Consider the following 114,014-nt stretch of genomic DNA (forward strand, 5'->3'; position numbering starts at 1 on the left):
TTCCGGCACGTGATCTCCGTGTCCGCCGAAGAGGGGACATACTAGTGGACGAATCGCGCGTAATCTGGTATCAGCTCCCGATGAGAAGGCTCGAGCTGTCCCCAGCAGCAAACCTCGTCCCCAGCGAGTGATCGTGAGCCACCCGAGAGCTGGCCCTCTCGAACTTCCCCGAAGGGGAAGGCCGAGGGGGCCCTCCGGTAACCGGGAGCTATTGATGCGGGGCGACGGGTCTCCCCAGGACCCGACGCCCCGCATCCACACTGTCTAGGGCTTGTCGCCGAAGACCTCGGTCTCCATCGCGTCGTAGCCTTCTGTCTGCGGATCGCCGTGCTGTCCGCCCGAAAGCGCGTACTCCTCCTCGGGCGAAAGCACGAGGCGGTTGCGTCCGACGAGGGCGAAGATGACCAGACCGATGACGTAGACGACCCCGATCGCGATGATCGCCGCGGTGTAGCCGGGGTTGATCAGCTGCCCGATGAACGTCGCCAGTGCGATGACGCCGGCGACGACCGCGCCGCCGATGCCGACCGGACTCACATACGGCCGTGCGGCATCCGGCAGCTTCACCTTGAGGATGACGTACGACACCATCTGCAGGAGGTATGAGATCACGGCGCCCCACACCGCGATGTTCAGCACGATCGCGTTGGAGACCGCGCCGATGTCGGGGTTGTTCTTCGTGATGAGGTCCACCGCAAGCAGGACCACGAACCCGATCGCCGCTCCCACGAGCAGGGCGACCCAGGGGGTCTGGCGTTTGCCGGTCAGCGACAGGAACTTCGGGTAATAGCCCGCGCGCGAGAGGGAGTACATGTTGCGTCCGTAGGCGAACATGATCCCCTGCAGCGACGCGAGCAGGCCGATGAGGGCGAACAGCGACAGGACGGCAGCGAGCTCGGCCGGCAGGAACGCCCGGAATCCGTCGAGCAGCGGTTCGCCGGCGGCACCGAGTGCCTCCGACCCGGTCACTGCCGGGTTGAGGAAGAGAACGATCGCACCGGTGCCGATCAGCGTGATGAGACCCCAGATTCCCGCGCGAGGGATGTCCTTCGTCGGGTCGTGCGCCTCCTCCGCGGCCAGCGGCAGCTCCTCGATGCCGAGGAAGAACCACATCGCGAAGGGCAGCGCGAACAGGATGCCCCACCAGCCGAACGGCAGGAATTCGGAGCTGCCCGCGACGCTCTCGTCAGGAGCGATGTCCCACAGCTTGGCGAAGTCGACGGCGCCGTTGGCGAATGCGAGGATGCCGAACAGGACGATGACGCCGATCGACAGGATGGACACCACGACGGCGAACTTGAACGAGATCGCGGCACCCGCGGCGTTCAGCGCGATGAAGACCGCGTAGAGGATGACCCACCACACCCACAGATAGCCGACGCCGGCCAGGTCGAATCCCGTGAGGGTCGCGATGATGTCGTTGAGATAACCCGCCGAGAAGAGCACGATGACGCCGGTCGTGAAGACGTACTCGATGGTCTCTGCGAGCCCGGTGACGAACCCGCCCCAGGGTCCCATGGCCGACCGGGCGAATGAGTAGGCCCCACCGGTATGGGGGAGCGCAGCCGACATCTCGCCGATCGAGAAGAGCATGCCGAAGTACATGACCACGATGATCAGCGAGGCGACCAGCAGACCGCCCCAGCCCGCGGATCCGATGCCGAAGTTCCAGCCCGAGAAGTCGCCGGAGATGACCGCGGCGACGCCGAGACCCCAGAGGCCCCAGAACCGCGCTGAACGTTTGAGCTGACGCTTTTCGAAGTAGCCTTCGCCTGCTTTGGTATACGTGACACCGGAGACGGAGTTCTTGGTTCCAGACATGCGTCCTCCAGGACGACTCGGGTGCGCGGGCATTCGGGGGTCGCCCGGCGTTGGCACGATTGTGGTGCCTATTGGTACCGGATGTCTACCTTTGATTCGGGATCGGTGGCTACAGTTAGCCTCGGATGCGTGCGACGTGCGGCGTCAAAGGTCGGATCGTCCCATCGAAAGGAACCCGAATGAGCGGCAATCTCTCCGTCACTGACCTCGACGCCGGGATCGCGGCCGGAGAGATCGACACCGTGGTCGTCGCCTTCGCCGATGCCCAGGGCAGATTGGTCGGCAAGCGCGTCTCGGCGCGGTTCTTCCAGGAGGAGGTCCTGCCCCACGGTGCCGAAGCATGCAACTATCTGCTGTCGGTCGACGTCGACATGAACACCGTCGACGGGTACGCGATGTCGAGCTGGGAGACCGGCTACGGCGACATGATGCTGCTGTCCGACCCTGCCACGCTGCGCCGCATCCCGTGGCTCCCAGGTACGGCACTGGCGATGGCCGACCTCGCATGGGAGGGCGGCGATGCGGTCGCACAGTCACCGCGCGAGATCCTGAAGGGTCAGCGTGCGCGCCTCGCCGACCGGGGACTCGTCGCGTACTCGGGCACGGAACTCGAGTTCATCGTCTTCGACGACACCTACCGGGATGCCTGGTCGCGCGGTTATCGCGGCCTCACCCCCTCCACCGACTACAACGTCGACTACGACCTGCTCGCCTCGGGACGGCTCGAGCCGCTGCTGCGCGACATCCGGCTCTCGATGGATGGTGCCGGAATGTATTGCGAGGGCGTGAAGGGCGAGTGCAACTTCGGCCAGCAGGAGATCGCCTTCCGCTACGCGGAGGTGCTGGAGACCGCTGATCAGCACGTGATCTACAAGAACGGCGCCAAGGCCATCGCTGAACAGCACGGCAAGGCGCTGACCTTCATGGCCAAGTTCAACGAGCGCGAGGGCAACAGCTGCCACATCCACCTCTCGGTGCGGGGCGACTCCGGCGCGGCAGTCATGGCCGGAGAGGGCGAGCATGGATTCAGCCCGCTGATGGAGCATTGGATCGCCGGTATTCTGGCGACCCTGCGCGAGTTCACCCTGCTGTACGCGCCGACCATCAATTCCTACAAGCGGTACGCGAAGGGTTCGTTCGCGCCGACCGGCATCGCGTGGGGCGTCGACAATCGCACCTGCGCGCTGCGGGTCGTTGGCCACGGCTCGTCGCTGCGAGTCGAGAACCGCGTGCCGGGCGGCGATGTGAACCCGTACCTCGGCATCTCGGCGATCATCGCCGGCGGTCTGCACGGCATCGAGAACGAGCTGGCACTGCCCGATCCGCTCGCGGGCAACGCGTACACCTCGGGCGCCGAGCAGCTGCCGACGACGCTGCGCGAAGCCGCCCAGCTGTTCGCCGACTCGTCGATCGCCCGCGCGGCCTTCGGCGACCAGATGGTCGACCACTATCTCAACCAGGCGCGCATCGAGTTCGAGGCGTTTGATTCCGCCGTGACGGACTGGGAGCGGGTGCGTGGCTTCGAACGACTCTGACCGCACGCCGGTGTCCACCGATCCGGTCGTTGAGCGACGCGCCGAACCGGGGCCGCGTCCGGTGATCGGCCTCACCACCTACCTCGAACAGGCGAAGCAGGGGGTGTGGGATGTGCGCGCCGCATTCCTCCCGCAGCGGTACCTCGACGCGGTCACCTCCTCGGGCGGCGTCGCGGTGCTCCTGCCGCCCCAGCCTGAACCGGATGCCGCAGCCGCCGCTGTGATGGACGGTCTGGACGGTCTCATCCTCACCGGCGGCCTCGACGTGCAGCCCGAGCTCTACGGTGCGCAGCGACATCCGCTCACCGACCCGGCGAGGCCCGATCGCGACGCGTGGGAGCTCGCGCTGTTCCGAGGCGCGGAGGAGCGCCGGGTACCGGTGCTCGCGATCTGTCGAGGACTTCAGCTCGTGAACGTCGCGCGCGGCGGCACGCTGCATCAGCATCTGCCCGAGGCACTGGGCACGGAGCGATACCGCATCGGAGGTGGGGTCTTCGCCACGAATGAAGTGATCGCCGACGACGGCTCGGTCCTCGCGCAGCTCGTCGGCACCGACCCCATCGATGTGCACAGCTATCACCACCAGGGCATCGACCAGCTCGGCGAGGGACTCATCGCCACCGCTCGCACCGACGACGGTCTGGTGCAGGCCATCGAATCGGGCGGCGAGGGCTACGTCGTCGGGGTGCAGTGGCATCCCGAAGAGAATGCCCAGGATCGCCGGCTGTTCGAGGGACTCGTGGCCGCGGCATCCGCGTACTCGCAGGCCCGTCAGGACGTCGACGCATGACCGGCACCTTCACGGTCATCAACCCTGCGACGGCGACGCCGCTCGCCGAGGTGCCGCGCGCGACCGAGTCCGAGGTCGATGCGGTCATCGTACGGGCGGTCGCGGCGCAGCGGGGGTGGGCGGCGCTCCCGCCTGTGGCGCGCGCCGACGCCCTGCGGGAGTTCGCACGTGTGGTCGAAGCCCACGGCGAGGGGCTCGCGCAGCTCGAGGTGCGCAACTCCGGGCATCCGATCGGTTCGGCCCGGTGGGAGGCCGCGCATGTCGCTCAGGTGCTCAACTTCTACGCCGGTGCTCCCGAGAGGCTGAGCGGCCAGCAGATCCCGGTCGCCGGGGGGCTCGACGTCACGTTCCACGAGCCGTATGGCGTCGTGGGCATCATCGTGCCGTGGAACTTCCCGATGACGACGGCGTCGTGGGGCTTCGCTCCGGCGCTCGCCGCGGGCAACGCCGTGGTGCTGAAGCCCGCCGAGCTGACCCCGCTCACAGCGATGCGCCTCGGCGAACTCGCGCTCGAGGCAGGGCTGCCCGAGGGGCTCTTCCAGGTCGTGACCGGCTCGGGGTCAGTCGTCGGGCAGCGGTTCGTGTCGCACCCGGACGTCAGAAAAGTCGTCTTCACGGGTTCGACCGAGGTCGGGACGGATGTCGCCGCAGGGTGCGCTCGCGCGCTCAAGCCCGTGACGCTCGAGCTCGGCGGCAAGAGCGCCAACATCGTGTTCGCAGACGCAGATCTCGAGAAGGCAGCTGCGTCCGCCCCCGGCGCGGTCTTCGACAACGCCGGACAGGACTGCTGCGCGCGCAGCCGCATCCTCGTGCAGCGAAGCGTGTACGACCGGTTCCTCGAACTGCTCGAACCGGCGGTGACGGCGTGGCGGGTCGGTGATCCGCTGCTCGAGAGCACCGAGATGGGACCCCTCATCTCCGCGGCCCACCGCGAGACGGTCGCTTCGTTCCTCGACGACGCGCGCGTCGCGTTCCGTGGCTCCGCTCCGACGGGTGACGGATTCTGGTTCGCACCGACCGTGGTGCTCGCCGAGCCGGCCGACCGGATCGCGCAGGAGGAGGTCTTCGGTCCCGTGGTCGCGGTGCTGCCGTTCGACGACGAAGCCGACGCCATCCGTCTCGCCAACGACACCGCATACGGACTGGCGGGCTCGATCTGGACGGAGAGTCTGGGTCGCGGCATCCGGGTCTCGAGGGGTGTCAAGAGCGGCGTGCTCTCGGTCAACTCCCACTCATCGGTGCGGTATTGGACGCCGTTCGGCGGCATGAAGGCGTCCGGCCTGGGTCGCGAACTCGGTCCGGATGCCGCGGAGCACTTCACCGAGATCAAGAACGTCTTCTTCGCGACGGATGTGCCATGACCTCCACGCGGCGCGTGCTTCAGGCGGGCATGTCCCAGAACCCCCCGCTTTCACAGCCACCAGGTGAGGGATTTCGGGACATCGAGCGGGGAGTTCGGGACATGAGGCAGAGAGGGAGCAGATGGATCTGACGCAGCGACTGAAGGACCGGGTCGCGATCATCACCGGGGGCGCGAGTGGCATCGGGCTCGCCACGGCCCGACGGTTCGCGGCTGAAGGGGCGGCCGTGATGATCGCCGACATGGATCCGGTGTCCGGCGAGGCTGCGGCATCCGAAGTCGGTGGCATCTTCTGGCCTGTCGACGTGGCGGACGAGGCGAAGGTGGATGCCCTGTTCGACGGCGTGTTCGAGCGGTTCGGGCGCCTCGATATCGCGTTCAACAACGCCGGGATCTCGCCCGCCGACGACGACTCGATCGAGACGACTGGACTGCCGGCGTGGGACCGTGTGCAGGATGTGAACCTGAAGAGCGTCTACCTCTGCTCGCGCGCGGCACTGCGCCACATGGTGCCCCAAGGGCGGGGGTCGATCATCAACACCGCATCTTTCGTGGCGCTGCTCGGCTCAGCGACCTCGCAGATCAGCTACACCGCGTCGAAGGGCGGGGTGCTCGCGCTGACTCGCGAGCTCGGCGTGCAGTTCGCGCGGCAGGGCATCCGCGTCAACGCGCTGTGCCCGGGACCCGTGAACACCCCTCTCCTGCAGGAGCTGTTCGCCAAGGATCCCGAGCGCGCCCAGCGGCGGCTCGTGCATGTGCCGATGGGTCGTTTCGCAGAGCCGGGGGAACTCGCCGCGGCTGTCGCGTTCCTCGCATCGGATGACGCATCCTTCATCACCGCGACCGCCTTCGTGGTGGACGGGGGCATCACGAACGCGTACGTCACGCCGCTCTAGGGGATGGGTTCATGGCCGTTGCATCGATCGTGGGTCTTGGTTTCACAACTCGCTCGGAATTCCGCGGCGGCGGGTTCAGCCGCACAATTCCGCACCGAGCGGACGGCGGGCGACTCCGCCCAGGCGGAGTCATGACACCGGATGGCGGGGAACCCCGTGACTGACGCGCCGCTGCGCGAGGTGCGTCGAGCCGTCTACCGGCCGGTGCGCGAGGGCAACGCCCTCGAAGACACCGTCGCACGGCTGGTGCAGACGATCCGGCTCGGCGTCGTCGCGCCCGGCGAGTCGCTCCCCCCGGAGCGTGAGCTCGCGACCCGGTACGGCGTGAGTCGTGACACCGTGCGCGAAGCGATCCGCGAGCTCGCCGACACCGGATATCTCGTGCGCCGCCGCGGCCGATACGGCGGCACGTTCGTCGCCCTCCCGCTGCCGCGTCCTGCCGAACCGGTCTCGGTGCCGCTCGACGAGCTGGAGGACGTGCTCGGCCTTCGTCGGGTGATCGAGGCAGGGGCAGCGCGGGCCGCCGCGGGCCGCGCGCTCGAGCCCGAGGCGCGCGCCGACCTGTGGTCGCGACACGAGGCGGCGACCGCCGCGGCCGAAGGCGACTATCGCCGTGCCGACACGCTGCTGCATCTCACGATCGCCGAGCTCGCCGGCATCCCGTCGCTGGTCGCGCTCGCTGCCGAGAATCGTGCCCGCGTCAACGCGTGGCTCGACACGTTTCCACTGCTGCCCCGCAACATCGAGCACTCGAACGAGCAGCACGAGAGCATCGTCGCCGCGATCCTCGCGGGGCGACCGGATGCTGCTGAAACGGCGATCTTGGAGCATCTGGCCGGGTCGGAGGCACTGCTGCGCGGGTTCCTCGCCTGAGCATCCGACCCCGTCTACGCTTGACGGATGGCACGGAAGAGGGAGCCCGAGCGGTCGGAGCAGGGGCTGCGCAACACTGCGCTGAGTGATGCCCTGCAGACCCAGGATGTCGCCGCCGTGGCCTTCGCGTTGCGTCATGGCCCAGTCGTCGTGCCGTTGACGGGCACCGACCCGCACGACGGTCCGCTCGTCGCCGAGGACGTCTGGACGTTTCGGGATCCGAGCAGTGGTGAGATCGCCCTCGTGCTCTTCAGCGACGAATCGCACAAGCCCGCGGCCCTGCCGACGTCGGTGTCATTGCAATCGCCAGACTGGTTGCGCGCGTTCCTCGGCGTGAACCAGGATCAGATCGCGACAGTCCTCTTCGACCTGGCGGGCCCGCACCCGATGAGGTCGACACCCGCCGACCTCATCGCCGCGCTCGATGCGTGAGTACGGCACAACTGCCTAATCGGAGAGAGCTGAGCGGATGTCGGTGTGCCCGAAGTCGTCGCCGACGAAGCATCGGGGAAGACCCGTGCCAGGGTCGTACAGGAAGTCCGGATCGGGGAGATCCTCCATGCCTGGAATGGCCTGCCACTCCGCGACCGCCTGCCGGATTCGCTTCTCACGGTCGATGCGCTGATGCTCGACATGCAACTCGGCGAGCTTTGCGCGCACCGCGACCTCGACCGCAGAGGTCTGAGAGACGCCCAGCACTCGAGCCAATTCGCGCACTGCGTCGTGCACTTACGATCAGAACTCGGGCACACCGTCGCCCGGGCGGCCACGCACGCGGGTCTTCACGTCGTCCAGCGCGCCTCGAAGGGTCGCCGAGCGATTGTCGATCACATCGGTGTAGCCGAGTCGTGCCGCCTCGCTGCGTCGCTGCGCGGACTGGGTGACCGGGCGCACCTCGCCGGCGAGACTCAACTCTCCGACCGCCGCAAGGGTCTTGGGCGTCGAACGGTTCTGCACGGCGCCGGCCACGGCGATGGCGATCGCCAGATCGGCCGCGGGCTCGGTGAAGCGGACGCCGCCCACTGTCGACACGTACACGTCCTGGTCGCTCGTCACGACGCCCGCCTTCTTCTCGAGCACCGCGAGCACCATAGCCACCCTCGCGGAGTCGACGCCGTTCACGATGCGCCGGGGATTCGGCGCCCCGCTCTTGATGGTGAGCGCCTGCACCTCGACGGGCAGCGCGCGGCGTCCCTCGAGTGCGATCGCGACGCACGTGCCGGGCTCGGGCGACCCGTGCCCCAGGAACAGAGCGCTGGGATCCGGGACCTCGGCGATGCCCGAACCGGTCATGTCGAAGCATCCGACCTCGTCCGTCGGCCCGAACCGGTTCTTGAGCGCACGGACGAACCGCAGTGAGGTCTGCCGGTCGCCCTCGAATTGGCACACGACGTCGACGAGGTGCTCGAGGATTCGCGGACCCGCGATCGATCCATCCTTGGTGACATGCCCCACGATGATGACGGGCAGGGCACGGTCTTTCGCGATTCGGATGAGGGTGGATGCGACCTCGCGGACCTGGCTCGGGTGCCCTGCCATGCCCTCGGACATGGAAGACGACACCGTCTGCACCGAGTCGACGATCAAGAGGTCCGGCTTCACCTCGTCGACGTGACCGAGGATGGTCGCCAGGTCGGTCTCGGCGGCGATGTAGAGCTCATCGTGGAGCGCGCCGGTGCGCTCGGCTCGCAGCCGCACCTGCGCAGTGGACTCCTCGGCGCTCGCGTACAGCACGCGTCGCCCCGCTCGCGCGCTCTGCGCAGCGACCTCGAGCAGCAGGGTCGACTTGCCGACCCCGGGTTCGCCGCTCAGCAGGATGGCGGCACCGGGCACGATGCCACCGCCGAGCACGCGGTCGAACTCTCCGACCCCGGTAGTGCGCCGTGGCGCGTCTGTCGTGTCGATCGACGTGATGGGGCGTGCGGCACGTCCGGCGCCCGGAGCGACGGCGGCGACGGAGCGGTTGATCCCGGTGGGCTCGGATGACTCGACGACCGTGCCCCACTGCTGGCACTCTCCGCAGCGCCCGACCCATTTGAGGGCCGTCCACCCGCACTCGGTGCACCGGTACGGCGCGGCGGTCGAGCGTCGAGTGGCCATGGCTTCAGCGTAGGCGAGGGCCGCGACATCCCCGCCGTGACTCGTCGGGGCGCGGGTACGGTGGCACTGTGCGTGTCGATTCGGCCTCTCGATTCATCTCCGCGTCACCCGACGAGGTGTTCCGCGCATTCACCGATCCGGAGCTCCTGCTCGCGTGGCTGCCGCCGCGGGGCATGACCGGCCGGTTCGAGCGTTTCGACGCGGTCACCGGGTACCGGATGGTGCTCACGTATGACGAGGCGCCCGCGGGTGGCGGAAAGGCGTCGGCTGACGCGGATGTCGCCGAGGTGCGCCGTGTCGAGCTCGCACCGCCGCACTGGATCGTCGAGGCAGTGGATTTCCCCTCTGACGACCCGGTCTACGCGGGAACCATGACACTGACCTGGAGCTTCGAGCCGCGCGTGACCGGCACCCTGATCACCATCGAAGCGACGGATGTGCCACCGGGGATCAGCCCCGACGACCATGCCGAAGGGCTGGCATCCTCACTCGAGAACCTCGCGCGCCTCTTCGCGAAGTGACCCGTCGGCGGTCCCTGAGCGAAGCTGCGGTCCCTGAGCGAAGCAGCGGTCGCGGAGCGACGCAGCGGTCCCTGAGCGAAGCAGCGGTCCCGGAGCGACGCAGCGGTCCCTGAGCGACGCAGCGGTCCCTGAGCGAAGCAGCGGTCCCGGAGCGACGCAGCGGTCCCTGAGCGACGCAGCGGTCCCTGAGCGAAGCAGCGGTCCCTGAGCGACGCAGCGGTCCCTGAGCGACGCAGCGGTCCCTGAGCTTGTCGAAGGGTCCGATGCTGGTAGCCGGACGCTTCGACAAGCTCAGCGACCGGATCGGGCTTGAGCTCGGCGAAGGTCCTCAGCGCAGCGAGTCCGCTACTTCGCGCAGAGCCTCGGCGGAGCGAAGGAACAGCCCGTGCTCGTTCGGGGCGAACGCCGTCTCGCGGATCGGCACCGCGCCGGCCGCGCTCACGATCGACGGCACGGACAGCGCGACGCCGTCGACTCCGTGGAAGTCGTGGAGCACCGACGACACCGGCATTACGGCGTGTTCGTCGTTCAGAATCGCCTCGACGATGCGGGCGCTCGACAAGCCGATCGCGTAGTTCGTCGCGCCCTTGCCCTGAATGACCTTGTAGGCGGCATCCCGCACGTCGATCGCGATCTGCTCGAGCTCGTCCTGCGTCATCCGCGGATGGCCGTCGGTCTCCCAGTCGAGCAGCGGAACCGCGCCGATCGTCGCCTTCGACCACAGCGGAAACTCCGTGTCGCCGTGCTCGCCGACGATGTAGGCGTGAACACTGGATGTCGACACCCCGGCACGCTCGCCCAGCTTCCATCTGAGCCGTGAGGTGTCGAGCACGGTGCCCGAGGCGAAGATGCGCTCGGGCGGCAGCCCGGTCTGCTCCTGCGCAAGCACCGTCAGCACATCGCACGGGTTCGTCACGATGACGTAGATAGCATTCGGCGCCACTTCCAGCAGCTGCGGCATCATCGACTTCAGGATCCGCGCGTTGACGCCGGCGAGCTCGATGCGGGTCTGTCCGGGTTTCTGTTTGGCGCCCGCCGTGATGACGACCACGTGCGAGCCCTCGATCACCGAGATATCGCTGCCGCCGGTGATGTCGCTCGTGCCGGTGAACTGGGTGCCGTGGGCGAGGTCCAGCACCTCGGCTTCGACCTTCGCGGTCGCGATGTCGTACAAGGCGACGTGCCGCGCGGATCCTCGGATCAATGCCGCGTATGCGGTGCTCGATCCGACGCTTCCCGCGCCGACGACGGTGAGCTTGGAGTTCTCGATGACAGCCATGCACACAGTCTGGCAGGGCGGATGCCGGGTGGAACGTCGGTCGTCGGAAGGGGCGCGCACCCTTCCGTCGACTCGACTTACCGACGGCGGTACTTCGGGAGACTCAGCGTCGTCGTGCCTTGTGATGCGGCGGCCTTGTCGATGGCCTGGCCTGTTCCGGTCACGGCTCCCACTGTGGATGTCGTCGAGGTCGCCGGCGACGATCCTGCCGAGGCGGCAGCGACGCCGGTGGCTCCGCTGAGAATGGCGACTGCGAGAATCGCCGGCAGCAGGATGGCTGCAGATCGCGCGTTCATGATGTTCCTTTTGTCAGCGGTCCTGGGTGGGCCGGTGCTTAGACCCTAGGAAGGCGCACGCACGCGCCGCATGACGAGGACTGCCCCACTTTCGCGGACCGCTCGGTCGTCGAGGATGGTCAATCCTGACCATTCGGCCGCGGCCGCGCGGGGCTATGGTGAACCACATGCGGGATTGGGCCGCACCACCTCTACCACTGCGTTGGCGCAGCGCAGATCAGCCGCCGTTCGTCGGACGAGAGCATGAGACCGGGCTGTTGTACGACGCTTGGGCGGATGCCGTCGACGGTCTTGGCAAAGCTGTCTTCGTCGGCGGCGTCCCGGGCATCGGAAAGTCTCGGCTCGTAAGCGAGGTGTGCGTGCGCCTTCACGATGCTGGCGCTGTGATCTTCGTCGGCTCCTGCATCCCCGAATTCGGTGCGCCATACGAGCCATTCGTGGAACCGATACGCGCGATGCTTTCGCTAGCACGCGGTGTCATGGAGAGTGCCGGTCAGACCGCGTCCGTCCAGATTCTTGACTCTCTCACTGGGCGCGGGGAGGGTGCGCCATCCTCGACGGCGAGTCAATCACGCCTTTACGACGCGGTCGTGGACGTTTTGCGTGCGGCCGCCGGGGTAACCCCGCTCGCGCTCGTGCTCGACGACCTGCAATGGGCAGACCCCGACGCCATCCGACTGCTGGCTCGGGTCGTCGAAGCTGCTGTCTCATTGCGAGTGCTGATCATCGGCACCGCGCGGTCGACCCAACCCGACGTATCCGAAGCTTTGGCGAGCGCCATCGCCGGACTCTCGCGACTCGACGGCGTTCTGCGCATTGACCTCGTCGCGCTCGAAGAGAAGGAGATCGTCGCGTACCTCGGGCGCCGGACAAGCATGGAGGCGGCTGCCGCAGCCGTGCCGGCGCGGGTGCTCTTGGAGCTGACGGGAGGAAATCCTTTCCTCCTGCGCGAGACATGGGCGCATGTGCTAGCCGCTGTCGCGAACGGCACGTCCCGTGTGGACATGCCGGAGACGGTGCACGATCTGCTCCGGTCCCGGATCATCGCGCTGGACTCGCGCGGCCGCACTGTGTTGCAGTACGCGGCCGTCCTGGGGCAGGAGGTGGATCTCGGTGAACTCATCGCAGTCTGTGACACCAGCCATGACGAGACGTTGAAGGGTGTGGACGACGCGGTGGCGCTCGGCCTTCTAGAACCCCCGCGGCTTGTCAGCGAGTGCTATCGCTTTCCACATGCGATAGGCCGGCAAGCGGTCATCGATCAGATGTTCGCGACCCACGTGACGCGACTGCACGCCAAGGTGGCAGGTGTCTTGGAGGCGCAGTTCCCGACCGCTCCCCGCATCGTCCAGCGCCTGGCCTACCATTACGAGTCCGCGCGATCGTTGGGGTACCGCCAAAAGGCAGCGGACAAGCTGGGCCGCGCGGCAACGACCGCACTGGAACGCCTTGCTTTCGAGGAGGCCGCCAGTCTTTATGAGCGTGCCGCCGACTGTGCGGCTGGCACGGGCGACCGGGATGACTTCCGGCTGCGGGCCGCTCGTCGCTGGATCGACACCACCGACTTTCCCCGTGCTCAGAGCCTGTGCGAACTGGTCGCGGCCGAGGGGAGCACGACCCAACGCGCGGAAGCGGCAATCATGTTTGGCGATGCCACTTTCAGGTCAGGACTCGGGGCCGCGCGCGCCGCAGAGCTCTTGCGCGCGGCGTGGGAGTCTCTGCCGATTGACTGCGAGCCGGGGCTGCGAGTCCGATGCCTAGCATCGCTCGGCCGCGCCACCACGCACTCGGGCGGGCTCGTGGAGGGAGAGTCCGTCAGTGAGACTGCGGTCTCGGAGGCGCGTCAACTCGGGGATGCGGCGGCGCTCGGGCATGCGCTCTATTGCAGCTTGACCTCGACCGTGACCCCCTCCACGCTCGAGCGGTCTCGCGCGAGGGCCATCGAGGCGATGATTCTCGTCGGTCAGGATGACGACAGTTTCGGCCCGTGCGTGCACTTCCTCGGTACCGCGTCGTACATGGCCGGTGATCCAGAAGGCATCGAGTCTGCACAGCGCATGCTGCTACAACTGGTGCGTCGCGCTGGCGCATTCTGGCACTATCAGATCTCTTGCATGCATGTTGCCCGCCTCTTGGGCGCGGGACGACTAGATGATGTCGGTGACGCCATGCAGGCAGTCCGACGTGATGAGCGAGAGTTCAAGTCTGAGATGCTGCCCGGCATGATGGCTCTCCAGAGCTACATGGTGCGACGGGAATCAAGCTTGCTTGACCGGATCGCGCCTTTGGTGTCAGGTGAAGAGTCGCTCGAGAATCGCTGGGTGCCTGGACTCCTCGCGCTATACACGGAGCTCGGGATGGTCGACCCCGCACGTCGCGCGCTCGGGTGGTTGCTCGATCGCGCCGCTCGGGGTGTTTGGGACTCGGCCGGTTGGCACGCCCAGCTTGCCTTCCTGGCGGAGGCTGCGATCTGGCTGGAGGACCGGCACGCGGCATCTCTCATCAGACCGTGGCTCGCGGAGTACGCTGGCATGAATCTCATCGCCGGTCACTTCATTGCGACCTTCGGTAGCGCAGATAGATATATCGGCCAGCTCGACTCTCTTTGCGGCGTCGGCGAACCTGAGACATCGCTTGCGGCCGCGCTCGAGATGGATCGGCGCATGGGTGCGCACATGCACGTGGCCCTTACGTGGCTGGCGCTCGCGGCCCACCGTCGCAGGAGCGGCGCGTCTGATGCGGACGTGCAGGAGGCGACGGAAAGTGCTCGCGCGATCGCAGAGCCAGCTGGCCTGCGGCGAGTCATGCGCCTGCTGCATGCACAGACCGACGTCGCACGGATCTCGGGACCGGATGGCCTGACGGCGCGTGAGGTGGAGGTCATTCGTCTTCTCGCAGACGGACTGAGCAACCGCGATGTCGCGACGCGGCTCGTGATCAGCGAGCACACCGCAGCCAACCATGTGCGAAGCATCTTGTTCAAGATCAATGCCGTCAACCGCACGCAGGCGGCCATGTACGCGCGCGATTGCGGGCTTGTCTAGGGCGCCGCGCTGGCCATAAGGCCGGTCGGCATGATCCGCCCGGTGACCTCGACGACGACGTCAGCGGGAAGGCCCGCCCGCGCGGCAGCAGCGAGGATCGCTTCCATCGAAGGCGCCTCGTAGAGACAGTAGGTTCTGTGAGCGTCCACCGAAAGAAACGAGAACAGCCAGCGGACGTCCTCCTCGTCATTGATGAGGTTGAGGCCGTTTGCGGCCTCGACCGAGGGGGTGATCGCTTCGGCGAAGTTGCGCTCGATGATGAAGTAAGGCACGGCGACGTCCTTTCGTCGGGATGGAGACCTGCGATGGCAAGACACTACGCCGGCGCAGCTTTGGTCGACATGACGCGTCTTGACTATTCTTTCTATCCACCGTGGCGGCCGATAACGGCGTGAAGTCGGCGTCCCACGATGACCACACAAGGCAGAGGAGCCGACGAATGTGCCGCTGGCTGGCTTACACCGGAGAGCCGCTGCAGCCCTCCACCCTCATCCTCGACGCCAAGCACTCGGTCGTGGCGATGTCGCTCAACTCACCTCTCGGCGCCGAGCCGGTGAACGGGGACGGCTTCGGATTCGGGTGGTATCCGTCGGATGCAGGCGCGGGTGCGACGCCGTCGACGTTCCGCTCGATCGAACCGGCCTGGAACGACGAGAACCTCCGCGAGATCAGCCGCGCCGTGCGCAGCCCGCTGTTCTTCACGCACGTGCGGGCTGCCGGCGGACCGCCGATCCAGCAGACGAACTGCCATCCGTTCCGGTACGAGAACTGGCTGTTCATGCACAACGGCGTGATCTCGCATTTCGGTCTGACCAAACGCGAACTCACGTTCGCAGTCGATCCGTCGCTCTACACGCACATCCGCGGCACGACGGACTCCGAAGTCCTGTTCCACCTCGCGCTGACACTCGGACTGGCAGACGACCCGATCAAGGCCGTGGGCGACGCGATCCGCATGGTCGAAGCAGCGGGTCACAAAGCGGGGGTTGCATTCCCCATGCAGGGCACCGTCGCGGTGTCGGACGGCGCCACCCTGTGGGCCTTCCGCTACTCGTCGCAGGGCCAGTCGCGCACGCTCTTCCACTCCGCCGACATCCCGACGCTGCGCGAGATGTACCCCGACGTCGAGCGACTGTCGACCTTCGGCGACCACGCTCAGGTCGTCGTGTCGGAGCCCCTCAACGACCTCCCGGGCGCCTTCCTCGAGGTGCCGGAATCCACAGTCGCGGTGCTCGATCCATCGGGCTACCACCACGAGGCGTTCCTCGCCGCGTGACTCTGTCCGGTGAACGGTGAGCGGATGCCGTCATCCGGCCCTCGTCGTCCGGATCGCCCCTAGCCTGGCAAGTGCGGTCGGGTGCGGCATCCGGCCCCGCTGACAGGACGGAGCCGCTCGGCATGGAATTCGGATTACACATCGCTGACTTCACGTGGAACAGCGGCCAGCGCGACCTGGGGCCGGCACTGGCACGGCACGTTCGCAACGCCGAGGCCGCCGGCATCCAGCGCATCACCGTCATGGATCACTTCTGGCAGCTGCCCGGGATCGGACCGGTCGAGCACGAGATGCTCGAGGCGTACGCGACGCTCGGGTTCATCGTGGCGCACACCGAGAAGGCCCTGCTGCACACGCTCGTCACCGGCGTGATCTACCGTGAGCCCGCGCTGCTCGCCAAGCAGGTCACGACGCTCGACGTGCTGTCGGGCGGACGCGTGGGTCTCGGCATCGGCGCGGCGTGGAACGAGCAGGAGTCCGCCGGGCTGGGCTTCACCTTCCCGCCCGTGTCCGAGAGGTTCCGGCAGCTGGAGGAGACGATCCAGATCTGCCTGCAGATGTGGGCGGAAGAGGAAGAGCCGTACGAGGGCGCGATCTGGCAGCTCGAGCGAGCTCTGAACTCACCGCAGAGCATCACGCGGCCGCATCCGTATCTCATGATCGGCGGAGGCGGCGAGAAGAAGACGCTGCGAATGGTGGCGCAGTACGCGGATGCCTGCAACCTCTCAGCGATGGGCGAGCTTCCGTCGCGCAAGCTCGACGTGCTGCGCGCGCATTGCGACGACGTGGGCCGCAACTACGACGACATCGAGAAGACGGCGATGATCGGTGTCAATCCCGAGTCGACATCGGAGTCGGTGGCGTCGACCGTTCGCGGGCTTGCCGAACTCGGCTTCACCGCGACCTACGTGTTCGCGGTCGGTATCGAAGAGCCGGCGCGGGTCGTGGAGCTGATCGCGGGCGCGGCCGATTCGCTCGGCTGACCGATGCCGCACCGATGGGCGTGGACCACGGTCGATGAGCGACACTTCGACTCCCTGCGCTCGCTGAGTGCGGGTCTGCGCGCGACGAGGCGTATTGAACGGCCCACCAGGCCCCGATTCGCGGGTGCGCGGATCGTGACGTAAACTCTTCGGCGGTGACGTGTCCGAGCGGCCGAAGGTGCAACTCTCGAAAAGTTGTGTAGGGTAACCCCCTACCGTGGGTTCAAATCCCACCGTCACCGCCACTTTGGAAGCCCCCGAAACCCGCGTAATTCCGCGGGAGTCGGGGGCTTCTCTCATGCCCGAAATGGGCCAGTGAGTAAAGAATGAGTAAAACCCCTCGAGAGGCTGCTCGAAAGGCGGCTCACTCAAGCTCGTGTCGTCGCTCCGGGACGACGATCACACGCCCCTCACGTGCTCGACTAAGTGCACCGGCTACGAAGTCGAGATCGTCATCGAAGAGGTCGGCGTAGGTGTCGAGAGTCATCGACGCTGAGGCGTGACCGAGCATTCGCTGCACGGCCTTCACGTTTGCGCCGGCACTGATCGCGAGGCTTGCCGCAGTGTGACGGAGGTCGTGAGGACTCACGTGGTTGAACGTGGGATCGATCTTCCGCGCACGACGAACAGCTCCCGCAAACCAGCCCTTCTGCGAGTTGGGCAGCCGAAGATGCTCCTGCCCGTCTCCGAACAGCAATTCATTGGAGTCCTTGCCGAGCATGGCCGAGCGCACAGCGGGATCGAGGAAGTCGGGATAGGGAACTGAACGAGTCACGTGCGACTTCGGCGTCCCCGTGTGGATCGCACCGTTGACCATTACTGCGTTTTCATGAACCTGCACCCTGCGGCGATCCGTTTCCACGTCTCGCACGCGCAGGCCGGTCACTTCCCCCCACCGGAGTCCCGTGTACGCCAGGAAGTAGACCAGTTCGGGGTACATCGATTGCCCTGCGAGGAGGTCCACTTGAGTGTGGCTCAGATACACGCGACGCTTCGGTGTCTTCCGTGGGAGCTTTATGCCTCGAGCAGGGTTGTCCGCGATCCTGCGGTCGCGCAGCGCGACGTCGAGAATCGCTGAGAGGATGCCATAGCTACGGATTACCGTCGAGGCACCGTGCGTCGCAGTCATTGCCGTCACCCACGCGCGAACGTCGCTGTGGCGGACCATCCCGATCTCAACCCTTTCCCATTTGGGAGCGACGTGTACCCGCCATGCGGACTCGAGGGGATGCATCGACGAGGGCTTGAGGACGGCCGCTTGGTTCTGCAGCCAGGTCGTTCCGAGTTCACCGATTGTGATCCGAGCGTCCATCGGGTCGACGTACTGGCTCTTGCCGATCGACACGGATACGGATGCCAGGTACTCCTCGGCCTCTCGCTTCGTGCGAAATCCGCGCTTCGCCGCGTGCGTGCCATCGGGCTTCTTGTATCGGACGAGGTACCGGCGACCGTCGAGCGTCTTGTAGGGAAAGACGCTACCCATCCGCCTGGCGGCCGACGATGTAGCTCATGCCCTCCAGGCGACCTTCGGCTCGCGCCTTCTTGATCCAATCCGAGGCTGTCCGGTGTGGCACCTCGAGTTCGTTCTGGACTGCTTTCACCGGCGGGAGCCCAGACAGCGCTGCCGTTCCGTAGAGCAACTCCACGACATCCATGCGCTCGCTCTTGCTGCCGCGCTTGACGACTTGCTCGGCGAGCCAGTGAGGGATGATGCGTCCCTCAGTGGAGCTCAGCTCAGCGGCTGTCATCCACTTCGCAGTGGTGTCGCTCTCATCGTCGAGCGTCAGGGCAATGCACTTCGGTGCCGCCGCCTGCAGAATGCTCTGGATAGGGATCTGCCGGAGCGCGATGTTGTTGACCTCCGCGCCGGTACGGGTCGCTTCGTTGACGACTCGGATCACGATGTAACGACCCTCGGATGACTGGTATTCGGCGGTGATGATCGTCCGCAGCCCTGAACCCGCATCGTCAGTTTGCGCGACGAACGCAGGAGCAATGCGCAACGCGGACCCGACGGCTGTGGTGGCGTCCCGCCAAGTAATCGGCTTGCCGTCGAGGGTGCTCACGTCGACCTTCACCTCCTCAGTTTGTCAGACCGCGTTGCAGATAAGCAGATTGCCTCTTGCCAACAGTATGAATAAGTGATGTACTCATGTCAAATCCAGACATAGATACGTAAAGGAGGATCAACTCATGTCCATCGCGACGCCGCACACACCCTCGGTGCTGGAGGACGAGCTCCTTCCTCCAGATCGGGTCGCACAGATACTCCAAGTGACTACGAACACGCTGGCGATCTGGCGCTACTACCGACGTGGCCCGAGCTTTCTCAAGATCGGCAGCAGGGTGCGCTACCCGCGTGCGAGCCTCGATGAGTTCATGGCGTCGGCAGTCGTCGAGTGCGATCCAGTTGTCACCCGTCGGGTGGGCCGGCGATGATCTCCGTCACCGTGTACTCGACAGGGCCGTCCTGTCCGCAGTGCAAGTTCACGTGCAAGCGTCTCGACGATCTCGGTGTCGTCTTCTCAGTCGTCGATATCACGGAAGACGGGCGTGAGGGACTGCGCCATTTCCTCACCGAGGATCTGGGGTACTCCCAGGCGCCGGTGGTCATGGTCGACGGGGAACCTGAGAACCACTGGTCGGGGTTCCGCGCCGCACTTATCGATCTCATCGCTGCCCGCGCTGCCGAAGAACGAGCGCAAGCCGATGCCGTCGAAGCGCCGCTTGATCGTCAGCCGGGCGGCGAGCACGCAACCACCTACGCGCTCGATCCTTCCGCCAGCGGCTCGAGGATCGGCGTTCTCCTAGGCCGTTGAGATGTCGGATGACGAGACAGGCTCGGATCGAGGTGCCGGGCGTCCCAGTTCGCCTCCCACAACTCCGACCGATAGGTGGCGCGAGTGGGAGCTCCAAAATCCCGACAGGGCTGCGGCGGCGAAGCGGACGTATCGCGAGACTCACCGCGATGACGAGCGAGAGCGCGAACGGGAACGGCGCGCCCGCGCGCGCGCCGAGCAAGCGCGCGCCGAGGCACGACGTGCCTACGCCCGGGAGTACTACGCAAAGAACCGAGAGTCGTACCTCGAACGCCAGCGCGTCAACCGTGCCGTCAAGAAGGCACAGGATCCTGGCGCATACCGCGCGGCGAAGAACGCTCGACAACGGCGCTGGTACGCGCGCCACCAAGAGGTGGAGAACGAGAAGGTCCGCGATGCGTACCGTGACGACCCCACGCCCCGGATGCGGTGGAACGCCTCATACAGAGCGAACCACGCTGATGAACTCGCGGCACGCCGCCGTGAGTTCTACCTCGACAACCGAGAGCGAATGGTTGAGAGAGATCGCAGGCGTCGAGAACGCGAGAAGCTCCGGAGATCGGTCGGCCTTCCGCCGCGTCGTCTTCACCGAGTCTCGACGGCAGAGCGTCGACAGAACCGCTCCGAGGCAGACGAGTTCTTCCGCCGCAAGTACACGGCTGCTGAGATTCGAGCTGCGAAAAGGCCGTGGCCCACGCCGCCTGAGCTGATCGCGGCGTGGCAGCGAGAGAGCGAAAGGGCTCGTGCGGCCTTCTCCGCGGCCACCGGATCGGACATCGTTCGTCCGATCTCGAAGACCGCGCAGCGCGCCGCTGAACGCGCGTCAGTGCGTGCCGCCGCACTGGAGCAGCTTCTCGCAGAAGAGGCCCGCCTCGATGCCATCGCTCGAGCGATCAATGATCAACTGCGCCACCGGTTGCGCAGACCTCAACAACCAGAAGACGCAGGCACTACCGGCCGTTCGTGGCCGGCCGCAGAGACAGGAGTGACACGATGATCCGTAACGGACAGAACAGGATGCGGTGATGATTGATCGCGCGGATGCCGAGGCGGTGATCTATCGCGTCGCGGTCTCCGCGTTCGCCTATTACCCCGACAAAGCCACGAAGGAACCCGGCTACACAGTCGATGAGGACGTGGAGTGGAGCCTGGAGCCAGTCTCCGCGCTTGACTCGGCACAGACGGCGGAGCTCGAGGACCGCATCCGCGAAGCGATCACAAGCCTCGCGTGCGACCGACAGGGCTTTATCCAGTACGTCCTGGGGCTCGCGGACGCCTAACCCAGCACCGCCTGCCGATTGGGGCGGGTGGCGCTCACAGCAGAGCGCGGCGGACGGCGCTCGCGCTCACCCCCAGCTCATGCCCGATGTCCGCGAAGGATCGCCCTCGCTCGCGCAACTCGTGCGCGAGCGCGACGCGCTCAGGCGTCATCACCGATGGGCGGCCGGGACGCTTGCCAGAGGCTGCGGCATCCGCCATTCCCTTCCTCGTGCGCAGACCGAGCAACTCTCGCCTGAGCGAATCCAGCGCCGGCAATACGTCGGTCGATGCAACCTGCCCACTCGCGGTGCTCAACGCAGGTTCCGAAAGTGACCGGTACAGGATGCCTCGTCGACTCAGTTCAGCCACTGTGCTGACGAACTGCGTCAGAGTGGGAGATAGTCGCGCGCTGCTCGACACGACGAGTTCGTCTCCTGGGACGAGCGATCCGATACAGACTGCCAGCATCTCCTGCGCTGCAACCCCTGGCGCTTCGAGGTAGATGTCGATCGGCCCGATGCTGCGCAGATGCTCGGCATCGGCGTTGGTGTCGTCGGACGCTCCGATCGGCCTCGTGTACCCCACAACACGAGTCACAACGACGGTCCTCCACGAGTCGGCGCCGGCGGAGTGATGATCGGGGCGGCCGGGTCGAACCTGGGCTCTTCACGGGGGAGCGCGCGCCGCAAGGAGGCCAGGTCGGCAGAGAGGCGGGCTCGTTGCTGCGTGCTGAAGGTCGAGTTGCGACCGGTTCCCACCAACGGCAGAACCTCACCGAGGGCGAGCTCGTGCAGCTCGATCAGGACCTCAGTGACGGGCGGTGCGAGCTCCCGAGTGGCCGTCGCGAAGTCCATCACGCGTCGAAGCTCTCCGAACCACTCCGCAGCCGCGATGCTGCGGATCGGTGCCCGCTGTGCTGCTTCCAGTGCGGCGGTCGCGCCGGCAAATCCGTCGTCACTTTTCGCGTCAAAGAGGACGGATCCGTCCCGGCTTACGATCGACAGACGATCCACAGGTGTAGCCGCTTCAGCCTCGCGAACAAGCACTTGGGTTCCAGCCCAGCCCTGGTTGTGTGTGGCCCGATCGGTGAACCTCGCAGGCATGCCGACGCGTCGAGCATTGAAGTAGCGAGATGCGGTGGACAGCAGGCTCTCGGATCGTCGGGCAGCCACGACCACGATCCGCGTCGCGAAGCCGGCGACGGCGAAGCCTTCCGCCGTTGCGAACGCCGCGGAGGGGGTACGGACGCTCAGCTCGAGCACCAAGGATCGCTTCGAGGTCCGCGCAAAGGCGAGGCTTTCAGTGATCCAGTCAGCGACCAGCGGAGCCATTGCACTTGGCGCGTCAAGGGGACTCCGCCGCGCGAGCCGAAGGAAGTCAGGGTGAAATGCTGCGAGGTCATCGGCGCTGATGACCGCACCGCTTGGGTCGTCGGGGTCGAGGAGAGACCGCACGGAAAGACTCTTGCCAGCGCCGGGCTGGCCGACGACCAACGTGAGCGATGGCTGCGTGGAGGCTCGCGACCCGCCAAACACGAGCGGAAGGATGCCGTGGGGCTCCGCGCCGGGGTCAGCCACGAGCCGTCTCACGAGCGCGTTGCAGCAGGTCCGCCGTCATTTGCTTCACTGCCGCGCGATCGTGCCCGTCGACGGCGAATACGGTCTCGCGGATTTCGGCGATCTGAGCCTGGGTCGAGGCGCCTGCATCGCCTTCTCTGCCTGAGGAGGCGATCAGTGCGATGAGAAAGTTCGCGGCGTCGCACAGGGCGTCAAACGCCGCGACGTCTCCCATTCGCCACGATGAGCTGTCTGGACCCATGCTCCTCCGATCGCGGTCAGTCTACGGTTCCAAAAGGATTGGCGCGGTGTTTCGGCGCGAGGTCTGATCCGATCGAGCTCATACACATGACCCCTCAGCAGAGGCCCCACGCCCTGTATGCCCACCCCAACCAGATCGACCGAGTCCTCGAACGCCAGCCCTGCAGACAACTACCTGACCGCTGAACTTCGCCACACCTTCCCAAAACCAAAGCGACGCACGCAGGCACTTTCTGTGAATCCATGTTGTAATTAAGCAAAAAAGGGTACGATCACGGTTATGCGAGGCGGTCTGGAGCGTTGGAAGAGAGGGATTGAGTCGCACGGGGTGCGTGCCGCCATTGCCTACGCGCTGGACGGAAACTGTGATGCGGCAATTCGGGTGTCGCGAGGGGTAGACGCGCTCGCCGAGTACAGCGCGGTGGCGTCGGGTGGCGTCAGGCGCTTCGTCGTCGACCACGGCCGCGTTGAATCCGACCTGCTCAACCGGAATCAACTGTGCAGCTGGGTCGACGGGCGGGATCCGTTCACCGGGGTGAGACGCGGTCGAGAGCTCGGATCTCAGGACGCCGACCTTCTGCTCGACGGCACGATCAACGCGCCCAAGTCATTCAGTGTTGCCGCGCTCTTACATCCGGAGCTTGCCGACGAGTTCGAGGCCCTGCAAGATCGCCTTCGCAACCGGATCATGGAGACATGGCAGCGGGAGCTGAACGCTCGCAGAGGAGCCGGTGGCAGAGTCCGTGAAGCGTTGCAGCGCGTCGAGGTGGTCGAGTTGCAGCACCGTCGATCACGCGCTCTCGACCCTCACGTGCATCGACACCTTTGGCTGAACGTGAAGGTGCTCGGCGAGGACGGGCAGTGGTCGAACGTCGACTCACGGGTGGCAATGAAGATGCACACACTTATCAATGCGGAGGGGGAACTAGCTTCGCGGACCGACCCGAGGTGGATAGCCGCGCTCGAGAGATACGGATACACCCTCGATAGCGCAGGGGAGATCGCTGAGATCGCACAGGCAGTGCGACCACTTTCTCGCCGTTCAAACCAGATCGAGGCGAACCGGGCTGTGATGCTCGCCGAGTGGCGAGACGCGCACCCAGGACAGGAACCCGACCGCGACATCCAGCGACAGATCGATCGGCTGGCGTGGGCGAAGGATCGGCCTCGCAAGCCGAGGGACCTAGATGAGGCGGACTGGGAGGAGCTGATCCGTGACGAGATCTCGGGGATTGATCCGCTCCTGATTGAGCCGCGGAGCCCCGTCCACAGCTTGTCGGTTCCGCTGAGCCAGCTCGACCTGGATCTCCTCGCCGCAAAGGCGATTGTTGAAGCAGACGGTCGCTCGGCTTCATGCGGCGGGCGCTTCGGCGCATTCGACCTACGGGCAGGGGCCCTACGTGCCGTCGCTGGATCGGGTGTTGTTGCAGAGCGCGAAAGGCTGCAGGAAACCATCGACGAGATCGTGCGGCGTGCTCTTACGCACACCGTCGATCTCCTGGACGAGGATGGGCCGCGCCCGGATCACATCAAGGGCTACATGGCCGCTGCAACAGCATCGCTGAAGGTGGACCTCGCGGCGCGCTTCGATCGCCTCAATGTCGCCGGCGCTGTGCTCTCGGAGGACGCGATGCAGTTGGTTGCCCAGTCCGTGCTCAATACGGAGGTCGACCTCCACTCCGGTCAGGCTCAGGCTGCTGGAGCGATCGCGGGCACCGATCGATTGGTGACGATTACCGGCCCTGCGGGCACGGGCAAGACGACGATGCTCCGAGTCGCCAAGCATGCGTTGCTTTTGCAGGGCCGGCGCACCATAGTCGTGGCTCCAACCAAGAAGGCGGCATCGGTGGCGAGCCGCGAGATCGGCACGGCAGCATCCAGCCTGCATGCACTGCTCGCGGATCACGGATGGCGATGGAGCCGCGACGCCGCCGGCGCCGAGACGTGGTCACGCCTCGAGCCGGGCGCCGTCGATCCGCAGACTGGGACCACGTACGACGGACCTCGGCGATACCCGATCGCCCCCGATGATCGCATCGTCGTTGACGAGGCCGGCATGGTCGATCTGCACACCGCGAACGCGCTCGCGACTCTTGCGGAGGAGACCGGTGCCGGCATCGCGATGGTTGGCGACCATCTGCAGGCGATGCCGGTTGGTCACTCGGGGGCGATGGCGTGCATGACGCGGCGGAGCGGCAGAATTGTCGAGTTGACTGCCGTCCATCGATTCACCGATCCGGGCTACGCCGAGCTGACGCTTCGTCTGCGAGAGCCGGGTTCGCAGAGCGCGGCCCTCGAGGTTGCCGGTGCGCTCGCGGCGCGGGGTCTCATCCGGCGCGTGAATGATGCAGGCGACGCACGCGATTTCATGGTCGGGTCCTACTTCCACTTCGCCGGGATGCATAAGCGCGTTGCGCTGGTCACCAGCACCAATGACGAGGCCGACTTGATCAACGAAGCGATACAGCAGGGCCGGCTTGAGCTGGGGCAACTCGGCCTCCATCGAATCGCTGTCGGCAAGAGAGAGCAAAGGATCCTCGAGGGGGACATCGTCCAGACCCGTCGAAACGATCGAAAGGCGGATGTCGAGAATCGGGCGGTCTGGGTCGTCCGCCGAATTCGCCCAGACGCTGTCGAACTTTCGGCGATCTCGGACAGCGCCGACACTCGCCTCGTCTCGGCCGAGTACGTGGCGGAGCATGTCCATCTCGCTTATGCGTCGACTGTGCACGGGATCCAAGGCGAGACCATGGACGCATCGGTCGTTGGGCCCGGCGTTGACGCGTCGGGGCTGTATGTCGGGATGACTCGTGGCCGCTCGCACAACGAGGCCCTGGCCATTGCACGATCGGACGATGAGGCCGTCTCTGCCGTTGCTGATTGCATGATGCGCGGGCTTCCCGAGGTCACGATTGACGACTCTCGACGAGCTGCGCGGGTCGAACTCGGTCGAGCAGCACGAGAAGCGCAGCCTGCCGAGCACACCATTGCCCGCTGGAATGACCTTCGAGCGCGGCCTCTGGGCGCGACAATCAACATCGAGTCCCTGCGAGACGCGAGTCACGCTCGCTTGGCCGTCGCACGCGATCGCGCAATCGAACTTAACTCGTGGATCGCGAGCGCGAGCCGCGTACTTGGAAAGTTCGCTGTGCTGACGACCTCGATGGATTCGATCGATCACGCTCGCAGGAAAGTGGTGAGCGCGCCAGCAGCTGACGAAGTCAACGCATACGCGCTGCAATCGCGAGTCGATGGTCGGGCAGCAGAACTTCGCGAAGTCCTGTTGATGGCGAGTGAGGAACAGGCGTTTCTCGAACGCGTGGACGCCGAGATCGCTCTGCGCGCCACACTAGGAAGCGCCCAGCTCGAGCGCGAGAGGGCAGAGCGTGAGGCCGCTGAGTTGCAGTCCGTGGCGACTGCGGGCACGCCCGGCGGGCCCACTTGGGCGCGCTGAATACCCAACACGAAGTCAGCGCACTTGGCCTCGGCTCATCGTCCGTCGAGCAGTGTCGGCTATCCGTACCCGCCCACTGGCTGTGCCGCGGGATGTCATCGACTTGCGCGTGCTATCCGCTAAGTGTGATGTCCAGGCAGGTTGTTGAGTCTGCTGATGGGTGGCGCGCCGATGGCGGTGTGGAGCCTGTGCTGATTGTAGAAGTGCAGCCAGCCAGGGAGTGCGGCTCGGCGTTCGGTCTCTGAGGCGTAAACCGCGCATAGGCCCAGCCGTCGGCGAGGGTGCGGTGGAACCGCTCGATCTTCCCGTTCGTCTGAGGCCGATAGGGACGGGGGTGTTTGGGCGTGATGCCGAGGTCGATGCACGTGTCGCGCCAGGCGTGAGACTTGTAGGCGGAACCGTTGTCGGAGAGGACTCGTTCGACGCTGACGCCTCGGTCGGCGAACCATGCGACGGCTCGGCGGAGCACTCCGATCGCGGTTGCCGCGGTCTCGTTTGCGCAGATCTCGACGTAGGCCACGCGGGAGGGATCATCGATGACGGTATGCAGGAACGCGGTGCCCACCAGCGGGTGGCGCGCCCCAGAGCGTGGCGTGCCGGTGCGTGCCACGGTCGCGGAGCGGTTCCGGTCTCCTTGTTGGCTGCCGACGTAGCGCCATCCGCCAGCGTCGGGAATGTTGCCGAACTTCGTCACGTCGACGCGGATCAACGACCCGGGATGGTCGTGTTCGTAGCGTCGGATCGGCTCGCCGGTTACCCGGTCGATGCGGCTCAGCCGGTTGATCCGGCACCGCACGAGCACCGCGTGCACGGTCGACGCCGGCAGGCCGAGCTCGCCCGCGATCTGCGCCGGACCGAGCCTGCGGCGCCACCGCAGTCGCACGATCTGCCGCACCACCCGCGGAGCGGTCTTCGCCGGCATCAACCGTGGCCGGCTGGATCAGTCGATCATCCCCGGCGGGCCTTCGGTCCGTAACCGCGCCGCCCACTTCCGGGCGGTCACTGGCGAGACCATGAACATCTTCGCTGCAGCAGACGGCGGCCACCCATCGTCGACGATGAGCATCGCCAACCTCAAACGAGCGCGCGGCGTCAGCGCGGATTACCGTGGGACACGAAGGCCTCCTGAGTCGTGAAGCGGTTCCTTGAACAGCTCCACTTCACACCGGGAGGCCTTCGCCCGTCAGCAGGTCAACGGCGATCTACGAAACAACGTCCCTGGACATCACAGCTAAGCGACCGGCTACCGACGCCCGGCGCGTCTCCACAAGACGATGGCCACCACCATGCTGGCGACGACGATTGCCACAGCAACGACGATGAAGAGGATGTAGCGAGCCTCGGTCGCCGCGCTCTCGTACGGGAGGGAATCTGACCAGTCGAGCGAAAGCCTTACGAAGACGAGCGCAATCCCGACGCCTGCGAGGGCGAGGATGACAGCCACGACTCGCAGCACCACCCGCCGGTGTCGCGGACTCGACTCTCTGACCACGACGGCAACCTATCTCCCCAGCGTTCGCCGTACCATGCCGTTCCGACCCGCGCCGCGGCATCCAAAGTGACTCGATGAACGACCGGCCTCCCCGGCACCGGCGACCCAGGCTCACATGTCGTCTGTCATGCTCGACTCTTGGGCGGCATCCGGACTTGGCGGGCCCGCTTCATCGCGTTGCCTGAGAAGTTGCTCTAGCTGTTCGGCGTCGTCGAATAGAGGCGTCGATCCGAGCATCGGTTTCTTGACAGGCTTTGGCTTCGGCGCAGCGGCTTGGCCACCCGCGTGGCGATGGAGATGTGGATGTCTTCGCGGGACAGGCTCACACTCCCGCGGAGGACACGCCAGGAATTCCCGTCCTTCGAGGAGACGAGGCCGGCTACTTTGAGCAATTCCATCGCCCGGACCACATCGGCTGTCTTGCCATGGCCGTACTGACGCCGAAGGGCAGCAACAAGGTCGACGGTGGTTGTCTCAAGCACCTTGCCCCACTCCCGCTGAAGCGTCGGAAACACGCTGACGACTAGCCGGGTGGCGAGGTAGAGAGCCGGGATCGGGTCGTTGCAGAAGGCAAACTGAACCTTATTGTCCGCAAAGAACTCTGGCCGGATCGTGAGCTGGTTGAACTCCATCGCGGTGAGAGTGGAGGAGCCGTGTGGGCGGAGATTCCCATTGAGTTTGGGGTCGGGCCAGGGTTGAAAGACGTATTCGCTGCTCTGTTGGGCGAACTGGATTAACACCGGGCGCTCGGTCGGCTTGTACCAGTGTTCGGCGTTGTCGAGTCGCTCGCTAAACACTCGCCGTGCGGCGTCTGCGCCGGTCTTTATTGGTGAGAGGAACATCACGTCGACGGCGCTGACTGGCACCGGCTTCCCCTCTGGCCCGGGGAGCGCTTGGAGCTGCGAGTAGTGGTGAAGCTGCTTGCAAAGTCCCTCGACCGATTTCTCGGCCAGCGCGATGTTCGCAATCTCGGCGACTAGCCCAGTCCCATCCTTGAACAGCACCGTGAAGTCAGGCGTTACGGCTCGTACCTCGCCGTCCACGGTCACTTCGACGGTCGGGTATCTCTCGAAGTGAGCGACCACCGACGGCATCTCCTTCGTGCCGGTGAAGAACCAGTGGAACGCAGAGACGACGTCGACGCATCGGTCGTAGAGTTCGTATTCGCGCAGCTTCTCGGGGTCGGCCCGATGTGACGGCGGATCCTCTCCCATCGCTATCAGCCGATCAACGATGCGACTGAGATGCGCTCTCGCTGCGGAGAGTCTTCGATCGCGAGTGCCCCAAATCGCTCACCAAGATCCTGCGCCACCCGGGCGAGGGAGTCCTGCGATGCGCGATACCCCGGGTAGATCTGTATCGAGTTCGACTCCGTCACCACAACGTCGAAGTTTGACCCATCGCGCTCATCGCGTAGTGCGAAATGCAAATATGGATTGCGGTGGAAGACTGCGAGTGACGTGCTTGGCATGCGGGCGATGACGTCAAGCAGAGCTCCAGTATCCTTGCGGTCGTTGAAGATCTGCGCCCCGAGTTCCACTCGCAAGGGCCTAACGTCCTCGCGAACTGAGAGGCGCGCTCGATGCGTGACCAGTACGCGGCGATTCGCGGCGGCGGCGGCCAATGGCTCCAGTACAGCGCTCTGGAAGAGACGTGGCCCGCCCGAATAGAAGGTCGCGCCGGCCACCCTGCGCAGTTGCATCGTGATTGCCGGCGACTGCATGGTGATTGTGCGAAGCACTCCCCCCTGTTCCTCGGTCTCAGCAATGGCCTGCTGCGGAGAGGGGCGCATCTCTGGGAAGCCGCGGCTGATCGAGGAATGATCGCCCGACTTGCGGGCCGTGGTCCGGGAGACGGAGACCGATTGCGATTGCTCAAGCTCGGAAGCAATCGAGAGGAAGTCGCGGTGATTGAGATAGCAACGGGAAACCTGACCATGTCGGACCAGCGCGCGTTCAAGCTTGCGCCAACGCTTGTCCGTCTTCGGCTGCCCTGAGGCGATGTGGAAAACACCGTCGTAGGCGGTCGTGAAGGCGACCGCCGCCCATGCTCCGTCCGTGTCAGCGATGCGGAGCACCCTCTGGTCGTTGCCAAGGATCTGGCTGACCTGCGCGCCCGGAATGCTCAGATCGTCGAAGGGATGCGTCCCAGCGGTGAACAGAGTCTCGACGGCAACGTGGGCACTACCGAATGCATCTTGCGCTCGACGAGCGACTCCTACGAAGTTGATGGACGTCTCACCGTCGGCTAGCGAAAGAAGGACGCGGTCGAACCCGCTCGAGTCCTCCATGCGGCCCCCGGTTCCAATAAGGCACCGGTGCTGTAGTCACCCGGTGCTGATCGACATGATACTTAGGCCCGGCCGCCGCAACATACCATCGTGCTCTGGGCCACAGACATCGTGGCTGAGTGTTGGCTACGTCGAGCCCGCCGACTCCCTCAGATGCGGATAGACCCCGACGCACCCGGCCCGTCGCTCATCGTCCATATGCGCCGATAGGAATCCTTCGTGAACGCTGGACACGAGCACATCGCGGAGCTTTCAATATGGCCAGCCCGCGCGAGAGTGCCAATTCATGGTAGCGTCCGGCGCCCACAACGCGCCGCCGCCCCTGTGTCGCGTCTGCATGTCGGATTCGAGACACCGAGGCGCAGCGGCTAGTGCTCGCGATCTCGTGGTGGGTTGGGATCGTTGCCCGGCGCGACGGTGTCTTTACTGCGGATCTTGCCATCGCGGCCGTGGGTGACGACCTCACCGCCGCCTGCGTTGCGGACGATGTCCTTCGCCCGACGCTCAGCGTCGGCCTGGGTCCGTTCGTTGCCGGAGATACGCTTCGCGCCGGGAGCGGTGATATCCCAGCCGCCATTCCGGCCCGGTACGACGTCCCGACGGCTATTGCTTGCCATGTGACCTCCTCGCCGGTGCGAGTCTACGACTCGGCGGTGCATGAGGATCATCTCGTAACGCCGGCGCTGCGCTACTTTGTCGAGATGGAAGACGTCGACCACCTTTGCAATCCGGCCGGCCGGCTATGGGTACTGTTGCGAGACCTGAGCGGATACTCGCAGAGTGAGGCGATGACGCAGTCCATCGCTCGCTACTTCGGTTTCGACGCCAACGACCTCAAGCGCTACATGGAGGCTGTGGTCGCTATCTGGACACTCCCCGACGGTATTCATACTGCGGTCGCTGAACTGCGCAATCCGGTGCCTCCCGCAGGCCGCCTACTTAGGCCACTAGAAGATGTCGTCCCGGCGATCCGAGGCTTCGCCTATAGCAACAACGCGCTCGAGGCAGCCATGCGCCCCATTCATCAGGGCACGCTCTCTGACCTGGAGATCTGCAGCTATCTCCTCCACGAGCACAGGGGAGCGCATCCTGTTCCGCAGTCGACGCTCGACGAACTGCAGCAGCTGATTGACGCGCTGATCAGCGCGCTGAGCGACGACACCGAACTAAGTACAGACTTCAAGGAGGCAATTCGACGGCACGCGCAACGAATCGCCGACGCGATCTCGTTACACAAGGTCCACGGCGCCGAGGGCATAGTGACCGAGTGGGACGGCCTGGTGGGAGCAATGGCCCGTCACTCCTCCGAGCTGCACAAGCCTGGCCCCGTTCTGGCGTTGCTCAAGAAGGTGGGCGCCGTGGTACTGACAATCGTCGCAGCGATAGCCGCACCCAACGAGTTCGTCACCGGGCTGGAGTTCATTATCGACACCACCACAACGCCAACCATGATTGAGGCGCCTGCGGCCCCCTCCGACGGCGCCGAGACCTCGTAGCGTGACCCAGATGAACAACGTCAGCTGCGGTGCGCGATGAGCCTGCCCACGGATGGGTTTGGGATCCTCGCGTATTTGGCTCTCATCGTTCCCGGAATCATCTTCATCATGGTCCGATCTCAACTTCGCGGCTTTCGAGACGTCGATCGGAGCGTAGGCGCGCGTATTCTTTTGGCGTTCGTGGTCAGTGCGATCTTCGTTGCCCTCTATACGGCGATCCTCGGCCCGCGCGCAGTGGCCCGACTGCAGTCCGGTGCCGAGGTGACACCGGACGAGGTCGCTGGCGCCGCATGGCTGTTCATCCTCACAGCGATCCTCATCCCGGCAGTTGTCTCGTGGGCGATCTACGGCGAAACAGCCTTGCTTCGCCCTATTCATCGCGCCGCCAACACGATCAAGGCTCGGATCACCAACTCCCGGTATGAGCCCACGCCGACGGCGTGGGATCTCGCTACTACGACGACGGAGGCAACTTGGGTGCGAGTCCGGCTCAACGACGGCGTATGGGTTGGCGGAAGGTTTGGCGATCGCTCGTACTTCAGCACCTACCCCGAACCGCGGGACCTCTTCATCGAGGAGCAATACATCATGAGCGGGGAGGGCGCGTTTGTGGACCCCGTGCCCTCCAGCGCCGGTGTGTGGGTGGCTGTGAAGGACGACTACCTAGTTGAATGGCTCCACGACGCCGAAGACTAGGGGTGCGATGATGGCTGGAAGCGACAAATCGGGTTCGAGTTCCGAATCGAGGGGTGGCCGCGCCGGCCGCTCTTCCGAGGGCGCGAGACCACGCGCCATCACCGGCAGTGGCTCGGGACCGGCCACCGGTAGCGGCTCGGGCTCGGGCTCGACGAAACCCGGCAGCGGCAAACCACCCGCCGGCAATTCCGGAGTCTCTTCAACGAAGAAGTAGCGCTCGGCGCATTGAGCCGATCGCCGAGATAGTCGCGACCGCTGAGCCATATACCGAAGCAGTAAGCCGGTTCGATTCTCGCCGGACTGCCATTAGCAGCTGCGCAATCGGTCACGACTCCCCAACCTGCGATCCGGCAACTTAACAGCCCTCGAGGAGCGGATTCATCGAGACCACTCGCTACCTCCGCGATCTCTATGCCAGCCACCTTCGAGTGGCGCTCGCAGGCGCCCCTCGATCGTGCATGGCACGGATAGGGATGGATCTAGAGCGGGGTGTGGTGCTCCGTGCCGTGAACGCGCGTTCCTGGCATGATCTGCGCATGACCGTCACCGTCGACGCCGCCCACTCGCCTGCGCCCGCCGAAGAGCCCGCCGAGCCACCCACCCGTGACCCTCAGCGACGTCTGTTGCGCTGGGTCGTGCTCGGCGTTGTGGGCGCGTTGAGTATCGCGGGTGGTGCGTGGTGGATCACTGCCCAGTCGGCTTTGTCGCAGGTGTCCGTCGCGTACGACCTGCAGCCCGTTGTCTGCGACGGCGCTGAGGTGGGGCAACGAGCAGACGGCCCGGAATCCGAGTTCTACAACCCCGTCGTGGTGTGGACCCCGGGGATGGAATGCCGACTGCGTATCCACGTGCTCAACAACAGTTGGTCCGAGATCACGATCGACTCGGTGACCCTGGCGATGATGGGCGAAGACAACCTGCAAGGGCTCGAACCCCGCGCGGTCAACCCGAACGGGTTCACCTCAACCTCCGAGCAATACGGCGACATCACCTTCACCATGACGGGACCGCTTCACATCGGTCCCGGTGACGACCAGCTCCTCGAAGCCGTGATCGACTATCGCGGCGGCGCGCAATACCGACACTGCGATGCCCTCGGACTGCACACGCCTGACGTGTCGGTGTCGGCAATCGGGGTAACCGAAACGAAGACACCTCCTGCATGGAGCACCATCTGGTTCCAGCAAGGCTCGCTGAAGGACTGCGCGTCCAGCTAGCCGCCCACCGAGGCTCGGTCCGCCCGCGGGGATCGGGTTCGACCGCCCGCATTGGTCCCTGTTTCGCGCGCGGCCCGCAAGGGGATCGGCGATTGACTCTCAGCTCCAAGCGTGATGCACGTGCCAACCGGTCTCGGCCTTGAAAACATCGAACACATAGGACTCGCCGCCCTCGTCGGTCGCCTGGAATCGCCAGCCGTAGAGGCCGACCGCACGGCCGGGAGCAGCCGACCAGATCGAGTCGCGAAGGCGAGTGGGAATGTCCGTGATTCGCCAGCGTCTACCCGCGTAGAACATCCGCTGGGGGATGTCGTCGACCATCCAGATCGTCAGATCGCGTTCGATCTCTGTGGCGCTCATGACACCACAGAATAGAACATTTGTACTAGAGACGGTAGTCTGAGGTCGGCCGAGGAGGAGGCAACCGGCGGCCGATGGGCACGAGTAAGCGCTACGCACACGACCACGCGGAGTTGCATCTGATGCGTGTTCTTTGTGGGTGCATGGTCGCAGAGTGGTCACCGGGATGTCGTGCTGGCGCCAACTGGTGATTGCCGACTGTCTAGGTCGTTCCCGTTCAATGCAGGAAGCGCGCGTTGGACGGGAGGCTTGAGGTGGTGCAGGCGGTGCCGTTCGGGTCGGTCGAGCTGCATCTGGTGTCGGGTGTCACGTTGCTTCGTGAGGACGCGGCGGTGTTTGAGGCGATGCTCGAGGGGTGGGCGGCGCAGCAGCGCGGGGGCCGGAATCTCCAGGCGTACACGGTGGGCCAGCGGGTGCACGCGGTGCGCAGGTTTCAAAGGTTCGCGAACGCGTATCCGTGGGAGTGGAGCGCGGCCGGGTTCGACGAGTGGATGACGGATCAGGTCACGGTGCACCAGCTGGTGCCCTCGACGATCCGGAACAACCAGATCGCGATCCGACAGTTCTGCGACTTCCTGTGCTCACCGCACTACGGCTGGGCGGATGAATGCGAGCGACGATTCGGGTCGCATCCGGTGCAGGTGTGTCATGAGTGGAACACCCGCGTGCACGTGCAGGAGAACGAGGCCGACCCACGCCGCCGCCCGTTGACCCGGCAGGAGCTTCAGCGCCTGTTCGACCGCGCCGACGAGGAGGTCGAGACGCGATTGCGGGCGGGGCGGAAGGGCGCGGCGTCGGCGTATCGGGACGCGACGCTGTTGAAGGTGATCTACGCGTGGGGTCTGCGGGCGCGGGAGGCGATCATGCTCGACACCGCCGACTACTATCGCAACCCGAAACTGCCTGACTTCGGCGGGTTCGGGTTCCTGCGGGTCCGCTACGGCAAAGCCTCGCGAGGGTCGCCGCCGAAGCCACGCACCGTCGCGACCGTGATGCCGTGGGCGGTCGACGCACTGGCCGATTACGTCGAGCGTGTGATGCCGCTGATGCAAGGCGGGCAGGCGTCCGCGTTGTGGTGGTCGGAGCGGGGCACCCGGCTCAGCCAACGGTCGCTCAATGACCGGTTCGCGCAACTGCGGGACGAGCTCGGCCTGGACGAGCGACTCACACCGCATTGCCTCCGACACAGTTACGCCACCCATCTCATCGAGGACGGCCACGACCCAGTCTTCGTGCAACGACAGCTGGGGCATGCGTATCAGTCCACGACGGGCATCTACACGCACGTGTCGGAAGAGTTCGCCAACCGGATACTGAAGGACGCGCTCGGCCGGATCCCCAACTTGCTCCCGGAAGGAATGGAGAAGCAATGACCACAGTGATCGGCTACGAATGGCGGCTGCGGGAGCAAATGGCCGCGGCGGGGATGTTCAGCACCACGAAGCTGATCCCGCTGCTGCAGGAGCGGGGCATCCAATTGTCATCCAGCCAGATCTACCGGCTGGTCGTGGACAAACCGGAGCGGCTGAACCTGGGCGTCCTCGCGGCGCTGATGGACATCCTCGGCTGCACTGCTGACGACCTGATCGTCACGGTCGACCTGGGCCGATCCCGCACCACCTCGATCGCAGTCGGCGCCGAGCCGGCGTCCACGACGATCCGAGAACAGGGCTGGCGGCCCAAGCCGGCCCGCATCACCGACTGATGGCAGCCCCGGCAACGTGCCGGCATGGCGGGACCACGTCCATGGTTACCCCGACCGGCCGATACTGCCATTGGTGCTGGCGTAACGCGCCCGAATGCCGCCGGCCCTGCACTCGTTGCTCCTCGCTGGACAACCTCGCCGACGGTGGCCGCTGCAAAACGTGCCGCGCCACGGACGCAGTCGACACGGTACTTGACGAGAAGACCCTGGGGACACAGCCATTGCTGGCCGTGCTGCGGGATCACCTCCACGCTGCCGACGCGGCCTACGTTCTCATCGCGAAGAAGCGATCCAACGTCTGGCGTCTCATCGTCACGATCGCTGCGCTCCCCCATCCGGTGACCCATACCGACTTGGACGAGATGGGCACACCTCGCTCGGTGTCCCAAGTCCGCTCGCTGCTGGTCAGCCTCGGTGTTCTGCCGGAGCGGAATGAGTATGCCGTGATGGTGCGGCGGTTGGCCGCGGATGCCATCGCCGGACTGCCGCGCCGGGAGGATCAACTCGCGCTGCAACGATTCGTACGGTGGCGCCAGCAGCACCGACCGAACACCGCCCCGTTGACGATGGCGAAAGCCGCCAACGATCGCACCGAACTGCGGGTCATCGTCGATCTGATCGGAGCGTTCAACACCGCCGGCGCCACGGTCGGCACGGGCCAGCAGGCGACCTTGGACCAGTGGGCGCGGAGGACGCGGATGGCGTTCCGGTCCCGCCGGTTCCTGGGCTGGTGCGCCCGGACCGGCATCAACCGACAGCTGATCCCACCACCGGCTCGGCCTAGCGGGTTCCAGCTCGGCGGGGACCTCGGCCCGGGCAACGACGCGGCGCTGCGGCGTGTCCTCGATCCCGACGAGGACGTCTCGCCACGACTGCGGCTCGCGGTGCTGCTCACCACCGTTTACGCCGTCCGAGTGCACCGCATCGCCGCCCTCTCACAAGACGCGATCCGCGTCGAGAGCGGTCGACCGCGCATCCGTCTCGGGGACGTCGAGATCGAGCTCCCCGACGCCACCGCATGGTGGATCGACGCGATCCACGACGACCGGACCCATAAGCCCCGCGCCGGCGGCAGCGGCCGGGACGATACCTGGATCTTCCCGGGGTCCCGCCACGATCAGCACATCCTCCCCTCCAGCCTCGCCCCGCAGCTCAAAGCACTCGGCGTCTCCCCCGTCACCGCGCATCAAGCATCGGCAGCAGCGCTGATCACGCAGATGCCACCGGCCGTGGTCGCTCGCCTCGTCGGGGTGAGGATCACCACCGCGTCGCAATGGCACAAGAGCGCGGGCACAGACCCGGCACACCGCTGACAGATCCAGACGTCGGCGCTTGATCGTATGCTCAACGGCGGCCGGGTCGAAGAAAGGGGGACGCCGGTCATCGGAACGAGCAAACGCTACAGCCAGCACTACGACAAGCTCATGGACGAACGTGTCCTGCAGCGCATCGCCGCCGAGAACCCACTACAGACCCTCACCCCCGCCGAACGGCAGCAAGACACCCTCCCCGTCACCCGCGACCCGCAACCAAAGCCGTGCACCGCATGGGTTCGATTCGGCCCACACGCGCTCCAGGTCGACGCGGTCGTCGTTGTCTGGAACGACCTGGCCTGCGGCATCGAGTTCACCGTCGGCGAGAAGCAGCTGCGCTGCTGGATCTGGGCCAACGCAGTCACCCCAACCCACTGACCAACGCGATCGACACCGCTGCGGACACAGCGTGGACGACCGGTGACGACCGGAGCGGGCCCGCGCTGCACACATCGAATCGGCGGGAGGGGACAATGGATCGCATGCGCGTGGAGATCCTCCATATCTCGGAATGCCCGTCGTGGATCGAGACGGCCCGCCGAGTGCGCCAGGCGCTCGATGAGCTTGGACTAGACCCAGTGAACGTCGAAATTCGACTCCTTCAATCCCGCGCCGACGCCAGCGCGGAGACCTCGTTCGCCGGGTCACCCACGATCCTGATCGACGGCTCTGACGCTTTCCCTGGCGCAACACACTCCACCGAGCTCGCCTGCCGGGTCTATCCGACGCCCGCCGGGCTCGCTGGATCTCCCACCCAGACACAAATCACCGACGCACTTCGGTCACGCATCCCCGACGAAGCCAGCCGGCCTCCACAGACTCGAACGACGGGCGCGAGAACGAAATGACATCAGACACCCGCCATGAATGCTCCTGCTGCGGCCGCGAATACCAGCGCAAGCAACTGCACGCACTACACGGCGGCGCACTGATCTGCCGCCGCTGCGGACTCTGGGTCGCTCTGAGGCCCTTCCGCGACAAGCCACACGACCACCACGTCTAACGACACAGCACTACGCCGTTCATGGCCGCCCGGTTCGTGGCGAGCCAGGCAAAGTCAGCGTGTCCACTCGGACCGCATACGCAACGCGTCGAAAAGCTCCGAATAGCGCCAAAGCGAATATCGCCAGCTACCGATCCGGATCGACAAGATGATGGACGACCGGATTCTGCAGCGCCTCGCCGCGGAACAACCCCTGCAGTCGCTCACCTCGAAAGAGCTGCAGGCGGCCACACTCCTTGTCACGCGAGACCCCCGGCCGAAACCGTGTCGAGCATGGGTTCGCTTCGGCCCGAACGCGGTTCAGGTCGAGGCAGTTGTTGTCGTCTGGAACGACGTCGCGTGCGGCATCCAGTTCACGGTCGGCAATCGTGACCTGCACTGCTGGGTGTGGGCGAACGCGGTTTCGCCGCTTGAGCACTGGAGCTCCTCCCATTGAATGGCGGAGCGGGCGAGAGTACGCTGCTCTCGCCCGCTCCTGTTGTGATGGGTCAGCGAGCAAGCCCGGCGCCGGTGGATGAGACCGGCACCGCTACCGGCCCCGAAGCGGACGCATCCGCGGCGGGGCCGCTAGCTTTTGGGGCGCGCTCGACGCCGACCGTCGCGAACTTGAGAGATGCGCCGACGTTGTCCGCGACGATGTCGCGGGTCTCGCGCGTCTGGCCGGACTCCTTGTCGGTGTAGCTCCCGAAGCGGAGCTCGCCGGCGATGATCACGTTGTCCCCACGGCTGAGCGACCGAGCCACGTTGCCGGCCTGCCGGTCGAACACGACGACGCGGTGAAAGACCGTGTCGCCGTCCTCCCATACACCGGTCTCGCGGTTCAGTCTTCGGTCGTTGACAGCGACGGAGAAACGGGCGTACTCGTTGCCCGATTCACCCGTGCCGTACTCGGGATCACCGGTGAGGTTGCCCTCGATCGTGACCGGGATCTTGGTTGTCATCTCTTCTCCTTTCGTTATGAGGCACCCGTGGCTGCCTCAGTGAGCGTGGCTCTGGGTGATCCACGCGTCCCACTCCCGCTCGTCGGTCGCCCCGACCCACGAGCGGGGAGGTATGGCTTGGTGGCGCTCGGTGCAGCCTCCGCCGTAGGCGTTCCGTAGGCGCGGGAGCGCAGTGGCGAAGCGTTCGTGCCAACCCAGCGGACCGTTGCCAGTGTCGCGGGAGTCGAAGGCAGCGCGGTGAGCGCAATGCAATGCAGAAAGCTCCTCGACTAAGGCATCGTGGCGCCACCAGCAGTTCGGGATCATGCTCTGGGGCAGGCCGTAGCGGACCGTGAGCCATTCGACCCAATCGCGCAGCGACTTCCATTCGACTGGAGCTCCCTCGTCGCGAAGAGTGCGCCAGTTGGTGGAGGCGCCCCCGAGGACACTGGACGACGCGGATCGATCGGATACGGCTGCGGTCGACGTCTTGGGTCGGATGCCGGCGGCGTCCTGCGCAAGCAGCCGCATGGCCTGTGCACCCAGGTCTTCCTCGGTCACGACTCCTCCGTGAGGTGGTGAAGGTCTGCGCGCAGCCGATCCAGGGCGATGAGGGAGGCATCCCGGCGCGTCCGCTGCCGCGCCAGCACCGTGTCCCGATCGATTAGGCAGTGGAGAACGTCGTGGCATAGAGGATGCATCGGCATCAGGTCGCTGTGTCGCTCGAACGCCCGCCACGACCCATCGGCGAACCAAACCCCTGCGTAGTCGAGGTGGTGCAGCTCGAGATCAGCGCGCGACGCCGACCGGCTGCATCCTACGCAGACGAGCTCGTGGCCCAGCGATTCCTCCCGCTTGAACCAGCGCGCACGCCTAGCGAACCACGCGCGCGACCGCAGAAAGTCGACGCGATAGCCATTCTGAACGGGGGAGCGACGTCGATTGCTCACTCTTCGATCACCTCCGCGGTTACCGAAAGAGGGGTGTCGGACTCTTCGGTGTCCTGCGACGGCGGCGCGGGCGCCCGCGCCGCCTCGAAAACATCCCGCTGTTCGCGCTCCGTCTCCCGCTTGCCCGACTGCACCGCCTTGGCATCCTTGCGCTCGTCCCACCCGGACAGATCGAGCAGCACGCCTCGTCGGTTCCGGTATGCCAGGAGGCCGAGGTTCTGGGGCATGCGCCGGATCTCATCTACCGACATCACGGGAAGTCGCTCGTGGTGCTCGCTTGTGGAGTGGCCGGCTTCGTGGGAACTCCACGATCGCTGCGTGCGTCGCCGGTCGCGGTGGCCGAGCAACGTCTCTACGTCGCGCAGATGGTCAACGTGAGAGGCGCCACCGAGCAGGACTTTGGCGGTCGCCGCCGCCCAGATCGTGTCGGCCTCGGCGCGTGACCATGCCGTCTCAGCCTGGGACAGGGCCTGCAATACGACGAACGTACAGATGCCGCGGCCACCGCCGTCAGCCATGATGCGTGGCAGATTCCCCCAGCGGAACATGTTGGCGATCTCATCAAGGATCAAACCGAGTGGATGCGCAAGCCGCGAGCCAGGGGATGAAACGGCGCGCGCGCGAGCGACCTCGACGATGTCGTCGAGTACAGCACCCAGGAAGCCGCCCATCGCGGACGCACCAGACGCCGAGCCGACCAGGTAAAGGGTGTTCGGCGCATCCAGAAACTCGCGTGGATCGAACTCAGGCTGGCCGGGCCGCGGCATCAGAGCCTCCCGGATCTGTGGCACCGCGAGCGGAGCCACTGCTCCCTGCACGCCGAACCAGATCGACGACAGCAGCTTGTCGTCGCCGAAGAGAGTCGCCTCGAGACTGTCGCCCCAACCCGCCGCGCCGCTCGTCCGGAGCACCTGCACCGCGGACTTCGCAAGCGACGGGCTTGACCCCCATGCGTACAGATCTGAAATGGTGCGATCACCAACGGCGGCCGCGTGCAGGAGCCGTCCCAACACGACGCCCGATGCCTGAGCCCACTCGCCGTTGGTCGTCGACGCGCCGAGTGCCGTTCCCGTGATGATTGCTGAACCGCGCTGCATCGCGACGAGCGGATCTTCGCACCCGGCGATCGGGTTGATTCGCAAGGTGTCGCGCACCCCGGAGAGCCCCTGCGGGTCGAACACATGGACTGCACCGCGTGCCTGGCGCATCCTCATCGTCGCGGTCAGGTTGTCGTTCGTCGTCGAGGTCGTGATGAGCGGGCCAGACCAGTCGAGGATTGCAGAGATCAGCACTCGGTAGCCCTTACCTGATCGCGGCGGTCCCTCGAGTGCGACGGAGTCCTCGATCGACACGAAGACGTCCAGTCCGCGGGACCGCCCGACACGCCAGCCGACGTCTGTCGCGCGAGGCTTGTGGAGGTCTGGGCGCAGCTGGCCGGCGCGCCGGAGCACCGCCTTCGCCGATAGGTACTGACGGATCTCGGATGCGTCGGCGAACCCCGGCCGCCCACGCAGGTCGGCGATGAACGCCGCATCGGAGTGCCGATACTTCTGCCACTGCACCAGCCCGAACACGACCGCAGCCGCCACGACCAGGACGAGTAGCAAATCAGCGAGTCGGATCTGCCACACCGGCAGAGTGCAGTCAGACGCCAGGGTGAACGCGGTCGGCTCACCACTGATCGCCAGCCAAAGGCCCGAGAACAAGTCGTGCGGTTCCGGTCGCACTCCGCAGATGAGCTGCGTTACCACGCCTGTCACGAACGTGAAGATGACGCCAAGCACGACAGCAACCGCGATAACGACAGCAATCGCTCTACCCAGCAACTCGCTCATGATGGCTCTGCCTCGAGACTGGATGCCGCAGCTGCGGCAACTCGAAGCCAGGCGTCGCGCGTAGCCGGTCTGAGAGAGTCGAACCGGAGCGGCCCGGACTTGAGCGCCGGATCGAACGGAACAGTCTCGACGGCCCGCACGTATCCCTCGAACCCTTCGACGATGCGGCGAGCTTCGCTGGCACGGACAGGCTCGGCGTGTGTCAGGACGATCACGGCGTTGTCCGCGAGCGCTGCCGATCGTTCGTCGCGTTCGCGAAGAGCATCGAGCAGAAGGGCAGCCGACTCGGCCGATTCAGGAGCCGTAAGCGTAGGGATGACGAGCTGGTACGACGAGTCGACCATTCGCAGCCACCGATCGGCCGACTCATCATTTCCGGAGTCGAAGACGACAAGTCGGTAGTAGCGGGCGGCGACCTGCATCAGAACGTCGAACTCCGCGTGGGCGATGCGCTGATGAACCGCGAGCAACTCAGGATTCGATCGGAGCACGTCGTATCGATCAGCAGACTGGTGGTGGACGAAGGCGCTGATGTCCGAGACGGATGCTGTAGGCGCGAGCAGCGTGCTGGCGGCGGGGAGCAGATCACGAATCGTTGCGTCGTAGAGTCCTGATTCCGTCCGCCATCCGAGTGTCCCGCGCGTGTCATTGTTGTCCCAGGCCAGCACGTTGCCGCCTCCGTATCGCCCATATACCGCTGCGAGCATTGCGGTGGTGATGGTCTTGCCGACCCCGCCCTTGCCGTTGGCGACGGCGATGGTACGGCAACCGGCCCAATGTCGAGAGACGGTCTGGGCGTGTTCCGCCCGAGCGAGTTCGGCAGTGGAGGGATGGACGTGGATGCCGATTCGGCCGATCAACCCCCGCCAACCGGCACCCTCGGAGCGCTCCCCTCGAGCCGGTTCGATGAACGAGGTACGCGTGGGGGGCTCAGCGGCCACGGTCGTTCGCCGCAGCCGCTGAGCCTCGTTCCTCACCTCCTCTCCGTTCGCGGTGTCGACAGCAGCGCCGCGCACGACCGTGCCGTGTTCGACGGGCCTCTCGATGAGTGACGTGACCGTGCCGGTTGCGTCGACGAGCAGGTGATGCTCGCCGCGATCGCCGGTCGTGACGAGCTCCACTGGCGTGGCTGCCTTTCGGGCGACGGCAGCCGCGCGGTCGACAATGGCCTGGCGGATGTCGGTCTGTTCCGTGGCGCGGACCGTTTCGGTGCCACCATCGGGTAAGACGAAAGTGGCGCTCGATCCGTTCACGGCTGCGTAGGCGCGTTGGGGTGGTGGCGCGATGGTCATGGCAGATCCCTTTCCGTTGCGGTGAGCCAGCCGTCCAGGCTGGTGTCTGGGCTCGATGGCCAGAGTTCTTCGAGTGCTTCGGCATCGATCAGTTCGAGCGGGCCGCCGACGGATGGCGGCACCACCGCGTCGTCCGTGTTGAAGAGCTCGTACTCCCAGTCGGTTGAGGTCGCGAAGCAGTCGACGAGGTAGGCGTACTGACCGACATACGCGATGAACTCCCCCTTGCCGAGTTGCCGGGCCATCTCGACGTGTGGTTCGGGCATGTTGAGTCGCCGCGCGAGACTTGTCTGCTCCTGGTGGTTCACGCGGAAGACGAACTTGTTCTCGATGTCGCCAACGATCGAGTAGGCGAGATTCCGCTCCTGCGAGTCGGCCTCTCCGACGGCATCCAGATCCCCCATCTTGTGGAGGATGACGATGTTGCTAATGCCGTAGTGGCGTGAGAGCTTGAGCCATTGCTGATACATCTGCAGGGAGGCGAGCGAGGTCATGTCGCGCCATCCCTCTTCGCGAATCACGTAGCGCGTGCGGTGTGCGGATCGATCGGAGACAACAGCCTGGATCCACGCCGTGGTGCACACCTGCGTGAGTTGGGCGACCAGCTCGCCGCGGGCGAACAACTCGGAGGTGTCGACGACGACGATCGGTGCCTCGCTGTCGAACGACACAGTTGATTGGTCTTCGAACAGCCCCGACAGGTCACCTTCGACGAACCGTCGGAGGACGAAGCGTGGCTGCACAGAGCCTTCGGCGAGGCGGAAGTCGCCGCCGGTGTCGGCGACCATGAGCCCGAGTTCGTCGTAGACGCCGCGAAGCGTGGGCTGGTCTTCGGTCGCGTGGATGCAACGCGACAGCGCCTCGTGGATCGCGGCGTGCTCCACCGCGGTTAGGCGCACGCCCCCAAGCGCCATCTCGACGAGGGAAATTAGCGTGGCGATGCGGCGCTGCCTGACCATCTGCTCGTGTTGTTCATCCGACGAGCCCGTGCGTCGAGGGCCGCGATCGAGCGGATTGAGCCGCGCGGGGGTGCCGTCACCAAGACGGATGACTCGTCCTCCTGGGATCGCTTCCGCGACGATGACCCACTCCCCTTTCGCGTCAGAGGGCACGACAGCTTGGTGCCCGAAGGCGATCGAGCGGGTAACTACCGTCTTGATCGTCGCGCTCTTCCCGGCGCGGTAGGCGCCGAGCACCAGGACGTTCGTCGAGAAGGTGCCACGGTCCGTCGCATCGCCGTATGTCTCCCAGGGCGAGAAATGCCACAGTGCGTCCGCGTTGAGATCGACGCCGACAACGGGGCCACGATGCCCGAGCCCGGCGTCCGCGACGAACGGGTAGACGCCGGCGATGTGCTGGGAGGTGGCCTGATGTGGGGGGAGCAGTGGGTGGGCGACATTCCAATAGCCACCCTGAGCAAGGCCCGGGCCGAACGGTCCCGAAATCGCAGCCTCCGGAAGTGCGCGTTCGCGCCGTGTCGTCGGTGCAACCCGCTCGCTGCGGGCTGCCTCGGCGATGGATCGACGTAAGTCGCGCCGCTCCTTCCGGCTGAGGTCGCTGGACTCGAAAACGAAGGCCGTACGTGCCATCACTTCATCCCCAGCCCGACTGGGAGGGCATTCACCATGAGCGCTTCCGCCTGCTGGCAGTACAGGATCTGGGCTTCCATACCCGCGCGCGCCAGCGCATTTCGCATGCCGGCGATTGCCTGGTCAAGCTCTGCCTCATCACCCGCGCTGATCGTCAGGTAGGCGCCGTATCGGAACTCTCCGTGGCCGGCGACGATCTCCTGCTCCTGCTTCTCGAGAGCATCCCAATCGGCCGCATCCGCCGCCGACCCGTCTGCCCCTCGCTTCGCGCGGAGCTTTTCGTTTCCGCGCCAGACCTTCTTCTCGTCGCGGATACGCCTAAGCGCTCGCGAGACGGGGACGGGGGTGAGGACGAGCGAGAAGATGTGTGTCACGGCCTCGCCTGTGCGCGGATGCCGGGCGAACACAAGCGGGGAGACGAATCCGACGGGCGCGTCGGAGCGTGGCCATTCGTGGATCCACATCGTTGTGTGGACTCCTGAGTCTGTGAAGACGACTCCGTGTCGGCCCTTGGGCTCTTCGAGGTACATCGGGCCGATGGCGGTCGGATCCACGCCGGATCGGTCGTCTTCCCGGTTCTGAACATCTGTGGCGGACTCCGGATCGACTGCGATCCGCGCCAGGGCCGCGACGTCGCGCGGCCCGAGCCACCGCCGCACCTTGATGTGCGCCGATTGCAGAGCGTCGGCGAGGTTGCCGGCCTCAATGCGGGCGAGCGCCTGCACGGCATCCTTGCCGCCTCCCAGCGACTTCAACTGCGGGCCGAGCGCGACGAGGTCGAGTGTGAACGTCAGGTAATTGCGGTGTGCCACGGCATACCGCTCCGAAGCATCCATCACTCGTGTGTAATTGCGGGCTACGGGGGAATCTGTGTCGAGGCTCCGCCGGTTCACGATCGTGTCGTAGTGCTCGCGAGCCGACCGAATCGTTGTCGGTAGCGTTCGCTCTTGGAGCGTCACTCGCTTTATCCCGACGCGCTGCGTGAACGACGCGAGGACGCGCGCCCATTGCTGCGCAAGGTCGAAGCGCTCGGCCACGTCGCTCATGAGGAAGCCCTGCACTTCAAGCTCTGCCGTCACCGAGGCTGTGCGGTCGTGCGGGTTATATACGCAGGCCACGCCGTCGACATCCCACAGCTGAATAGAAGCGCGCACGCCTGGGATGTTGAGCGTGCCCGCGACATGAACTCCCTCGGGTCGGTAAACGTGCTTTGTGGCGCCCATCGCTTGCCGAGTGACTTTGAGCATCCATAGCCCGGCCATCCGCGGTGCCGACATCCCGTGGATCGTCACGAGGGCGACTCCGCCCAGGGCGAGGTAGATCGGCGCGGCGAACAGCAGACCTGGAGGGCCGAACCTGTTCACCGAGACGAGGACAACGATCGCGGCGGCGGCGATGAACGCCAGCTGCCAGGGGTCGAGGCCGAGAACGACACCTTGCCCTGAGCGGCGGGGGAGTCGAATCGGTCGGGTGAGGTCAGGTGTTGTGCTCATGAAACTGTCCTCTCGGGTCGCGCAGGAGTGGTCGATGCGGTGGTCGGTGTCGATGCGGATTCGGATGTCCGTGGTTGGGGCGGACGCGAGTCAGTCTGTGTATTTGTCCGCCCAGCGGGTCCGGACGGTCCTTTCGGTCCCGACTGTCCGGAAGGAGGCGTCGGGCTCTTGCTCCCGAGGTTGCGCACAGACTGGGGTGCCACACCGGCGGGTGCTGCACCCAGACGGGAGGGGACGCGGATCGCGGATCGCGCGGTGTTGGATGCTGCGCGGCCGGCGCCGCTGCCGAGTCGTGAACCCACGCTGTCGGCGGCGACCGCTCCGATGAAGCTGAACAGCCCGAACACGGCGAAGGGCGCGAAAGCGACGAGGGCGAGCCCGACCAGCAGAGGCCAGGACTGCGGATCCCAAATCGTCTTCACGTTTGCCAGGCCGTTGAGGATCAGCGAGACGAACGCGACGGTGAGAGGCCCCGTGAGCAGGAGCACTGCGACCGCCGACACGTACCGAACCACCCACTGCGGACCCACGGTCCGCACGGGGTACAGCATCCAGGCGACCGGTCCGACCGCGAACAATGCTGCGAGCACAATGTTCCGGAATGCGAAGACAAGTGTGAGAAGTAGCATCGAGATCATCAGGAGGCCGTGGATTATGAAGGCGAAGTAGTAGCTGGCCTGGCCTCCAGCCCACATCACTTGTTGGAGGGTCACGAAGAGCTCGAGGGGATCCTTGCGGTCGAGGATGTACCAGGTCAGGTCGTCCACGGCGTTCAGCAGATGGCCAGCCATCCAGAGCGTGATCGGCACAGCGGGGATGGCAATGAACGATCGCACGACGGCGCCCACGATCTGCTCTCGGTCGCCGGAGACGACGGCCGCGGCGATCGCCCATACCATCGCGCCGAACAGCACCATCAGGACGGCCCACTGCCAGAACGACCACTCCTGTGTCGCCGCGGTCCAGAGGAGCGTCGTCGTGTCGAATCGCATGTTCTGCGAGACCGTGAACATCATGGCGGTGGCCATGATCGCCATGGCGCGACCCGCATTCTCGAAAGTGATGCAGACGATGTCGCCGAGCGTGCACCCATACGCGACTGTCGCCAGCTTGCCGCCTGATCCCTCGAGGGCTTTGGCGTGACCTTCGAACGTCGTGCAGACCGTGACTCGCGATCCCTGAGCGAGTACGCCGAGGAAGCACTGCTGCGGCTTGACCAGTGCTGGATCCTCCGGCGTGCAGCTCACTTGTGATCCCGCCTGTGTGCACTCGACTGGATAGGAGGGAGCAGACCACGGTTCGCCCGTAATGACGGATGCCGATGTCGCTTGAGTGTTCGGCTCCGCTGCGCTCGCCGGGGGCGACGCGCCCACCAAGCTGATCACCCCGAGCGCCAGGCCAGCTGCGACGAGGTGGAGGAGCTTCATCAGAATCCGAAGTCGAAGTTGATGAACCAGGCGAAAAGTCCGCTCGCGGCTCCGAGTACGGCGGCTGAAATGAAGATCCACAGGATGTTCTCCCCTGCCCAGGTGCGCATACGCTCCGGAGCCAACCCGCGGAATGCGAGCGATGCGCCGGCGACGATGAGCATGATCAGCACCACGAGCATCGCTCCGGCCAGGATGTATGAGGCGACGACCTGGAATCCTGCGAAGAATGGTGCCGAGAAGTCCGGCTGGATGTCGGGCACGTCGACATCGGCCGGTACGGCGATTGTTTGGTTCACGATCACTCCTTGCTCTCGTTGGATCAGGTCAGGGGGAGTCCTCGGGCGGCCATGAATGGCGCGGGGTCGATGGCTGCGCCGTTCTGGCGAACTTCGAAATGGAGGTGGCAGCCGTAGGACTTCCCGGTGTTTCCCTCCGCGCCGAGCGGGGTGCCGGCATTCACCAGCGAGCCGACGCCGACGCGCAGCGAGCCCCACTGCATGTGGCCGTACAGCGTGATGAGTCCTTCACCGTGGTCGATCAGGACGGCATTGCCGTACCCCTGATAGGGCCCAGCTGTTATGACCCGACCCGGCCCTGCGGCGTAGATGGTCGCGCTGCAGCCCTGGGCCATGTCGTATCCCTGGTGGTTCGTCGAGCAGTAGCCGCACCCGATGACGGGGTTGTAGCCAAACCCGCGACCCTTGGAGTACGCACCATCGAGCGGATAGGTCCAGTCGCCGACAGTGACCGCGTCGACCTGGCCGGTGATCGCAGATGAGGCGGTGCTCCCGGCGACGGCGAGCGGTATCGCGATGATCGGCGTGATCGCGAGCACGACGGCCAACCCGATCGCGATGAACGCGGCGACCAGAAGCTTTCGGCCGATCCGCGTCTTGGCGAGGATGGCGACCGCGACTGGGGCACCCATTTCAGGGCTCCACTGGTTCCGCAAGGAAGCGGACGACTTTGCAGTCACCCCTCCTCTGGCTGCTGGATGGCGCCGGTACAGTGTCCGGACCGCAGAGGACTTGCACGCTCAATCTCGCCGACTCGTCGTATGTCACTTCACCGCTCCCGCCGTCGGAGCGTGTGTAGGTGACGGTTACGTCGGCGGTGCCGATGGTCATGTCGCCCGACGTGTCTTGCGGCGCCGGCACGAACTGCACCTCTCCCGCGACCGCTGACGAAACGCGACCGCGCTCGCCGTCGAGCGAGATCCAGTCGTCCTCGGGGAGGACGACGGACTGTCGCAGTTCGAGCTTTGCGGCTTCGAGTTCGGTCTGCCGGTCGGTCTCCGAGGAGTAGCGGGTGTCAGGCGTGAACCAGCTGCCCAGGTAGGTGATCCAGTCTTCGTAGGTGCTCTTCTGCGTGTCGAAGGTTCCCGCGGCAGACAGAGCCGCTCGCGCATAGGCATCCGCGTCCCTGGTCACCGGTTCCGGAACCCAGCCGCTCTCAACGACCGATGCGTCTACGACCGTCGAGCGCGGCGACGGAGACGGGGAGGTCGACTTCGTGGCGCCAGCCGGTTGGCTCGGCGATGCCGCGCCGTTCGGATTCGCCTCGCTGCCAATAGAGGTAATCAGGATCGCAATCACCCCGGCGGTCAGGACGACGGCACCGAGGACGGCCCAGGTCACCGCCCGTCGCTGTGAGCTTCGCGCCATCATCGGCCCTCCTGAGAACTCAGGACGGCGACCAGCGGAGACCGTTTCGGCGAGGAGTCAGGTTGCCGTGGGGGCATCCTACGCACATGCGCGGACGTTGTAAAAGGGTTTTGACATGAATAACGAACGACTGGCGCGACAATACCGCGACCAGCTCGACGGGCCGATGCTGTCGCGTGAAGTGGGCAGGCTACTCGCATCTGATCAGCCTGTCTGTCCGACTTTCGGGGGACACAGCGCGCGGGGATCGGGCCGCTGCCGGCGCCCAACTCCTTGTTCCGCTTCGCATGAGTGCATGGTACATTGCTGTAGTTGGCAAAGTACAGCATTAATTCATGTTCTTGTCTGGACAGTTCGAAGGGCTGACCAGGAGAATGAACATGTGCCCAAGTACGCCATCCCCGCCAACGGTGAGAGCGCGGAGGATCCCATCGAAGCCTTCGGGAACAGACTGCGAGCCGGCATGATCGGCTACCTTCGCCAGCATCCCGACCAGACGAAGGCTGAGATCGCGAAGGCTCTGGATGTTCCGGCTCCCACAGTGACCAACGCCTTGCAGAAGTTGCTCGCAGCCGGACTCCTGTCTGCTGATCCGCCGCAAGAAGAATGGTCTCGCGGCCAACGCGTCCGCTACCGCGTGCGCAATGACGTGGTCTCCGAGCTCTACCTGCAGTTCGGCCAGGCGATCGGCGAGATCTAGGGTCGGAGGCGACCGCTATTCTTCGATCGAGGACCAACGCTCGGTGAGGTGAGAGACATGGGAGAAGTCACGTTCCCACAGTTCCTCGAGGCGAACTGGGTGCTCATCACCGTCGTCCTGGTTGTTGTAGTCGCTATCTGGCTCCTCATATGGCGCAGCCAACACAATCGTCGACGGAGCTTGCCGGTCACTCTCCGAGGCGTCCGAATCGAATGCCAGGGTGCGCACCTGGACGAAGATCTCGTGGTAGAGCGCAACTGGCGTGTGACGTTTCTGCTCACCAACGCGACGAGCAAGCCTCGAAACGTTCCGGTCCTGAGCTCTCGCGCACTCGCGAAGTCAGGCGGCAAGAAGTTCGTCGGGACGCTGTACCTCGAGCGCGCCCAGCAGGAGCTCAACCCGGGAGAAGCGCTCGTTGCGTGGGCTCTCTTCCAGCTGCCGGCTGGCGCAGAACCCGAGTGGGTGAGTATTGACGTTACCTCGGGCAAGGCGCCGATACTGGCTCTCAGTGTCAAGCACCCCATCGCCGTAACCGCGGCCTGACGACCGAACCCGGTAAACGCGATCTGACCTGACCGCAACACGCGTCGCATCTGGTCGCGGCGACTACTGAAACGCCTGCCAGCTGTCGATTCCGTGCCGTGAAGCCTGCGGCAGTGTACGGTCGCCCGGGCTCCGAGCAAGGGCTTTCGATGCTTCTATGTTTGTCAAGTTGTGTCTGGTCAAGCGTGATTTGCCGATGTGGCCTTGGTTGACCTCTATGCGTCGGGTCAGTCGTCGCGGAGGATCGCGTAAGGATCGCCGTCGTTGTCGAACCACGACGCGCCGTCGTCCTCATGGAGGATCACGGTTTGCGTGCTTGCGAGCGACTCCAGTCCTTCGGCATGTTCAAGTACGCCCCAGCCGTCCAGGTGCGCGAGCTCGCGAGCAGCCGAAGCGGCGTCTGGCACCGCGATTGATGCGTCTTCATCGGTGTCGTCGACCCACGCGCGCGCGTACGCGGCCCGGCCCGCGCTGATCAAGGCTGTCTCGTCGACCACGCGATAGTCCCACCGTCCGACGACGGTAAGAATGTCGCTGTCGTCTTCTTCTTCGTCCTCATCCTCTTCGTCGTCATCCCACCGGTCCGCGTCAAGGCCCAGCGGAAACGAGCCGCACCAGTCGAACTCGGCGTCATCGAACGCGACCGCTGCTGCATGAAGCTGCGCCGCTGACGGGACATATTGCGCGTGCTCCGCCTGACGACCGGTGCGCGTCAACGTCAGAGCGATGTGCTCGCGCAACGCATTCAGCAGTTCCTCACCGCGCGCAGAGTATGCCTCTCGCGCGGCTGTCGTCCACTGGGTTTCCGATTCGACGTCGTCAGTCACCCCAGAACTCTAGGCGAAGGCGTCAACGACTGACCGTCGAGAGCCTGACGCAAGAGCAATTCATGTGTTCCTTTCCTCCGACGGCGAGAGCGTAGCGGGGCGATGACGACTCCGTTCCTGTCGTTCGCTATTTGCAGACTCCGCTCTCCGCTGCGCTTCGAGCTCCGCTTATCAACCGCTCACTCGGGCACTCCGTCCTCACCTCCCCGCGTGATCAGCCGATTGTCGGAGCGAAGGTGACGCTCGAGGAGGATCCATCGGGTGCGCTTCCATAGAGCGCGTTGAGCGTGCGAAAGAGGTGTCGGGCGAGGTAGCGCTTGATGCAGCGTCGGACCTCGCGTCGGGTGCGACCTTCGGCGATGCGCTTGTCGAGGTAGGCCTTGGTGGCGGGGTCGCGGCTCATCCGCGTGATCGCAATGTAGTGCAGTGCCTTGTTCAGGCGCCGGTCTCCGCCCCGGTTCAGGCGGTGCCGGGTCGTGTTGCCGCTCGATGCGGGGATGGGGTTGACGCCGGCGAGAGACGCGAACGCGGTGTCGTTTCGGACTCTGCCGGGGTGGGACCAGGCGGTGATGACGACCGCCGCGGTGTATGCGCCGATCCCGGTCTCGTTCAGCAGCGGCGCGGCGGGGCTCGCGGTGATGAGTTCGCTCAGACGCGCATGGTTCGCGATCAGCGTGTCGTGCAGGTCCCGGATCCGCCGGGCCAGTCGGATGGCCTCGTCTCGCGCGGTAGCGAGGGCGAGCGGCTCGGCGCGGTGCTGCCATCGCGATACCTGACCGATCTGGCCCATGAACAGGGGCTTACGGGCGTCGATGCCGAGGTCGTTGGATCGCAGCAGTGCGGTCAGCGCATTGATGTTCACTGTCTTCTCCACGGCCATCTGGTCGCGGGCAGATACCAGCACGCGCAGCGCCTGGCGGGTCCCATCATCGGCGCGGGGACGGCGCAACCGGTCCTCTTCCAGAGGCAGCACGGCGGATGCGATAGCGCGCGCGTCCAGCGGGTCGGACTTGCCGACCCCGCGGCGGGCCTTCGCGCTAATCCGGGGCGCCTCGACCACCTCGTATCCGGCCCCGGCGACTGAGCGGGCAAGTCTCGCTCCGTAGGTGGCGACGCCCTCGATCGCCCAGAGGGCTTCCGCGTCACCTCGGGTCAGGCGACCGGTCCAGCCGATCGCGCGGGCGATGCCCGGCGGGGTGGTGGGGAACTGCTCGCAACCCAGCAGCTGCCCCGACGCCGTGTCGATGACGGCATAGGTGTGTGTCTTCGCGTGGGTATCCACGCCGATGACGAACGGGTCAGAAAACGCGACGATGGTCATTGCGGACCGATCCTTCCTCGATGGAACACACGGCTCGGCCGCGCGGCGGCCGGCGCCGGCCCGGGAGGAAATCACTTCGAGGCAACACTGTGACGGGCCACGACCCCTGAAGGGTCGAGCAGGCTTCTAATCAGGCCATCGACGTGGGCCGGAGGCGCCGGCCGCCCTCGCCCGGACGGACAGATCGAAAGAAAGGCCAACAAAGGGCCAGCGGCATATCGAGCCACGACCGGACGAAGACGACCAACGCCAACCCTGCCAGCCAGTCCCAGACCAGCCAAGGTCAAGACTCACAGCGCCATATCCTCGGTCCTCCGCTGCGCTCCGGTCCTCCGGTATTGCACGGTCCCTTGCACTCCTCCCGCCCTCCCTTCAGACGACAAGTCGCCTTCACGGCACAAAACCGAAAGGGAGATAAAAGGTGAACAGCAACGGCAGCATCGAGCATGTCGACCCGCAGGTCCTCGTCATCGAGGACAATATGTGATCCGAGGTGCCGATCGACAAGGGCTTCGTGGACAGCATCCGATCCAACGGGATGCTGACTCACAACCAGCCTGGCGAAGAGGGGATCCGCGGAATTTCAAGGCAGAGCAACTCCGGGAAAGCCACGAAAGGCATCTCTAAAACTGACGGAGGTTGTTGACAGTTGGGTCTTCCGATTGGGAGGAAGATTCCATGTCAGACAGGGAGCTCGAACGTCGGGCGAATCACAAGCTCGCGGTGCTGCGACACGTCGAGGAAGTCAGCTTCAACGTCGCCGCGACGTGCCGGTACTACGGGATCAGCCGGCAGGCCTACTACGGCTGGAAGCGACGATACGAGGCAGAGGGGTTTGAGGGGCTGAAGGACCGCTCCAGCGCCCCGCACCACCAGCCGACGAAGACGGACCGCGACGTGGTCGAGAAGATCCTCTGGTTGCGGCAGCAATACCATTTCGGGCCGCAGAAAATCTCGATGTACCTGGCCAGGTACCACGACGTCACGATCAGCGCGTCCGGGGTCTGGCGGATCCTGCACAAGCTCGGCCTGGGCCGGCTGCCGACCTCGCAACGCTACAAGCGCACCCAGACCCGGTGGAAGCGGTACGAGAAGCAGCGCCCCGGCCACGCGCTACAGGTGGACGTGAAGTTCATTGAGCCCTTGGGGCAGAAGGGGAAGAAGAAGCGGTACTACCAGTACACCGCGATCGACGACTGCACCCGCATCCGGGTACTGCGCGCCTACGAACGCAACGACCAGAAGACCGCGATCCAGTTCATCGACCACGTCCTCGCCAAGCTCCCGTTCCAGATCGAACGAGTCCAAACTGACAACGGTGCGGAGTTCGGGCAAGCGTTTCACTGGCACCTGCTCGATAAGGGCATCGACCACGTCAAGATCCGGCCCCGCACCCCACGCCTCAACGGCAAGGTGGAGAGGTCCCACCGGATCGACTCGGACGAGTTCTACAAGCTCCTCGAGGGCGAGGTCCTCGACGACACCCGCCTGTTCGCCGACCGACTCCAACAATGGGAAGACCACTACAACTACGATCGACCCCACGGCGCCCTCGGCGGCCAAACACCCTACGAGCGCCTCAAGCAGAAAGCAGCGGCCCCACTGTCATAGGGCTCCGTCAGTTGCACAGCCACGAAAGGCATCTGCTCACGGGTTCAAATCCCACCCTAACCACCAAAAAGCCCAGATCAGATGGCATTTCTACTTGTCATTGAGTGAGAGTGAGAAAGAACGCGTCCAGGGCGGGTCACGGAACACCCTACGAGTGGGATGCCTACGCCCGGGTACCGGCAGCGGGAATCTGACGGCGAGATCGGCCTTGAGGTATTAGTCGGAGGGTCGGAGCCGGCCGAAGGTGGCTGTGCCGCCGAGGGCGAGCTTGGACAGGACAGCAGGGCCCTGCTCTGCGGCGCACTCCGCAGTCACGCTGAAGTCGTCGGCTCGTCGACAGACCTGATTATGGCGACGCCGACCGCATAGAGCTAGTGCGACGGATTCTCGCCAGGAACCCTCGATGGTCGAGGGCTGGTTCACTGCACGGGTGTTCTCATGGCGACGTTGCGGCAGCGAGGAACACTCTCTCGATGGCCTCTGCGGTGGCTACATCCTCATCTTCGACGTCGTCGGCGACGGACTTGCTCTGAGCGGTCGCCAAAAGCGTTCCGATCTCGACTCCGCCGGGATTGACCGCGACGACAATCAACCCGGTCCTGCCCGACTCGAGCAGTCTCCCGAGCTCATCCAAGGTCGACTTGCGGATGCTCCGGTGGGAGTGACCGATGACCCATCCCGCGGCGGCCAGGATACCCGTCGCGAGTAGGGCTCTGGCGAGGGAGGCCACACGGGTGGGACGCGCGATGACTGCGAGGACGGCGCCGATCATCGCCCCGCCCATGGCCAGTTGCACTGCGGAGCCATCGCGCCGCTCAATCTTGAGCTTGCCTCGTAGGTCGTGTCCCACAACCGCGATCGCGAGGTGGTCGAACGCGCCTCGGTGATCTGCGCTCCGAATGGATCCGTAATCGCGAATGGCAGATGACCTGTCGGCGTATGTACCAACCGCGACGGTTACCGGCTTGGCGGGCATCGTGTTCCACCGCCCTCTCTGGATCATGGTGTTGACACCGAGCGGCTGTGCAGGATGCCTTGCCTCACGGCCATCCATCCATCCACTCCCTCGGCACGGTAGTCACGTCATCAAGTCGGCGCTTCATACACATGAGATGAACTGACTCGTCGGCCTCCCGGCATGCAGTCGAGACGAGCGTGCGCGGTGCACCGATGTGCTCCGCCTTGGATGGGTGGCCATTCGCCTTCAAGTTCTTGCCGTCCTCTTCTCGACGAGGACGGCGACAAGTCGTGGACGATCGTCTCGCGCGACTAATGTGCGCCGGCACGGCTCTTTGTGGAGCGGCGGTCGGTCAGTTGACAAGATCGACCGCGCGCCTGAGTCGGTTCGTGGCGGTCCAGAACGGCTAAAAGCTCCGTCTCACCCACCTCGAAGCCGACTACTTCCCTTCTGCCGTCGGCGGCGACACCTACTGAGCCCACATGCTTGGGACACCGCCGACGGCCGACCGGGGCCTTGCAGTAGGCGACATGAACCCTCGGAAACCAGGTCCGCACGCTCCCGGTTGTGCCACCATATCGGTGGGGTGGCATGCGATATATCGGCGATGGTTCCGTGGCGCGCGACGACGAGCCGGCCTTCGATCTCCTGGAGTCGAAGCTGGCGCGGCCCCCCGTGCGCCCCGGAATGGTGGAGCGGCGGTCGCTGCTGGAGCGCCTCGCCCAGCCGGACGGTGCCGCCGTCGTCTCGATCGTCGCGCCGGCGGGGTACGGCAAGACCACGCTTCTCAGCCAGTGGGCCGATCGTGACCCCCGCCCGTTCGCCTGGATCTCGGTGGATGAGAATGACAACGACCCCAAGATCCTGCTGAGCTATGTCGCGTCAGCGCTCGACCGCATCGAGCCGATCTCGCCAAGCGCGTTCGACGCGCTCAGGTCCCCCGCGAGCTCGGTCGCGGGCACGGTCGTTCCACGGCTTGGAGCCGCGCTGGCCGGGATCGGCCAGCCCGTCGTGATCGTGGTGGATGATGTGCACCTGGTGCACGACACCCAGGCGCGCGCTGCGCTGTCGGTGCTTGCGGAGCATGTTCCAGCAGGCTCTCAACTGGTGTTCGCGGGTCGGTCGGATCCTCCCGTGCGGGTTGCTCGACTGCGGGTGGAAGGCCGACTGCTCGAGATCGGCAGACGCGATCTCGAGCTCACCGTCGAGCAGGCGGGCGCGCTGTTGGCCGGCGCACACGCCAAGGTGCGCGATGAGGACATTGTTGCGCTGCATCGCAGCACGGAGGGGTGGCCGGTCGGACTCTATCTGGCGGCGCTCTATATCCGCGAGGGTGGGGATTCTGACACGATGCCCACGCGCTTCAGCGGGAGCGACAGGCTCGTGGGCGAGTACGTCGAATCGGAGTTCCTCGAGCGGATGTCCCAAGGGCGCCGGACATTCTTGACGCGAGCATCGGCGCTGGATCGGATGTCGGCATCCCTCTGCGAAGCTGTGCTGGATGTGCCGGGTGCCGCCGGGTCGTTCGAAGTGCTGTCGAAGTCGCACCTCCTCCTCGTTCCACTCGACCGCGAGGGGCATTGGTATCGCTTCCATCACCTCTTCCGAGACATGCTGCGCGCCGAGTTGACCCGACATGAGCCCGACATGCTCCCGGCCATCCGGCGACGCGCCGCAGCATGGTGCCTGGAGCATGATCGGCCGGAGGAAGCGATGGAGTACTCGATCCTGGCGGACGACGTGGACACTGCGGCCCGCCTGCTCCAGACGCTCTGGAGTCCGGTCCATCGTCGCGGCCAGATCGCGACGCTGCAGCGTTGGTTCGACTGGCTCGACGAGCGACATGGCATCGACCGGTACCCGCTCAACGCGATGAATGCCGCCTTCCTGGCGATGACCACGGGACGCGCGCCGGCCGCCGAGCGCTGGATGGCGGCGGTCGATCGCTGGGAGTCGAGCGTGTCCGGCTCTCTCGATGCATACACAGCGGGGATGGCGGCCACCCTTCATGCCTTGGCGTGCAGAGATGGAGTTGATCGCATGCGCCAGGATGCCGACGAAGCCGCACGTCTGCTGGCCAAGGTCGACTTCCAGGGAGCGATTACGCCGCTCCTCCGGGGCGCCGCTTGCGTGCTGCTCGGTGAGCTCGATGACGCCGAGGCCTTGTTTGCGGACGCGGCGAGTCTATCTCCCAAGAATCAGTCCATCGACGTCCTCGCCATGGTGCGCTGCCAGCAGGCGATCGTGGCGATCGCCCGCAAGGACTGGGCAGCAGCTGAGGCGTTCACCCACCAGGCACAAGCCGCCCTTCGCGAGGCAGGTGTGGAGCACTCCTATGCCGCGGCCTTCACACAGGCGCTGTGGGCTCGCATGCGACAGCATCGCGGCGAGATCGCGGCTGCGCGCGACGCGCTCGCGATGGCACTCCGGCTGCGTCCCATCCTCACTTACGTGCTCCCCGACCGCGCAGTCCAGTGCCGCTTGCTGATCGCGCGCGTCCAGCTGGCACTCGACGATCTCGCGGGGGCCCGGACCGTGATGCGCGAGGTCGATGAGATCCTGAAGCGACGGCCGCAGCTGGGCGTCCTGGTCTCGGAGGCCGACGAGCTGCGACGTCACCTAGACGCGCAGCGCGATGTCGCTCCCGAGGGGGCGACATCGCTCACCAGCGCCGAGCTGCGGGTGCTGCCGTTGCTGGCGACACACCTGACCTATTCCGAGATCGCCTCGGAGCTGTTCGTCTCGAAGAACACCGTCAAGTCGCAGGCGTATTCTGTGTTCCGAAAGCTCGGAGCGAACTCCCGCGGTGAAGCGGTCATGCGGTCCCGGGAGCTCGCGCTTCTCGAAGCCTGACGGACGATCGTCACCTGTGAGCGGAGGCGAATAGTGACTCCTGCAACATCTGGCCCCAACCGGTCGCCGGCCGTCCGAAGCGGGATCAGAGGCGTGGTCGGCTTCCTCGTCGTCATGGAGTTCGGCAGCGGAATGCTGCAGGGCTGGTATCCACCTCTCCTGGGCGCGATCGGCACCGAGTTCGGCGTCTCACCGGCAGAGCTCAACTGGGTCGTGGCCGCATACCTGCTCGCCTCCGTGGTGTTCGTGCCGACCATCGGCAAACTTGGGGACCGCTACGGGCACAAGCGGCTCCTCACGATCACTGCCGCCACGGTCGCGCTCGGATCGATCACCGTCGCGACGGCCCCCACCTTCGGACTCCTGCTCGTCGGCCGCGTCCTCGAGGCGCCGCTCACGGCGACACTCGCGCTCGAGTTCGCGATCGTTCGCGACCGTGACGAGAAGTCAGCCGGCCGCTCGATTGGGAAGCTCGTGAGTGCGCTGACGCTGGGGGCCGCGTTCGGCGGCCTCGGTTCCGGACTCGCGTTCGGCGTGTTCAATGCATTGCGGCCGACACTCTGGGTGCCCGCGGTGTTTCTTCTGCTGTGCGTGCCCATCGTCTGGTTCCTCGTGCCGGAGTCAAACGTCCGCACGGAGGGCAGGATCGACTGGATCGGGGCCGGGCTGCTCAGCCTGGGGCTGGTCAGCGTTCTGACCGGGATCGCGAACGCCGCGACGTGGGGTTGGACGAACCCCGTCACCTGGGCCCTGGTAGCGGTAGGCGCCGCGGTGCTCGTGGTCTGGGTGTTGGCGGAGCGCCGGATCAGCCACCCGCTCGTCGACATCGGGGTCCTCGTGCAGCGAGGAATCGGGCTGCCACTGGTGATAGCGTTCATCTTCGGTGCACAGCTGTTCGGCAGTCAGACGGCCTCGTCGGTGTACATGCTGAGCGACCCGGATGTGATGGGATTCGGCCTTGGCGTCACCCCCGCCGCCGTCGGCACGTTCGTGCTCGCGCAAGCCGGCGCCGCCTTCGTATCAGCCCTGAATGGCTTCCGGCTCGCAGGGCGGATCGGCTCGAGGTCCACTGTCGCCGTCGGCGGCGTCCTCGTTGCGGCAAGCTATGTGATGCTCATACTCGCGCCGGCGTCACTCGTCGGGTTCTACGCCGCGTGGGCGGTCCGTGGCCTCGGCAATGGCCTTGTCATCTCGGTACTGCCGGCGATCATCGTCAAGCGAGCACCTGCGGACTCCGTCGGCATCGCGTCCGCGCTCTACACGACCTCCCGCACCGCAGCCGGTGCGGTTGCGGGGGCGGTGTTCGCCCTCGTGATGTCCAGCTTCCTCATGACGGTCGGAACCGGAGCCGGGGCGACGACGACGACATCGTTCACCGGGTACCTCGCGGTCTGGGGGATCTGCGCGGGACTGGGTCTCGTGGTGGCCATCCTCGCTCTTGTCATCAGGGAGCCGGTCGAGGCGGTCCGGCTGACGGCTGCCTGAGCGAGCGGTCCCGCAAAGGCCAGGGTGCATTTCATCTCATCGGTATGAAGCTCGCATCCGCGGGCGGTTCTAGCGTGCACAACGTAGGCGCTGGAGTTCCGATCAGCATCTGAAGCTGTCGGGTTCAGCTGCCCGCGAACAATCACGGGTGGGAAAGGTGACTGAGATGGCCGATAAGCAGCCGAACATCGTGGTGTTCTTCTGGGACAACTTCGGGTGGGGTGAGCTGGGATGCTATGGCGGTGGTGTGCTCCGCGGAGCGCCGACGCCGAGGATTGACAAGTTCGCGAGCGAGGGGCTCAAGCTCCTCAACTTCAACGTCGAGGCGCAGTGCACCCCGAGCCGCTCCGCGATCCTGACGGGTCGGCATCCCGTGCGCTCTGGAACGCACAGCGTCGCGATGGCGCCGCCGGACGGCCTCACGCGCTGGGAGATCACGACCGCGCAGGCTCTGTCCGATGCCGGGTACGCGACCGGGATGTGGGGCAAGTGGCATCTGGGCAGCGACCCCGAGAATCGGAGCCCGGTGGACTTCGGATTCGACGAGGCCGTGTGGTCGCCCCGGACCGCGGACGAGGTGCTGTGGACGACGCAGTCGTACTTCCCCAACGGCAACGTCACCGCGAAGCCTTACGCCGGAGAGATGGAGATCCCGATCGAGCCGGAGACCATCTACTCGCGCAAGAAGGGCGAGGACCCCGTGCCCGTGTCCGTGTATGACGCGGAGTTCCGGGCGGGTTTCGACCGGAAGATCACCGAGTGGGCGATCGACTTCATGAATCGTTCGCACAAGGACGACAAGCCGTTCTACATGTATCTGCCTTACACGCAGGTGCACATCCCGCCGATTCCCGACCCCGAGTACGTGGGCAAGACCAAGCGCGGCAACTGGGCGGACATCCTCACCCAGATGGATGACTTCACGGGTCGCGTGCTCGACGAGCTCGACAAGCTCGGCATCGCCGACGACACGATCGTGGTCTGGGCCTCTGACAACGGCGCGGACTCCACGTATCACGCGCCCGCGAGCGACCCGGATCCGTTGGGCGCGCAGTGGAACGGTTTCTCGGGGCCGTGGCGCGGCTCGCTGTTCACCGCGCTGGAGGGCTCGAACCGGACTCCGTGCATGATCCGCTGGCCGGGCAATGTGGCGGCTGGGCGCGTCAGCAACGAGCTGGTCCACGAGGTGGACCTCTTCACGACGCTCGTGCTCGCCGGAGGCGGAACCGTGCCGAACGATCGGGCAATCGACGGCATGGACATGCGCGACTTCCTCCTCGGGGATGCGGAGGAGTCCGGTCGTGAGACGATTCTCTGCTTCAATGCCAACCGGCTGCAGGCGATCAAGTGGCGCCAGTGGAAAGCACACCTGTTCCAGCAGGACGACTTCTACTCGACATGGGTGCCGTACAGCATCCCGCACATCTTCAACCTCGAATGGGATCCGCGCGAGGAGAATCAGGTCGACTTCCCGCACTTCTGGGTCGCACACCCGATGGCTGCCGCGGCCGCCGCGTTCCTGAAGTCCCTCGCGATGGAGCCGCCGATCAAACCGGGGACGCCAGATCCGTACACGCCGCCGGCACCCGGACAACTCGTACCGCAGGAGCATCTGCAGATCGGCCCCATCGTGCAGTACATCACCACGCTGCACCACCCGGATCCGGCGCCGATGGAGCTGAAGGACCACCAGCCGGACCACGGCATGGGTGCACACCAAGGCGCCTGAGCTCACACCACGAGAGGCTGACGATCATGAGCGACGGGCCCCAGGGCCTCACGGATGCCGGGGCCGGCGCGCGCGCCGGCTCCGGGGGGGAAATCGCCATCCTCCTCGAGTGCTTCAACACCAAGAAGGGCGCGGGCGAGGCCCGCAAGGGGCTGGATGCCGGGCTGAAGGCCAAGGGCGGAACCCTGCTCGACAGCGTCGTGCTCGAGGTCGACGCCAAGCGCAGGGCGGCCGTGCACGACCCACGCCGGGTTCTGCTGGGCACCCTGACCGCGGCCCTCACATGGGGGCTGTTCGGCCTCATCGCCGGTGGATGGAGTGGGCTCGCGGTGTGGGCGGTGCTGGGTGCGATCTGCGGCGGGCTGTGGGCGTATTACACCGAGCACCAGCTGAGCAAGAACGAGCTCACGCGGATCGGCGCCCGGCTGCCGGCGAACTCGTCGGCTCTCGCCACTTTCGCGGAGACGCGGGATGCTGCCGCGCTTCTCGCGGTCGCCGCCTCCCACGCGCCGGTGACCGCGAGTGTGGCCGCGATCGGCGCCGACCTGGGCGCCAAGGTCTATGTCGGTGGATCGAGCCCCATCGAGTCGTCTTCATCTACGGGCAAGGGCGGCCTCCCTCTGGATCAAGCCGCGCTGACGTCGATGGTGGTGTTCCGATACCCGGATGCGGACACGGCGAAGCTCATCGCCGATGATTCCGCATCCGGCAAGGGGTCGAGGCCGCCGCTCGATATCGAGCTGATCTTCCGCTCCGATCCTGACGGCCGCCGGCACGTCACGTCGCCGACGTACGGCGCCGCGGCCAACTCGCTCCAGTCCCTGATCAGCTGGGCGGCTTTCGGGCTCGTATACGGCGCCATCGTCGGCGTGGTCTCCGGGGGCGGCGTGCTCGGCATGCTCCAGAATGCCCTGGTCGTCGGGGTGCTGTGGGGTCTGTTCGGAATCGTCGCCGGGGCCCTGTTCGGGCTGTGGGCGGGCCGCGGGGTCTCCGCCCGGCGACTGCGGAGCGTGGGTGCGCTGCTGGCGCCGAACTCATCCATCCTGCTCGCGTGGACCGACCGAGCGGTCGACCAGGCGACGCTCGACCGGTACCTGCGGCCGGGCGCGCAGCGCCTCGTGCTGCGATTCAATCCCGTGCCCGGCGGCGCCCTGCTGGAAGCCGCCTAAGAACCGCCAAGGGGGACACCACAATGATGGACATCTTGATGAGCGCCCAGCCGATCGACTTCGGCGGGTGGAAGTGGACCGGCGACTTCACGACGCTCGACCTGATCGCCGCAGGGACCAACGCCCTGAACGGGGCGCTGCTTGCGAGACGCCCTGACCACTACAAGAACTTCACGGTTATCGGCATCTTCGGTATGGCCTTCCTGATGGGCCTCGGGGGAGGCATCACGCGCGACGTGATCGTCAACGAGGTGCCTGGAGCCTTGACCAACCCGGCATACATCACGGTCGCCTTCGTCTGCGGGCTCATCGGCTATCTGCTGGCGTATGGCAAGGGCCAGATGTTCCGTGAGGGCCTGTTCCAGTTCGTGACGTCGTTCTCGCTTCCGCTGTATGCGATCGTCGGCGCGCAGAAGGGTGCCGCGGCCGGGCTTCCCGTGCTCGGCATCCTGGCCCTGGCCGTCATCGGCCCGACGTCCGGTCGCTGGTACGTCGATGTGTCCAGCGGCGTCACGCCCAAGCAGTTCATCCGCGGCGAGTGGTTCGTGAGCATCGCGGCGCTGACGGGCCTCATCTGGGTGATCTGCGACGCGGCGGGCCTGAACGTCTGGTGGTCGAGCGGCATTTCGTTCGTCATCGGCTACACGCTGCGCGTCGTCGCCCTGTACCGCGGCTGGGAGGAGCCGCTCGCGAAGGAGCCCGCCGGAGTCTACAAGCACGACGACGGCCGGCCGCTGCTCGGCCGCAAGCTCGCCGGCAAGTCGGAGCGCGAACTCCACGACCTCGGTCTCGTCGTCGCGAAAGACTCCGACACCGCGAAGTGAACCACCCGCGGCTGGCCTTGGCCGGCCCAGTCCGAAAGGGCGGAAATGGCCAAGAAGTTCAACGGCGTCATCAACCTGGACGTCCGGGACTCGGTACCTGACTGGGAGCCGTACACCCAGCCGAAGGCGCCGAAGGGCGCGCCGAACGTGCTATTCGTCGTGTGGGATGACACCGGGTTCGGCACGTTCAGCCCGTTCGGTGGCCCGGTCGAGATGCCTGTGATGCAGCGTCTCGCCGACAACGGGCTGCGGTTCACCCAGTTCCATACGACATCCATCTGCTCCCCGTCGCGCGCGGCCCTGCTCACCGGTCGCAACCACACGACTGTCGGGATGGCGTGCGTCGCGGAGGCCACCGAGGGGTTCCCCGGTATGAACGGGCACATCCCGTTCGAGACCGCTCTCATCGGGGAGGTGCTGGGGGAGCGCGGTTACAACACGTACATGCTCGGCAAGTGGCACTGCGTCGCCGACGACGAGACGAACATGGCCTCCACCAAGCGCAACTGGCCGACGGGTCGCGGCTTCGAGCGGTTCTACGGATTCCTCGGCGGCGAGACCAACCAGTACTACCCCGACCTCGTGCAGGACCAGCAGTTCGTCGAGCAGCCCGCCCAACCGGTGAGCGTGCAGGAATGGCAGGAGGGCAAAGAAGGGTACTTGCTCACGGCAGACCTCGTCGATCATGCGATCGCCATGATCAGCGACGCCAAGCAGATCGCGCCCGACAAGCCCTTCTTCATGTACTTCTGCCCTGGTGCCAACCACGCGCCGCACCAGCCCCCGAAGGCGTGGGCCGATAAGTACAAGGGCAGATTCGACGTGGGCTACGAGGCGATCCGTGAGCAGATCCTCGAGAACCAGAAGAAGCTGGGCGTCCTTCCCCAGGACACCGAGCTGTCGCCCATCAACCCGCTCATCGGGCTCACCGGGGCAGACGGCACGCCCTTCCCGGAAGGCGACACGGTTCGTCCGTGGGACAGCCTGTCGGATGACGAGAAGAAGCTGTTCACGCGCATGGCAGAGGTGTTCGCCGGGTTCGCGAGCTACGCCGACGATCAGGTCGGTCGTCTCATCGACTATCTGGAGCGCACCGGAGAGCTCGACAACACGATCCTCGTGATGATCTCCGACAACGGCGCCTCGGGCGAAGGCGGTCCGAACGGATCCGTCAACGAGAATGACTTCTTCAACAGCGTGCCCTCTCTGATGGCAGACAACCTGAAGCAGATCGAGATCCTCGGCTCGCCCGCGACCTACAACCACTATCCGACCGGATGGGCGCTGGCGTTCAACACCCCGTTCAAGCTGTTCAAGCGCCACACGTGGGAAGGCGGTGTGTGCGACCCCATGCTGGTGCACTGGCCCGCCGGCATCAGGGCCAAGGGCGAGCTGCGCGACCAATACGCGCACGTCACCGACATCGTGCCCACCGTGTTCGAGTGCCTCGACATCCAGCTGCCCGAGGTGGTGAAGGGGTACACGCAGTGGCCGCTGGAAGGGACGAGCTTCAAGTACGCGTTCGAGGATGCAGGAGCGAGGACCCAGAAGCCGAGCCAGTTCTACCAGATGCTGGGCACGCGGGCGCTCTGGCGCGACGGCTGGAAGGTCGACGCGCTGCATGCCGGCGCACCGTCCGGCTGGTCCCATTTCGAGCAGGACAAGTGGGCGCTCTATCACACGGATGTCGACCGGGCGGAGATGCATGACCTGGGCGATCAGCATCCCGAGCTGCGCGACGAGCTGATAGCGCTGTGGCACATGCAGGCCGGCCAGTTCTTCGGGCTTCCCCTCGAGGACCGTACGGCCCAGGAAGTGCTCACGATGGCGCGACCACAGCTGACGGCGCCGCGGGACAGGTATGTCTACTACCCCGGCACGCTCGAGGTGCCGGAGGCCGTCGCGGTGAGCGTCCGGGGGAGGTCGTTCAAGATCGCGGTGAATATCGAGATCGACTCCGAGAGTGCGGAGGGCGTGCTGTTCGCGCATGGCCATCTCTTCGGCGGGCATTCGCTGTACATCAAGGATCGGAAGCTGATCTACGTGTACAAGTTCCTCGGTGACACAGCGCAGGTCATCACGTCCGACATCGACGTGCCGCAGGGCCGTTGCGTGCTGGGTGTCGAATTCGTCAAAGACCACTTCGACCAGCTGCGCAACTCGCCTGTCCCAAACCAGTGCATCGGCGATGCCGCCATGTACATCGACGACAGGCAGGTCGGCGAGTACAAGAACATGGCCACGCAGCTCGGCAAATTCGCGCTCGCCGGTGAGGGACTCAACATCGGCCGCGATGGCGGGGCGCCGGTCACCTTCGACTACCCGGGAACGCAGCCTTGGGCGTTCACCGGAGGCACCATCGAGAACGTGGTCATCGACGTCTCAGGAGAGGGGTACCGAGACTACGAACTCGAGGTCGCCGCAATGATGAGCCGCGACTGACGAGGGCTCTCGGCAGCGCGGCACCGATCAAAGAGGGATACGACGATGACTGCACAGGATCTGTTCAACGCGCTCTTCAACGCAGGACTCGTGATCATGCTGCTCACGCTCGTCGCGAGCCTTGGAATGACGTTCAGCGTCAGGCAAGTGCTGCAGCCGCTCAGGAGGGTCTGGCTGCTGCTCGGCACGATCCTGGTCAACTCGGTGCTCGCCCCGCTCGTAGCCATCGGGGTCGGCTACCTGTTCCCGCTCAGCGCCGAGGCGCGTGTCGGCCTGGCGATCGTGACCGTCGCAGCAGCAGGACCGGCCGGGTTGAAGGCCTGTCAGTTCGCGAAGCGGGCCGACATGGCCATGGCGGTGTCGTTCACCATCGTCCTTCAGGTCGTGAACATCCTCGTCGCACCGCTGTGGGCCGTGGCCATCGTGACCGGGGCCAGCGTCAACCCGTGGAGCATCGTCGTCGACCTCCTGTTCCTCGTGCTGCTGCCGCTCATCGTCGGGTTGATCCTCCACAGCCGCTACCCCGACCATCGCGAGAGCTGGAAGGCGGGCCTCGAGAAGATCTCCGACATCGCGCTCTACGTCGCGCTCCTCGCAGGGCTGGCGGCCAACTGGGAGGCGGTGGTCACGATTCTCGGGACGTGGGTCATCCTGGCCTCGGTGGTGATCATCTTCGTGTACACCCTTCTCGGGTGGGTCGTCGCATTCCGCGACTCGACCGCGGCCGTCACCATCTCGATGATCTCCGCTATGCGCTTCACACCCATCGGGCTGGTCGTGATCTCGACGGTCCTTCACAGCGAAGGCTCGTATCTCACCCCAGCTCTCATGTTCGCCCTCATCGACACGGTGATCCCGTTCCTCATCGCAGCCGAGCTCGGCAGGCACTACACGCGGAAGTCCGCGGCGACCGCATCGGCGGCGAGGACCCGCGCGTCTGCCTGAGCAGCGGGTGTCGGGCGTCGACGTCTGGTCACGCCTGCGAAGGGTCGGCCGCGCGCCGAGCCATTCCGATGCCCTGGCGGTCGGGGATCAGCGCATCACCGCGCTGCGACTCGGGGAAGGCCGACGCTACCGCGTCGTCGAGCAGAGCCAACTGTCGGCGCAGCGGCGGCAGGCGGCGCTCGGGCAGATCGCCGATGAGCGCATCGAGCAGAGCGCGGAGGCGCCGAGCGATCTGATACTGGTTCGCGCCGAACTGGCGGATCTCATTCAGCGCGAGTTCGACGAGGTCCTCCCAGGTCGGGGTCGGGTACATGAGGCGCACGACCCCCTCGCGATCGGGGACGGCTCCGGCGGACAGGTGCTTGCCGGATGCGTACCGCAGCAGATCCTCGATCCTGTCGATGGACTGGACCGCCGTAGTCGGGTCGTTGACCGCGGGGGATAGGGCCTTGATGGCGACGTCCACCAGCATCCGGATCGCGAACGCGGGGTCGAAGTCAATCGTGCGCTCGTCGTCGAGGATCACGGATCGTCGCAGTCGCGCCTCGGGGAGGCGCTTGGTGCCGTAGACGCTGAGCAGCGAGCCGTTCGCCGGCACGTGGTCGCCGACCGCCTGCCGCATCTGGATGACCGCATCGCCTCTTTTCGCGAGTGCGACGAGCGCGACCTGATCGAGCGTGGCGATGACGGAGCCGACGGCGCCGGCGTAGATCGTCTGGATCGGGGTCTCGTTGCTCACTCGCTGAGCTGTCAGCTGAGCCCGTTCTGCATCGGATTGACTGGTCGGGTAGACGACGTCGAAGACTCGCCGTGCCGAGGCATCCACCTGCTGCACGACGTTCGCGACGCGAAGACCGTTCATCGTGCGCTCTATCAGCAGGAGGAACATGAGGATGCTGAGCAGGGTGAGCGCTGTGGCGGCGATCAACGACCGGGTGGGCGAAGGTGCTCCCGAGGCCGTGCTGATCTGCGCCGTCGAAGCCAGGGCGAAGAGGAATGTCGCGATGAAGGCGCTGAGTGAGAGGTTCAGCGTGCGGTCGCTGCGCAGCCAGCGCACCAGTCGAGGCGAGAACTCGCTCGTTCCGAACTGGACGATCAGCAGCACCACCGAGGTGACGAAGCCCGTGAAGGCCAGCATCCCGCTCGCGAGCGCCGACATGGTCACCTGGGCGCTCGCCGCGCTCACGCTGAATACGTCGGTCACGGGGTCTGCGGCATCCCATTGCGCGAGTGCGAAGCTCAGCAGCAGCGCGACCAGAGCGTAGATGGCCGGGAAGAAGAGCATGCTCGACATGAGCCGCTCCCAGAGCCGCCGGCCCCTGATGTTCCCCGGGATGTTCACGCCGCGGCCCGCATCTGAATCAGGCGTCGGTCACGCACCGGAAGCCCACGTGGGACATGGCGGTGTCTTCTGCCTGCGCAGAGCGTGCGGCCGGCCGGAACCGCAGGCAGTACTCCGGCGAGCACAGGAATGAACCACCCTTGAGCACGCGCCGTGCTGTGCGCTCGCCCTCGCGGGCGCTGGCGGTGGCGAGCAGATTCAGGCGCTTGCCCGGATCGACCGGCTCGTCACTGAGGGTGAGGTGCCGTGGGGTGTAGTAGTCGGACGTCCACTCCCAGACGTTGCCCATCATGTCGTGCAGACCGTACCCGTTGGCGGGGTACGAACCCACCGGCGCCGTGCCGCCGACTCCCTGGTTGTCGTACGGAAAGCGCCCGAGCCAAGAGTTCGCCTGGGGCACCCCGCCCGGGTACGGCTCGTCCCCCCACGCGAAGCGAGCACCGTCGACCCCGCCGCGGGCCGCGTATTCGTGCTCGACCTCCGTCGGCAGTCGCTTGCCCGCCCACGTCGCGTACGCTTCGACATCCTCGTAGGCGACATGAACGACCGGATGCCGCATCCTGTCGTCGATCGAGGATCCCGGGCCGAACGGCGCCCGCCAGCTGGCGCCCGGCTGCCACCGCCACCAGTTGCGCCAGTTTCGCAGATCGACGGGGCCCGCCGTGGGCGTGAAGACCATGGCGCCAGGCACGAGGTCCTGGGGCGAGGCGCCCGGCATGGCGGTGGCATCTATCGGTCGCTCCGCCACCGTCACGTAGCCGGTGTCGGCGACGAAGCGGTCGTAGTCCTCGTTCGTGACCTGGTACCGGTCCACGCGGAAGTCCGCGACGCAGCGCTCCACAACAGGCTGCTCGTCGGCATAGAACTCGTCGGAGCCCATGCGGAAGGTGCCGCCCGCGATGAGTACCATCTCACGATCGTCTCTTGCCACGTCTCACCTCGCGTCCAGTGTCGGGGTGGGGCGTTCCGCTCGCATCATGCGGATGAGATGAAGCGCCGGGATGCCGTCGAGATGGAGGCGGATTTCATCTCATCGGCATGATGCCGTCGACCATCGCCCCGGCATAGCGTGCCGAACGAACAGGCCGCACCTCGCCCTCGCAGGAATGATCATGCAGGTCTTGCCCTCCGGACGCACGCGGCGACTGCGACAAGGAGGGTGTGCAAAGTCATGAACGCCTCAGCCGGGCGCCGGAGCGTCACAAGCCCCGTTCGGATGCCTTCATCGAAGTCCACGATGCTGCGTCGCAGCGGAATCGTCGTCACGGTCGTCGCTCTCCTCTCGACGATGGCGGGATGCTTCGGACCCGCCGGCTCCGACTCCGCCACCCTGATGCCCTCTCCGACGTCGACGCCCTCGGCGGTGGTCCGCGGATCGGCCTCTGCGGACGCTCCTTGCGCGGCTCCAGATGAGTCGACGCCCTATTCCCCCATACCGGCCGACTTGGCTGTCGCCAGCGACCAAGAAGGATGGGTGGGCGTCTTCCAAAGGGTCGATGCTCGGTTCAATCGCGACGGCACGCTGAAGAAGGATCCGCGTGAATCCACAGTCATCTCGGTGAGCGGCGACAAGCCGGTCTCCGTGAAGGTCCCCGTGTCGAGCACCGATGCCCGGCTCGTGCCGACCAAGGGACACGCAGAGCCACCCAAGAAGGTCGACGTGAATGGTGGCGTCGCAGAAGTGGCCTTCACCCCCGAGGGAGTCGCCGACAAGAAGATCGAGGCACGCTACGACAAGCCGCTGCCCGTCGATGTCGCCGTGAGCTACACATTCAACGGGGAGCCGGTTAGCGCTGAAGACGTCGACTCCAAGATCAAGAACAAGAAGGGCACGGTCCAGATCACCTACACGCTCACCAACACGACCAGCACCCCGGTGACGGCGTGCTTCACCGGGTTCGACGGCCAGCCCCAGACCCAGACGCTCACGACGCCGCTGCCGATCCTCGCATATCTGACCGTCACCGTGCCCGACGCGACCACGAGCTTCACGGCACCCGGTGCCGCGCCGTCGCACAGCAAGTCAGGTGTGGCCGTCGGGTGGACCGGCGCGCTGTTCGAGCCCTTCGGGTCGACGAAACAATCTTTCACGCTCACCATGACGACAGCAAAGTCCTCCGTGCCGCAAGCGAGCGTGATCCTGGCGACCCTCGACCCGTGGTCGATCACGGGCCAGGTGGCTGCCGCCTCGGCGCAGTCGCTGGGTACGGCTCAGGCGGCTGCGAGGAAGGCGATGTCGGCTGTCGAGACCTCCCTCGATGCCATCCAGCAGCGCATGTCCAGCTTCCAGGGGTCCAGCGGCCAGACCACGGCGTCCGGCGCGCGGTCGCCGATCTCGCTGCCTGCCGTCAACGGCGCGGGAGTGCACCTGCCCGGCGTTTCAATCCCCGCGATCCAAGCACCCTCCATCGATACGCCCGCACTTCTGCTGCCCCCCGTGGTGGACTTCACCGCCCCTCAGCTCACGGTCCCGACCATGGTCGACCCAGGCCTTCCCCTCCCCGACTTCGCGGGACTCCACAAACAGCTCGCCGTGGTCATCGGCGCGCTTGATGCGGGACCGACCGCGGCCAAGCTCGCAGCGCTCGAGACGGCCGTGAGCGCTTCTGCGGGCAACGTGAACGCCGTGACGGAGGCGGCGAAGGCGTTGGCCGACCTCACGAAAGCTCTCAAGAACTCGGCGCAGAAGGCCTCCGATGGTCTGGACGGGATCGTGGCACAGGTGCCGCCGGCACTGGACAAGGCGGTCAAGCTGCGCCAGCTGCTCGACCAGATCCAGACCGATGTCGACGCTCTGCAGCATCCCGCGGACGCAGCGTTGCAGAAGGTGAACGATGACCTGACCGCTGCCCGCGATCTCACGGATGCTCTCGTCACAGCACTCACGAACCTCGACAACGTGGCGCACACCGCTCAGGCAGACGTCGCGGCACTCAAGACGAAGGTCACCACTCTTGAGCGGTCCGCCGCTGATCTCGTGACCACGCTGACCGGCAAGCTGGTCTCGGGACAGAGCGCCCTCGAAGCTGCCCAGACCGACGCTGCCGAGACGATCATGGCCCAGCTCGGCGCCGCTGGTGACGCCGCGGTGGCTCTCGGCTCGAAGCTCGACGCCGAGGCCGCGCAGAGCGATAAGAACAAGGGCACGCTGGCGGAATTGATGGATGCTGTCGTGAAGCGCTCCGCACAGAAGGCCGTCCAAGAAGCGGAGGACAAGGCTGCCGCAGCCGTCGCTAAGGCACATGCCGCTGCGCAGAACGCCGTGAATTCTGCGAATGCCACCCTGGGTGCAGCCATCGCCAAGGCCAAGGCGGCGACGGCCGACGCCGCCGCGCGGGCAGCCCAGCAGGCATCCCTGGCAATCCAGGATGCGGAGGCTTCAGCCCGGGAGGCGGCCGGCGCGACCGCCGCGGAGGTCGGCGACGGCGTGACCGCCGCGAACGACGCCTTCGCTCAACTCCTGTGCCTGAACCAGCAGGCGCTGCTACACCAACTGCCGGCCGGCAGCGCGACCGGGGTCAGCTCGCAGAACGGCCGATTCGCCTACATCATCGAAGGCTCGTGACACCGCGCGGTGTCCCTAAGGGCCTCATCACGCGACTGCGGTTCCATGCGCAGCCTTGTAGCACCGGGAGGACCAATGGATAACAGCACGGTGAACGCCATCATCGTGGCGTTCGGATTGCTCTTCGTGATCGCCAATGGCCTTTCGCTCGGGATGCACGTGAAGGTCGGTGAGACCCTCGCGCATTTCGTTCGGAACTGGAAGTTCGCGCTTCTGACTTTGCTTATCAACTTCGTCGTACTGCCGTCGCTGATCATCGGGTTCGCGGCACTGGTCGACATCCCGGCTGACATCAAAGTCGGGTTCTGCATCGTCGCTCTTGCGGCGGGAGCGCCGTTCGCACCGCTGCTGACGAGACTGGCCAAAGCGGATGCGGCGATGTCGACGACACTCTTCATCGTTCTGATCGCGGGGACGCTCATCGCCGTGCCGCTCGGGCTGCCGCCAGCCGTTGCGGCGCTGGTGCCCAGCATCCCTCCCGTGCATGTCTGGGACGTCGCCTGGCCGCTGCTTCTCTTTCTCGCCGCACCGTTGGCTCTGGGGTGCCTCTTTCGGCTGCGCTACCCCGACGTGGCCGAACGCTTCGCGAAGCCGCTGCAGATCATCGCAATCACCGCTCTTCTGCTGTACGTCAACGTCTTCATCGCCGCGTACCTGGACCTGTTCGGACAGGCTTGGGGATCCGGCGCGTATCTTGCGGCGATCGGCGTCCCCGTCCTGGGAATCATTCTGGGCAGCCTCATCCGCCTCCGAGATAGGGGCGCCCGTCAGGCCGCCGTCATCACAACCGCCCAGCGCAGCGTTGGCGGCGCGATCATCGTGACCATCTTCACGTACCCTCAGCCCCTGGCCAACGTCTCGGTCACCATCATCAACACCATCGGGATCATCGTCTTGCTGATCCTCAGCCTGGAATGGCGCCGCGCCGCGACGCGTGCCCCGCAGCGAAGCTCCGATAGCTCCACGCCACACGCCCACCGGTCGCAGGGATCAACGAGCAGTCCCGACGGAGCCACACATTCGCGGTCGCCCGGTTCAGCGACGCAGTCCAACGATTGATCGTGCTGTCGGGCGAAGCAACTGTCAGGATGCGTCTGCATGTACGGCCCAGGCGCTTCGCTGCCTGCTAATTCATGTCCTCGCACGCTGATCGGATGACGCTCCCGACCATTGCTCGAATGGATGCGACGCACGGAACGTCGGGCCGGAACATTCAGACATGGCGCGGTACCTCCCGACGTGCCGCACGATGGTGACGATCTGCCAGGGAAGCGCCCCACTTCAATTGCGGTGCACATCTACTGAACGACCCGGTTGGTGACCGGCTCGAACTCGTCGGCAACCCGATAATGAGGTGAACTCGAAAGCGGTCATCATCGACGTCGAGAGCGGTGTGCAAACTCGGGTGGGCACCGGATTGGCTCTGCGATGAGGTCACTGACCTGCTCGACCGCGGTTGGGCAATTGATCTAGCGGCTGAACAAGCCAACCTTGATGCTCCTGCGCATACTCGCGTGCTCTGCCGGCTCGTAGCTCACCGATCCTGAGTCGGGGCGACAGCGCCATTAGCGGTGGAGTGCGACCAACTCGACTGCGGAGGATCAAATGGGTGGCCGAATGTCCGCGAGGGCCCGTGGTCAGCGTGGGTAAAGCGTGGGTAAAACATCGGCGAATCCCGCAATGGCGCTGACATCTACGAAAGGTCGAGATCCGCGGAAACTCAAGGCAGAGCAACTCCGGGAAAGCCGCGAAATGCTTCTGCAGATGGGTTCAAATCCCACCGTCACCGCCACAGAAAAATCCCTGATCAGCAGCACTTTCGAGTAGCCCAGATCAGCGATTCTCCACGTGGTGGGTAAACAAGTGAGTAAAGCCGTGCGATCCTCACATCCGCGGAATCCCGCGGGTTTCCGGGGCTTGGACGCCTTGGCTTGGTCACCACGGGGTGCGATCTCGTTTTACTCATTTCTTACTCATAGAGTCTCCGAGCCCGACTGAGGGCACTGAATTCCGCGGAATCACGCGGGTTCAGGCAGTTACTTACCGTAGGATCTTTGCCCACCGTAGGAGGCGTGGCGACGGGCGAGAAGCCGTACGCGCCGCCGGCGGTTCGCGTCACGATGCCCGCGTCGAAGTCGCTCGAACTGCGTTCCAGATCGCGGTACCGATGGCAGTTGGGACTACAGCGAGGGTTACCCCGCCCGTGGGGCTCGGTCTCGTCCTTGGCGAGGGACTTCGATCGGGTGATCGGCGCTCCACGAGGCGAGCAGCTTCAGCCGCTCCGCAGAAGGGGAGCCTGGTTCTGCCGTGTAGATCAGCAGCACTTGGCCGGGTTCGGCGGTGATGGCGAGTTCCTCCTACGCGAGCGTCATCTCGCCGACGATCGGGTGGTTGAACCGCTTGGTGCCCGCGCCGTGAGTGCGCACATCGTGCGCTCCCCACAGGCGTCGGAAGGTGTCGCTGCGGGTCGAGAGTTCGCCCACGAGGTCCTGCAGTCCCTTGTCGTGCCTCCGATCGCGCCGCTTTCGAGTCTGGCGTAATACTCGACACTCACCCCCGCGAGGGTTGCGACCTCGGTGCGGCGCAGCCCGGTGACACGGCGGTTGGAGCCGCGGGAATGCCCGCCGCATCCGGCGTCAGCTTCGCACGCCGTGACATGAGGAGCTCGCGCACCTCGGATCGGTTGTCCACGCCGCCAGCGTAGGTCGCGGCATCTGCGCGAGGGTGCCCTGCCAGTACACCTCTCATCAGGAACTCCCTCGATCCTCGGATCCCCGGTTGGCTGGGTGACATGCCAGCCGCTTCCCTCCCGCCACATCGGTCCACGATCGGAAGATTCGTTCCGAGCCTGCTCCTGCTCCTCACCGTCTTCGGGCCGATCTCGATGGACCTCTATCTGCCGGTGCTTCCCGCGCTGACCATCGAGCTGGATGCCGCGACGTCTGTCGCACAGCTGACCATCACGGCGTGCCTGATCGGCCTCGCTCTGGGTCAGCTCATCGCCGGGCCCATGTCCGATCGTTTCGGTCGACGCGCGCCGCTTCTGATCGGGCTGATCGCCTACGTCGTGACATCGGTGATGTGCGCGCTGAGCCCGAGTGTCGAGCTGCTCATCCTCGCTCGCGTCGTCCAGGGCCTTGCTGGCGGCGTCGGGATCGTGATCGCCCAAGCCGCGGGGCGCGATCTCTACTCCGGGGGTGCGCTGATCCGCTTCTACGGGCGGCTCACCGTGCTCGCTGGGCTCGCCGCGATCGTCGGACCTCTCCTCGGTGGCATGCTGGCGACCATCGCCGACTGGCGGGGACTGTTCCTCTTCCTGGCTGCAATCGGTGCCGGCATCCTGACCGCGACTCTCCTGGGCTTTCGCGAGACGCTTCCGAAGAACCGGCGCACGTCCGGCGGCTTCGCGGAGATCCGCCGTGACTTCCGGCTGCTGCTGGCCGACGGGGTCTTCGTCGGCGCCGTGCTCGTCACGGGTTTCGCGAACGCGGCGGTCTTCGCGTACCTCGCCGGCGCCACCTATGTGCTGCAGGGGATCTACGGCCTCACGCCCCAGCAGTACGCGCTCGCGTTCGGGCTGAACTCGGCCGGTTTCATGGTGTTCGGGTTCGTCAGCGCCCGCGCCTCGGATCGCTGGAGCGTGCGCGGAACTCTCATGGTCGGGATCGCCATGTGCGGCCTCGGCGCGGCCGGGCTGCTGATCGCCGGTCTGACCACGGTGCCCCTGCTGGTCGTCATCATCTCGCTGCTGGTCCTGGTCAGCGGTGTCGCCGTCACCACCCCGCCCACCACCACGCTCGCGCTCGCCGAGTATCCGCAGATCGCTGGGACCGCGTCCTCGCTGCTGGGCTTGTCGCGATTCGCGTTCGGCGCGGTGGCTGCTCCGCTCGTCGGCATCGCGGGCGCCGCGGCCATCTTGCCGCTCGGGGTGGTCACGCTCACAGCGGTCGTTCTTGCGGTGATCGCGTATGCGATCCTCATCGCGCGCAGCACCCGGGAGGCGGATGACGCGCCCGTGGCGCCCGCCGTCGCAGAACTCGTCTGACCGTCACTAACCACAACCCGAAGGAGGATCGCGCCATGCGTGGAGTGATCATGCACACCCCCGGCGACGTCCGCGTCGAGGACCGCCCGACCCCGACCATCATCGACCCGACAGACGCGATCATCCGGATTGCGGCGACGTGCATCTGCGGTTCGGACCTCTGGCCGTACCGCGGTGTCGACCACCCCGACCACATGCCGATGGGCCACGAGTACGTCGGCGTCGTCACTGAGATCGGTGCGGATGTCGAGACCCTGCAGGTCGGCGACTTCGTCGTCGGGTCGTTCTTCGCCTCCGACAATACCTGCGAGATCTGCCAGGCCGGCTACCAGTCCCGCTGCGTCCATGCCACAGGGCTGGACGGCACCCAGGCAGAGTACGCCCGCATCCCGTTCGCCGACGGCACTCTCGTCTCAACCCCGGGCCGGCCCGACCCCGACCTGATCCCGTCCCTGCTCGCGGCATCCGATGTTCTCGGCACTGGTTGGTTCGCCGCCGTGGCCGCTGAGGTCGGTCAGGGCAAGACGGTGGCGGTCGTCGGTGATGGAGCGGTCGGGCTGCTCGGCATCCTCGCGGCGAAGGAACTCGGCGCGGAGCGGATCATCGCGATGAGTCGTCACGCAGACCGGCAGGCCCTCGCCCGCGAGTTCGGCGCCACCGACATCGTCGAGGAACGCGGCGACGAGGGTGTGACGAGGATCAAGGAGCTCACGAACGGGCTCGGTGCGCATTCCGTGATCGAGGCTGTGGGTACGCAGGAATCGATGATGCAGGCGATCCGCGCCACTCGCGCCGGCGGCCACGTCGGCTATGTCGGCGTCTCGCACGACGTCGCGCTGCCCGGTGAAGAGCTGTTCTTCTCCGGCGTGCACCTGCATGGCGGCCCGGCCCCCGTGCGCCGGTTCCTGCCTCAACTCATCCAGCTGATCTGGGACCGCAAAATCGACCCCGGCAAGGTGTTCGACCTCACACTCCCGCTCGAGCAGGCCGCAGAGGGCTACCGGGCCATGGACCAGCGTCGCGCCACCAAAGTGCTCCTCACCTTCTGAGCGGGCAAGAAGAGATCTTGACGAAGTCACGCGCGAACCGGATCAGAGGACTGTGCGCCACGCTCGTCATTCTGGGCGCAGGTTCCCTCGCCCTCAGTGGGTGCACCACTGCTACTGCCCGTTCCACCACCCCACAACTCACAGAAGGCATTCCCGCAGAAATGACAACACCACCTGCTGAGGCCGCTGAGCAGCCCGGCGGCACGCCGATCCGCATCACCGTCGGTGATGACATCGTCACAGGAGTGCTGTGGGACAACGCGGCCGCGCGCTCATTGACCGAGCAGCTGCCCCTCACGCTGACCTTCCGCGACTTCAACCGGGTGGAGAAAATCAGCCGTGTCCCACAACCCCTGTCGATGGAAGGGATGCCCAAAGGGGATGACCCGGAGCCAAACGACATCGGCTATTACGCTCCGTCAGGGGATCTCGTCCTCTACTACGGCGACGTCGGGTACTGGAACGGCATTGCTCGCATCGGAGAGTTCACCTCCTCGCTGGACCCGATCCAGTATCAGGAGGAGGCTTTCACCGCGACGATCGAACTCGCCCCGTAGCCGACCCAGCGGCGCGCACAGAGAAACGAGCAGACATGAACCCCACGTACGACTTCGTCGGGCAGGTTGCCGTGGTGACCGGCGCCAGTTCCGGGATGGGCTTCGTTACGGCGAAGGCATTCGCCGAGGCCGGGGCCGCGGTCGTCCTCGCTGACATCAACGAGGTTGCGCTCACGTCCGCGACCGACGGTCTCACCGCGGCCGGACATCAGGCGCTCGGTGTGCGGTGCGACGTCGCCGATGAGGAGAGCGTTGCGGCGATGGTACGGGCGACGGTCGAGACGTTCGGGCGTTTGGACATGGCGTTCAACAACGCGGGCATCCAGGTTCCGCCCTCGGACGCGGCGGACGAGCCGGGTGAGGTGTTCGACCGGGTCAACGCGATCAATCTCCGCGGCGTTTGGGCGTGCATGAAGCATGAGCTGTTCCAAATGCGGGAACAGGGGAGTGGTGCGATTGTGAACTGCTCCTCCTTGGGCGGCCTCGTCGGGCTGCCCGGCAGGGCCGCCTATCACGCCTCCAAGCACGGCGTGATCGGGCTGACCACAAGCGCGGCGTTGGAGTATGCGCCCCGCGGCATTCGCATCAACGCGATCTGTCCCGGCACGATCGAGACGCCGATGGTGACCGACATGATCGAGAAGGGCGAACTCGACATGGCGGAGGCGATGGCGAACCAGCCCATCGCCAGACTCGGCCGCGCCGACGAGATCGCCGCAGCTGTGCTCTGGCTCTGCAGCCCCGGATCCAGCTTCGTCGTCGGAGTTGCGCTCCCCGTCGACGGAGGATACACCGCACGCTGAACGACGGATCATTCGCCCTTGGTGCTTCCCAAAGGCTCGAGACCGACGGTCGTGCTCGCCTTACCTCGTGGGCAGCTGATCGACCGACGCGAGCTCGCTGCTCCGGTGTCGTGACGTGCACCGCGGGCATGACCTCCTCCGCGTCGAGCACGCCGCCCCCAGAAATCTCTCTGGTTTGTCGACCTGAGCGTTCTCCGGTGATCCTTCGCCGCCGGTGACGAGTGCCTGGGGTGTGAACTGCAGCACGCAGTCCCGGGGAGCCTTCGGGAGCTCATTGATCGGCAACCGACTCTGTCGCATGGATCGAGTGGCCCCGCGCTGGCGCAGGGATTCACCGCACCTGCGTGGTGACCCGCAGAAGATCACCACATCTGGTGATGCCGGATCCCCACCTCGATTCGTAGCTTGCTCAATCAAGAGCACCGCCCGGAACCACAACACCTCTTGGAGGACACCATGAAAGCTGCTGTCTACCGCCGATTCGGCGGACCCGATGTCGTCCACGTCGAGCACATCGCCGACCTCGAACCGAAGGCCGATGAGCTCCTCATCCGCGTCCACGCCTCCACCGTGAGCGCCGCCGACCATCGCTCCCGCTCCCGCGACATCCCCGCCGGCCTCGCCATCCCGAGTGCCCTCGTTCTGGGATTCTTCCGCCCCCGGCGGCCGGTGCTCGGAATGGACGCCGCCGGCATCGTCGAGAAGACGGGCGACGACATTCAGGGTTTCGCGCCTGGCGATGAGGTGGCGGTGATGCTCGGCAGCCGCTTCGGCGGCCACGCCGAGTACGCCCTCGTCAAGGCCACCGATGCGGTGGTCCACAAGCCCCGTGGCCTAAGGTTCAACGCCGCCGCCAGCCTCATCTTCGGCGGTATCACGGCGCAGGCCTATCTCAACCAGGCGACGGTTCAGGCCGACACCTCGATCCTCGTCAATGGGGCGTCGGGCGCGGTCGGTTCCGCGTTCGTTCAGATTGCCAGCGCGGTGGGCGCGCACGTGACGGCGGTCTGCAGCCGATCGAACCACGCGCTCGTGACCGACCTCGGCGCGCAGCGGACCATCGACTATCGCACTCACGACTTCACGGAAGACGGCACAACGTACGACGTGATCGTCGACTGCGTCGGCAACGCCCCCGTCGCCAGAGTTGCCGACTCGGTGCGCCGCGGCGGCGCGGTGCTCCTGGTCGCAGCCGATCTGCGCTCGCTTATCCACGCCAAGCGCGATGCCCGGCGCCATGGAATCAGCGTCATCACCGGCCCCGGACCCTATCGGGCCGCGGACCTGCAGCACGTCATGTACCTCGCCGAGGTCGGCGACATCCGGCCCGTCATCGACCGCACGTATCCCTTGGACGACATCGCCCAAGCCCATCGGTACGTGGACACCGGCCGCAAGCGCGGGAGTGTCGTGATCCAGGTCGCCCAGGCGATCCAGACCATCCCGCCGAGCGCGACCGGTGAATCAGCCACGACCGCGGCCGTTTCGAACCGTCGATAGCCCGATCCCAGACCCCGCAACGCACGACGTCCGAAAGGCAAACCCCATGAGCTTTCCTCAATCCATCCGTAGCGGGCTCCGCCGCTACGCCGACTTCTCTGGTACCGCGAGCCGGTCCGAGTTCTGGTGGTGGATCCTCTTCACCGTGCTCGTCACCGCCGCGCTCGCCGCTCTCCCCGTCCCGACATTCCCTGTCGGGGACGCAACAGCGCTGAGCGCCCCGACACTCACTCCCGTCTGGCAACTCGCTGTCCTCCTGCCCACCCTCGCCGTGACCGCCCGTCGCCTCCGCGACGCCGGCTCGAGCTGGGGACACATCTTCTGGATCCTCCTCCCTGTCGTGGGCGGAGTCGTGCTGGCCGTGCTGTGTTCGCAGCCGTCCAACATCCGTTTTAGCGCCGCGGCGCTCGGCACTCCCGCGGAGGCCCTCCGATGAGCGCCGAGAGCACCGCCGCACTGCTCGAGGTCCATGACCTCCGGCGTTCCTACGGTCGGGGTGCCAACCGGTTCGACGCGCTGAAGGGCGTGTCCCTCCGGGTCGAACCCGGGGAGTCCCTCGCGATCGTGGGCAAGAGCGGCTCCGGCAAGTCCACGCTGATGCATCTCCTGGCGCTCCTCGATCAGCCCGATCAGGGTGCGCTGAGTGTCGGGGGAGTGGATGCGGCAACCCTCAGCTCCCGGGAGCTCAGCCGACTGCGCAACGAGACCTTCGGGTTCGTCTTCCAGCAGTTCTTCCTCAATCCGAACGCCAGCGTCCTGGAGAACGTCATCCTGCCCTTGAAAATCGCCGGTGTGGGTCGCCGCGAACGGCGGGCGCGGGGGATGGCTGTGCTGGACCAGCTGGAGATGGCTGACAAAGCCAAGAGCAAGGCAGTGAGCCTCTCGGGGGGCCAGAAGCAGCGTGCGGTGATCGCCCGGGCGCTCGTGAACAATCCCAAGCTCATCTTCGCGGACGAGCCGACCGGAAACCTCGACACCGTGACCGGCCGCTTGGTCGAAGACATCCTGTTCCGGTTGAACAGGGAGAGCGGCATCACCCTCATCGTGGTGACGCACGACACCGAACTCGCTGCGCGGTGCGACCGCCAGATCCACATCAGCGATGGCAGAGAAGTACTTCCCGAACTGATCGGAGCATTCGCATGAAGATCACCGACATGCTGACCACCGCGGTCGGCAACACCCTGCGCAGCAAGACGCGGACCACCCTCACGGTGCTGGCCATCTTCATCGGCGCGTTCACGCTGACCATCACCAGCGCGATCGGCACCGGCGTCTCGGACTACATCGACAACCAGATCGGCGCCTTCGGTGCCAAGGACGTCCTCACCGTCACCAAGGCGAGTGAGAGGACGGCGATGCACGAAGGGCCAGCGGAGTACGACCCGGATGCGGCGATCGTCGGCGCCGACCTCGCCCAATTCGAGACCGAACCGCTTACCGACGACGATCTCGACGCTATCCGGCGGGTCGATGGCATTCTCGATGTGAGCGCTGTGCGGCAGGTCAATCCCCGCTACATCGAGTACGACCACCGCGGAAAGTACATGCTCGACGTGAATGCCTCGGCAAATCTCACCACTCCCGACCTGGCGGCCGGCGGTCAACTAGACAACGCAGGCGACGAACCCCAGATCCTTCTCCTCAGCTCGTACGTCGACGCGCTGGGATTTGCGGATGCGGCCGGTGCTGTGGGAACGACCGTGCGGATCGGGATCGCCGATTACACCGGTGCGCTGCACGAGGTCGACGCGACGGTCGCGGGTGTGCAGAACCAGACGATCCTCGCCTCGGGTGCCGCACTGAACGAGGCCCTGATCGACGAACTGCACGCCGTCCAGAGCATCGGACAGCCGTCGGCCACATCGGAGCAGTCCGTCGTCGCCATCGCGCATTTCAACCCGGACGCCACCGAAGCCCAGATCGATGCGATCCAGGCTGCCCTCGCGGACGCGGGGTTCCAGGCAGCCACAGTGTCGGACCAGATCGGCGTGATCCAGACAGTCGTTGACGGCATCATCGCGGTGCTGAACTCCTTCGCCGTCATCGCGCTGATCGCCGCCGGATTCGGAATCGTCAACACCCTCCTCATGAGCGTTCAAGAACGGACTCGAGAGATCGGGCTGATGAAGGCGATGGGGATGCGAGGCGGAAGCATCTACGCACTGTTCAGCACCGAGGCGGTCTTCATCGGCTTCCTCGGCAGCGTCCTCGGCGCCGCGGCTGCGGTCGGGATAGGCAGCGCAGCGAACGGACTCATCGTCGACAGGTTCCTCATCGATCTCGAGGGTTTGCAGGTGCTGCGGTTCGAATTCGTGCCGGTCGCGTCGATCTTGCTGACTGTGATGCTCATCGCGTTCCTCGCCGGCACGCTGCCGGCGAGGAAAGCAGCCCGCCAGAACCCGATCGACGCGCTCCGCTACGAGTAAGCGCCGCAGATCACCCGGAGGATCACCAGATGTGGTGATGCCCCCTCACCACATGGCTGCGTAGCTTGCAGACATCGCCCGGCGGATGATACGGGCCACACGATCAGGAGCGACGATGACCCTCAACACTTCACACGCGACGCCTGTCGTCCGGCCCGCGCGGAAGCGCGGGCCCGGCTGGCTGCTTCCCGCCGGGCTGATCACGTTCGGGTTCCTCCCGATCCTTGCCAACGCGCTGCGACGTGTCGCGCTGACCGTCGGGGCAGCCGGCTCCGGCGACGGCGGTGGGATGTCGCTCCCGGTCATCCTGCACGTCGTCGGGGCGACCATCTTCGTCGTCCTCGGCGCTCTCCAATTCTCCGCAGGTTTTCGGCGACGCCGGCCGACCTGGCACCGAATCGCTGGCCGAGTGGCGATTCTTGCGGCCCTGCTCGCGGCCGCCTCGGGACTCTGGCTGGCATTCGTCACGCTGGCGGAGTCCTCTCCGCTGCTGTTCCTCTTCCGGTTTCTGGCGGCAGCCGGGATGGCGATCTTCATCATTCTCGGATTCCGTGCCATTCGGCAGCGCCGACTCCCGCAGCACCGCGCGTGGATGATCCGCGCGTTCGCCATCGGGCTCGGCGCCGCGACCCAGGTGTTCACCCTCGGCTTCGGTGAGGCGATCCTCGGCAAGAGCGAGCTGACCGTCGCCCTGCTGAACGGCGCGGGCTGGGCGATCAATCTCACCGTGGCCGAATGGGTTATCCGCCGGACGCCTAGGCGCGTGGCCCCCGCCACAGCCCGGACCGGGGTCCGAGCATGAGTCCGGGAACGACTCGCGACGAAGCCGGCGACTACGAAGTGCGTGTCGGCCGGCACCTGGACGATCGGTGGGCCGAGTGGTTCGGCGACCTGACCATCACTCGCGAGCCGGACGGGACGACGACGCTGCGGGGTCGTGTTGCTGACCAGGCCGCATTGCACGGCATCCTGATCAAGATCCGCGATCTCGGAATGGTCCTTCTCACGGTGCGTGCGATCGATGCTCGCGCGTCTACGACCGCGGATGACGCGGACGGCACTCGACGAGTGTCCATCTCGACGACGGACGGCGATCCTTAGGTGGGCGGCTTTTGCCCGCCCCGCCCGAGCTCACCGAGTTCCTGGGCACGAAGCACGGCCGATCGTCGATTGTTGACCCCGAGCTTGGTGTAGATCCGCTTCGTGTGAGTCCGCACCGTGTTCAGCGACACGACGAGCATGCGGGCGATTTCGGGGCCGCTCAACTCGGTGGCGAGGAGCCGGAGCACCTCCCGCTCACGTTCGCTCAAAGGCTCCGCGAGACCGGCAACCCGATCGTCGCTCGGCGCGGCAGCGTCGGCAGCGCCGAACACCGTCAGAAGCCGGAGGGCGGAGGCGCGGACGGAGTCCCGCGCCGCGATGGCCTCCAGGAGTCCGCTCATCGGTGCGCCCTCGTCCACGAAGAGGCGTGCGTACCCCTCGGGCTCGGCGAGCAACAGGGCCCGCTCCAGCGATGCGCCGGCATCCGACATGCTGCCGTGCGCGCGATATGCCAGAGCCTGCAACGCGAGGATCTCCATGACACTCCCGGTTCTTCCCCCGGCCTCCGCTGCCTCGAGAAGACGGGCTAGGAGCGCCGAGGCGTCGCGGAGGGGCTTCTCTTCGCGGTGTCGGCGATGCTGCGCGAGCAGGGTCCTGGCAAGTGTGATGTGCTCGTACTCCCGCAGATAACTGAGGTCGTCTTCCGCGGATAATCCCGCCGCGCGGGCCCATGCGAGGGCTTCGGCGATCCTGTCCTGCTGTAACCAGACTCGCGCCCGCATTGCGGGAACGGGGCGAACCACCGGCCCCATGTCAGCCACGAAGAATTGCTCTGCCGCATCCAGGAGGTCGACTGCGCCGGCCAGGTCTCCCTGAGCTTGACGCAGCTGGGCCAACGCCAGTCTCGACCGGTATCGGTACTTCGGCAGCCCGGCGGCGTCGCCCTGTGCGGCGCCAAGCTCCAGGTGCACGATCGCTGCCTCCAGATCTCCGCGCTCGTACAGGATCGTGCTCATCCCGACATGCATGTCCGGGATGCCGCGGCGGACTTGCGGCGTCTGTTCGAGTGCCAGCTGCAAAGCGGTCTCATAGCTCGTCATCGCGTCGCCCAGTCGGCCCTGTGTCAGACGGATGTCCGCCAGGGTGACCGTGCACCCGAGCACGTCGGCGATATGCCCCGAGCGGCGGAAGCTGGCGACGGACTCCGCGTAGCCCTTGTACGCGCCGTCCAGGTCGCCGCGTCCCCACAGTGCCAGGCCCTCCAGTGCCGCGGCCGCGCCCCGGCGATACTGGTCGTCCTCGTCGAGCAGCTCGAGCGCTCGTCGGGCGTACGCCACGGTCGCCGTCGCGTCTCCGCGGGCCAGCGCTTGCCCAGAACGGTAGATCGCCACGGAGCCGGGCAGGCGCCGGAACTCGTCGGCATCGACGACCATAGGCTGATCAAGATCCGCGCCACTGCCGTCCGCGGCATCCGTCCACCGCTCCGCGTCCCGCAGTCGGGCCTCCACTCCGGTCATCTCTCCGGTGGACAGAAGGGCGCCGGCGAAGCCGAGACTGAGTACGGGCCGTGTGCGGAAGATCTCGTCGGGGAGCGCCTCCATCCAGCCGCGCAGCGTCGCCTCCCGGCGATCCCGCGCCATCACGGGCATGGCCGTCTCGATGAGCCGCGCAGCCAGCGCGGGGTCCGCCGCAGCAAGGGCGTGCTGGATCGCAGAGTCCAGTTCGCCGTGCTGCTCGTGCCACGCACTCGCCCGGCGGTGCAGGTCGGGCACGTCGTCCGGCTGCTCTTCGATCAGACGCGCCCGCAGCACTTCGGCGAACAGGTGGTGGTAGCGATACCAATGACGGTGGTCATCGAGCGGCACGAGGAACAGATTGGCCCGGTCAAGCGCCTCCAGCATCGCTCTGCTGTCACCGCGTCCCGTGACGGCATCGCCGAGTGGCGCATTCATGCGGCCGAGAATCGATGTGTGCAGCAGGAAGGAGCGCACCTCCGGCGGCTGGTTCTGGAGGACCTCCTCGACCAGGTAGTCGACGATGTATCGGTCGTCGCCGGCGAACCCGGCGACGAAATCGGCGATGTCGTCTCGGCCGCGCATCGAGAGCGCTGCGAGCTGGAGCGCGGCGATCCATCCCTCCGTGCGGTCGTCGAGTGTGGAGATCTGCTGAGGCGTCAGCGGCACGTCCATCGCGCGGGTGAGATAGTCCGACGCCTCCTCCGCGGTGAAACGCAGCTCGGCCGCGCGAACCTCGACGAGATCACCGCGAGCCCGCAGCCGAGCGAGAGGTAGTGGCGGATCAGCCCGGCTCGCCAGTACCAGGTGGACGTTAGGCGGCATGTTGGCGATCAGGAACGCGAGTCCGTCGTGCACTGTGCGTGTCTCGATGACGTGATAATCGTCGATCACGAGAACGAGCTCACCCGCAACCCCGGCGAGGTCATTGAGGAGGCCAGTGAGAAGGGCCTGCGGGGAGACCGGTCCGGGCGTTTCCACCAGCGAAAGCGCCTCGGCCCCCACATCCGGCGCGATCGTCCGCAGCGATGCAATCACGTACGTCCAGAACAGCGCCGGATCATTGTCACCTGCATCGAGCGACAGCCACGCCGCGGCGGGCTCCCCCGCTCCCCCTGCGGAGGCCCCCGCAAGCCAGACGGCAAGCAGGGTCGACTTGCCGAAACCCGCCGGCGCCGAGACGATCGTGAGACTGGACGCCAGTCCTCGATCAAGCTGCTTCAGAAGTCGCGGGCGCGCCACCGCTTCTCGCCGCGCTTTCGGTCGGTAGAGCTTCGTTTTCAGCAGCGCACGCGATGACACCGTCAAGGGCGGGTAACCCAAAGAGGAAGCCGTCTCCGCGCCTATTACGGCCGCCGGGTCCGCCGCCAATTGGGCGCGGAGCTTCTCTGCCGATTGCGCCAGGTCGGCGGCCGAGCTCGGTCGCCCTGCAGGGTCTTTCGCCATGCACGACAGAACCAGGTCGCGCACGAGTTGCGGCAGGTCGGGCGGCATCGGCGGGGGCGCGTCGTTCACCTGCGCCAGAGCGATAGCCACCGGCGACTCGCCGGTGAACGGGCGCCGTCCCACGAGTGCTTCGTAGGCGACCACGCCGAGCGAGTAGATGTCGCTCGCTGCAGTGACCGGTCGGCCGCTGACCTGCTCCGGCGAGATGTACTGCACTGTCCCCATCACTTGGCCGACGGTGGTGAACGGGACCTGATCGGCGACGCGTGCGATCCCGAAATCCGTGATCTTCAACCGGCCATCCGGAGTGAGTAGGAGATTTTCCGGCTTGATGGTCCCGGTGTACGAGGCCCGCTTCGTGAGCGGAGTGCAGGGCGTGTGCTGTCTGGGCGATGATGCCCAGGACGCGATCCGGTCGCAGGGGTGCCTCCCTGCGCAGGAGGTTGGAGAGCGGCTCGCCGTTGACAAGCTCCATCACCAGGAATGCGGTTCCGTCCGCTTCGCCGTAGTCGTACACCCGCGCGATGCCGTCATGGTCCACCAGTGCCGCATGTCGGCCTTCGGCGCGGAAGCGCTCCAGGAAGCCGGGCGCCTCGACCAGCTCGGCCTTGAGGATCTTCACCGCGACGGTGCGGCCGATGACCCGGTCCGACGCCTCCCACACCTCACCCATCCCGCCGACCGCGATCCGCCGCGACAGTTCGTAGCGGTCAGCCAGCGCCATCCCCGGCTGAACAGTCATGGCTGGAGTTCAGCGGCGTCGATCGATGCATCCACGCTGACCGATCCTTCCGAAGACCGCTCGCGCCGCTCTGCCGCGCGAGACCTGCACGGGCAACCGTATACCGGTCGGTGCCCAGGACCCGTTCGGGACGATGTGGAGTCGACGCGCGACGCATCCGCGTTCGAACGGTCTGACCACGGTTCAGCTTGTTGTTTTGGACCTAGCTCGGACGTGGATGCGTTCGCCGTGTTTGCCGAACATGCTGAGGATCTCGACCGGGCCGCTGCCGGCGGATCCGAACCAGTGCGGGTTCTTGGTGTCGAACTCGGCCGCCTCGCCGGGACCCATCACGATGTCGTGGTCGCCCAGCACCATCCGGAGTCGGCCATCGAGCACGTAGATCCATTCGTAGCCGTCGTGGGTACGCAGCACTGGTTCGCGTTCGGTCGCGGGAATGATGATCTTGAACGCCTGCGGTTCGCTGTGCGGCTGGGACAGGCGGGTGAGCACGCGGCCTTCCGTGCGGGACGCCTTCTGCGGCACCCTCGGGTCGTCGATTCTCGGGGAGCTGACGATGTCGTCCAGGCTGATCGCGAGCGCGGCGACGACGGGGAGCAGCAACTCGAGACTCGGTTTGCGTTGACCCGACTCGAGGCGGGAGAGCGTGCTCTTCGAGATGCCGGTGGCCTTGGCAAGGTCCTCCAGCGTGACGTTCTTCTTCTGTCGCGCGTGACGCAGTCGAGGCGGGATCTGGCTGAGTTCGGTATCGATACGCTGCGATGTGCTCACCTGCCCATGCAATCATCCCGTTCCGGTTTCGGCAACGGAAATCCCTGCTGTGACGCTGTTGATGTCATCTTGGTTTCATGAGCGAGGAAACACACCACGACGTCATCATCATCGGCGCCGGCGCGGCGGGTCTGAGCGCCGGACTGGTCCTCACCCGAGCACGGGCCGATGTCCTGCTGATCGATGCCGGCCAGCCACGCAACGCGCCCGCCGAGCACATGCACGGCTTCGTCTCCCGCGATGGGATGCCTCCGCAAGACTTTCTCGCCTCGGGACGCGCCGAGGTCACATCGTACGGAGGCCGGTTCGTCCAGGCCTCCGTGCTGACCGTCGCGCGGTCCGCTGACGCCATTTTCCGCGTGGCGCTGGAAGACGGCGCAGTCGAGACGTCCCGTGCCCTTCTGGTGGCAACCGGTCTTGTCGACGAGCTTCCCGACATCGCCGGCTTGGCCGAGCGATGGGGGTGGCTGGTACACCATTGCCCCTATTGCCACGGACACGAAGTCCGGAAGCAGAAGATCGCGGTCATCGGCGGCCCGCAGCGCGAAATGTCCCTCAAACAAGCAGGGCTTCTCCGTCGCTACAGCCACAGGGTGACTTTCATAACGAACGGCATCGAGCTGAGCCCCGCGGAGTTGCACCGGCTCACCGCGTTCGGCGTCTCCGTGGTCGAAGGAGCCGTCTCCCAGCTGCTCGGCGCACCGGGTGCGCTGGACGCGGTCGAGCTGAGCGACGGAAGTGCCGTCGAATCCGACGCCACGTTCATCGCGCCTCACCAAGTCCCCCGCGACGCGCTCCTGAAAGCGCTCGGCTGCCAGACCGACCCCGACACGGATCTCGTCGTCGCCGACGGATTCGGCCAGACCAGTGTCCCCGGCGTCTGGGCGGCGGGAAACGTCGTCACTCCTACCGCGCAGGTCGTCACGGCCGCGGGCGCGGGAAGCGCGACCGCCATCGCCATCAACGGGTGGCTTCTCCAACAAGACCTCGACGCCGCATCAGCGGCTCGACCGCAGTAACCCCCTTTCACCGAAAGGACATTCACCATGTCTCAGCCAACATCCACCTCGACTCGCATTCCTTCGTCGGCGCAACAGCCCCCGTCCGTTCATGTCCGAGCCGTGATCACCTGGATCGCGATCTTCCCGCTCGTCACACTCGGGTTCTTCGGGATCGCACCCTTCGCCGAGGACTGGAATCCTGTCCTGCGCGCGTTCATCCTCTCCGTCGTCGTCGTTCCCGTCGCCGTCTACCTCGTCGTCCCCCAGCTGATGCGGATCTACGGGAGGATGCGTGCCGCGCGTCGCTGAGTCGGATCACCGGATGCGGCGACGTCGGTCAGGGCGGTGGCGCTTAATCAAACCGGGCTGTTTGATTTATCTGATCCTATACACTTCTGTTTGAGGTAGTCAACATGTCCATCGCATACACTAATGTTTGAGCTAACGGAGGGCGGTCTAGACGTGGCAAGTGTGCAGCGGGAGCGGGCGGTGCGGTCGGATTCGACGCGGAATCGCGACGCCATCCTTCAAGCGGCTGCCGAGTGCCTGAGCGTGAATCCGAGCGCGAGCCTGGCCGATATCGCGCAGGCCGCCGGTATCGCCCGGATCACTCTGTACGGACACTTCTCGTCGCGAAACGAGCTCTTGACCGAACTCGTCCACACCTCGATGGCGCGGGTGGAGGCGGAACTCGCTTCCGTCGATCTGAGCGGGGACACGTGGCACGCGTTAGAGGCCCTTGTGGCTTCGTCGTGGCGGCTTGTGAGCAGCTTGAGTGTCCTGCGGGGCGTTGCGGAGCACGCCCTGCCGGCCGATGAGATGCACGGAAGCCACGGAGACCCCCGCACGCGGGTCGAGCATCTGCTCGCTCGTGGCCGTGCGGACGGATCTTTCCGTGATGACCAGAGCATCGCGTGGCAGACGGCGTGCTACTTCTCGCTCCTGCACGGGGCTGCCGCCGAAGTAAGGGCGGGCCGGCTCAGCGAGGACGAGGTCCAGGAGTCGCTCATTCAGACGCTGCGGGCTCTGCTGCAAGCACCGTCCGCACAGTAGCCACGATCGCGTCAGTGGGATCGATGGGCCCCGGGTCCTCGGGCCTGGAGAGCGAGGCGCCGGCTCGAGCGATGGCGTAGATGCAGTACATCTGCCAGTGCACAGTCTGGTCGGTGCGGAATGTGCCGTCGCGGCGACCGCGCATCACGAGCGTGCGGATTCGGCCTGTCGTGTCCTGATGTAGTCGCCTCAGTTCCCGCGGGCTGAGCTCGCCGCCGGCGGCCGCCCGGAGGCCCGCCATGTCGTTGAGCATTCGCCATGAGGTCGCGACGAGCGGGGCGACGGCATCTTGCGGTGAGAGCGCCGGGTCGTCCAGTCCCGTGAGTGTCATGTTCGCCTCGGACATCACCAGGCGTAGCGCGGACCTCACGAGTGCGTGTCGGCTAGGGAAGTGGCTGTACAAGGTGCCGCGGCTGACGCCGGAGGTGACCGCGATCTCCTCCATGCTCGCGCGAGGACTTACGTGGAGTGCGCTCAGCGCGGCCCGGAGGATCGCTTGGCGATTACGGGTCGCGTCAGAGCGGGGGCGGCGACCATGGGTCGTTCACGAAACTTCCTCTTGACTAGCTCAGACATCTGTGTTTATGTTATCCAACTAACACAAACATGACTGTATGAGTAAAGAATCGAGTGGACATGTCCCGCATCCGTCAGCCCCTCCGCGTGGCGCTCGCCCGCGACACCAGCACCTTCGCGCGGCGCTGGCCCGGGAAGGCGCTCGTCGCCGCTGTGCTGGTTGGCATTCCGGTCGTTCTCTTCGTGCGCTCGGTGCGAGGCGGCTCGTACATCGACGACAGCTGGCTCGCGGTGCTCGCGGCGGTTGTCGTGGTCTTGGCCTACGCGCTCTCCCGACGACTGCTCGCCACGGTGGTGGTGGCCAGCATCGTCCTCGGTGCGGCAGCGCTCACCATGACGCCGCAACTCGCCACCGCGAGTACCGGCGACGACACTGTCCTGGAGCGCCTCGACGGCTTGCGCAGCGACGGCATGCTCGACGGCTACCGCGACCTCGCCGTCGCGACCGTCGACCTGGATGCCGCCACTCCGATTCAGTTCGCCGGTCTCGGCGCCGACCCGCACACGCGGATTGAGATCGGGTCGCTGACCAAGGCGATGACCGGCCTGGTCATCGCGGACGCGGTCGAGCGTGGCGAGATCCGTCTGGATGCCCCTGTCTACACGTATCTGCCGCGGTTGAACGGATCACCGGCCGGCGCGGTCACGATGCGGGAACTCGTGACGCACACGGCCGGGTACGTGGCGTTCGGTCCTGCCACGATGATGCGCGGATTGTGGGCCGCCCCGCTGGGGCACAACTTCTTCTCCGCCGACGAAACGCAAGTGATGGCGGAAGCACGAGCCGGCACGCTGGAGTCCCGCGGCACGTACCTCTACTCCACGCTCGGAGCCGCGACGGCCGGCCTGGCCGTGGCCGCAGCAACCGGCATGGACTACCCCGAGCTGCTGCGCACCCGCCTGTTCGACCCCCTCGGGATGTCCGACACCGTCGTCGAAGAGGATCGCAACGCCGTCGAGGGTGGGTGGTCGGCATCCGGCCTCCCCGTACAGCCGTGGGTCATGGGCGCGTACGCCCCCGGCGGCGGCGTTGTCTCGACCGCACACGACCTCGCCACATTAGCAACCGCCCTCCTTGACGGCACCGCGCCCGGACTGACCGCGATGGACCCCGAGGCGCCGGCGGGAGCAGATGACACCGCCGTCGGCATGTTCTGGCACATCTCCGACTGGTCCACCGGTCAGACCATCACCTGGCACACCGGACAGACCGGCGGATACACCACCTACTTCGGCATCGACCGTGCCGACGGCACCGCGGTCATCCTCCTCTCGGATGTCTCGAACTCCGCGATCTCCGACCTCGGTCGCGAATTGCTCGCCGACCACGCCTGACCCCTCCCACCCACAACCAAGACCGACACGAAGGAGCACACCATGGCTACGACCGCCACCCCCACTCGCCCCGAGACCGCCGCACCCGCCCGCTCGCCGCGTCCGTCGCGCCGGCGGCGCATCGCACGTGCACTGGCAGTCGGGCTCGCCATCGTTCTGGCGCTCGCTTTCGTCTCGACCGTCGCGAACGCGGCTGAGACCGCATCCGAGAAGGCACAGCTCACACCGTACGGCGAGACCGTCACGCTCAACGCCGGGGACATCAACGTCTGGCGCAACGGGGGATCGGGTCCGACCATGGTGCTGCTCAGCGGCTACGGCACCCCGGCGCCAGCAGTCGACTTCGCCCCGCTGGTCCGCGAGCTGGAGGCGTTCGACGTGATCGTCGTGGAGGGCTTCGGGTACGGATACAGCGACCTCGACGTGGCCAACCGCTCCATCGAGAACATCACCTCCGAACTGCACACCGTGCTCGCGAAGCTGCACGTCGACGAGCCGGTCATCCTGGCCGGGCACTCGGTCGGCGGTCTCTACGCCCGCTACTACGCGAACACCTACCCGGACCAGGTCGCCGCGGTCATCGGTATCGACCCGATGGCGGCCACCGCCACCTCGCTCGAGGTCGGCACCCCCTCGATCACCGAGGGCGTCGCCGGCGCACTCGGCCTCTACCGTGTGGTCACCACGATCGTGCCTGACCTCATTCAGCCTCCTGGCACCGCCTACACCGCTGGAGAACGCCGACGGACGGCAGCGATGTCGAACTGGAACTACGGCAACCCCTCCATCTCGGACGAGTGGAGCCAGCTCCAGGCGAACTCGACGAAGGCGGCCGCGCAGCCGTTCGCCGCCGACCTGCCCGTCCTGGAGATGCTCTCCGCCGAGAGCGTCGACGGGATGCCGTGGTGGCTGCCGAACCACGAGGCCGAGCTCGCGGGAGTCGCCACCCACCAGCTCGAGGTGCTCGAGGGAGCCCACTACCTGCACTGGACCCAGTCCCCGCAAATGGGTCGCATCATCACCCACTTCGTCTCGGCTCACGTCACTCCCTGACAGCACGCGCCTCGACACTCGGCCTCACACAAGGAAGAACCCCGCCATGAACTCTTCACAGAACAGCATCCCGACAATGACTACGCGCACGATCGCCCGAACGGTGGGAGCACTTCTACTCGCCGCGTTCGTCCTCTACGGGGTCGGCAACGCCATCGCGACCGGAGCCGCGGATGACAGTGCCATGCTCACTCTCGGCGTCTCGATGATGCTTGCCAACAGTGTCGCCGTGGTGGCGATAGGAGTGCTCCTCGTGCCAGTCCTCCACCCCCACTCGCCGCTGGTGGCTCGGATCTACCTCGCCACCCGTTTCTTCGAAGCCACCTTCCTCTCGGTCGGCGCGATCGCCCTTCTCGTCGGATCAGCGGCAGTCAACTTCACTGCGTACAACATCGCCATGGCTGGCCTCGGCATTGGGAGCCTGTTCTTCTGCGCACAGCTCTATCGCACGCGCCTCGTCCCCCGCTTTCTTGCGGTCTGGGGATTCGTCGGCTACGCGGCATTCGCCGTCGGCAGCCTCACCGAGCTCGCCGGCGTCGCGGGCGCAGGCCTCATCGGGGCCGTCCCGGGCGGACTCTTCGAGATCTTCTTCGCGTTCTGGCTCATCGTCAGAGGATTCACCAGGCAGCCTGCCCCTACTCGCACCGTCATGGCGTCGGAATCGGTGTGGCCCTGACGGGTCCGGGAGAATCGATGATCATGACATCGCGCCGCCGGGTTCCTGATCAGCATCATCATCCTGCCCAGGGCGCTCACCAGACTCGGACCCCAGCGGGTGGCGCTCATCGGGCTCGGGCTGCAATCCCACTCCGCTCAATCCCACAAGGGATGTGTCGGTATCTCGGGCTGGTTCAGGGTGTCGCGTGCGGGTGACCGTACCGGTGGGGATCGACGTCGAACGTGGCGGCACAGGCCAGTGAGCAGAAGTAGAAGGTCATTCCGTCGTGCTCACGGGTTGCGGCGGCCGTCTTCGGATCGATCTTCATGCCGCAGACCGGGTCGGTGACGAGGGTCGTACCGTCCGTGGAGTGCTCGTCGTGGTGTGCCCTCGGATGCTCCTCGTGTGCATGGTGGGGGTTGCTCTCATCCACCGGGTTGGTGTTCAAGGCCGCAGCCGCAGTGGCTGCGGGGTTGGCGTCGCGCAGGGGGTTGATTGCGATGTCGGCTTCGGCATCCGCCATCGAACGCTGACCTCCAGCGGCAGCTGACCCGTGCTCAGGCAGGGACGTTGACACGGGATTGCTGGATGCTGTTTTTGCGGTGTGGGCCTGAGCGGGAAGGCGCAGTCGTCTCAGCAGGAGTGCGTTGACGGCCACGATGACGCTGGAGCCGGACATCGTGATCGCGGCGATCTCTGGGCTGAGCATGATGCCCAGCGAGGCGACGAACACGCCGGCCGCGATCGGCAACGCGACGATGTTGTATCCGACGGCCCAGCCCAGGTTCTGCCGCATCTTGCGTACGGTGCCCTTGCCGATGCGCAGCGCGACCGGGACGTCGAGCGGGTCGGAGCGCATCAGGACGACATCTGCCGTTTCGATGGCGACGTCAGTCCCTGCGCCGATCGCGATGCCGAGGTCGGCCTGGGCCAGGGCGGGGGCGTCGTTCACCCCGTCGCCTACCATGGCAACTTTCTTGCCCGCGCGTTGCAGGTCGGCGATCCTGGCAGACTTGTCCTCGGGGAGGACTTCGGCGATGACAGTGTCGATGCCCAGCAGCGCGGCGATGCGTTTAGCGGTGGGTTCGTTGTCGCCGGTGAGCATCACGACTTCGATGCCGGACTCGTGAAGTGAGGTGATGGCTGCTACGGCGGTGTCGCGTGGCGCGTCCGCGAGTGCGATCACCCCGGCTGCCCGCCCGTCGACGGCGAACGCGATGGCTGTGCGCCCGGTGGCGGCGAGTTGGTTCTGCGCGGCGGAGATGGCGGGGATGTCGATTCCCTCATCTGCCATCAGCCGGGCGTTGCCCATCACGACCCGGCGCCCGTCGACGGTCGCGACTGCTCCGAGTCCGGTGACGTTGAGGAACGCGGTGGCGGTGAGGCGCGGGATGTTGCGTGCGTCCGCGTAGGCGACGACCGCCTTGGCGAGGGGATGCTCCGACTCGCGCTCGGCCGCCGCCGCCAGGGTGAGCAGTTCGATGTCGTCCATTCCGATCGGCAGGTAGTCGGTGACTTCCGGTTCACCCTTGGTGAGGGTTCCGGTCTTGTCGAGCACGACGGTGTCGATGTGCGCGGCGGACTCGAGGGCGCTGGCGTTCTTGAACAGCACGCCGCGCTTGGCGCCCAGTCCGGTGCCGACCATGATCGCGGTGGGGGTGGCGAGACCGAGCGCGTCGGGGCAGGTGATGACCACCACGGTGATGGCGAACAGGATGGCGGTGGACACCGAGGCGCCCGTCCAGAGCCAGGCGAGGAAGGTCACCGTGCCGCCGATCAGCGCGACCAGCACCAGCCAGAACGCGGCCCGGTCGGCGAGCCGCTGCCCGGGTGCTTTGGAGTTCTGCGCCTCCTGCACGAGGGCGACGATCTGCGCCAGCGCGGTGTCGGCGCCGACTTTGGTGGCTCGCACCCGCAGGGTGCCGGTGGTGTTCACGGTGGCACCGATGACCTCAGAGCCGACCCGCTTCGCGACCGGCAGGCTCTCACCGGTGACCATCGACTCGTCGATCTCCGAGTCGCCCTCCTCGACGGTGCCGTCGGTGGGGACCTTCGCCCCAGGGCGTACCAGCATGAGGTCGCCAGGCACGACCTCGGCGGTGGGCACCTCGACCGCTTCACCGCCCCTGAGTACGACCGCGCGGGGTGGGGCGAGCTCCAGCAGGGTTCGGATCGCGTCGTTCGCACCGCCCCGAGCGCGCATCTCCACCCAGTGGCCCAGCAGCACGAAGCTGGCGAGCACGGTGGCCGCCTCGTAGAACACCTCACCACCGCCGGTGAGGGTGATCACCACGCTGTAGAGCCAGCCGGCGCCGACACCGACGGCGACCAGCACCATCATGTCCAGGGTCCGGGCGCGGAGGGCACGCCAGGCGCCGTCGAAGAAGATCCAGGCCGAGTAGAAGATCACCGGCAGGGAGAGGATCAGCGAGAACACGTCATCGCGCAGCCCGAACGGCGCCGGGACGGTGAAGCCGAACACCTCACGGCCGATCGGGGACCACAGGATGATCGGCACCGAGAGGACCGCGGCGACGATGAATCTGTTGCGCATGTCGCGGATCATCGATGCCATCGACATTCCCGCGTGGCTGCCGCCGTGTCCCATCACGTCCTGCATGGTGCGATCGGCCACGCCATGATCAGCGTGGCCTCCGTGGGCGACCTTCTCGGCGGCATGCATCGCGTGACTGGGGTCCTCGGGCATGGTCATCGCGCTGTGATCGTGTTGACCACCCGGTGTCGGCGGTAACGGTGCGGTCTCGTCGGATGCCGTGTCACGGTGCCCGACAGGCTGCTCTTGGTGGGGGTCGTGGGCCGGATCGCAGATGTGATCGGGGACGGATCGCCCAGCGCAGTGGTACCCGCAGTCGATGATCCACTGACGCAGCTGAGCCTGGGATGTCAGGTGGGGGTCGTAGGAGACATTTGCTGTCTGGGCAACCGGGTTTGCCTCAACGAGGAGGACACCGGGCCGGCGGAGCAAGGTCGATTCCACGATCGATTTCGATGACGCCCAGGAGACGCCCTCAACTTCCAATACGACGGTTCGGGTATGCGCGTTCATGCTTCTCTCCTGCGTAGAGTCCGCGGTGCGAGTGAGCGTCCATGGCGGCGTGCTCCGCGAGCGGGGCCGGCCGGGATTGCGACCGGCCCCGGCAAGTCAGAGGGTCGCGAGGATCTCCTCCATGGTGGCTATCTCGGCGGTCTGCGAGGTGATGATGTTCTGCGCGAGCGCGATCACATCGGCGTTCTGTCCGTTGTCGACTTCGTTCTGCGCCATGTCGATGGCGCCCTGATGGTGCTCGATCATCTGCTCGAGGAACAGACGGGATGCCTCGTCGCCGGTGGCATCCGCGAGGGCTTGCATGTCGGTATCGGACATCATGCCGTCGCCCATCCCGCCCATGTCGCCCATTCCGGTGCCCCAGTCATCGAGCCACGACTCCATCTGCTCGATCTCCGGCCCCTGGGCGGCTTTGATCTGCTCGGCGAGGGCGGTCACCTGCTCGTCGATGTCGTCCTTGGCGAGGATCACGTCGGACATCTCGATGGCCTGCTCGTGGTGGGGGATCATCATCATCGTGAACTGGATGTCGGTCTGGTTGACGTCGGCAGCCGGTGCGGATGCGCCCATTCCGGACATGTCGCCGTCCATCCCGCCATTGCTGGTGGCGTTGGCGCAGCCGGCCAGGGCGATCAGGGCGGTCAGCGTGATTGCGGCAATTGCCGCGGCACGGATCTTCATTTGAGTTCTCCTCAGTCGTTGGGTGACGCGCACGATCCGAGTGATCGCGCGCGAAAGGTCTGCTGACCTGCAAGGGGTCAGCGAGGGCGTGTCACGTGCGACTGATGCAGAGAACGAGAAGAGAGGGTGGTTTCGAGAGCGTTGTCACTCGCGTCAGCGGGGAGGGGCCGGCGCGGCGTAGCGCTGCCGTCCAGGTGATGCCTCGTCGTGGCAATAGGAGCAACAGCGAGGCCACCAGAAGGGCGAGGACGCAAGTCATTGCCAGCATGCTCGTGTGGCCGCCGCAGTCGCTGCAGTCCTCCTCCGTCGCGGGTTGGGCGGTGCCGTGATCGATGGCATTCGTATCATGGACGGACAACACCGCCATCGGTTCCGCGTGCGCAGTGTGGCTGTTCAAGGAATGCATCGCGAGCAGCCCGACGATGATCGCGGCGGTGACACCGATGAGCAGGAGTACGGAACGGTGCAGCCCGCCGGGGCTGCGGCGCAGATGCTGCGCAAGAGCGATCATCGGCATGTCACCTCTTCCGGTCCAGGGTATTCGTCGACGCGGTTGGTGCGTGACGCGCGGATTACAACTTCAGACTCTTCTGTTCTTGGTCCCGTGCTCAGGCGGGCTGCGGCGCCCTCAAGGCGGTGTCGACGGCGATGGTGGGTGGCGATGCGGGCTGAAAGCGGCGCAGCCGAAGACTGTTGGTGACGACGAACACGGATGACAGCGCCATCGCGGCGGCGGCGACCAGCGGGTTCAGCAGGCCGAGCATCGCGATCGGAATGGCCGCGATGTTGTACGCGAACGCCCAGAACAGGTTGCCCTTGATGGTGCCCAGGGTGCGGCGGGCCAGCCGGATTGCATCGGCGACCACCAGGAGGTCGCCGGAGGCGATGGTCACGTCGCTGGCTGCGATCGCCGCGTCCGTTCCTCCGCCCATCGCGACCCCGAGGTCTGCCGCGGCGAGCGCGGCGGCGTCGTTGACGCCGTCACCGACCATCGCGACAACCCGGCCGGCAGACTGCAGTTCTCGGATCACGTCAAGCTTTCCGGCAGGGGTCACACCGGCGAGGACCTCGTCGATTCCGACGATCGCGGCGATGTGCTGCCCCGCTCCCTCGTTATCGCCGGTGAGTAGCACCGGGCGGAGCCCGAGCGCACGGAAGCGTGCGATCGCTTCCGCGCTCGTCGGTTTGACGGTGTCCGAGACGGCGATGGTTCCCAGGAATTCGCCGTCGCGGGCGACCGCGATCACGGTGGCGCCCGCCGCTTCGACTGTCTCGGCTTCGCTGCGACTCTGGATCGGTAGGTGCACGCCCCACTGGTCTTCGACCCACAGCGGGCGTCCGGCGACCACGAACGATCCGTCGACGATGGCCTGAACGCCGAACCCGGCGTGGGAAGCGAACGCCTCGGCGACGGGCGGGACGCTATCGGCGGCGGCGACGATCGCGCGGGCCACCGGGTGCTCGGACCCCCACTCGGCACTGGCGGCGATCCGCAGCAGCTCGTCCTCGGTGATGCCGGGGGCCGGTCTCACGGTGGTGACGGTCATGGTGCCGCGGGTGATGGTGCCGGTCTTGTCGAGCACGATGGTGTCGACCAGCCGTGTCTGCTCCAGCACCTGCGGGCCGCGGATGAGGATCCCCAGCTGCGAACCGCGGCCGGTGCCGACCAGCAGCGCGGTCGGTGTGGCGAGGCCGAGCGCGCACGGGCAGGCGATGATCAACGTCGCGACCGCCGCAGTGAACGCAACGTCAAGCGAGCCGCCGACAAGCAACCATCCGACGAACGCAATGATCGCGAGCAGGATCACGACCGGGACGAAGATCGCCGAGACCCGGTCGGCGAGCCGCTGCACGCGAGCCTTTCCCGTTTGGGCTTCGTCCATCAGTCGTTGCATGCGCGCGAGTTCGGTGTCGGCGCCGACCCGTGTGATCTCGACGATGAGTCGACCGCCGACGTTCAGGGTTGCGCCGACCACTCGCGATCCGGTGGTGACCTCTACGGGGATGGATTCGCCGGTGAGCATGCTGGCATCGATCGCGGATGCCCCATCAACTATGAGTCCGTCGGAGGGGATCTTCTCTCCGGGGCGCACCAGCACTCGGTCGCCGACGGCAAGCTGTGCGACTGGGACGTGCTGCTCGAGCCCGTCGACGAGGCGGGTGGCGTCTTTCGCCCCCAAGTGCAGAAGTGCATGGAGCGCTTCCGAAGACGACTTCTTCGCCCGCGCCTCCGCGTACCGGCCAGCGAGGATGAACACCGTGACCAGGGCCGTGACTTCGAGGTAGATCTCCCCGCTTCCCGACTCAGGGGTGCTGAACAGGGTGAAAGTCATGTGCATGCCCGGCATCCCGGCCATGCCGAAGAACAGTGCGTACAGTGACCAGCCGAATGAGGCGATCACGCCGAGGCTGATCAGGGTGTCCATCGTCGCGGCACCGTGCCGGGCGTTCACGAACGCGGCACGGTGGAACGGCCACGCACCCCACACCGCGACGGGGGCTGTCAGCGCCAGCGCCAGCCATTGCCAGTTCGGGAACTGCAGCGCCGGGATCATCGACATCAACGCGACCGGCACCGCCAGGGCGGTGGTGATCAGCAGCCGCCGGCGCAGTAACACCAACTCCGGGTCCTCAGCGGGTGTTGTGGATGTGGGCTCGTCGAAAATCGGCACCGGAAGCGCCGCGCCGTAGCCGGCGGACTCGACGGCGGCGATCAGCTCCGCAGTCTCAACCCCGTCGGTGCGCACGCGAGCTTTCTCGGTCGCGTAGTTGACCGTCGCCTCCACGCCCGGCAGCTTGTTGAGCTTGCGCTCGATCCGGGTGGCGCAGGACGCGCAGGTCATCCCGGAGATCTCGAGCTGCACATCCACGGTGCTCATGCTGGGATGCCGGCGAGGGCGTACCCCGCCTCCTCCACTGCGGCCCGGACCCGCGCGACATCGATCGGCGCCGCGCTGTGGATCGTGACCCGCGACGTGCCGCCCGGGTTCAACTCGACCAATACATTGTCGACGCCGTCGATCGCAGCGATCTCCTCCCGCACGCTCATGACGCAGTGTGAGCAGGTCATCCCATCCACCAGCACTTCCTCCGTGATCGTCGGCGCGGCGGTCTGCGTGTCCGGCACGGCGGCTGTGGCGCAGCAGCTGCAACCTGCGGCGGAGTCCGTGAGGGGGAGGTTGATGCGCTCGTTCGTGGTCATGGTGGTCGGGTGTCCTTTCGATCAGGGGGTTCGAGGGTCAGGAACGGACCAGGCGGGCGATCGCCTCGTTGGCTTCTCGGATCTTCTCCGCGGCGACGGCGCCGCCCTCGGCGGTCGCCTCAGCAACGCAGTGGGACAAGTGATCGGCCAGCAGCGACAACGCCACCGTTTCGAGCGCGCTGGTCGCTGCCGAGACCTGAGTGAGGATGTCGATGCAGTACTTGTCGTTCTCGACCATACGTGCGATGCCTCGCACCTGACCTTCAGCGCGGCTGAGCCGCTTCAGCAGGTCGTCTTTGTGGTCGGTGTATCCGTTCATAGCACATACTATACCCCCCTACGGTACGCGCACCCGGTCGGGTTCGTCAGACTCGGCTGGCCTCTGGGCTGCCGCGGTCGTCCGCGCGGGAGGTTGGTGGGACCAAAGACCCTGCGATCGCTCGACCGCACGGAGCAGAATTCCGCCGGAGGGTCGAGATCCCTGATCTCAGACGATGAGCACCGTCGTCGATGACCTCGGCGGGCGTGCGGTGGGCTCGTAGATCCGGATGTCCGGTCGTTTCATCGGGGCCTGTGACCGGGCCTTCGCCGTTGGCGCATCAGCGCGCGACGGCAAGCTGCCTCCGGCGCAGGCGAACTCAGCTCGCCAGATTGCTGAGGAGCGTCTCGCTCGCGGCGAACTCACCCCTGACGAGTTCCGCCAGCTAGCAAAAGCACTGGAGGAACGCCCGTAGATAAGGGCAGCTGTGGGTCGGCGAAGCCCCATCCACTTCTGCTGTGAATCGGAAGCGAAGCTCCTTCGGGACGAGGGTCGTCACCGTCGCACAACTGCGCCCCAACCGAGCCGCAAGGGGAAGGAGCGACCCTGGGCCCATGTCGATCACAAGAAACTCCGCCCCTCCATCATCACCGTCCACAATCGTTCCGCCGAGGTATCTGATGCTCTTCGGCGCGATCGCTGTTGCGAGTGGCTGGCTCCTGCTGTCGGTGCCGCCACTCCTCGGCCTCCCCCTTGAGCCGTTCATCCTCGCGACTCTTGGCCTCGGCCTGGTCGTCCCGGCACTCGTCTTCAGCCATCGGACACCGGGCATGGGCGCCCGAGCCCTCCTACGCGGCATTGTTAGGCTGCCCCATCCGACGTGGATCCTGATCCCCTCGGTGCTCGGCATCCCGGTTGCGGTCTGGTCAGTCGCGTCGTTCGTCGGCGTCGCAATGCCGATCGACCCTCGCCGTCTCCTGGGCTTGGCCATCGAACTGCTGATGAGCCTGATCGTCGTCAACATCTGGGAAGAGATGGCGTGGACGGGCTACTTCCAGGGATCTGCCATGGCGGTTCGCGGAGTCGTCATGGGAAGCATCGTGACGGCTCTGCTGTTCGCCGCCGTGCACCTCCCACTTGCGCTCTTCGGCATCGCTACATGGGGGGATGGCGCACTGCAACTGCTGATTCTCGTGTCGTCCGCCATCGGCCTCAGGCTTGCGATCGGGGTCCTCTACACAGCCGCCGGTGGCAGCATCCTCGCGGTCGCTATGGTGCATGCTTCGTTCAACACCGCAGGCGGTCTCGTGACACCCGGCAATGACGGGATTCGGATCGGGGTCGTCATAACGATCGGAGTCGTCGCGGCGATCATCTATGTCGCTCGCCGGCACCGTGCGCACACGCCGGGTCGGGCACGATGAGTCCGGACATTCTGCGCTACGCAGCGTTCACCGATGGGTCGGTCGGCGGGAACCCTGCCGGCGTCGTCCTCGACGCTGGAGGAATGGTCGAAGCGGAGATGCTCGCGATCGCCGGAGCCATCGGCTACTCCGAGACCGCTTTCGCCTTCCCGCAGGAGGATGGATCTCTGCGCCTGCGCTTCTTCAGTCCACTCGCCGAGGTCGCCTTCTGCGGGCATGCGACCATCGCGACCGCAATCGCGATCACCGAGAGCCACGGCCCTGGTCCCCTCCGGTTCGACTCTCCGGCGGGATTGGTCGAAGTCGCGACGCAACGACACGACGGTGAGCTCTGGGCGACGCTTACATCGCCGCCGGCGTCGTCGCGGCCCGCGACGGAGAACGAGCTCGGTGAGACTCTCGACGCCTTCGGATGGCAACGAGACGTACTCGACGACCGCTATCCGGCTCATGTCGGATTCGCCGGCAACCATCACATGATCGTCGGTCTGCGAGATCGGGCCACGTTGTCCGATTTCGACTACGACTACGACTCCCTCGCAGCGTCGATGTCGCATCACCAGTGGACGACGGTGCATGTCTTCGCCGCCCGGAGCGGGTCCGAGTTCGACGTCCGCAACGCGTTCCCGCCGGGTGGGGTGCGGGAGGATCCCGCGACCGGCGCGGCGGCCGCAGCCTTCGGCGGCTACCTCCGAACGATCGGTTCGCCAGTGAATCTGGAGGTCGTGCTCCGTCAAGGCCAGGACATGGGATCGCCGAGCCGGCTGCTTGTCTCCATCGTCCCGGGCTCGGAATCAGTCCGGGTCAGTGGGACAGCCCGGGTGATATCAGCGGGCGCAGACGATCGGGTCGGTGGTCGATGATGGATCCTCATGGCTTCGTCGTCACCCGCGGTATCGTCCCGACATGGCCGGGCATGACCCCAGCCGGTCAGGTCGTCGCAAGGTTCCTCGCGACGGTGCGGCAGTCCGGGGATCCGGACGACGCGATCGCGGTGCTGGCACCACGCGTGACCGCTCACCAGATGTCATCTCACCGGGCGGACACCATCGTGCGGACGCCCGAGGAGTATGCCGCGCACATCGGCGAACTGCTGCGCATGTACGGCCCGTTCCGGTTCGAGGTCACCGAGATCCTTTCACAGGACGATCGGGTGTTCGTGCGGTGGGTTCAACGCGGTCATCACATCCGGCGCGTCGACGGATCATCGGGAACCGGGCGACCGTTGATCGATGTGGCATCCGCTGTGTACCGGGTCGAACAAGACCGGATCGCCGAGTACTGGATCCAGTCGGACACCCAGGGGCTTGTCTGCCAACTCGACGCGCTCGAGCGCTGGCGGGAGGAGTGAAGCGCGTACCATGGCGCCCGTGACGGCCATCCACCGCGATCACCGGGGGAGAGACGAGTGAAGGGTGCATCCGACGGGCGCGAGGCCGCGCGATTCACCATCCTCGGTCCGTTGACGGCGACAGTGGACGGCGTGGAGATTCCGATCCCCGCCCGACGCCAACGGGCGCTGCTCATCCTGCTTCTCCTGAACACAGGGCGAGCTGTCTCGTCCGAGCGGCTGATAGATCAGCTGTGGGATGGCGAGCCGCCCCCGCAAGCGACTGTCACGCTTCGCTCCTATATATCGAACCTCCGCCAGGCGCTAGGCACGCACGGCATGGCGGATCTGCTCATTGCGCGCGGCGCCGGATACGCACTGGACGTGCAACCTGATGCGATCGATGCCATGCGCATGGAGCGGCTCGTCGAGCGTGCCCGAGAGCGCCTGCGCAGCGGAGACGCCGAGGGCGCGCTCCACGACTTCGACGATGCGACGCGCGAATGGAATGGCGACCCGATCCCTGAGATCGCCGATCATCAAGCGGCTCAGGGCACGATCTCGAAACTCATCGAGGCCCACCAGGGCGCGATCGAGGGCCGATTCGCCGCCCTGATCGCGGTGGGACGCCACGACGATGCGATTCCGGGGCTCGAAGCGCTGATCGTCGATCACCCGTTGCGCGAGGAGCCGCGGGCGATGCTCATGACGGCGCTCTACCGTTCCGGACGAACGGCTGAGGCGCTGGAGGTTCATCGCCGGTTCCGATCGCTCCTGCAAGACGAACTCGGCATCGACCCGTCGCCGCGACTTGATCGTCTTCGGCAGGACATTCTGGAGCAGCTCGCGCCAGTCCCGACCTCTCAGCAGACGGCGACACCTCGCGCGACTTCAGGACTGCCGTCGATGGTGGGGGCTGTCGAGCAGGGGCGCGGGAGACTCATCATCGGTCGCGAACGTGAGCTGGCGGCCCTGGGAGAACACGTCGAGTCGTTGCGCTCCCGCGGAAGGGGAGGGCTGATCGTGATCGCCGGCGAGCCTGGAATCGGCAAGTCCACCGTCCTGGAGTGGCTGTCGGCACGTGGTCGATCACGAGGCTTGGCCGTGCACATGAGCCGAGTGCCGTCCGCCGCCGGAGCCCCGCCATTCTGGCCCTGGTCGCAGATCATCGACTCGATCGCCGCGACGCTGGGGGACGAGGAACTCACTGCTGCCAGCGCTGGTCCAGCGCGCCATGCCGCGACGCTGTCCGCTTCCGTCGCAATGCGAACGGGCGGGGCACCTCCGCCGGCCGCGGCCGATCCTCAGTCCATGCGATTCGCGATCTATGAGGCGGTGCGGGAGTTCCTGCACAGAGTCAGCAGAGTCCAGCCGATGGTCATCTCCATCGACGACGTCCACTGGGCTGACCTGCCGAGCCTCGAGCTCATCTCCTATCTGGCGCCGACTCTTGCCCCGCAGCGGATCCTGCTCGCGATCTCGCACCGGAGCCTGCCGAGCGACCGCACCAAAGCGCTGGATGACACGCTGGCGACGCTGTATCGCGACGAAGGCGTCCACGCGGCGCCGCTGACCGGTCTGGGGCGCGACGCCCTGGCTGAGCTGGCCGCCTATGCGGCGGGCACGGATGCCGCTGAGCTCGCAGATGACGTGATCGATGCTCTCGTCGCGCGGACGGGGGGCAACCCTCTTTTCGTGCGGCAGCTGACCGGTGTGGCGAACGATTCCGAATGGCTGACCAATCCGCGCACCGCCAGCATCCCGGCCGGAATTCGACACCTGATCGCGAAGCGACTGAGCGACCTGGCACCTGAGTCTCAACAGCTGGTCGACGCGGCTGCGGTGGTCGGGCGCGAGTTCACCCTCCGCACAGCGGGCGCGGTCGCGAGCCTGAGCCTGGAGGCGGCCCTCGACGCATTCGACGACGCGCATGATCACGGACTGCTCGAGGACTCACCTGATCGCGAAGGCGCCCGACGTTTCGTCCACGCGATCGTGCAGGAGGTGGTGCTCGAGCGCCTGCCGGCACGGGAGTCGGCCGAACTCCATGCCCGCGCCGCCGACAGTCTCGTCGGCGACCCATCCGTCGCACCGGACACCATCGCCGAGCACTACTGGGCCGCGCGGGAACTGGTGGGGGTCCGTGCCGTGCCGTTCCTCCTCGAAGCCGCCGACGCGGCGGCCGGGCTGTACGCCCACGAGCGCGCGGAGTCGCATCTGAGGCGTGCGCTCTCCATCGTCCAGACCGCGACGCCGACCGATCCGCACGGGGAGCTGACGGTCCTACTTCGGCTGCTGCAGCTCATCTCGATCGGACGTGGGTGGGGCGACCCAGACGTCCGCAACGTCCTTGATCGATCGATGGCGATCACAGAGGCCGACTCGCTCCGGGACGACACGGCCCGCCTGTGGTGGTCCTTCTTCTTCTTCCTCCTGGACCGTGATGACGCAGAGAACTATGGACGCGCCGCGAGGAAGCTGCTCGAGGCGCTGGATAGAGCGGAAACGGACGATGTGCGCGGGACCCGAACGGGCGATGCCGGTACGGGCGTCGAGGGGCCGGGCAACGCCGCGCGAGGCGCCGTGCAGCTGATGGCGGTCTTCGAACGACTGGACGTCGATGACCGCAGCGGTGCGGCGGATCGGCTTCGCGCAGCCCGCGCGTACATCGAGACAGCAACGCCGGAGAGCCTTACCGCCTATAGCGAGAATCTCCACGTCATGCTCCTGCTTGTCGAGTCCTACTGGCACGCCCTGCACGATGATGCGGACGCGTATGAGGCCGCCGCGGATGCGGCCATCTCACTCGCTGACGATGACGGGCGGCCGTTCGTACGGGCGGTTTCACGGATGCTCGGGGTGTCGAGTTTGGTTTACCTGTCCGCGACCCCGTCGGCGCTTCATCGGGAGCGGATCGCCGATGCGCTGACCACGTCGGGCCGTTACGGATTCACCTGGCTGGAGCGGCTGGCGACGGCGTACACCTGGTGGGCGTCGACGTTCGACGGCGCCGATCCCGCCGATGCAGAGGCCGCGATCGACGGTTTCCTAACGGAGGTGACGGATGGGGGGCGCCTCGGAACCGGTGGAGTCGTGCTTCTTCTGCTTGCTGACGTCCGGGCTGCGGCGGGGAACGTGGCGGGGGCGTTGGACGCTATCGAGCGGGCCCGTCAGCGCCCTGGTCCCTACGCAGGCTTGACGATCGATGCCCTGCAACGACGCGCCGCTGGGCTGGCGGCTCGCTTGCCGGGCTGATCTATCCGCTCGTGAGGGACAGCAAGCCGCCACACGCAGCGAACGGTGGCGGCTCGCCATGAGGTCCCTCAGATGTCGGTCCGCCGGAATCGCCAGTTCGCGGCGAGCGATGCGACCGCGGCCCAGGCCGCGGCTCCGCCGAACGAAATGGCCATTCGCGGCCAGTCCGAGCCGAGGGCCGACACGACCAGCCCGTTGATGAACGACGGAGGCAGCAGACTCGCTATGGGCGACCCGACGATCGGCACCAGCTGAATGATGCTGGGAAGGATGAAAAGTGTTACCAGAACGACGCCTAGCGCCGCGGCGGTGCTCCGGAAGAAGAACGCCAGCGCCGAAGAGAGCAGGGCGGTCACAGCGATTCCGAACGAACCACCCAGCAAGGTCGCGATCGTTTCGGGGATGAAGAACGGGGCCGGATCGGCAGTCGCCGCGAAGGCCGGCGTTGCGATCGCATAGGTTGCGACGCCGATGACCACTGCCACCGCGATCGCTGCCGTTGCGCTCGTGATCAGCTTCGCGGCGACGATCAGTGTGCGTCGGGGGACTGCCGTCACGGCGGTGCGCAGGGTGCCCGAGCTGCGGTCGGTGCTCACGATCAGCGTGCCCAGGACGGCGGTGAGGATCTGGGCGGTCAGAAACGCCTGTCCCATTGCCCCCAGCGCTGGGCGCTCGCCGTAGGTGGCGAGGATCAGCGCATCAACGTCCATGCCCTCCTCGGGCGGCGCGAAGGCCAGGCCGACTGACATGAGCGCGCTCATGGTGAGGGTGATCAACACGCTGAGCAGGAGTGCCCAGCGGGTGGAACGAAGCGACAGCAGTTTGATGCGTTCCGACCGCATCACATGCGGAAGGCTTGTGCGTACAGGAGCGAGTGCGTGGACGGACATGTTCTACTTCCCCTTCTCGAGAGACGGTTGCGTTGCGGGCGCCCCGGACCGGTACTGCGTCGAACCTCCGGTTAGGGAGATATACGCCGCTTCCAGGGATTCGCTCGAAGAGGATTTGAGGATGGCCTCGACGGGCCCGTCCGCTAGCAGTCGCCCTTTGCCGATGACGATTATTCGATCGGCGATGAGCCCCAGTTCACCCATCAGGTGAGACGACACGAAGACCGTGCGGCCCTCATCCGCGAGCGACCGCATCAGCCCCCGCAGCCAGATGATGCCGTCTGGGTCCAGGCCGTTGATCGGCTCATCGAGGACGAGCGTCAGCGGGTCGCCGAGTAGCGCGGCGGCGATGCCCAGTCGCTGAGCCATGCCCAGGGAGAAGGTGCCGGCGCGCCGGTGTGCCACGTCGGATATCCCGGTGAGACGCGCGACCTCATCGATGCGCGCCTCGGGAATCCCGTTCGTCGCGGCAAGGGCACGCAGGTGGTTGCGAGCGGAGCGTCCCGGGTGCGCGAGTCCGGCGTCGAGGACGACGCCGAGCTCGCTCATCGCGGACTTCGTGTCAACCAGGGCCTTCCCGTTCACACGGACAGCCCCGGATGTCGGCACGTCGAGCCCCGCGATTGCGCGCATGGTCGTGGACTTGCCCGCACCGTTCGGCCCGACGAAGCCGGTCACGATGCCAGGACGGACGGTGAACGTCAGGTCATCGACGGCCGTGACGTCCTTGTAGCGCTTGGTCAGATTGCGTACTTCGATCATGGGAGCAGTCCTCCGAAAGCTTTGATGGTTGTGGACGTGACCAGAGTGATCCGAGGTGATTGCGTGCGCGTTGGGTCCGCGTTGAGTCCGGTTGGCGGGAACCATTCCCACCACAAGACGCCGTCCCCTCCTTGCGGCAGAGATGTATCACGCGGACTCGGCCGCCGCTCCTCACCTCGGGCTAGGCGTCTACCGGCTGGTCCGCCGACGGCAGCAGGTGCGTCTCGTGCGTCGCGAGTTGCTGCCATTGGCAGGGGCTTCGGCGGCGTCGTCGGGCCGGTGCTGCTGATGTTCGGACTGGTTGGGATGCCAGCATCCGGCGCTTCTCTGCTGCTGAACGCGGAAGGCATCGCGGCCGCACTGCTGGCGTGGTTCGTCTTCAAGGAGATCGTCGACCGCCGGGTCGCTCGCGGCATGGCGGCGATCGTCGCCGGCGCGGTGGTGCTGTCCTGGCCAGGGCAGGCGGACTTCGCCCGGATCTGGCCAACGCTCGCGATCCTCGGCGCGTGCTTGGCCTGGGGGATGGGCGACAACCTCACCCGCAAGGTCGCTCGCTCTTACCGTCGGGAACTGTGGATTATCGACATCGTGCCCAGACCAGGATCGAGAGCGGGCATACCCGCGCGTGAGTAACGCGTGGGTAAGAATGAATCGCAGTAGCGGTCGACGAAGGTTATGCGGCGTGTCGCGTGCCTCCTTTTACCCACGACGCCGTTGGGGTGTCGTGATTCCGCGTGATTCCGCGGGTCCGGGGCCTCCTTACCGTGGGTAAGTCGCCCACGGTAAGTGGGGATTCCGCCACATCCCACAATCGCATCGCGGACCGGGCCGAACCGGCTCAGATTGTCGATGAGCCCATCATCCACTCCGCGCTCAAGGCGTCGTCGGGCGACAACTACCCGGCTGTACAGGCCAGGACGCGCGGTCATGTCGGTTCGGACAAGTTCCGCTGGCCACGTCAGTGACGCTCGGTCGATTGCGCCCGCTCGTCGACTCTGACGTGGGCCGGTGTCTCATTCGGGCAAATCGATCAGCCTGGCGGGACCGCGGACTCCCGACGCACCAAGGCGGGTCCGATCACGGTGTTGGCGGCGGGGGACCGGCGCAGATGCTCGAGAATCATCCGGAACGCAGATCGCCCGAGCTCGAGGTGGTCGAGCGCCACCGTGGTTAGCGGTGGCTGGAAGTGTGCGGCATCCGGCATGTCGTCGATCGCGACGATCGAGTAGTCGACTCCGGCGCTAAGGCCCCGCTCGTACATCGCGTGCTGGAATCCCAGCGCGATGGCGTCATTGGCGCAGAACGCGGCCGTCCACGCACCGTCCACCGGGTTGGCTGGGGGCATCGGTGTGTGTGGGGCGCGTCTTCCGTGCAGACGGAATCCGTTCGGCCCATCGTCGGTGCCGCATCACGGGTCTCGCGGACGTGCACAGCAGCATCGTCCTGAGCGACCGTCACGCCCCGGCTGCGACCAGGATGCCGTCGGTGAGGAAGCCAGCCATCAGTCCGATGAACACGCCGTAGCCGACGAGTTGACTCCGGCGCGCCCGCGAGACAACGCCGAGAAGTTGGATCACGACGTAGATGATCGACCCGGCGGCCAGGGACAGGAAGAGGATGCTGAGTTGTTCGTTGACGAAGGTCCAGCCGATCATCGTGCCAACGAAGGTGGGACCGCCGCCGATCAAGGCGAGAAGCAGCAGGAAGCCCCACGATGGACGACGCTCATCTCCGGCCAGCGGCGCCACGATGCCGAAACCTTCTGTCGCGTTGTGCAGCGCGAATCCCACGACCAGCACGATCGCCAACGCGATCTGACCGGTGGCCGCCGACTGACCGATTGCGAGCCCCTCAGCCATGTTGTGCAGGCCGATTCCGATGGCGATAAGCACCGCAAGTCGTCGCGGAGCCAGCTCACTCGGGTCCTGCGATCGCTGTGCCAGCCGCTGAAACAGGGGAATCGACAGAAGCCCGACTCCGATTCCCACTACAAACAACAGCCCATTCACCAGCAGCAGGGCAGGGTTTGATCCGTCGGCGAGCAACGCGTCTATCGGCTCCCATGCCGCCGAGAGCACATCCCACACCAGGAATAGCAGGACCCCGACAGCGCCAGCACTGAGTACCACACGCAGGCCCACCGAGGGCGACCGCAGCCTTCCGATCGGCATCCCAAGCAGAATGGTCGCGCCTGCGACGATCCCCAGCAGTAGCACAGCTCCGAACGACACTCGGACACCCCTCTTGTTAGGTCTGCCTCACCCTAGGCAGATCACGTGCGGATCAGAAATCCGCTCCGGGCGGCGCAGAGCACGCTTCAATGAGGCACCCCCCGGTTTGCCCCTATTTGGGGCGGTGCACGTACTTGGGGGCGGCCCTAGGCCGACTCCAGAATGCCCTTTGCGCGGGCCAATCCAGCCACCTCCGCGTCCATCGAGTGCTGCACCGCGCGGCCCATCAGTAGCTTCTTGAGCCCGGTCAGCTCGGCTGAGAGCACGAAGTCCACGCGAGTGGCGCTGTCGCCGACCGCGATGAAGCGGAAGTCGCCGACAGGGCGCACCGGGCCCGCGACCACCTTGAACCCGTAGCGTGTCGGGGGCTCGAAGGCCGTTACTACGATGTCAGCCGCAATCGGGCGACCGCTCGGGCCCGCGACCGACTGATGAACGCGGCTGCCGACGGTGACCGGCTCGTGAGCGGCAATTGAGACGACGTGCGCACGCCAGCGCTTGTCGTTGCTTGGGTCTGTGAAGAAGGCGAACACGTCCTCGACAGGGCGGGTGACGACAAGTGAGTTCGAGGACGATGACATGAGCGCGATGGTACGCCCGGCAGCTCCGCGGTGGTCAGGTGCCTCGCCACGACCTTCGCTGCGGTCATCCCTTCTGATAGCTGAGGAGGACGGTCTTGTCGGAGCCGCCGGACACGCTTTCCTCGCGAATCGGCCCGACTCCCTTTGCGTACCACTTGTACTCGAGAACGTCTGGCTCGAGCGGGGTGGTGTTGCGGGTCATCAGCAGGTGATCGAAGCTTCCGAAGGGCACCTCGGCCAGCTCGTCGATGCTGAGCACGCGGGCATTGTCCTCGGCATGTCCGGCGAGATACTCCTCGCGGTACTCACTGCCAGGTTCAGGGTTCGCGAGAACCACGATGCCAGGCTGTCCGCCATCGACGCCGGACTGCCAGGAACCCTCGGTTGACGTCTTGCCGTCCGGGTCATATTCCGTGGTCGCCTCGCCGAAGTACCAGATGTTGCCCTGGTCGTCTTGCGCATACCAATCGAGCGTGTCCTCGACCACCTCGCCCCCATCGGTGAGCACGTCATGCACTTCGCGAGTGGTCACGCCGTCGATCACCTTCGTCTTGTCGGTGACCGTTACGACGACGGTGGCGTTCTTGCCCTCATCATCCGTCTCCCGATAGGTGCGGACATCGCCTGGATTCATCGGGAAGTAGGGGTTGTCGATGGCGGTGGAGAATTTCGCCGGGTCGATCGTCACGGTGTCGGCCCCCTGAGGCAGTCCGCTTGACGCGGTGGGGGTGTTCAGAGAAACGTCGTCCCCGTCGCCTGCGCCGCTGCACGCCGTGACGGTCAGCCCGATCGCCAACACGGTCGCGCATAGCGCCGCGGCGCGCCCGAACACCACGCCGATGGTCGTCGTTCGTGTCATGGCCAGGACAGTACACCCGGGCAGGCGTCGCGATCGAAGCCCGTTCAGGCGGGAGTCAGGGATGGCGACCTCGACGAGGCAGAGGCTCTGGATACCCTTGCGGACGACTATCGCGTGAAGCCATTCAGCCTTCCCGTACTCGTCGCCCGCCTTCACGCGTTGAAGGCATCACCTGAGGCGCCGCACCGGAGTATTTTCGTGAGGGGATCGACGCGACATGCGATCGCCAGATCGGACGATGAAGTCATGACCAGCACAACCGGGTCCCGTGCGATCGACGACGCGATCGCCGCTCTCGACCCAGAGCTCGCGTCGGGTTTGACGAGCATCATCGCCGGCCTCAACCCCGAGGATCTGGCCGAACGCGAACCACGTGACGTGGTCGGTGCCGCGCTCTCGATGCGCTCCCTCGCCGCGCGTCGCGACCGCGGGCAGACTCGGATCGCCGTCTTCACACCGACGCTTAGCGAGGATGGATGGACGTCGCGGCGCACGATCGTGAACATTTGCACCGATGATTCGCCCTTCCTCGTGGATTCTGTCATCGCGGCGGTTGCTCGGCAGGGCCTCGCGGTGGACCTGCTCGTGCATCCCATCGTCGAGGTGCGCCGAAGCGCCGACGGCGAACTGCTCGAGATGGGTGCCCACGGTGGCGACCTCGAATCGTGGATCCACCTGGAGGTCGATCGCGTGCCGACCAGCGAGGGCCGACACCAGCTCGAAGAACGTCTGATGTCGGTGCTGGGTGATGTGCACGCGGCCTTCGACGACTGGCAGGCGATGCGCCGGGCCTGCCTCGACGTCGTCACCGACCTGCGCACCGCGCCGCCGGCGACGGCCGACCCCGCCACGGTCCGCCCGGCCATCGACTTCTTCAGCTGGCTCGCTGACGACAATTTCACGTTCCTCGGCTACCGCGAGTACCGGCTCGAGACCGGCGAAGACGGTGAGGACGTGCTCGTCCCGCTGTCGCACACGGGCCTCGGCATCCTTCGCAAGCCCACCACAGCGATCGCGCGCCTGCGGCCCGAGGCGCAGCGGACCGCGCGCGATCCGCGCCTGCTCACGATCACGAAGGCGAACTCCCGCGCCACGGTGCACCGCGACGTCTATCTCGACTACATCGGCGCGCGCACATTCGATGAGGTCGGCAACGTCACGGGCGAGCGGCGCTTCCTCGGCATGTTCACCTCGGCGGCCTACGCGGCCTCCGTGTCCACGCTCCCCATCGCCTCGACCAAGGTGGCGGCGGTGCTCGAGGCATCCGGATTCCCGCCCCTGTCCCACTCCGGCAAGGATCTCGTGCAGATCCTCGAGCAGTATCCACGTGACGAACTCTTCCAGGACACTCCGGAGCACCTGCTCGAGGTCGCAACCGAAGTGGGCCGCCTTCGCGACCGGCGCCGCGCGCGCGCGTTTCTGCGCCGGGATGAGTTCGGCAGGTTCGTGTCGGCGCTCGTATTTCTGCCGAAGGACCGTTACAACACCACCGTGCGGCTGCGCATCGAAACATTGCTGCGATCGGTGTTCGCGGCCGAGAGCGTCGATCACGCCACATGGGTCGGTGATGCTCCACTGGCGCAGCTGCACTTCGTGGTGCGCGTACCGCGCGGCTCGTCGTTGCCAGACGTCGACGAAGCGGCACTGCAGAGGGACCTGACGAATGCCGTGCGGGGCTGGGATGAGGCGCTCGTCGACGCGCTCCACCACGCCCACGGCGAAGATGAGGCGGCCCGCCTGCTGGGTCGCTATGGCGAGGCGTTCCCGTTGGCGTACAAGGAGGCCGTCACGCCGGAGGAGGCCCTCGATGACATCGCGCTGCTCGAGAGCCTCGAGGCCACAGAGTTCGCGGTTCACCTCAACGTCCCGGAGCGCGACGACCCCGGCCAGCGGGTGTTCACCCTCGTCTCGCACCGTGAGTACCCGCTCACGCAGGTGCTCCCGATCCTCACCGACCTCGGCACTGATGTCGTCGACGAGCACCCGTACGTCGTTACCCTCCCCGGCGGCGAGGTACGCCACATCTCCGACTTCGGGCTGACTGCGCCGAGTGTGGACGGCGGTAGCGCCGAGCGGTGGAACGACCCGGCATGGGGACGGGACTTCGAGGACTCGTTCGCAGCGTCCTGGACCGCCGCTGCCGAGAGCGATCGCCTAAATTCCCTCGTGCTGCTCGCCGGCCTCGACTGGCGCCGGATCGTCATCCTGCGGTCAATCGCGATGTACCTGCGGCAGATCGGCTCCGCCTTCTCCGTCGAATACATCGAGGAGGCTCTGGTCGCGAACCCCGTCCTTTCGGGCGACCTGGTCGGTCTGTTCGAGCTCCGCTTCGATCCGGCTCTCGAACGAGACCGGACGGCGAAGACGGATGCGGCGGAGGCCGAGCTGCTGCGTGCCCTCGACGGTGTCTCGAGTCTCGACGACGACCGCATCCTCCGTTCCTTCATCGGGGTGATCGCCGCGACCTGGCGCACGAACTTCTACCAGCCGGCATCCGACGGCTCGCCGAAGCCGTGGGTGTCGATGAAGCTCGACTGCGCCCGCGTTCCGGGCCTGCCGAAGCCGCACCCGATGGCCGAGATCTGGGTCTACTCGCCAGAGGTCGAGGGCGTCCACCTGCGCTTCGGAAAGGTCGCGCGGGGCGGGCTGCGCTGGAGCGACCGCCGCGAGGACTTTCGGACCGAGGTCCTCGGCCTCGTCAAGGCGCAGATGGTGAA

General features: G+C 66.0%; 103 protein-coding genes, 1 tRNA gene and 6 pseudogenes (1 of these 110 only partly in view). 58 read left to right on the plus strand and 52 right to left on the minus strand.

The genetic code is table 11. The annotated features are described in order from the left end of the window. Window positions 1-264: 264 nt before the first annotated feature. Window positions 265-1,821: an amino acid permease gene (locus tag ABD188_RS05155; protein WP_344059177.1), complete on the minus strand. Its 1,557-nt coding sequence runs from the start codon at window positions 1,819-1,821 to the stop codon at window positions 265-267. A 179-nt stretch (window positions 1,822-2,000) separates the two neighbouring features. Here ABD188_RS05155 and ABD188_RS05160 point away from each other — a divergent pair, with 179 nt between their 5' ends. The 6 genes from ABD188_RS05160 to ABD188_RS05185 all read left to right on the plus strand — a co-directional run bounded on the left by ABD188_RS05160 (window position 2,001) and on the right by ABD188_RS05185 (window position 7,707). Next, window positions 2,001-3,356, plus strand: coding sequence for a glutamine synthetase family protein (locus ABD188_RS05160; protein ID WP_344059179.1), 1,356 nt, complete (start codon window positions 2,001-2,003; stop codon window positions 3,354-3,356). Between the two features lie 61 nt (window positions 3,357-3,417). Continuing rightward, complete coding sequence (locus ABD188_RS05165; protein WP_344066877.1) at window positions 3,418-4,146, plus strand: gamma-glutamyl-gamma-aminobutyrate hydrolase family protein; 729 nt, start codon at window positions 3,418-3,420, stop codon at window positions 4,144-4,146. Then, complete coding sequence (locus ABD188_RS05170) at window positions 4,143-5,507, plus strand: aldehyde dehydrogenase family protein (RefSeq protein ID WP_344059181.1); 1,365 nt, start codon at window positions 4,143-4,145, stop codon at window positions 5,505-5,507. Before ABD188_RS05165 ends, ABD188_RS05170 begins: the two co-directional genes overlap by 4 nt. A gap of 121 nt (window positions 5,508-5,628) precedes the next feature. Next, entirely contained in the window at window positions 5,629-6,402 is a 774-nt protein-coding gene (locus ABD188_RS05175) for a 3-oxoacyl-ACP reductase (RefSeq protein WP_344059183.1), read from the plus strand. Between the two features lie 156 nt (window positions 6,403-6,558). Beyond that, window positions 6,559-7,275: a FadR/GntR family transcriptional regulator gene (locus ABD188_RS05180; RefSeq protein ID WP_344059185.1), complete on the plus strand. Its 717-nt coding sequence runs from the start codon at window positions 6,559-6,561 to the stop codon at window positions 7,273-7,275. A gap of 27 nt (window positions 7,276-7,302) precedes the next feature. Next, window positions 7,303-7,707, plus strand: coding sequence for a dehydrogenase (locus tag ABD188_RS05185; protein WP_344059187.1), 405 nt, complete (start codon window positions 7,303-7,305; stop codon window positions 7,705-7,707). A 15-nt stretch (window positions 7,708-7,722) separates the two neighbouring features. Here ABD188_RS05185 and ABD188_RS05190 read toward each other — a convergent pair whose 3' ends face one another. Both ABD188_RS05190 and radA read right to left on the minus strand, forming a co-directional pair. Continuing rightward, the gene (locus ABD188_RS05190) at window positions 7,723-8,004 is read right to left on the minus strand and encodes a type II toxin-antitoxin system VapB family antitoxin (RefSeq protein ID WP_344059189.1); all 282 of its coding nucleotides are present in this window, start codon (window positions 8,002-8,004) and stop codon (window positions 7,723-7,725) included. A gap of 6 nt (window positions 8,005-8,010) precedes the next feature. Next, a complete protein-coding gene (gene radA, locus ABD188_RS05195; protein WP_344059191.1) occupies window positions 8,011-9,375 on the minus strand; it encodes a DNA repair protein RadA in 1,365 nt (454 codons plus the stop codon). A 68-nt stretch (window positions 9,376-9,443) separates the two neighbouring features. Between radA and ABD188_RS05200 the strand changes: the two genes are divergently transcribed. Continuing rightward, a complete protein-coding gene (locus ABD188_RS05200; protein ID WP_344059194.1) occupies window positions 9,444-9,896 on the plus strand; it encodes an SRPBCC domain-containing protein in 453 nt (150 codons plus the stop codon). Between the two features lie 328 nt (window positions 9,897-10,224). On the opposite strand, the gene ABD188_RS05205 is transcribed toward ABD188_RS05200, so the two are convergent. Beyond that, window positions 10,225-11,175, minus strand: coding sequence for an L-lactate dehydrogenase (locus tag ABD188_RS05205; protein ID WP_344059196.1), 951 nt, complete (start codon window positions 11,173-11,175; stop codon window positions 10,225-10,227). 77 nt (window positions 11,176-11,252) lie between these two features. Further along, window positions 11,253-11,471 carry a hypothetical protein gene (locus tag ABD188_RS05210; RefSeq protein WP_344059198.1) on the minus strand — a complete coding sequence of 73 codons (219 nt, stop codon included), beginning with the start codon at window positions 11,469-11,471 and terminating at the stop codon, window positions 11,253-11,255. Between the two features lie 167 nt (window positions 11,472-11,638). On the opposite strand from ABD188_RS05210, the gene ABD188_RS05215 reads away from it, so the two are divergent. Next, window positions 11,639-14,515 (plus strand): ATP-binding protein, encoded by a 2,877-nt coding sequence (locus tag ABD188_RS05215; protein ID WP_344059199.1) that lies wholly within the window; start codon window positions 11,639-11,641, stop codon window positions 14,513-14,515. Here the strand turns inward: ABD188_RS05215 and ABD188_RS05220 are convergent. Beyond that, the gene (locus ABD188_RS05220) at window positions 14,512-14,787 is read right to left on the minus strand and encodes a nickel-binding protein (protein WP_344059201.1); all 276 of its coding nucleotides are present in this window, start codon (window positions 14,785-14,787) and stop codon (window positions 14,512-14,514) included. The genes ABD188_RS05215 and ABD188_RS05220 overlap by 4 nt on opposite strands. Before the next feature lie 167 nt (window positions 14,788-14,954). On the opposite strand from ABD188_RS05220, the gene ABD188_RS05225 reads away from it, so the two are divergent. The 3 genes from ABD188_RS05225 (at window position 14,955) to ABD188_RS05235 (ending at window position 17,019) form a co-directional block, all read left to right on the plus strand. Continuing rightward, window positions 14,955-15,791 carry a class II glutamine amidotransferase gene (locus tag ABD188_RS05225; protein WP_344059203.1) on the plus strand — a complete coding sequence of 279 codons (837 nt, stop codon included), beginning with the start codon at window positions 14,955-14,957 and terminating at the stop codon, window positions 15,789-15,791. Window positions 15,792-15,913: 122 nt separating this feature from the next. Beyond that, window positions 15,914-16,774, plus strand: a complete 861-nt coding sequence (locus ABD188_RS05230; protein ID WP_344059205.1) for an LLM class F420-dependent oxidoreductase — start codon at window positions 15,914-15,916, stop codon at window positions 16,772-16,774. A gap of 154 nt (window positions 16,775-16,928) precedes the next feature. Next, a tRNA-Ser gene (locus tag ABD188_RS05235) sits at window positions 16,929-17,019 on the plus strand. A 119-nt stretch (window positions 17,020-17,138) separates the two neighbouring features. On the opposite strand, the gene ABD188_RS05240 is transcribed toward ABD188_RS05235, so the two are convergent. Further along, window positions 17,139-18,257 carry a site-specific integrase gene (locus ABD188_RS05240; RefSeq protein WP_344059207.1) on the minus strand — a complete coding sequence of 373 codons (1,119 nt, stop codon included), beginning with the start codon at window positions 18,255-18,257 and terminating at the stop codon, window positions 17,139-17,141. After that, a complete protein-coding gene (locus ABD188_RS05245) occupies window positions 18,250-18,852 on the minus strand; it encodes a hypothetical protein (protein ID WP_344059208.1) in 603 nt (200 codons plus the stop codon). Before ABD188_RS05245 ends, ABD188_RS05240 begins: the two co-directional genes overlap by 8 nt. A 115-nt stretch (window positions 18,853-18,967) precedes the next feature. Here ABD188_RS05245 and ABD188_RS05250 point away from each other — a divergent pair, with 115 nt between their 5' ends. The 3 genes from ABD188_RS05250 to ABD188_RS05260 all read left to right on the plus strand — a co-directional run bounded on the left by ABD188_RS05250 (window position 18,968) and on the right by ABD188_RS05260 (window position 20,873). Next, window positions 18,968-19,213 (plus strand): helix-turn-helix transcriptional regulator, encoded by a 246-nt coding sequence (locus tag ABD188_RS05250; RefSeq protein WP_344059210.1) that lies wholly within the window; start codon window positions 18,968-18,970, stop codon window positions 19,211-19,213. Next, a complete protein-coding gene (locus ABD188_RS05255; protein ID WP_344059212.1) occupies window positions 19,210-19,593 on the plus strand; it encodes a glutaredoxin family protein in 384 nt (127 codons plus the stop codon). The genes ABD188_RS05250 and ABD188_RS05255 overlap by 4 nt, the downstream gene beginning before the upstream one ends. Window positions 19,594-20,618: 1,025 nt before the next feature. Then, window positions 20,619-20,873 carry a hypothetical protein gene (locus ABD188_RS05260; protein ID WP_344059214.1) on the plus strand — a complete coding sequence of 85 codons (255 nt, stop codon included), beginning with the start codon at window positions 20,619-20,621 and terminating at the stop codon, window positions 20,871-20,873. Between the two features lie 34 nt (window positions 20,874-20,907). Here ABD188_RS05260 and ABD188_RS05265 read toward each other — a convergent pair whose 3' ends face one another. The 3 genes from ABD188_RS05265 to ABD188_RS05275 are packed head-to-tail and all read right to left on the minus strand — an operon-like array spanning window position 20,908 to window position 22,644. Then, window positions 20,908-21,450 (minus strand): recombinase family protein, encoded by a 543-nt coding sequence (locus ABD188_RS05265; RefSeq protein WP_344059216.1) that lies wholly within the window; start codon window positions 21,448-21,450, stop codon window positions 20,908-20,910. Next, window positions 21,447-22,442, minus strand: a complete 996-nt coding sequence (locus tag ABD188_RS05270) for a zeta toxin family protein (RefSeq protein WP_344059218.1) — start codon at window positions 22,440-22,442, stop codon at window positions 21,447-21,449. Before ABD188_RS05270 ends, ABD188_RS05265 begins: the two co-directional genes overlap by 4 nt. Continuing rightward, on the minus strand, window positions 22,423-22,644 hold the full coding sequence (locus tag ABD188_RS05275; RefSeq protein ID WP_344059220.1) for a hypothetical protein: 222 nt from the start codon (window positions 22,642-22,644) through the stop codon (window positions 22,423-22,425). Before ABD188_RS05275 ends, ABD188_RS05270 begins: the two co-directional genes overlap by 20 nt. A gap of 354 nt (window positions 22,645-22,998) precedes the next feature. On the opposite strand from ABD188_RS05275, the gene mobF reads away from it, so the two are divergent. Next, the gene (gene mobF, locus ABD188_RS05280; RefSeq protein ID WP_344059222.1) at window positions 22,999-26,124 is read left to right on the plus strand and encodes a MobF family relaxase; all 3,126 of its coding nucleotides are present in this window, start codon (window positions 22,999-23,001) and stop codon (window positions 26,122-26,124) included. A 119-nt stretch (window positions 26,125-26,243) separates the two neighbouring features. Here the strand turns inward: mobF and ABD188_RS05285 are convergent. From ABD188_RS05285 to ABD188_RS20190, 5 genes and pseudogenes are all read right to left on the minus strand, one after another. After that, window positions 26,244-27,190 (minus strand): annotated as a pseudogene (locus ABD188_RS05285) (IS481 family transposase). Between the two features lie 177 nt (window positions 27,191-27,367). Next, window positions 27,368-27,616, minus strand: coding sequence for a hypothetical protein (locus ABD188_RS05290; protein ID WP_344059224.1), 249 nt, complete (start codon window positions 27,614-27,616; stop codon window positions 27,368-27,370). A gap of 194 nt (window positions 27,617-27,810) precedes the next feature. Next, complete coding sequence (locus tag ABD188_RS05295) at window positions 27,811-28,830, minus strand: hypothetical protein (protein ID WP_344059226.1); 1,020 nt, start codon at window positions 28,828-28,830, stop codon at window positions 27,811-27,813. Between the two features lie 5 nt (window positions 28,831-28,835). After that, a complete protein-coding gene (locus ABD188_RS05300) occupies window positions 28,836-29,906 on the minus strand; it encodes a hypothetical protein (RefSeq protein WP_344059228.1) in 1,071 nt (356 codons plus the stop codon). 368 nt (window positions 29,907-30,274) lie between these two features. After that, entirely contained in the window at window positions 30,275-30,574 is a 300-nt protein-coding gene (locus ABD188_RS20190) for a DUF2188 domain-containing protein (protein WP_425561368.1), read from the minus strand. Window positions 30,575-30,694: 120 nt separating this feature from the next. Between ABD188_RS20190 and ABD188_RS20195 the strand changes: the two genes are divergently transcribed. The 3 genes from ABD188_RS20195 to ABD188_RS05315 all read left to right on the plus strand — a co-directional run bounded on the left by ABD188_RS20195 (window position 30,695) and on the right by ABD188_RS05315 (window position 33,315). Then, on the plus strand, window positions 30,695-31,402 hold the full coding sequence (locus ABD188_RS20195) for a hypothetical protein (RefSeq protein ID WP_425561330.1): 708 nt from the start codon (window positions 30,695-30,697) through the stop codon (window positions 31,400-31,402). A 36-nt stretch (window positions 31,403-31,438) separates the two neighbouring features. After that, window positions 31,439-32,098: a DUF6338 family protein gene (locus tag ABD188_RS05310; RefSeq protein ID WP_344059233.1), complete on the plus strand. Its 660-nt coding sequence runs from the start codon at window positions 31,439-31,441 to the stop codon at window positions 32,096-32,098. Between the two features lie 536 nt (window positions 32,099-32,634). Beyond that, complete coding sequence (locus ABD188_RS05315; RefSeq protein WP_344059235.1) at window positions 32,635-33,315, plus strand: hypothetical protein; 681 nt, start codon at window positions 32,635-32,637, stop codon at window positions 33,313-33,315. Window positions 33,316-33,414: 99 nt separating this feature from the next. Here the strand turns inward: ABD188_RS05315 and ABD188_RS05320 are convergent, their stop codons facing one another. Then, entirely contained in the window at window positions 33,415-33,675 is a 261-nt protein-coding gene (locus ABD188_RS05320; RefSeq protein ID WP_344059237.1) for a hypothetical protein, read from the minus strand. A 236-nt stretch (window positions 33,676-33,911) separates the two neighbouring features. Here ABD188_RS05320 and ABD188_RS05325 point away from each other — a divergent pair, with 236 nt between their 5' ends. From ABD188_RS05325 to ABD188_RS05350, 6 genes are all read left to right on the plus strand, one after another. After that, a complete protein-coding gene (locus ABD188_RS05325; RefSeq protein WP_344059239.1) occupies window positions 33,912-35,048 on the plus strand; it encodes a tyrosine-type recombinase/integrase in 1,137 nt (378 codons plus the stop codon). Next, the gene (locus ABD188_RS05330) at window positions 35,045-35,380 is read left to right on the plus strand and encodes a helix-turn-helix domain-containing protein (protein WP_344059241.1); all 336 of its coding nucleotides are present in this window, start codon (window positions 35,045-35,047) and stop codon (window positions 35,378-35,380) included. Before ABD188_RS05325 ends, ABD188_RS05330 begins: the two co-directional genes overlap by 4 nt. Window positions 35,381-35,610: 230 nt before the next feature. Beyond that, window positions 35,611-36,693, plus strand: coding sequence for a hypothetical protein (locus ABD188_RS05335; RefSeq protein WP_344059243.1), 1,083 nt, complete (start codon window positions 35,611-35,613; stop codon window positions 36,691-36,693). Between the two features lie 27 nt (window positions 36,694-36,720). Continuing rightward, window positions 36,721-37,071, plus strand: a complete 351-nt coding sequence (locus ABD188_RS05340) for a hypothetical protein (RefSeq protein WP_344059245.1) — start codon at window positions 36,721-36,723, stop codon at window positions 37,069-37,071. A 104-nt stretch (window positions 37,072-37,175) separates the two neighbouring features. After that, a complete protein-coding gene (locus ABD188_RS05345; protein ID WP_344059247.1) occupies window positions 37,176-37,541 on the plus strand; it encodes a thioredoxin family protein in 366 nt (121 codons plus the stop codon). Between the two features lie 303 nt (window positions 37,542-37,844). After that, window positions 37,845-38,132, plus strand: a complete 288-nt coding sequence (locus ABD188_RS05350; protein WP_344059249.1) for a hypothetical protein — start codon at window positions 37,845-37,847, stop codon at window positions 38,130-38,132. Between the two features lie 52 nt (window positions 38,133-38,184). On the opposite strand, the gene ABD188_RS05355 is transcribed toward ABD188_RS05350, so the two are convergent. The 10 genes from ABD188_RS05355 to ABD188_RS05400 form a co-directional block, all read right to left on the minus strand. After that, window positions 38,185-38,637: a single-stranded DNA-binding protein gene (locus ABD188_RS05355; RefSeq protein ID WP_344059251.1), complete on the minus strand. Its 453-nt coding sequence runs from the start codon at window positions 38,635-38,637 to the stop codon at window positions 38,185-38,187. Window positions 38,638-38,673: 36 nt separating this feature from the next. Then, window positions 38,674-39,177: a hypothetical protein gene (locus ABD188_RS05360; protein WP_344059253.1), complete on the minus strand. Its 504-nt coding sequence runs from the start codon at window positions 39,175-39,177 to the stop codon at window positions 38,674-38,676. A gap of 385 nt (window positions 39,178-39,562) precedes the next feature. Further along, complete coding sequence (locus ABD188_RS05365; protein WP_344059255.1) at window positions 39,563-41,401, minus strand: type IV secretory system conjugative DNA transfer family protein; 1,839 nt, start codon at window positions 41,399-41,401, stop codon at window positions 39,563-39,565. Beyond that, a complete protein-coding gene (locus ABD188_RS05370) occupies window positions 41,398-42,693 on the minus strand; it encodes a MinD/ParA family ATP-binding protein (RefSeq protein WP_344059257.1) in 1,296 nt (431 codons plus the stop codon). The genes ABD188_RS05365 and ABD188_RS05370 overlap by 4 nt, the downstream gene beginning before the upstream one ends. Next, entirely contained in the window at window positions 42,690-44,282 is a 1,593-nt protein-coding gene (locus tag ABD188_RS05375) for a hypothetical protein (protein WP_344059259.1), read from the minus strand. Before ABD188_RS05375 ends, ABD188_RS05370 begins: the two co-directional genes overlap by 4 nt. Next, entirely contained in the window at window positions 44,282-45,775 is a 1,494-nt protein-coding gene (locus ABD188_RS05380) for an SCO6880 family protein (RefSeq protein ID WP_344059261.1), read from the minus strand. The genes ABD188_RS05375 and ABD188_RS05380 overlap by 1 nt, the downstream gene beginning before the upstream one ends. Beyond that, complete coding sequence (locus tag ABD188_RS05385; RefSeq protein WP_344059263.1) at window positions 45,772-47,022, minus strand: hypothetical protein; 1,251 nt, start codon at window positions 47,020-47,022, stop codon at window positions 45,772-45,774. The genes ABD188_RS05380 and ABD188_RS05385 overlap by 4 nt, the downstream gene beginning before the upstream one ends. 179 nt (window positions 47,023-47,201) lie before the next feature. Next, window positions 47,202-47,501 (minus strand): hypothetical protein, encoded by a 300-nt coding sequence (locus tag ABD188_RS05390; protein ID WP_344059265.1) that lies wholly within the window; start codon window positions 47,499-47,501, stop codon window positions 47,202-47,204. A 23-nt stretch (window positions 47,502-47,524) separates the two neighbouring features. Next, a complete protein-coding gene (locus ABD188_RS05395) occupies window positions 47,525-48,133 on the minus strand; it encodes a M23 family metallopeptidase (RefSeq protein WP_344059267.1) in 609 nt (202 codons plus the stop codon). Between the two features lies 1 nt (window position 48,134). Continuing rightward, window positions 48,135-48,872 (minus strand): hypothetical protein, encoded by a 738-nt coding sequence (locus ABD188_RS05400; RefSeq protein ID WP_344059269.1) that lies wholly within the window; start codon window positions 48,870-48,872, stop codon window positions 48,135-48,137. A 379-nt stretch (window positions 48,873-49,251) separates the two neighbouring features. On the opposite strand from ABD188_RS05400, the gene ABD188_RS05405 reads away from it, so the two are divergent. Further along, window positions 49,252-49,569 carry a MarR family transcriptional regulator gene (locus ABD188_RS05405; RefSeq protein ID WP_344059271.1) on the plus strand — a complete coding sequence of 106 codons (318 nt, stop codon included), beginning with the start codon at window positions 49,252-49,254 and terminating at the stop codon, window positions 49,567-49,569. Between the two features lie 57 nt (window positions 49,570-49,626). Continuing rightward, window positions 49,627-50,112: a hypothetical protein gene (locus ABD188_RS05410; RefSeq protein WP_344059273.1), complete on the plus strand. Its 486-nt coding sequence runs from the start codon at window positions 49,627-49,629 to the stop codon at window positions 50,110-50,112. Window positions 50,113-50,339: 227 nt separating this feature from the next. Here the strand turns inward: ABD188_RS05410 and ABD188_RS05415 are convergent, their stop codons facing one another. After that, complete coding sequence (locus ABD188_RS05415) at window positions 50,340-50,939, minus strand: hypothetical protein (RefSeq protein ID WP_344059275.1); 600 nt, start codon at window positions 50,937-50,939, stop codon at window positions 50,340-50,342. A gap of 214 nt (window positions 50,940-51,153) precedes the next feature. After that, window positions 51,154-52,260: an IS110 family RNA-guided transposase gene (locus ABD188_RS05420; RefSeq protein WP_344059277.1), complete on the minus strand. Its 1,107-nt coding sequence runs from the start codon at window positions 52,258-52,260 to the stop codon at window positions 51,154-51,156. Between the two features lie 678 nt (window positions 52,261-52,938). On the opposite strand from ABD188_RS05420, the gene ABD188_RS05425 reads away from it, so the two are divergent. Next, entirely contained in the window at window positions 52,939-53,871 is a 933-nt protein-coding gene (locus ABD188_RS05425; protein WP_344059279.1) for an IS481 family transposase, read from the plus strand. 436 nt (window positions 53,872-54,307) lie between these two features. Here the strand turns inward: ABD188_RS05425 and ABD188_RS05430 are convergent, their stop codons facing one another. Continuing rightward, complete coding sequence (locus tag ABD188_RS05430) at window positions 54,308-54,667, minus strand: hypothetical protein (protein ID WP_344059280.1); 360 nt, start codon at window positions 54,665-54,667, stop codon at window positions 54,308-54,310. Window positions 54,668-55,199: 532 nt separating this feature from the next. Then, window positions 55,200-55,353: pseudogene (locus ABD188_RS20200) on the minus strand (IS256 family transposase); the annotation flags it as partial. Between the two features lie 91 nt (window positions 55,354-55,444). Between ABD188_RS20200 and ABD188_RS05435 the strand changes: the two are divergent. The 7 genes from ABD188_RS05435 to ABD188_RS05465 all read left to right on the plus strand — a co-directional run bounded on the left by ABD188_RS05435 (window position 55,445) and on the right by ABD188_RS05465 (window position 66,276). Next, window positions 55,445-57,682: a winged helix-turn-helix domain-containing protein gene (locus tag ABD188_RS05435; RefSeq protein WP_344059282.1), complete on the plus strand. Its 2,238-nt coding sequence runs from the start codon at window positions 55,445-55,447 to the stop codon at window positions 57,680-57,682. Window positions 57,683-57,775: 93 nt separating this feature from the next. Next, window positions 57,776-59,167, plus strand: a complete 1,392-nt coding sequence (locus tag ABD188_RS05440) for an MFS transporter (protein ID WP_344059284.1) — start codon at window positions 57,776-57,778, stop codon at window positions 59,165-59,167. Window positions 59,168-59,333: 166 nt separating this feature from the next. Further along, window positions 59,334-60,896 (plus strand): sulfatase-like hydrolase/transferase, encoded by a 1,563-nt coding sequence (locus tag ABD188_RS05445; protein ID WP_344059286.1) that lies wholly within the window; start codon window positions 59,334-59,336, stop codon window positions 60,894-60,896. Window positions 60,897-60,922: 26 nt separating this feature from the next. Then, complete coding sequence (locus ABD188_RS05450; RefSeq protein WP_344059288.1) at window positions 60,923-62,065, plus strand: hypothetical protein; 1,143 nt, start codon at window positions 60,923-60,925, stop codon at window positions 62,063-62,065. 38 nt (window positions 62,066-62,103) lie between these two features. Beyond that, window positions 62,104-62,889, plus strand: a complete 786-nt coding sequence (locus ABD188_RS05455) for a trimeric intracellular cation channel family protein (RefSeq protein WP_344059290.1) — start codon at window positions 62,104-62,106, stop codon at window positions 62,887-62,889. Window positions 62,890-62,934: 45 nt separating this feature from the next. Further along, window positions 62,935-65,331, plus strand: coding sequence for an arylsulfatase (locus ABD188_RS05460; protein WP_344059292.1), 2,397 nt, complete (start codon window positions 62,935-62,937; stop codon window positions 65,329-65,331). Between the two features lie 45 nt (window positions 65,332-65,376). Continuing rightward, window positions 65,377-66,276, plus strand: a complete 900-nt coding sequence (locus ABD188_RS05465) for a bile acid:sodium symporter family protein (RefSeq protein WP_344059294.1) — start codon at window positions 65,377-65,379, stop codon at window positions 66,274-66,276. A gap of 28 nt (window positions 66,277-66,304) precedes the next feature. On the opposite strand, the gene ABD188_RS05470 is transcribed toward ABD188_RS05465, so the two are convergent. Further along, window positions 66,305-67,570, minus strand: a complete 1,266-nt coding sequence (locus ABD188_RS05470; protein WP_344059296.1) for a DUF2254 domain-containing protein — start codon at window positions 67,568-67,570, stop codon at window positions 66,305-66,307. Window positions 67,571-67,637: 67 nt separating this feature from the next. Next, on the minus strand, window positions 67,638-68,528 hold the full coding sequence (locus ABD188_RS05475; protein WP_344059298.1) for a formylglycine-generating enzyme family protein: 891 nt from the start codon (window positions 68,526-68,528) through the stop codon (window positions 67,638-67,640). Window positions 68,529-68,834: 306 nt separating this feature from the next. Between ABD188_RS05475 and ABD188_RS05480 the strand changes: the two genes are divergently transcribed. Further along, window positions 68,835-71,183 carry a hypothetical protein gene (locus ABD188_RS05480; protein ID WP_344059300.1) on the plus strand — a complete coding sequence of 783 codons (2,349 nt, stop codon included), beginning with the start codon at window positions 68,835-68,837 and terminating at the stop codon, window positions 71,181-71,183. A 75-nt stretch (window positions 71,184-71,258) separates the two neighbouring features. Further along, entirely contained in the window at window positions 71,259-72,242 is a 984-nt protein-coding gene (locus tag ABD188_RS05485) for a bile acid:sodium symporter family protein (RefSeq protein WP_344059302.1), read from the plus strand. Between the two features lie 1,133 nt (window positions 72,243-73,375). On the opposite strand, the pseudogene ABD188_RS05490 reads toward ABD188_RS05485, so the two are convergent. Next, a pseudogene (locus ABD188_RS05490) lies at window positions 73,376-73,874 on the minus strand (MmyB family transcriptional regulator). Window positions 73,875-73,974: 100 nt separating this feature from the next. Here ABD188_RS05490 and ABD188_RS05495 point away from each other — a divergent pair. The 10 genes from ABD188_RS05495 to ABD188_RS05540 all read left to right on the plus strand — a co-directional run bounded on the left by ABD188_RS05495 (window position 73,975) and on the right by ABD188_RS05540 (window position 82,667). Continuing rightward, complete coding sequence (locus ABD188_RS05495; RefSeq protein ID WP_344059304.1) at window positions 73,975-75,228, plus strand: multidrug effflux MFS transporter; 1,254 nt, start codon at window positions 73,975-73,977, stop codon at window positions 75,226-75,228. Between the two features lie 35 nt (window positions 75,229-75,263). Continuing rightward, window positions 75,264-76,277, plus strand: coding sequence for a zinc-dependent alcohol dehydrogenase family protein (locus ABD188_RS05500; RefSeq protein WP_344059306.1), 1,014 nt, complete (start codon window positions 75,264-75,266; stop codon window positions 76,275-76,277). A 17-nt stretch (window positions 76,278-76,294) separates the two neighbouring features. Further along, a complete protein-coding gene (locus ABD188_RS05505) occupies window positions 76,295-76,834 on the plus strand; it encodes a cyclophilin-like fold protein (protein ID WP_344059308.1) in 540 nt (179 codons plus the stop codon). Window positions 76,835-76,869: 35 nt separating this feature from the next. Further along, window positions 76,870-77,637, plus strand: coding sequence for a glucose 1-dehydrogenase (locus ABD188_RS05510; protein ID WP_344059310.1), 768 nt, complete (start codon window positions 76,870-76,872; stop codon window positions 77,635-77,637). Window positions 77,638-78,093: 456 nt separating this feature from the next. Further along, the gene (locus ABD188_RS05515) at window positions 78,094-79,137 is read left to right on the plus strand and encodes an NAD(P)-dependent alcohol dehydrogenase (protein ID WP_344059312.1); all 1,044 of its coding nucleotides are present in this window, start codon (window positions 78,094-78,096) and stop codon (window positions 79,135-79,137) included. A gap of 46 nt (window positions 79,138-79,183) precedes the next feature. Beyond that, on the plus strand, window positions 79,184-79,573 hold the full coding sequence (locus ABD188_RS05520; RefSeq protein WP_344059314.1) for a DUF805 domain-containing protein: 390 nt from the start codon (window positions 79,184-79,186) through the stop codon (window positions 79,571-79,573). Next, a complete protein-coding gene (locus ABD188_RS05525) occupies window positions 79,570-80,283 on the plus strand; it encodes an ABC transporter ATP-binding protein (protein WP_344059315.1) in 714 nt (237 codons plus the stop codon). The genes ABD188_RS05520 and ABD188_RS05525 overlap by 4 nt, the downstream gene beginning before the upstream one ends. Further along, window positions 80,280-81,566 (plus strand): ABC transporter permease, encoded by a 1,287-nt coding sequence (locus ABD188_RS05530; protein ID WP_344059316.1) that lies wholly within the window; start codon window positions 80,280-80,282, stop codon window positions 81,564-81,566. Before ABD188_RS05525 ends, ABD188_RS05530 begins: the two co-directional genes overlap by 4 nt. Before the next feature lie 115 nt (window positions 81,567-81,681). Next, window positions 81,682-82,368, plus strand: coding sequence for a DUF2306 domain-containing protein (locus ABD188_RS05535; protein WP_344059318.1), 687 nt, complete (start codon window positions 81,682-81,684; stop codon window positions 82,366-82,368). Then, window positions 82,365-82,667 (plus strand): hypothetical protein, encoded by a 303-nt coding sequence (locus tag ABD188_RS05540; RefSeq protein WP_344059320.1) that lies wholly within the window; start codon window positions 82,365-82,367, stop codon window positions 82,665-82,667. Before ABD188_RS05535 ends, ABD188_RS05540 begins: the two co-directional genes overlap by 4 nt. On the opposite strand, the gene ABD188_RS05545 is transcribed toward ABD188_RS05540, so the two are convergent. From ABD188_RS05545 to ABD188_RS05555, 3 genes and pseudogenes are all read right to left on the minus strand, one after another. Beyond that, a complete protein-coding gene (locus ABD188_RS05545) occupies window positions 82,664-84,946 on the minus strand; it encodes a winged helix-turn-helix domain-containing protein (protein ID WP_344066880.1) in 2,283 nt (760 codons plus the stop codon). The genes ABD188_RS05540 and ABD188_RS05545 overlap by 4 nt on opposite strands. 513 nt (window positions 84,947-85,459) lie before the next feature. After that, window positions 85,460-86,291: pseudogene (locus ABD188_RS05550) on the minus strand (serine/threonine-protein kinase); the annotation flags it as partial. A gap of 201 nt (window positions 86,292-86,492) precedes the next feature. Further along, entirely contained in the window at window positions 86,493-87,080 is a 588-nt protein-coding gene (locus tag ABD188_RS05555; protein WP_344059321.1) for a helix-turn-helix domain-containing protein, read from the minus strand. Between the two features lie 77 nt (window positions 87,081-87,157). Between ABD188_RS05555 and ABD188_RS05560 the strand changes: the two genes are divergently transcribed. The 3 genes from ABD188_RS05560 (at window position 87,158) to ABD188_RS05570 (ending at window position 89,134) form a co-directional block, all read left to right on the plus strand. Further along, window positions 87,158-88,099 carry an NAD(P)/FAD-dependent oxidoreductase gene (locus ABD188_RS05560; protein WP_344059323.1) on the plus strand — a complete coding sequence of 314 codons (942 nt, stop codon included), beginning with the start codon at window positions 87,158-87,160 and terminating at the stop codon, window positions 88,097-88,099. Between the two features lie 27 nt (window positions 88,100-88,126). Continuing rightward, window positions 88,127-88,390, plus strand: coding sequence for a putative antibiotic biosynthesis monooxygenase (locus tag ABD188_RS05565; protein WP_344059325.1), 264 nt, complete (start codon window positions 88,127-88,129; stop codon window positions 88,388-88,390). Between the two features lie 153 nt (window positions 88,391-88,543). Next, on the plus strand, window positions 88,544-89,134 hold the full coding sequence (locus ABD188_RS05570) for a TetR/AcrR family transcriptional regulator (RefSeq protein ID WP_344059327.1): 591 nt from the start codon (window positions 88,544-88,546) through the stop codon (window positions 89,132-89,134). Here ABD188_RS05570 and ABD188_RS05575 read toward each other — a convergent pair. Then, window positions 89,088-89,465, minus strand: a complete 378-nt coding sequence (locus tag ABD188_RS05575) for a hypothetical protein (RefSeq protein WP_344059329.1) — start codon at window positions 89,463-89,465, stop codon at window positions 89,088-89,090. The two genes, ABD188_RS05570 and ABD188_RS05575, sit on opposite strands and share 47 nt — an antisense overlap. Window positions 89,466-89,507: 42 nt before the next feature. Next, window positions 89,508-89,579, minus strand: a pseudogene (locus ABD188_RS20205) (TetR family transcriptional regulator); the annotation flags it as partial. Between the two features lie 191 nt (window positions 89,580-89,770). Between ABD188_RS20205 and ABD188_RS05580 the strand changes: the two are divergent. Genes ABD188_RS05580 through ABD188_RS05590 form a run of 3 tightly spaced genes read left to right on the plus strand, consistent with a single transcriptional unit; the run spans window position 89,771 to window position 92,774 of the window. Then, window positions 89,771-91,045 carry a serine hydrolase domain-containing protein gene (locus ABD188_RS05580; RefSeq protein ID WP_344059331.1) on the plus strand — a complete coding sequence of 425 codons (1,275 nt, stop codon included), beginning with the start codon at window positions 89,771-89,773 and terminating at the stop codon, window positions 91,043-91,045. A gap of 42 nt (window positions 91,046-91,087) precedes the next feature. Continuing rightward, window positions 91,088-92,098, plus strand: a complete 1,011-nt coding sequence (locus ABD188_RS05585) for an alpha/beta fold hydrolase (protein WP_344059333.1) — start codon at window positions 91,088-91,090, stop codon at window positions 92,096-92,098. Between the two features lie 46 nt (window positions 92,099-92,144). Beyond that, entirely contained in the window at window positions 92,145-92,774 is a 630-nt protein-coding gene (locus ABD188_RS05590; RefSeq protein WP_344059335.1) for a DUF4386 domain-containing protein, read from the plus strand. Between the two features lie 175 nt (window positions 92,775-92,949). Here ABD188_RS05590 and ABD188_RS05595 read toward each other — a convergent pair whose 3' ends face one another. From ABD188_RS05595 to ABD188_RS05620, 7 genes and pseudogenes are all read right to left on the minus strand, one after another. Further along, complete coding sequence (locus ABD188_RS05595) at window positions 92,950-95,469, minus strand: heavy metal translocating P-type ATPase (RefSeq protein ID WP_425561369.1); 2,520 nt, start codon at window positions 95,467-95,469, stop codon at window positions 92,950-92,952. Window positions 95,470-95,673: 204 nt separating this feature from the next. After that, window positions 95,674-95,823: pseudogene (locus ABD188_RS20210) on the minus strand (heavy-metal-associated domain-containing protein); the annotation flags it as partial. Between the two features lie 96 nt (window positions 95,824-95,919). Continuing rightward, complete coding sequence (locus ABD188_RS05600; protein ID WP_344059338.1) at window positions 95,920-96,504, minus strand: DUF305 domain-containing protein; 585 nt, start codon at window positions 96,502-96,504, stop codon at window positions 95,920-95,922. Window positions 96,505-96,595: 91 nt separating this feature from the next. Next, window positions 96,596-97,021, minus strand: coding sequence for a DUF6153 family protein (locus ABD188_RS05605; protein ID WP_344059340.1), 426 nt, complete (start codon window positions 97,019-97,021; stop codon window positions 96,596-96,598). 91 nt (window positions 97,022-97,112) lie between these two features. After that, on the minus strand, window positions 97,113-99,383 hold the full coding sequence (locus ABD188_RS05610) for a heavy metal translocating P-type ATPase (protein WP_344059342.1): 2,271 nt from the start codon (window positions 99,381-99,383) through the stop codon (window positions 97,113-97,115). Continuing rightward, the gene (locus tag ABD188_RS05615; protein WP_344059344.1) at window positions 99,380-99,706 is read right to left on the minus strand and encodes a heavy-metal-associated domain-containing protein; all 327 of its coding nucleotides are present in this window, start codon (window positions 99,704-99,706) and stop codon (window positions 99,380-99,382) included. The genes ABD188_RS05610 and ABD188_RS05615 overlap by 4 nt, the downstream gene beginning before the upstream one ends. Window positions 99,707-99,743: 37 nt before the next feature. Beyond that, window positions 99,744-100,025 carry a metal-sensitive transcriptional regulator gene (locus ABD188_RS05620; RefSeq protein ID WP_344059346.1) on the minus strand — a complete coding sequence of 94 codons (282 nt, stop codon included), beginning with the start codon at window positions 100,023-100,025 and terminating at the stop codon, window positions 99,744-99,746. A gap of 554 nt (window positions 100,026-100,579) precedes the next feature. Here ABD188_RS05620 and ABD188_RS05625 point away from each other — a divergent pair. Genes ABD188_RS05625 through ABD188_RS05640 form a run of 4 tightly spaced genes read left to right on the plus strand, consistent with a single transcriptional unit; the run spans window position 100,580 to window position 105,974 of the window. Beyond that, window positions 100,580-101,389: a CPBP family intramembrane glutamic endopeptidase gene (locus ABD188_RS05625; RefSeq protein ID WP_344059348.1), complete on the plus strand. Its 810-nt coding sequence runs from the start codon at window positions 100,580-100,582 to the stop codon at window positions 101,387-101,389. Next, the gene (locus tag ABD188_RS05630; RefSeq protein WP_344059350.1) at window positions 101,386-102,252 is read left to right on the plus strand and encodes a PhzF family phenazine biosynthesis protein; all 867 of its coding nucleotides are present in this window, start codon (window positions 101,386-101,388) and stop codon (window positions 102,250-102,252) included. The genes ABD188_RS05625 and ABD188_RS05630 overlap by 4 nt, the downstream gene beginning before the upstream one ends. Beyond that, complete coding sequence (locus ABD188_RS05635) at window positions 102,249-102,740, plus strand: ester cyclase (protein WP_344059352.1); 492 nt, start codon at window positions 102,249-102,251, stop codon at window positions 102,738-102,740. Before ABD188_RS05630 ends, ABD188_RS05635 begins: the two co-directional genes overlap by 4 nt. A 57-nt stretch (window positions 102,741-102,797) precedes the next feature. After that, window positions 102,798-105,974, plus strand: a complete 3,177-nt coding sequence (locus tag ABD188_RS05640) for an ATP-binding protein (protein ID WP_344059354.1) — start codon at window positions 102,798-102,800, stop codon at window positions 105,972-105,974. A gap of 68 nt (window positions 105,975-106,042) precedes the next feature. Here the strand turns inward: ABD188_RS05640 and ABD188_RS05645 are convergent, their stop codons facing one another. Beyond that, a complete protein-coding gene (locus ABD188_RS05645) occupies window positions 106,043-106,816 on the minus strand; it encodes an ABC transporter permease subunit (RefSeq protein WP_344059356.1) in 774 nt (257 codons plus the stop codon). 51 nt (window positions 106,817-106,867) lie between these two features. Continuing rightward, entirely contained in the window at window positions 106,868-107,626 is a 759-nt protein-coding gene (locus ABD188_RS05650) for an ABC transporter ATP-binding protein (protein WP_344059359.1), read from the minus strand. Between the two features lie 306 nt (window positions 107,627-107,932). On the opposite strand from ABD188_RS05650, the gene ABD188_RS20250 reads away from it, so the two are divergent. Further along, window positions 107,933-108,259, plus strand: coding sequence for a hypothetical protein (locus ABD188_RS20250; RefSeq protein WP_486348058.1), 327 nt, complete (start codon window positions 107,933-107,935; stop codon window positions 108,257-108,259). A 397-nt stretch (window positions 108,260-108,656) separates the two neighbouring features. Here the strand turns inward: ABD188_RS20250 and ABD188_RS05660 are convergent, their stop codons facing one another. The 4 genes from ABD188_RS05660 to ABD188_RS05675 form a co-directional block, all read right to left on the minus strand. Beyond that, window positions 108,657-108,971 carry a substrate-binding domain-containing protein gene (locus tag ABD188_RS05660; protein ID WP_344059363.1) on the minus strand — a complete coding sequence of 105 codons (315 nt, stop codon included), beginning with the start codon at window positions 108,969-108,971 and terminating at the stop codon, window positions 108,657-108,659. A gap of 109 nt (window positions 108,972-109,080) precedes the next feature. Then, window positions 109,081-109,797, minus strand: coding sequence for a ZIP family metal transporter (locus tag ABD188_RS05665; protein ID WP_344059365.1), 717 nt, complete (start codon window positions 109,795-109,797; stop codon window positions 109,081-109,083). 206 nt (window positions 109,798-110,003) lie between these two features. After that, entirely contained in the window at window positions 110,004-110,438 is a 435-nt protein-coding gene (locus ABD188_RS05670; RefSeq protein ID WP_344059367.1) for an SRPBCC family protein, read from the minus strand. Window positions 110,439-110,502: 64 nt separating this feature from the next. Next, on the minus strand, window positions 110,503-111,297 hold the full coding sequence (locus ABD188_RS05675) for a hypothetical protein (protein WP_344059369.1): 795 nt from the start codon (window positions 111,295-111,297) through the stop codon (window positions 110,503-110,505). A gap of 246 nt (window positions 111,298-111,543) precedes the next feature. Here ABD188_RS05675 and ABD188_RS05680 point away from each other — a divergent pair, with 246 nt between their 5' ends. After that, window positions 111,544-114,014: the 5' portion of an NAD-glutamate dehydrogenase gene (locus ABD188_RS05680; protein ID WP_344059371.1), read on the plus strand. It continues 2,320 nt past the right edge of the window; only the first 2,471 of its 4,791 coding nucleotides appear in the window; its start codon is at window positions 111,544-111,546; its stop codon lies off the right edge, out of view.

This window comes from Microbacterium pumilum, assembly GCF_039530225.1.
GTDB lineage: Bacteria > Actinomycetota > Actinomycetes > Actinomycetales > Microbacteriaceae > Microbacterium > Microbacterium pumilum.

Excerpts from the sequence above, each read along its gene's own strand:
- ABD188_RS05155 (WP_344059177.1), bottom strand. The coding sequence starts at position 1,821 with ATGTCTGGAACCAAGAACTCCGTCTCCGGTGTCACGTATACCAAAGCA.
- ABD188_RS05160 (WP_344059179.1), top strand. The coding sequence starts at position 2,001 with ATGAGCGGCAATCTCTCCGTCACTGACCTCGACGCCGGGATCGCGGCC.
- ABD188_RS05170 (WP_344059181.1), top strand. The coding sequence starts at position 4,143 with ATGACCGGCACCTTCACGGTCATCAACCCTGCGACGGCGACGCCGCTC.
- ABD188_RS05175 (WP_344059183.1), top strand. The coding sequence starts at position 5,629 with ATGGATCTGACGCAGCGACTGAAGGACCGGGTCGCGATCATCACCGGG.
- ABD188_RS05185 (WP_344059187.1), top strand. The coding sequence starts at position 7,303 with ATGGCACGGAAGAGGGAGCCCGAGCGGTCGGAGCAGGGGCTGCGCAAC.
- radA (WP_344059191.1), bottom strand. The coding sequence starts at position 9,375 with ATGGCCACTCGACGCTCGACCGCCGCGCCGTACCGGTGCACCGAGTGC.
- ABD188_RS05205 (WP_344059196.1), bottom strand. The coding sequence starts at position 11,175 with ATGGCTGTCATCGAGAACTCCAAGCTCACCGTCGTCGGCGCGGGAAGC.
- ABD188_RS05210 (WP_344059198.1), bottom strand. The coding sequence starts at position 11,471 with ATGAACGCGCGATCTGCAGCCATCCTGCTGCCGGCGATTCTCGCAGTC.
- ABD188_RS05215 (WP_344059199.1), top strand. The coding sequence starts at position 11,639 with ATGCGGGATTGGGCCGCACCACCTCTACCACTGCGTTGGCGCAGCGCA.
- ABD188_RS05225 (WP_344059203.1), top strand. The coding sequence starts at position 14,955 with ATGTGCCGCTGGCTGGCTTACACCGGAGAGCCGCTGCAGCCCTCCACC.
- ABD188_RS05230 (WP_344059205.1), top strand. The coding sequence starts at position 15,914 with ATGGAATTCGGATTACACATCGCTGACTTCACGTGGAACAGCGGCCAG.
- ABD188_RS05240 (WP_344059207.1), bottom strand. The coding sequence starts at position 18,257 with ATGGGTAGCGTCTTTCCCTACAAGACGCTCGACGGTCGCCGGTACCTC.
- ABD188_RS05250 (WP_344059210.1), top strand. The coding sequence starts at position 18,968 with ATGTCCATCGCGACGCCGCACACACCCTCGGTGCTGGAGGACGAGCTC.
- ABD188_RS05255 (WP_344059212.1), top strand. The coding sequence starts at position 19,210 with ATGATCTCCGTCACCGTGTACTCGACAGGGCCGTCCTGTCCGCAGTGC.
- ABD188_RS05260 (WP_344059214.1), top strand. The coding sequence starts at position 20,619 with ATGATTGATCGCGCGGATGCCGAGGCGGTGATCTATCGCGTCGCGGTC.
- ABD188_RS05275 (WP_344059220.1), bottom strand. The coding sequence starts at position 22,644 with ATGGGAGACGTCGCGGCGTTTGACGCCCTGTGCGACGCCGCGAACTTT.
- ABD188_RS05295 (WP_344059226.1), bottom strand. The coding sequence starts at position 28,830 with ATGGGAGAGGATCCGCCGTCACATCGGGCCGACCCCGAGAAGCTGCGC.
- ABD188_RS05300 (WP_344059228.1), bottom strand. The coding sequence starts at position 29,906 with ATGGAGGACTCGAGCGGGTTCGACCGCGTCCTTCTTTCGCTAGCCGAC.
- ABD188_RS20190 (WP_425561368.1), bottom strand. The coding sequence starts at position 30,574 with ATGATCCTCATGCACCGCCGAGTCGTAGACTCGCACCGGCGAGGAGGT.
- ABD188_RS20195 (WP_425561330.1), top strand. The coding sequence starts at position 30,695 with ATGACGCAGTCCATCGCTCGCTACTTCGGTTTCGACGCCAACGACCTC.
- ABD188_RS05310 (WP_344059233.1), top strand. The coding sequence starts at position 31,439 with ATGAGCCTGCCCACGGATGGGTTTGGGATCCTCGCGTATTTGGCTCTC.
- ABD188_RS05315 (WP_344059235.1), top strand. The coding sequence starts at position 32,635 with ATGACCGTCACCGTCGACGCCGCCCACTCGCCTGCGCCCGCCGAAGAG.
- ABD188_RS05320 (WP_344059237.1), bottom strand. The coding sequence starts at position 33,675 with ATGAGCGCCACAGAGATCGAACGCGATCTGACGATCTGGATGGTCGAC.
- ABD188_RS05330 (WP_344059241.1), top strand. The coding sequence starts at position 35,045 with ATGACCACAGTGATCGGCTACGAATGGCGGCTGCGGGAGCAAATGGCC.
- ABD188_RS05340 (WP_344059245.1), top strand. The coding sequence starts at position 36,721 with ATGCTCAACGGCGGCCGGGTCGAAGAAAGGGGGACGCCGGTCATCGGA.
- ABD188_RS05345 (WP_344059247.1), top strand. The coding sequence starts at position 37,176 with ATGCGCGTGGAGATCCTCCATATCTCGGAATGCCCGTCGTGGATCGAG.
- ABD188_RS05350 (WP_344059249.1), top strand. The coding sequence starts at position 37,845 with ATGATGGACGACCGGATTCTGCAGCGCCTCGCCGCGGAACAACCCCTG.
- ABD188_RS05355 (WP_344059251.1), bottom strand. The coding sequence starts at position 38,637 with ATGACAACCAAGATCCCGGTCACGATCGAGGGCAACCTCACCGGTGAT.
- ABD188_RS05365 (WP_344059255.1), bottom strand. The coding sequence starts at position 41,401 with ATGAGCGAGTTGCTGGGTAGAGCGATTGCTGTCGTTATCGCGGTTGCT.
- ABD188_RS05370 (WP_344059257.1), bottom strand. The coding sequence starts at position 42,693 with ATGACCATCGCGCCACCACCCCAACGCGCCTACGCAGCCGTGAACGGA.
- ABD188_RS05375 (WP_344059259.1), bottom strand. The coding sequence starts at position 44,282 with ATGGCACGTACGGCCTTCGTTTTCGAGTCCAGCGACCTCAGCCGGAAG.
- ABD188_RS05380 (WP_344059261.1), bottom strand. The coding sequence starts at position 45,775 with ATGAGCACAACACCTGACCTCACCCGACCGATTCGACTCCCCCGCCGC.
- ABD188_RS05395 (WP_344059267.1), bottom strand. The coding sequence starts at position 48,133 with ATGGGTGCCCCAGTCGCGGTCGCCATCCTCGCCAAGACGCGGATCGGC.
- ABD188_RS05400 (WP_344059269.1), bottom strand. The coding sequence starts at position 48,872 with ATGATGGCGCGAAGCTCACAGCGACGGGCGGTGACCTGGGCCGTCCTC.
- ABD188_RS05410 (WP_344059273.1), top strand. The coding sequence starts at position 49,627 with ATGGGAGAAGTCACGTTCCCACAGTTCCTCGAGGCGAACTGGGTGCTC.
- ABD188_RS05420 (WP_344059277.1), bottom strand. The coding sequence starts at position 52,260 with ATGACCATCGTCGCGTTTTCTGACCCGTTCGTCATCGGCGTGGATACC.
- ABD188_RS05425 (WP_344059279.1), top strand. The coding sequence starts at position 52,939 with ATGTCAGACAGGGAGCTCGAACGTCGGGCGAATCACAAGCTCGCGGTG.
- ABD188_RS05445 (WP_344059286.1), top strand. The coding sequence starts at position 59,334 with ATGGCCGATAAGCAGCCGAACATCGTGGTGTTCTTCTGGGACAACTTC.
- ABD188_RS05450 (WP_344059288.1), top strand. The coding sequence starts at position 60,923 with ATGAGCGACGGGCCCCAGGGCCTCACGGATGCCGGGGCCGGCGCGCGC.
- ABD188_RS05455 (WP_344059290.1), top strand. The coding sequence starts at position 62,104 with ATGAGCGCCCAGCCGATCGACTTCGGCGGGTGGAAGTGGACCGGCGAC.
- ABD188_RS05460 (WP_344059292.1), top strand. The coding sequence starts at position 62,935 with ATGGCCAAGAAGTTCAACGGCGTCATCAACCTGGACGTCCGGGACTCG.
- ABD188_RS05465 (WP_344059294.1), top strand. The coding sequence starts at position 65,377 with ATGACTGCACAGGATCTGTTCAACGCGCTCTTCAACGCAGGACTCGTG.
- ABD188_RS05470 (WP_344059296.1), bottom strand. The coding sequence starts at position 67,570 with ATGTCGAGCATGCTCTTCTTCCCGGCCATCTACGCTCTGGTCGCGCTG.
- ABD188_RS05475 (WP_344059298.1), bottom strand. The coding sequence starts at position 68,528 with ATGGTACTCATCGCGGGCGGCACCTTCCGCATGGGCTCCGACGAGTTC.
- ABD188_RS05480 (WP_344059300.1), top strand. The coding sequence starts at position 68,835 with ATGCCTTCATCGAAGTCCACGATGCTGCGTCGCAGCGGAATCGTCGTC.
- ABD188_RS05485 (WP_344059302.1), top strand. The coding sequence starts at position 71,259 with ATGGATAACAGCACGGTGAACGCCATCATCGTGGCGTTCGGATTGCTC.
- ABD188_RS05495 (WP_344059304.1), top strand. The coding sequence starts at position 73,975 with ATGCCAGCCGCTTCCCTCCCGCCACATCGGTCCACGATCGGAAGATTC.
- ABD188_RS05500 (WP_344059306.1), top strand. The coding sequence starts at position 75,264 with ATGCGTGGAGTGATCATGCACACCCCCGGCGACGTCCGCGTCGAGGAC.
- ABD188_RS05510 (WP_344059310.1), top strand. The coding sequence starts at position 76,870 with ATGAACCCCACGTACGACTTCGTCGGGCAGGTTGCCGTGGTGACCGGC.
- ABD188_RS05515 (WP_344059312.1), top strand. The coding sequence starts at position 78,094 with ATGAAAGCTGCTGTCTACCGCCGATTCGGCGGACCCGATGTCGTCCAC.
- ABD188_RS05520 (WP_344059314.1), top strand. The coding sequence starts at position 79,184 with ATGAGCTTTCCTCAATCCATCCGTAGCGGGCTCCGCCGCTACGCCGAC.
- ABD188_RS05525 (WP_344059315.1), top strand. The coding sequence starts at position 79,570 with ATGAGCGCCGAGAGCACCGCCGCACTGCTCGAGGTCCATGACCTCCGG.
- ABD188_RS05530 (WP_344059316.1), top strand. The coding sequence starts at position 80,280 with ATGAAGATCACCGACATGCTGACCACCGCGGTCGGCAACACCCTGCGC.
- ABD188_RS05535 (WP_344059318.1), top strand. The coding sequence starts at position 81,682 with ATGACCCTCAACACTTCACACGCGACGCCTGTCGTCCGGCCCGCGCGG.
- ABD188_RS05540 (WP_344059320.1), top strand. The coding sequence starts at position 82,365 with ATGAGTCCGGGAACGACTCGCGACGAAGCCGGCGACTACGAAGTGCGT.
- ABD188_RS05545 (WP_344066880.1), bottom strand. The coding sequence starts at position 84,946 with ATGCCGCCTAACGTCCACCTGGTACTGGCGAGCCGGGCTGATCCGCCA.
- ABD188_RS05560 (WP_344059323.1), top strand. The coding sequence starts at position 87,158 with ATGAGCGAGGAAACACACCACGACGTCATCATCATCGGCGCCGGCGCG.
- ABD188_RS05565 (WP_344059325.1), top strand. The coding sequence starts at position 88,127 with ATGTCTCAGCCAACATCCACCTCGACTCGCATTCCTTCGTCGGCGCAA.
- ABD188_RS05575 (WP_344059329.1), bottom strand. The coding sequence starts at position 89,465 with ATGACACTCACGGGACTGGACGACCCGGCGCTCTCACCGCAAGATGCC.
- ABD188_RS05580 (WP_344059331.1), top strand. The coding sequence starts at position 89,771 with ATGTCCCGCATCCGTCAGCCCCTCCGCGTGGCGCTCGCCCGCGACACC.
- ABD188_RS05585 (WP_344059333.1), top strand. The coding sequence starts at position 91,088 with ATGGCTACGACCGCCACCCCCACTCGCCCCGAGACCGCCGCACCCGCC.
- ABD188_RS05590 (WP_344059335.1), top strand. The coding sequence starts at position 92,145 with ATGAACTCTTCACAGAACAGCATCCCGACAATGACTACGCGCACGATC.
- ABD188_RS05595 (WP_425561369.1), bottom strand. The coding sequence starts at position 95,469 with ATGACCATGCCCGAGGACCCCAGTCACGCGATGCATGCCGCCGAGAAG.
- ABD188_RS05600 (WP_344059338.1), bottom strand. The coding sequence starts at position 96,504 with ATGAAGATCCGTGCCGCGGCAATTGCCGCAATCACGCTGACCGCCCTG.
- ABD188_RS05605 (WP_344059340.1), bottom strand. The coding sequence starts at position 97,021 with ATGCCGATGATCGCTCTTGCGCAGCATCTGCGCCGCAGCCCCGGCGGG.
- ABD188_RS05610 (WP_344059342.1), bottom strand. The coding sequence starts at position 99,383 with ATGAGCACCGTGGATGTGCAGCTCGAGATCTCCGGGATGACCTGCGCG.
- ABD188_RS05615 (WP_344059344.1), bottom strand. The coding sequence starts at position 99,706 with ATGACCACGAACGAGCGCATCAACCTCCCCCTCACGGACTCCGCCGCA.
- ABD188_RS05620 (WP_344059346.1), bottom strand. The coding sequence starts at position 100,025 with ATGAACGGATACACCGACCACAAAGACGACCTGCTGAAGCGGCTCAGC.
- ABD188_RS05625 (WP_344059348.1), top strand. The coding sequence starts at position 100,580 with ATGTCGATCACAAGAAACTCCGCCCCTCCATCATCACCGTCCACAATC.
- ABD188_RS05630 (WP_344059350.1), top strand. The coding sequence starts at position 101,386 with ATGAGTCCGGACATTCTGCGCTACGCAGCGTTCACCGATGGGTCGGTC.
- ABD188_RS05635 (WP_344059352.1), top strand. The coding sequence starts at position 102,249 with ATGATGGATCCTCATGGCTTCGTCGTCACCCGCGGTATCGTCCCGACA.
- ABD188_RS05645 (WP_344059356.1), bottom strand. The coding sequence starts at position 106,816 with ATGCGGTCGGAACGCATCAAACTGCTGTCGCTTCGTTCCACCCGCTGG.
- ABD188_RS05650 (WP_344059359.1), bottom strand. The coding sequence starts at position 107,626 with ATGATCGAAGTACGCAATCTGACCAAGCGCTACAAGGACGTCACGGCC.
- ABD188_RS20250 (WP_486348058.1), top strand. The coding sequence starts at position 107,933 with ATGCCAGCATCCGGCGCTTCTCTGCTGCTGAACGCGGAAGGCATCGCG.
- ABD188_RS05660 (WP_344059363.1), bottom strand. The coding sequence starts at position 108,971 with ATGCCCCCAGCCAACCCGGTGGACGGTGCGTGGACGGCCGCGTTCTGC.
- ABD188_RS05665 (WP_344059365.1), bottom strand. The coding sequence starts at position 109,797 with ATGCCGATCGGAAGGCTGCGGTCGCCCTCGGTGGGCCTGCGTGTGGTA.
- ABD188_RS05670 (WP_344059367.1), bottom strand. The coding sequence starts at position 110,438 with ATGTCATCGTCCTCGAACTCACTTGTCGTCACCCGCCCTGTCGAGGAC.
- ABD188_RS05675 (WP_344059369.1), bottom strand. The coding sequence starts at position 111,297 with ATGACACGAACGACGACCATCGGCGTGGTGTTCGGGCGCGCCGCGGCG.